103 protein-coding genes, 1 tRNA gene, 1 pseudogene and 1 riboswitch (2 of these 106 cut by a window edge) are annotated in these 115,343 nt (G+C 65.8%); of the genes and pseudogenes, 85 read left to right on the top strand and 20 right to left on the bottom strand.

What is annotated here, in order from left to right; genetic code table 11:
• From WS64_RS00330 to ugpQ, 9 genes are all read left to right on the top strand, one after another.
• Positions 1–1,093, top strand: the 3' portion of a protein-coding gene (locus WS64_RS00330) for a type IV pilus secretin PilQ (protein WP_060965484.1). It extends 533 nt beyond the left edge of the window; 1,093 of the gene's 1,626 nt are visible here — the last part of the coding sequence; the start codon falls outside the window, past its left edge; its stop codon occupies positions 1,091–1,093.
• A gap of 40 nt (positions 1,094–1,133) precedes the next feature.
• Entirely contained in the window at positions 1,134–1,688 is a 555-nt protein-coding gene (gene aroK / locus WS64_RS00335; RefSeq protein ID WP_059577324.1) for a shikimate kinase AroK, read from the top strand.
• Positions 1,685–2,764: a 3-dehydroquinate synthase gene (gene aroB / locus WS64_RS00340; protein ID WP_060965485.1), complete on the top strand. Its 1,080-nt coding sequence runs from the start codon at positions 1,685–1,687 to the stop codon at positions 2,762–2,764. Before aroK ends, aroB begins: the two co-directional genes overlap by 4 nt.
• Positions 2,765–2,804: 40 nt before the next feature.
• On the top strand, positions 2,805–4,013 hold the full coding sequence (locus WS64_RS00345; protein WP_059640206.1) for a deoxyguanosinetriphosphate triphosphohydrolase: 1,209 nt from the start codon (positions 2,805–2,807) through the stop codon (positions 4,011–4,013).
• Positions 4,014–4,101: 88 nt separating this feature from the next.
• Positions 4,102–5,436: a sn-glycerol-3-phosphate ABC transporter substrate-binding protein UgpB gene (ugpB, locus tag WS64_RS00350; RefSeq protein WP_060965486.1), complete on the top strand. Its 1,335-nt coding sequence runs from the start codon at positions 4,102–4,104 to the stop codon at positions 5,434–5,436.
• A 97-nt stretch (positions 5,437–5,533) separates the two neighbouring features.
• Complete coding sequence (gene ugpA / locus WS64_RS00355; RefSeq protein ID WP_060965487.1) at positions 5,534–6,418, top strand: sn-glycerol-3-phosphate ABC transporter permease UgpA; 885 nt, start codon at positions 5,534–5,536, stop codon at positions 6,416–6,418.
• The gene (ugpE, locus tag WS64_RS00360; RefSeq protein WP_059577311.1) at positions 6,415–7,260 is read left to right on the top strand and encodes a sn-glycerol-3-phosphate ABC transporter permease UgpE; all 846 of its coding nucleotides are present in this window, start codon (positions 6,415–6,417) and stop codon (positions 7,258–7,260) included. Before ugpA ends, ugpE begins: the two co-directional genes overlap by 4 nt.
• Positions 7,261–7,292: 32 nt before the next feature.
• On the top strand, positions 7,293–8,378 hold the full coding sequence (locus tag WS64_RS00365; RefSeq protein ID WP_060965488.1) for a sn-glycerol-3-phosphate import ATP-binding protein UgpC: 1,086 nt from the start codon (positions 7,293–7,295) through the stop codon (positions 8,376–8,378).
• A 27-nt stretch (positions 8,379–8,405) separates the two neighbouring features.
• Complete coding sequence (ugpQ, locus tag WS64_RS00370) at positions 8,406–9,176, top strand: glycerophosphodiester phosphodiesterase (protein ID WP_060966862.1); 771 nt, start codon at positions 8,406–8,408, stop codon at positions 9,174–9,176.
• A gap of 176 nt (positions 9,177–9,352) precedes the next feature.
• Here ugpQ and WS64_RS00375 read toward each other — a convergent pair whose 3' ends face one another.
• A complete protein-coding gene (locus WS64_RS00375) occupies positions 9,353–10,084 on the bottom strand; it encodes an OmpW/AlkL family protein (RefSeq protein WP_060965489.1) in 732 nt (243 codons plus the stop codon).
• Positions 10,085–10,277: 193 nt separating this feature from the next.
• Here WS64_RS00375 and WS64_RS00380 point away from each other — a divergent pair, with 193 nt between their 5' ends.
• The 5 genes from WS64_RS00380 (at position 10,278) to thpR (ending at position 19,897) form a co-directional block, all read left to right on the top strand.
• The gene (locus WS64_RS00380; protein ID WP_027783329.1) at positions 10,278–10,991 is read left to right on the top strand and encodes a transposase; all 714 of its coding nucleotides are present in this window, start codon (positions 10,278–10,280) and stop codon (positions 10,989–10,991) included.
• Between the two features lie 288 nt (positions 10,992–11,279).
• The gene (locus tag WS64_RS00385) at positions 11,280–15,983 is read left to right on the top strand and encodes a glutamate synthase-related protein (protein WP_059577297.1); all 4,704 of its coding nucleotides are present in this window, start codon (positions 11,280–11,282) and stop codon (positions 15,981–15,983) included.
• A gap of 85 nt (positions 15,984–16,068) precedes the next feature.
• Positions 16,069–17,535: a glutamate synthase subunit beta gene (locus tag WS64_RS00390; RefSeq protein ID WP_059640198.1), complete on the top strand. Its 1,467-nt coding sequence runs from the start codon at positions 16,069–16,071 to the stop codon at positions 17,533–17,535.
• 308 nt (positions 17,536–17,843) lie between these two features.
• The gene (locus tag WS64_RS00395; protein WP_060965490.1) at positions 17,844–19,334 is read left to right on the top strand and encodes an alanine/glycine:cation symporter family protein; all 1,491 of its coding nucleotides are present in this window, start codon (positions 17,844–17,846) and stop codon (positions 19,332–19,334) included.
• Positions 19,331–19,897 (top strand): RNA 2',3'-cyclic phosphodiesterase, encoded by a 567-nt coding sequence (thpR, locus tag WS64_RS00400; protein ID WP_059577289.1) that lies wholly within the window; start codon positions 19,331–19,333, stop codon positions 19,895–19,897. Before WS64_RS00395 ends, thpR begins: the two co-directional genes overlap by 4 nt.
• A gap of 100 nt (positions 19,898–19,997) precedes the next feature.
• Here thpR and WS64_RS00405 read toward each other — a convergent pair whose 3' ends face one another.
• From WS64_RS00405 to WS64_RS00420, 4 genes are all read right to left on the bottom strand, one after another.
• Complete coding sequence (locus tag WS64_RS00405) at positions 19,998–21,281, bottom strand: D-amino acid dehydrogenase (protein WP_060965491.1); 1,284 nt, start codon at positions 21,279–21,281, stop codon at positions 19,998–20,000.
• A 25-nt stretch (positions 21,282–21,306) separates the two neighbouring features.
• Complete coding sequence (locus tag WS64_RS00410; RefSeq protein ID WP_054928291.1) at positions 21,307–22,569, bottom strand: MFS transporter; 1,263 nt, start codon at positions 22,567–22,569, stop codon at positions 21,307–21,309.
• 128 nt (positions 22,570–22,697) lie between these two features.
• On the bottom strand, positions 22,698–23,474 hold the full coding sequence (locus WS64_RS00415; RefSeq protein WP_060965492.1) for an SDR family NAD(P)-dependent oxidoreductase: 777 nt from the start codon (positions 23,472–23,474) through the stop codon (positions 22,698–22,700).
• Positions 23,471–25,240, bottom strand: coding sequence for an ABC transporter ATP-binding protein/permease (locus tag WS64_RS00420; RefSeq protein WP_059577278.1), 1,770 nt, complete (start codon positions 25,238–25,240; stop codon positions 23,471–23,473). Before WS64_RS00420 ends, WS64_RS00415 begins: the two co-directional genes overlap by 4 nt.
• Positions 25,241–25,511: 271 nt before the next feature.
• A riboswitch (TPP riboswitch) is annotated at positions 25,512–25,635 on the top strand.
• 225 nt (positions 25,636–25,860) lie between these two features.
• Between WS64_RS00420 and WS64_RS00425 the strand changes: the two genes are divergently transcribed.
• From WS64_RS00425 to tatC, 29 genes are all read left to right on the top strand, one after another.
• Entirely contained in the window at positions 25,861–26,997 is a 1,137-nt protein-coding gene (locus tag WS64_RS00425; RefSeq protein ID WP_060965493.1) for an FAD-dependent oxidoreductase, read from the top strand.
• 32 nt (positions 26,998–27,029) lie between these two features.
• Positions 27,030–27,227 (top strand): sulfur carrier protein ThiS, encoded by a 198-nt coding sequence (gene thiS, locus WS64_RS00430; protein WP_027783340.1) that lies wholly within the window; start codon positions 27,030–27,032, stop codon positions 27,225–27,227.
• 38 nt (positions 27,228–27,265) lie between these two features.
• A complete protein-coding gene (locus tag WS64_RS00435) occupies positions 27,266–28,081 on the top strand; it encodes a thiazole synthase (RefSeq protein WP_059577272.1) in 816 nt (271 codons plus the stop codon).
• Positions 28,078–29,205 (top strand): thiamine phosphate synthase, encoded by a 1,128-nt coding sequence (thiE, locus tag WS64_RS32035; protein ID WP_081103755.1) that lies wholly within the window; start codon positions 28,078–28,080, stop codon positions 29,203–29,205. Before WS64_RS00435 ends, thiE begins: the two co-directional genes overlap by 4 nt.
• 84 nt (positions 29,206–29,289) lie before the next feature.
• Positions 29,290–30,111, top strand: a complete 822-nt coding sequence (locus tag WS64_RS00445) for an ABC transporter ATP-binding protein (RefSeq protein ID WP_006477138.1) — start codon at positions 29,290–29,292, stop codon at positions 30,109–30,111.
• Positions 30,108–30,875 carry a lipid asymmetry maintenance ABC transporter permease subunit MlaE gene (gene mlaE / locus WS64_RS00450; protein WP_050013133.1) on the top strand — a complete coding sequence of 256 codons (768 nt, stop codon included), beginning with the start codon at positions 30,108–30,110 and terminating at the stop codon, positions 30,873–30,875. The genes WS64_RS00445 and mlaE overlap by 4 nt, the downstream gene beginning before the upstream one ends.
• 24 nt (positions 30,876–30,899) lie before the next feature.
• The gene (gene mlaD, locus WS64_RS00455) at positions 30,900–31,460 is read left to right on the top strand and encodes an outer membrane lipid asymmetry maintenance protein MlaD (protein ID WP_059577270.1); all 561 of its coding nucleotides are present in this window, start codon (positions 30,900–30,902) and stop codon (positions 31,458–31,460) included.
• A gap of 32 nt (positions 31,461–31,492) precedes the next feature.
• Positions 31,493–32,455 carry an MlaA family lipoprotein gene (locus WS64_RS00460; protein ID WP_059640236.1) on the top strand — a complete coding sequence of 321 codons (963 nt, stop codon included), beginning with the start codon at positions 31,493–31,495 and terminating at the stop codon, positions 32,453–32,455.
• 111 nt (positions 32,456–32,566) lie between these two features.
• Complete coding sequence (locus WS64_RS00465) at positions 32,567–33,196, top strand: MlaC/ttg2D family ABC transporter substrate-binding protein (RefSeq protein ID WP_060966864.1); 630 nt, start codon at positions 32,567–32,569, stop codon at positions 33,194–33,196.
• A complete protein-coding gene (locus tag WS64_RS00470; protein ID WP_059577268.1) occupies positions 33,193–33,468 on the top strand; it encodes an STAS domain-containing protein in 276 nt (91 codons plus the stop codon). Before WS64_RS00465 ends, WS64_RS00470 begins: the two co-directional genes overlap by 4 nt.
• A gap of 192 nt (positions 33,469–33,660) precedes the next feature.
• The gene (locus WS64_RS00475; RefSeq protein ID WP_011694114.1) at positions 33,661–34,587 is read left to right on the top strand and encodes an ABC transporter ATP-binding protein; all 927 of its coding nucleotides are present in this window, start codon (positions 33,661–33,663) and stop codon (positions 34,585–34,587) included.
• Positions 34,584–35,405 (top strand): ABC transporter permease, encoded by an 822-nt coding sequence (locus WS64_RS00480; RefSeq protein WP_226094291.1) that lies wholly within the window; start codon positions 34,584–34,586, stop codon positions 35,403–35,405. Before WS64_RS00475 ends, WS64_RS00480 begins: the two co-directional genes overlap by 4 nt.
• A 55-nt stretch (positions 35,406–35,460) precedes the next feature.
• Entirely contained in the window at positions 35,461–35,700 is a 240-nt protein-coding gene (locus WS64_RS00485; RefSeq protein ID WP_006477131.1) for a BolA family protein, read from the top strand.
• Between the two features lie 14 nt (positions 35,701–35,714).
• Positions 35,715–37,064, top strand: coding sequence for a UDP-N-acetylglucosamine 1-carboxyvinyltransferase (gene murA, locus WS64_RS00490; protein WP_059640178.1), 1,350 nt, complete (start codon positions 35,715–35,717; stop codon positions 37,062–37,064).
• Positions 37,061–37,714 (top strand): ATP phosphoribosyltransferase, encoded by a 654-nt coding sequence (hisG, locus tag WS64_RS00495; RefSeq protein ID WP_034209773.1) that lies wholly within the window; start codon positions 37,061–37,063, stop codon positions 37,712–37,714. Before murA ends, hisG begins: the two co-directional genes overlap by 4 nt.
• Positions 37,715–37,738: 24 nt before the next feature.
• Positions 37,739–39,055: a histidinol dehydrogenase gene (gene hisD, locus WS64_RS00500; RefSeq protein WP_059577262.1), complete on the top strand. Its 1,317-nt coding sequence runs from the start codon at positions 37,739–37,741 to the stop codon at positions 39,053–39,055.
• Positions 39,056–39,196: 141 nt separating this feature from the next.
• Positions 39,197–40,270 carry a histidinol-phosphate transaminase gene (hisC, locus tag WS64_RS00505; RefSeq protein ID WP_060965494.1) on the top strand — a complete coding sequence of 358 codons (1,074 nt, stop codon included), beginning with the start codon at positions 39,197–39,199 and terminating at the stop codon, positions 40,268–40,270.
• Between the two features lie 65 nt (positions 40,271–40,335).
• A complete protein-coding gene (hisB, locus tag WS64_RS00510; RefSeq protein ID WP_006477126.1) occupies positions 40,336–40,923 on the top strand; it encodes an imidazoleglycerol-phosphate dehydratase HisB in 588 nt (195 codons plus the stop codon).
• 61 nt (positions 40,924–40,984) lie between these two features.
• Complete coding sequence (locus WS64_RS00515; RefSeq protein ID WP_059577253.1) at positions 40,985–41,605, top strand: MarC family protein; 621 nt, start codon at positions 40,985–40,987, stop codon at positions 41,603–41,605.
• Positions 41,602–42,243 carry an imidazole glycerol phosphate synthase subunit HisH gene (gene hisH, locus WS64_RS00520; RefSeq protein ID WP_059577249.1) on the top strand — a complete coding sequence of 214 codons (642 nt, stop codon included), beginning with the start codon at positions 41,602–41,604 and terminating at the stop codon, positions 42,241–42,243. The genes WS64_RS00515 and hisH overlap by 4 nt, the downstream gene beginning before the upstream one ends.
• 164 nt (positions 42,244–42,407) lie before the next feature.
• Complete coding sequence (hisA, locus tag WS64_RS00525; protein WP_059577248.1) at positions 42,408–43,163, top strand: 1-(5-phosphoribosyl)-5-[(5-phosphoribosylamino)methylideneamino]imidazole-4-carboxamide isomerase; 756 nt, start codon at positions 42,408–42,410, stop codon at positions 43,161–43,163.
• Positions 43,164–43,268: 105 nt separating this feature from the next.
• Positions 43,269–44,042: an imidazole glycerol phosphate synthase subunit HisF gene (gene hisF / locus WS64_RS00530; protein WP_039366643.1), complete on the top strand. Its 774-nt coding sequence runs from the start codon at positions 43,269–43,271 to the stop codon at positions 44,040–44,042.
• Positions 44,042–44,458 (top strand): phosphoribosyl-AMP cyclohydrolase, encoded by a 417-nt coding sequence (gene hisI / locus WS64_RS00535; RefSeq protein WP_059577245.1) that lies wholly within the window; start codon positions 44,042–44,044, stop codon positions 44,456–44,458. Before hisF ends, hisI begins: the two co-directional genes overlap by 1 nt.
• Entirely contained in the window at positions 44,455–44,820 is a 366-nt protein-coding gene (locus WS64_RS00540; protein WP_027783358.1) for a phosphoribosyl-ATP diphosphatase, read from the top strand. The genes hisI and WS64_RS00540 overlap by 4 nt, the downstream gene beginning before the upstream one ends.
• Positions 44,821–44,890: 70 nt before the next feature.
• The gene (locus WS64_RS00545; protein ID WP_059236499.1) at positions 44,891–45,283 is read left to right on the top strand and encodes a DUF4870 family protein; all 393 of its coding nucleotides are present in this window, start codon (positions 44,891–44,893) and stop codon (positions 45,281–45,283) included.
• A 31-nt stretch (positions 45,284–45,314) separates the two neighbouring features.
• Positions 45,315–45,680, top strand: a complete 366-nt coding sequence (locus WS64_RS00550; protein WP_027783360.1) for a histidine triad nucleotide-binding protein — start codon at positions 45,315–45,317, stop codon at positions 45,678–45,680.
• 94 nt (positions 45,681–45,774) lie between these two features.
• Entirely contained in the window at positions 45,775–46,005 is a 231-nt protein-coding gene (gene tatA / locus WS64_RS00555; RefSeq protein ID WP_006477115.1) for a Sec-independent protein translocase subunit TatA, read from the top strand.
• A gap of 26 nt (positions 46,006–46,031) precedes the next feature.
• Positions 46,032–46,571 (top strand): Sec-independent protein translocase protein TatB, encoded by a 540-nt coding sequence (gene tatB, locus WS64_RS00560; protein ID WP_059577243.1) that lies wholly within the window; start codon positions 46,032–46,034, stop codon positions 46,569–46,571.
• Between the two features lie 41 nt (positions 46,572–46,612).
• Positions 46,613–47,401 carry a twin-arginine translocase subunit TatC gene (tatC, locus tag WS64_RS00565; protein ID WP_059577240.1) on the top strand — a complete coding sequence of 263 codons (789 nt, stop codon included), beginning with the start codon at positions 46,613–46,615 and terminating at the stop codon, positions 47,399–47,401.
• Positions 47,402–47,596: 195 nt separating this feature from the next.
• Here the strand turns inward: tatC and WS64_RS00570 are convergent, their stop codons facing one another.
• Positions 47,597–48,802 carry a S1C family serine protease gene (locus tag WS64_RS00570; protein WP_059577237.1) on the bottom strand — a complete coding sequence of 402 codons (1,206 nt, stop codon included), beginning with the start codon at positions 48,800–48,802 and terminating at the stop codon, positions 47,597–47,599.
• Between the two features lie 21 nt (positions 48,803–48,823).
• Here WS64_RS00570 and WS64_RS00575 point away from each other — a divergent pair, with 21 nt between their 5' ends.
• The 8 genes from WS64_RS00575 to WS64_RS00610 all read left to right on the top strand — a co-directional run bounded on the left by WS64_RS00575 (position 48,824) and on the right by WS64_RS00610 (position 55,091).
• Entirely contained in the window at positions 48,824–49,570 is a 747-nt protein-coding gene (locus WS64_RS00575) for a Nif3-like dinuclear metal center hexameric protein (protein WP_059577234.1), read from the top strand.
• Between the two features lie 218 nt (positions 49,571–49,788).
• Complete coding sequence (petA, locus tag WS64_RS00580; RefSeq protein ID WP_006491868.1) at positions 49,789–50,409, top strand: ubiquinol-cytochrome c reductase iron-sulfur subunit; 621 nt, start codon at positions 49,789–49,791, stop codon at positions 50,407–50,409.
• Positions 50,409–51,791: a cytochrome b gene (locus tag WS64_RS00585; RefSeq protein WP_059577232.1), complete on the top strand. Its 1,383-nt coding sequence runs from the start codon at positions 50,409–50,411 to the stop codon at positions 51,789–51,791. Before petA ends, WS64_RS00585 begins: the two co-directional genes overlap by 1 nt.
• 21 nt (positions 51,792–51,812) lie before the next feature.
• Entirely contained in the window at positions 51,813–52,571 is a 759-nt protein-coding gene (locus tag WS64_RS00590; protein WP_060009428.1) for a cytochrome c1, read from the top strand.
• Between the two features lie 94 nt (positions 52,572–52,665).
• Positions 52,666–53,277 carry a glutathione S-transferase N-terminal domain-containing protein gene (locus WS64_RS00595; protein WP_006400565.1) on the top strand — a complete coding sequence of 204 codons (612 nt, stop codon included), beginning with the start codon at positions 52,666–52,668 and terminating at the stop codon, positions 53,275–53,277.
• A gap of 70 nt (positions 53,278–53,347) precedes the next feature.
• Entirely contained in the window at positions 53,348–53,875 is a 528-nt protein-coding gene (locus WS64_RS00600; protein ID WP_060965495.1) for a ClpXP protease specificity-enhancing factor, read from the top strand.
• A gap of 18 nt (positions 53,876–53,893) precedes the next feature.
• Positions 53,894–53,969 (top strand) — tRNA-Thr (locus tag WS64_RS00605).
• A gap of 201 nt (positions 53,970–54,170) precedes the next feature.
• The gene (locus tag WS64_RS00610; RefSeq protein WP_060009431.1) at positions 54,171–55,091 is read left to right on the top strand and encodes a hypothetical protein; all 921 of its coding nucleotides are present in this window, start codon (positions 54,171–54,173) and stop codon (positions 55,089–55,091) included.
• A 279-nt stretch (positions 55,092–55,370) separates the two neighbouring features.
• Here the strand turns inward: WS64_RS00610 and WS64_RS00615 are convergent, their stop codons facing one another.
• A complete protein-coding gene (locus tag WS64_RS00615; protein WP_060965496.1) occupies positions 55,371–56,171 on the bottom strand; it encodes a transporter substrate-binding domain-containing protein in 801 nt (266 codons plus the stop codon).
• A 367-nt stretch (positions 56,172–56,538) separates the two neighbouring features.
• Between WS64_RS00615 and tssI the strand changes: the two genes are divergently transcribed.
• The 8 genes and pseudogenes from tssI to WS64_RS00640 all read left to right on the top strand — a co-directional run bounded on the left by tssI (position 56,539) and on the right by WS64_RS00640 (position 68,041).
• The gene (tssI, locus tag WS64_RS00620; RefSeq protein ID WP_060965497.1) at positions 56,539–59,718 is read left to right on the top strand and encodes a type VI secretion system Vgr family protein; all 3,180 of its coding nucleotides are present in this window, start codon (positions 56,539–56,541) and stop codon (positions 59,716–59,718) included.
• A gap of 53 nt (positions 59,719–59,771) precedes the next feature.
• Positions 59,772–64,361 (top strand): RHS repeat-associated core domain-containing protein, encoded by a 4,590-nt coding sequence (locus tag WS64_RS00625; protein ID WP_244166558.1) that lies wholly within the window; start codon positions 59,772–59,774, stop codon positions 64,359–64,361.
• Positions 64,352–64,633, top strand: a complete 282-nt coding sequence (locus WS64_RS00630) for an immunity 53 family protein (protein WP_208606839.1) — start codon at positions 64,352–64,354, stop codon at positions 64,631–64,633. Before WS64_RS00625 ends, WS64_RS00630 begins: the two co-directional genes overlap by 10 nt.
• Before the next feature lie 86 nt (positions 64,634–64,719).
• Positions 64,720–65,680, top strand: a pseudogene (locus WS64_RS00635) (RHS repeat-associated core domain-containing protein); the annotation flags it as partial.
• Between the two features lie 75 nt (positions 65,681–65,755).
• Entirely contained in the window at positions 65,756–66,184 is a 429-nt protein-coding gene (locus tag WS64_RS32040; RefSeq protein ID WP_081103835.1) for an SMI1/KNR4 family protein, read from the top strand.
• Between the two features lie 309 nt (positions 66,185–66,493).
• Entirely contained in the window at positions 66,494–67,003 is a 510-nt protein-coding gene (locus WS64_RS32045; protein WP_208606841.1) for a DUF4265 domain-containing protein, read from the top strand.
• Between the two features lie 111 nt (positions 67,004–67,114).
• Complete coding sequence (locus WS64_RS32050) at positions 67,115–67,540, top strand: DUF2750 domain-containing protein (protein ID WP_081103757.1); 426 nt, start codon at positions 67,115–67,117, stop codon at positions 67,538–67,540.
• A 183-nt stretch (positions 67,541–67,723) separates the two neighbouring features.
• Positions 67,724–68,041, top strand: a complete 318-nt coding sequence (locus tag WS64_RS00640; RefSeq protein WP_060965499.1) for a DUF7716 domain-containing protein — start codon at positions 67,724–67,726, stop codon at positions 68,039–68,041.
• A gap of 78 nt (positions 68,042–68,119) precedes the next feature.
• Here WS64_RS00640 and icmH read toward each other — a convergent pair whose 3' ends face one another.
• The 3 genes from icmH to tssJ all read right to left on the bottom strand — a co-directional run bounded on the left by icmH (position 68,120) and on the right by tssJ (position 70,959).
• Entirely contained in the window at positions 68,120–68,902 is a 783-nt protein-coding gene (gene icmH, locus WS64_RS00645) for a type IVB secretion system protein IcmH/DotU (RefSeq protein ID WP_059577187.1), read from the bottom strand.
• A complete protein-coding gene (gene tssK, locus WS64_RS00650) occupies positions 68,899–70,245 on the bottom strand; it encodes a type VI secretion system baseplate subunit TssK (protein WP_059577185.1) in 1,347 nt (448 codons plus the stop codon). Before tssK ends, icmH begins: the two co-directional genes overlap by 4 nt.
• A 102-nt stretch (positions 70,246–70,347) precedes the next feature.
• Positions 70,348–70,959 (bottom strand): type VI secretion system lipoprotein TssJ, encoded by a 612-nt coding sequence (gene tssJ / locus WS64_RS00655; protein ID WP_060965500.1) that lies wholly within the window; start codon positions 70,957–70,959, stop codon positions 70,348–70,350.
• A 373-nt stretch (positions 70,960–71,332) separates the two neighbouring features.
• Here tssJ and WS64_RS00660 point away from each other — a divergent pair, with 373 nt between their 5' ends.
• From WS64_RS00660 to WS64_RS00730, 15 genes are all read left to right on the top strand, one after another.
• A complete protein-coding gene (locus WS64_RS00660; protein ID WP_060965501.1) occupies positions 71,333–71,968 on the top strand; it encodes a tetratricopeptide repeat protein in 636 nt (211 codons plus the stop codon).
• A gap of 46 nt (positions 71,969–72,014) precedes the next feature.
• Positions 72,015–72,530: a type VI secretion system contractile sheath small subunit gene (tssB, locus tag WS64_RS00665; protein WP_027783377.1), complete on the top strand. Its 516-nt coding sequence runs from the start codon at positions 72,015–72,017 to the stop codon at positions 72,528–72,530.
• A 15-nt stretch (positions 72,531–72,545) separates the two neighbouring features.
• Positions 72,546–74,036, top strand: a complete 1,491-nt coding sequence (gene tssC, locus WS64_RS00670; protein WP_006484397.1) for a type VI secretion system contractile sheath large subunit — start codon at positions 72,546–72,548, stop codon at positions 74,034–74,036.
• Between the two features lie 70 nt (positions 74,037–74,106).
• Complete coding sequence (locus tag WS64_RS00675) at positions 74,107–74,610, top strand: Hcp family type VI secretion system effector (protein WP_059449787.1); 504 nt, start codon at positions 74,107–74,109, stop codon at positions 74,608–74,610.
• Positions 74,611–74,671: 61 nt separating this feature from the next.
• Positions 74,672–75,157, top strand: coding sequence for a type VI secretion system baseplate subunit TssE (gene tssE / locus WS64_RS00680; RefSeq protein WP_034183677.1), 486 nt, complete (start codon positions 74,672–74,674; stop codon positions 75,155–75,157).
• 76 nt (positions 75,158–75,233) lie between these two features.
• Positions 75,234–77,069: a type VI secretion system baseplate subunit TssF gene (gene tssF / locus WS64_RS00685; RefSeq protein ID WP_059577179.1), complete on the top strand. Its 1,836-nt coding sequence runs from the start codon at positions 75,234–75,236 to the stop codon at positions 77,067–77,069.
• Positions 77,033–78,133 (top strand): type VI secretion system baseplate subunit TssG, encoded by a 1,101-nt coding sequence (gene tssG / locus WS64_RS00690; RefSeq protein ID WP_060965502.1) that lies wholly within the window; start codon positions 77,033–77,035, stop codon positions 78,131–78,133. The genes tssF and tssG overlap by 37 nt, the downstream gene beginning before the upstream one ends.
• Positions 78,134–78,177: 44 nt before the next feature.
• Positions 78,178–80,844, top strand: a complete 2,667-nt coding sequence (gene tssH / locus WS64_RS00695) for a type VI secretion system ATPase TssH (RefSeq protein ID WP_060965503.1) — start codon at positions 78,178–78,180, stop codon at positions 80,842–80,844.
• Between the two features lie 42 nt (positions 80,845–80,886).
• Positions 80,887–82,008, top strand: coding sequence for a type VI secretion system protein TssA (tssA, locus tag WS64_RS00700; RefSeq protein ID WP_060965504.1), 1,122 nt, complete (start codon positions 80,887–80,889; stop codon positions 82,006–82,008).
• Positions 82,009–82,075: 67 nt separating this feature from the next.
• On the top strand, positions 82,076–84,637 hold the full coding sequence (locus WS64_RS00705) for a type VI secretion system Vgr family protein (protein ID WP_060965505.1): 2,562 nt from the start codon (positions 82,076–82,078) through the stop codon (positions 84,635–84,637).
• A complete protein-coding gene (locus WS64_RS00710; protein ID WP_060965506.1) occupies positions 84,637–85,677 on the top strand; it encodes a DUF4123 domain-containing protein in 1,041 nt (346 codons plus the stop codon). Before WS64_RS00705 ends, WS64_RS00710 begins: the two co-directional genes overlap by 1 nt.
• 19 nt (positions 85,678–85,696) lie before the next feature.
• Positions 85,697–86,494, top strand: coding sequence for a hypothetical protein (locus WS64_RS00715; protein WP_167351602.1), 798 nt, complete (start codon positions 85,697–85,699; stop codon positions 86,492–86,494).
• 159 nt (positions 86,495–86,653) lie between these two features.
• Complete coding sequence (locus WS64_RS00720; protein WP_060965507.1) at positions 86,654–87,505, top strand: DUF3304 domain-containing protein; 852 nt, start codon at positions 86,654–86,656, stop codon at positions 87,503–87,505.
• 213 nt (positions 87,506–87,718) lie between these two features.
• Positions 87,719–88,555 carry a DUF3304 domain-containing protein gene (locus tag WS64_RS00725; RefSeq protein WP_059577157.1) on the top strand — a complete coding sequence of 279 codons (837 nt, stop codon included), beginning with the start codon at positions 87,719–87,721 and terminating at the stop codon, positions 88,553–88,555.
• Positions 88,548–90,830 carry a DUF2235 domain-containing protein gene (locus WS64_RS00730; protein ID WP_059577154.1) on the top strand — a complete coding sequence of 761 codons (2,283 nt, stop codon included), beginning with the start codon at positions 88,548–88,550 and terminating at the stop codon, positions 90,828–90,830. The genes WS64_RS00725 and WS64_RS00730 overlap by 8 nt, the downstream gene beginning before the upstream one ends.
• 98 nt (positions 90,831–90,928) lie before the next feature.
• Here the strand turns inward: WS64_RS00730 and WS64_RS00735 are convergent, their stop codons facing one another.
• The 4 genes from WS64_RS00735 to WS64_RS00750 all read right to left on the bottom strand — a co-directional run bounded on the left by WS64_RS00735 (position 90,929) and on the right by WS64_RS00750 (position 97,961).
• Complete coding sequence (locus tag WS64_RS00735) at positions 90,929–91,879, bottom strand: OmpA family protein (RefSeq protein ID WP_059577151.1); 951 nt, start codon at positions 91,877–91,879, stop codon at positions 90,929–90,931.
• 4 nt (positions 91,880–91,883) lie between these two features.
• Complete coding sequence (gene tagF, locus WS64_RS00740; RefSeq protein ID WP_059577148.1) at positions 91,884–92,873, bottom strand: type VI secretion system-associated protein TagF; 990 nt, start codon at positions 92,871–92,873, stop codon at positions 91,884–91,886.
• Complete coding sequence (gene tssM, locus WS64_RS00745) at positions 92,870–96,814, bottom strand: type VI secretion system membrane subunit TssM (RefSeq protein ID WP_060965508.1); 3,945 nt, start codon at positions 96,812–96,814, stop codon at positions 92,870–92,872. Before tssM ends, tagF begins: the two co-directional genes overlap by 4 nt.
• 301 nt (positions 96,815–97,115) lie before the next feature.
• Positions 97,116–97,961 (bottom strand): M15 family metallopeptidase, encoded by an 846-nt coding sequence (locus tag WS64_RS00750; protein WP_059640096.1) that lies wholly within the window; start codon positions 97,959–97,961, stop codon positions 97,116–97,118.
• 121 nt (positions 97,962–98,082) lie between these two features.
• Between WS64_RS00750 and WS64_RS00755 the strand changes: the two genes are divergently transcribed.
• The gene (locus WS64_RS00755) at positions 98,083–99,054 is read left to right on the top strand and encodes a hypothetical protein (RefSeq protein ID WP_060965509.1); all 972 of its coding nucleotides are present in this window, start codon (positions 98,083–98,085) and stop codon (positions 99,052–99,054) included.
• 213 nt (positions 99,055–99,267) lie between these two features.
• Positions 99,268–100,296 (top strand): transporter, encoded by a 1,029-nt coding sequence (locus WS64_RS00760; protein ID WP_060315573.1) that lies wholly within the window; start codon positions 99,268–99,270, stop codon positions 100,294–100,296.
• Positions 100,297–100,323: 27 nt separating this feature from the next.
• On the opposite strand, the gene WS64_RS32055 is transcribed toward WS64_RS00760, so the two are convergent.
• Positions 100,324–100,476 carry a DUF1427 family protein gene (locus tag WS64_RS32055; RefSeq protein WP_081059172.1) on the bottom strand — a complete coding sequence of 51 codons (153 nt, stop codon included), beginning with the start codon at positions 100,474–100,476 and terminating at the stop codon, positions 100,324–100,326.
• Positions 100,477–100,500: 24 nt separating this feature from the next.
• Entirely contained in the window at positions 100,501–101,478 is a 978-nt protein-coding gene (locus WS64_RS00765; RefSeq protein ID WP_060965510.1) for a quinone oxidoreductase family protein, read from the bottom strand.
• A gap of 160 nt (positions 101,479–101,638) precedes the next feature.
• On the opposite strand from WS64_RS00765, the gene WS64_RS00770 reads away from it, so the two are divergent.
• Positions 101,639–102,559 (top strand): LysR family transcriptional regulator, encoded by a 921-nt coding sequence (locus tag WS64_RS00770; RefSeq protein WP_059577134.1) that lies wholly within the window; start codon positions 101,639–101,641, stop codon positions 102,557–102,559.
• A gap of 123 nt (positions 102,560–102,682) precedes the next feature.
• Here the strand turns inward: WS64_RS00770 and WS64_RS00775 are convergent, their stop codons facing one another.
• Entirely contained in the window at positions 102,683–104,851 is a 2,169-nt protein-coding gene (locus tag WS64_RS00775; RefSeq protein WP_059577131.1) for a M1 family metallopeptidase, read from the bottom strand.
• Between the two features lie 642 nt (positions 104,852–105,493).
• Between WS64_RS00775 and WS64_RS00780 the strand changes: the two genes are divergently transcribed.
• The 4 genes from WS64_RS00780 to WS64_RS00795 all read left to right on the top strand — a co-directional run bounded on the left by WS64_RS00780 (position 105,494) and on the right by WS64_RS00795 (position 108,725).
• Entirely contained in the window at positions 105,494–105,988 is a 495-nt protein-coding gene (locus tag WS64_RS00780; RefSeq protein ID WP_060965511.1) for an LEA/WHy family protein, read from the top strand.
• 154 nt (positions 105,989–106,142) lie between these two features.
• Positions 106,143–106,475, top strand: a complete 333-nt coding sequence (locus WS64_RS00785; RefSeq protein WP_059640103.1) for a YegP family protein — start codon at positions 106,143–106,145, stop codon at positions 106,473–106,475.
• Positions 106,476–106,611: 136 nt separating this feature from the next.
• The gene (locus WS64_RS00790; RefSeq protein ID WP_059640105.1) at positions 106,612–107,745 is read left to right on the top strand and encodes a methyltransferase; all 1,134 of its coding nucleotides are present in this window, start codon (positions 106,612–106,614) and stop codon (positions 107,743–107,745) included.
• Between the two features lie 89 nt (positions 107,746–107,834).
• On the top strand, positions 107,835–108,725 hold the full coding sequence (locus tag WS64_RS00795; protein WP_060966866.1) for a class I SAM-dependent methyltransferase: 891 nt from the start codon (positions 107,835–107,837) through the stop codon (positions 108,723–108,725).
• Between the two features lie 72 nt (positions 108,726–108,797).
• On the opposite strand, the gene WS64_RS00800 is transcribed toward WS64_RS00795, so the two are convergent.
• Together WS64_RS00800 and WS64_RS00805 are read right to left on the bottom strand one after the other, a co-directional pair.
• Positions 108,798–109,370 carry a DUF1415 domain-containing protein gene (locus tag WS64_RS00800; protein WP_059577119.1) on the bottom strand — a complete coding sequence of 191 codons (573 nt, stop codon included), beginning with the start codon at positions 109,368–109,370 and terminating at the stop codon, positions 108,798–108,800.
• Between the two features lie 76 nt (positions 109,371–109,446).
• Positions 109,447–110,067, bottom strand: coding sequence for a TetR/AcrR family transcriptional regulator (locus tag WS64_RS00805; protein WP_059640109.1), 621 nt, complete (start codon positions 110,065–110,067; stop codon positions 109,447–109,449).
• A 217-nt stretch (positions 110,068–110,284) separates the two neighbouring features.
• Between WS64_RS00805 and WS64_RS00810 the strand changes: the two genes are divergently transcribed.
• The 3 genes from WS64_RS00810 to WS64_RS00820 all read left to right on the top strand — a co-directional run bounded on the left by WS64_RS00810 (position 110,285) and on the right by WS64_RS00820 (position 113,777).
• Positions 110,285–111,568, top strand: coding sequence for an MFS transporter (locus WS64_RS00810; protein WP_060966867.1), 1,284 nt, complete (start codon positions 110,285–110,287; stop codon positions 111,566–111,568).
• A 157-nt stretch (positions 111,569–111,725) separates the two neighbouring features.
• A complete protein-coding gene (locus tag WS64_RS00815; RefSeq protein WP_059577111.1) occupies positions 111,726–112,331 on the top strand; it encodes a nitroreductase family protein in 606 nt (201 codons plus the stop codon).
• A 195-nt stretch (positions 112,332–112,526) separates the two neighbouring features.
• Positions 112,527–113,777 (top strand): Hsp70 family protein, encoded by a 1,251-nt coding sequence (locus WS64_RS00820; RefSeq protein WP_060965512.1) that lies wholly within the window; start codon positions 112,527–112,529, stop codon positions 113,775–113,777.
• A 104-nt stretch (positions 113,778–113,881) separates the two neighbouring features.
• Here WS64_RS00820 and WS64_RS00825 read toward each other — a convergent pair whose 3' ends face one another.
• Positions 113,882–114,085, bottom strand: coding sequence for a cold-shock protein (locus WS64_RS00825; protein WP_006477070.1), 204 nt, complete (start codon positions 114,083–114,085; stop codon positions 113,882–113,884).
• 420 nt (positions 114,086–114,505) lie between these two features.
• Here WS64_RS00825 and WS64_RS00830 point away from each other — a divergent pair, with 420 nt between their 5' ends.
• Positions 114,506–115,343: the 5' portion of an APC family permease gene (locus WS64_RS00830; RefSeq protein WP_059640114.1), read on the top strand. It continues 761 nt past the right edge of the window; the window shows 838 of its 1,599 coding nt (coding positions 1–838); its start codon is at positions 114,506–114,508; its stop codon lies off the right edge, out of view.

The following is a 115,343-nucleotide window of genomic DNA, read 5'->3' on the forward strand; positions in this document are numbered from 1 at the left end:
CTGGGTCACACCGGCAGCCGAGCTGGCTGCGCGCGAACGCGAGCGCTTCGACATGCACGCGCGGGCCGCCGATCTGGAGCCGCTCGCGAGCCGTACGTTCGTGCTGCACTATCCGCGCGCGCAGGACGTGCAACGGCTGCTGGCCGGCGCGACCGGCCAACGCCTGCTGTCGAAGCGCGGCGCCGCGGCGGCCGATCCGCGCACGAACCTGCTGTTCGTGACCGATCTCGCGCCGCGCATCGCGCAGATCGCCGGCCTGATCGACGCGATCGACCGGCCGTCGCGGCAGGTCCGGATCGAGGCCCGCATCGTCGAAGGCGAGCACGGTTTCTCGCGCAGCCTCGGCGCGCGTGTCGCGCTGCGTGCGCAGGGGCGGCCGTCGCCGGCCGACGGCACGCCCTTCACGGCGGACACGCGCAACGCGCTCGATCTCGCCGCTCGGCCGCTCGGCGGCTTCGACGCGGCCACCGCCGGCTTCACGCTGTTCGCCGCGCCGCTCAGCCGCGTACTCGACATCGAGCTGAGCGCGCTGGAGGCGCAGGGTCGGGGCCAGATCGTTTCGCGTCCGCGGGTGGTGACGGCCGACCGCGTCAAGGCCATCGTCGAGCAGGGTTCCGAACTCCCGTACCAGGCGAAGGTCGGTAATGGCATGAGCGGCGTGCAGTTCCGCCGCGCGACGCTCAAGCTGGAGGTCGAGCCGCAGATCACGCCGGATGGGCGCGTGGTGCTCGATCTCGACGTGACGAAGGACAGCGTCGGGGAGCCGACCGCAGCGGGCCCCGCGATCCACACGAAGCACGTGCAGACGCGCGTCGAGGTCGAGAACGGCGGGACGGTCGCGATCGGCGGCATCTACGAGCAACTGAACCGGAACGATGTGACGCGGGTGCCGCTCTTGGGCAAAATACCGCTTCTGGGCGCGCTTTTCCGGCACCGCGCGCAGCGCGACCAGCGCCACGAACTGGTCGTCTTCATCACGCCGACCGTCGTCGACGCGCGTTGCGGCGCGCCCGGCGCGGGCGGCGCGGATGCCGAGAAAACGGGGCCGGAAGCCGCCGGCGCAGGCTCGACAAGGCAGCCGCTTTGCCAGTAAGCTGCGCCACACACCAGCAAGATTGAAGCAGAGGAAGCCGTTGCAAGCGCGGGACCCACATGCAAACGTATTTTTCGTCGGCCTTATGGGAGCGGGTAAGACCACCGTGGGCCGTGCGGTCGCGCGTCGTCTCGACAGGACGTTCTTCGACTCCGACCACGAAATCGAGGCCCGTACGGGCGCGCGCATTCCGGTGATCTTCGAGCTGGAGGGCGAGGCCGGGTTTCGCGATCGTGAAACGCAGGTGATCGCCGATCTCACGCAGCGCGAGAACATCGTGCTCGCCACGGGCGGCGGCGCGGTGCTGCGCCCGGAAAATCGCGACAGCCTGAAAAGCCACGGCATCGTCGTCTACCTGCGCGCCAATCCGCACGATCTGTGGCTGCGCACGCGCAAGGACAAGAACCGCCCGCTGTTGCAGACGGAAGATCCGAAGGGGCGTCTCGAAGCGCTGTATGAAGTGCGCGACCCGCTGTACCGCGAATGCGCGGATTTCGTCATCGAGACCGGCCGCCCGTCGGTCAACGGCCTCGTCAACATGGTGCTGATGCAACTCGAACTGGCCGGCGTCATCGCCAAGCCGCTACAAGCATGATTACTGTCAACGTCGATCTGGGCGACCGCGCCTATCCGATTCATATTGGCGCCGGCCTGATCGGCCGCGCCGAGCTGTTCGCGCCCCACATCAAGGGTTCGTCCGTCACGATCGTCACGAACACGACGGTCGATCCGCTCTACGGCGACGCGCTGCGCGCGGCGCTCGCACCGCTCGGCAAGCGCGTGTCGACGGTCGTGCTGCCGGACGGCGAGGCGTACAAGAACTGGGAAACGCTGAATCTGATCTTCGACGGCCTGCTGACGGATCACGCCGATCGCAAGACGACGCTCGTCGCGCTCGGCGGCGGCGTGGTCGGCGACATGACGGGCTTTGCGGCCGCGTGCTACATGCGCGGCGTGCCGTTCATCCAGGTGCCGACGACGCTGCTGTCGCAGGTCGATTCGTCGGTCGGCGGCAAGACGGGCATTAACCACCCGCTCGGCAAGAACATGATCGGCGCGTTCTACCAGCCGCAGGCCGTGATCGCGGACATCGGCGCGCTGACGACGCTGCCCGATCGCGAACTGGCGGCCGGCGTGGCCGAAGTCATCAAGACGGGCGCGATCGCCGATGCCGAGTTCTTCGACTGGATCGAGGCGAACGTCGATGCGCTGAACCGTCGCGAGCCCGCGGCGCTCGCGCATGCGGTGAAGCGTTCATGCGAGATCAAGGCGAGCGTCGTCGCGGCCGACGAGCGCGAAGGCGGCCTGCGCGCGATCCTGAACTTCGGCCACACGTTCGGCCATGCGATCGAGGCCGGGCTCGGCTACGGCGAATGGCTGCACGGCGAGGCGGTCGGCTGCGGGATGGTGATGGCGGGCGACCTGTCGGTGCGGCTCGGCCTCCTCGACGAAGCGTCGCGGCAGCGCCTCGATGCGGTGATCGCGGCCGCGCACCTGCCGACCCGCGGGCCCGCGCTCGGCGACGCGCGCTACATGGATCTGATGCGCGTCGACAAGAAGGCCGAGGCCGGCGCGATCAAGTTCATCCTGCTGAAGCGATTCGGCGATACGTTGATCACGCAGGCGCCGGACGAAGCGGTATTCGCTACACTGGCGCAGACGACCGGCTAACGGCGCCCGGATTCGCCGGCGCCGCCGACATGGAGGAGACGTGAGCGAGACATCCAGCAGCACACTGCCCGAAGCCAGCCGCGCATCCGCCGCGCCGGTGGCCGAGCCGCCGACGCTCGCGGCGCTGGAAGCCCATCTCGCTCCGTATGCCGCGCACGCGTCGCAGTCGCGCGGCCGCCGCCATCCTGAACCGCCGCCGGCGGCGCGCACCGAGTTCCAGCGCGATCGCGACCGCATCGTCCATTCGACTGCGTTTCGCCGGCTCGAATACAAGACCCAGGTCTTCGTCAATCACGAAGGCGACCTGTTCCGCACCCGCCTCACGCACAGCCTCGAAGTCGCGCAGATCGCGCGCTCGGTCGCACGCAACCTTCGACTGAACGAGGATCTCGTCGAAGCGATCTCGCTCGCGCACGATCTCGGCCATACGCCGTTCGGGCATGCCGGGCAGGACGCGCTGAATGCGTGCATGCGCGAGCACGGCGGCTTCGAGCACAACCTGCAGAGCCTCGCCGTGGTCGACGAGCTCGAGGAGCACTACGGCGCGTTCAACGGGCTGAACCTGTGCTTCGAGACGCGCGAAGGCATCCTGAAGCACTGCTCGCGCGAGAATGCGCGCAAGCTCGGCGCGCTCGGCGAGCGCTTCCTGCAGGGCCGCCAGCCGTCGCTCGAAGCGCAGCTCGCGAACATCGCCGACGAGATCGCCTACAACAACCACGACGTCGACGACGGCCTGCGCTCGGGCCTGATCACGATCGAGCAGCTCGCGGAAGTCGAGCTGTGGCAGCGCCACTACGAAGCGGCGCTCGCGGAATTCCCGCACCTCGAAGGCCGCCGTCTCGTGCACGAGACGGTGCGCCGCATCATCAACACGCTGATCGTCGACCTGATCGACGAGACCACGCGCAATCTCGCCCGCGTCGCGCCCGCGTCGCTCGACGACGTGCGCGCCGCGCCGCCGCTCGTGTCGCATAGCCCCGAGGTCGCCGCGCAGGCGGCAGCCCTCAAGCGCTTCCTGTTCAAGAACCTGTATCGCCACTACAAGGTGATGCGCATGGCGAGCAAGGCGCAACGCGTCGTCACGGGGCTGTTCGACGCGTTCATCGACGATCCGCGCCTGCTGCCGCCGCCGTACCAGTCCGACGACGCGGCGCAGCAGCCGCGTCTCGTCGCGCACTACATCGCCGGCATGACCGACCGCTTCGCGCTGAAGGAATATCAGCGGCTGTTCGTCATCAACGACAACTGACTGTCATAAACGATCACTAGACTTCGCCGGTTCAATGGCGACGGGAATGTTGCACACGCTGTTGGTAACGTTTTCATAGGAGAGGTCGATGAAGAAGAAGCCTGCGGGGACACTGGTTCGTTCGATCGCGCTCGGCGGCGCGCTGCTGTTCGGCGCGCAGCACGTCGCGCTCGCCGCGACGGAAATCCAGTTCTGGCATGCGATGGAGGCCGCGCTCGGCGAGCGGGTCAACGCGATCGCCGACCAGTTCAACGCGTCGCAAAGCGATTACAAGATCGTGCCGGTCTTCAAAGGCACTTACGACCAGGCGCTCGCGGCCGGCATCGCGGCCTATCGCAGCGGCAACGCGCCGGCGATCCTCCAGGTCTACGAAGTCGGTACGGCGACGATGATGCAGGCGAAGAAGGCGGTCGTGCCGGTCTACGACGTGTTCAAGCAGGCCGGCGTGACGCTCGACGAAAAGGCGTTCGTGCCGACCATCGCGAGCTACTACAGCGACGCGAAGACGGGCCACCTCGTCTCGATGCCGTTCAACAGCTCGACGCCGGTGCTGTACTACAACAAGGACGCGTTCAAGAAGGCCGGCCTCGATCCGAACCAGCCGCCGAAGACGTGGGCCGACGTGAAGGCCGATGCCGAGAAACTGCGCAAGTCGGGCATGGCGTGCGGCTTCACGACCGGGTGGCAGGGCTGGATCCAGCTCGAAAACTACAGCGCGTGGCACGGGCTGCCGTTCGCGAGCCGCAACAACGGCTTCGACGGCACCGATGCCGTGCTCGAGTTCAACAAGCCGCAGCAGGTCGCGCATCTTTCGTTCCTCCAGCAAATGGCGAAGGACGGCACGTTCACGTACGCGGGCCGCAAGGACGAAGCGTCGGCGAAGTTCTACAGCGGCGACTGCGGGATCCTGACGACGTCGTCGGGCGCGCTCGCGAACGTGCAGAAGTTCGCGAAGTTCAGCTACGGCACGGGGATGATGCCGTACGACGCGAACGTGAAGGGCACGCCGCAGAACGCGATCATCGGCGGCGCGAGCCTGTGGGTGCTGGCCGGCAAGGATCCGGCGACCTACAAGGGCGTGGCCAAATTCCTCGCGTACCTGGCTTCGCCGCGCGTCGCCGCGAAGTGGCACCAGGACACGGGCTACCTGCCGGTCACGACCGCCGCATACGACCTGACGCGCCAGCAGGGCTTCTACGCGAAGAACCCGAGCGCCGAAACCGCGATCAAGCAGATGCTGAACAAGCCGCCGCTGCCGTACACGAAGGGGCTGCGGCTGGGCAACATGCCGCAGATCCGCACGATCGTCGACGAGGAGTTCGAACAGGTCTGGGCGCAGAAGAAGACGCCGAAGGACGCGCTCGATTCGGCCGCGTCGCGCGGCGACGAACTGCTGCGCCGCTTCGAGAAGTCGGGCGGCTGAGCACGCATCGCGTCGTGCCGCCGGCGGCGCCGCGCATGAGCGCGTGCCGTCCGGCGGCGCGGTTTTCCCTTCCGTTTCGCCTGACCGGACACCCGCGATGCAATCCCGTTCCCGTTTCGGTACGAGCCCGGTGCCGTACCTGCTGATCGCGCCGCAGCTCGCGATCACCGCCGTATTTTTCCTGTGGCCCGCCGGCGTCGCGCTGTGGCAATCCACGCAGATGCAGGACGCGTTCGGCACGTCGAGCGAATTCGTCGGCCTCGCGAACTTCACGCACCTGTTCGCCGATCCGCTGTATCTCGATTCGTTCCGCACGACGCTCGTGTTCAGTTCGCTCGTCACGGTGAGCGGCCTCGTCGTGTCGCTGCTGCTGGCCGCCTGTGCCGACCGCGTGATCCGCGGCGCGCGCGCGTACCGCACGCTGCTGATCTGGCCGTACGCGGTCGCGCCGACGATCGCGGCCGTGCTGTGGGCGTTCCTGTTCAACCCGAGCATCGGCCTGATCACCTATGTGCTCGCGAAGGGCGGCATCGTCTGGAACCACGCGCTGAACGGAGAGCAGGCGATGTTCCTCGTCGTGCTGGCGTCGGTGTGGAAGCAGGTGAGCTACAACTTCCTGTTCTTCTACGCGGGGCTGCAGGCGATCCCGCGCTCGCTGATCGAGGCGGCGGCGATCGACGGCGCGGGGCCGGTGCGGCGCTTCTTCAACATCGTGCTGCCGCTGCTGTCGCCGACGAGCTTCTTCCTGCTGGTCGTGAACCTCGTCTACGCGTTCTTCGACACGTTCCCTGTGATCGACGCGGCCACCGGCGGCGGCCCGGCGCAGAGCACCAAGACGCTGATCTACAAGATCTTCGCGGAGGGCTTCCAGGGGCTCGACATCGGCAGCTCGGGCGCGCAGTCGGTCGTGCTGATGATCATCGTCGTCGCGCTCACGGTGATCCAGTTCCGCTTCGTCGAACGCAGGGTGCAATACGCATGATCGAAAATCGCAAGGGCTTCGACCTGTTCTGCCACGCGGTGCTGATCGCCGGCGTCGTGCTGATCGTGTTCCCTGTCTACGTCGCGTTCTGCGCGGCGACGATGAACGCGCAGGAAGTGTTCACGGTGCCGCTGTCGCTCGTGCCGAGCACGCACCTGTTCGAGAACGTCGCGTACATCTGGGGGCACGGCAGCGGCGGCACGACGGCGCCGTTCGGCCGCCTGCTCGTGAACAGCTTCGCGATGGCGCTCGGGATCGCGGTCGGCAAGATCGCGGTGTCGATCCTGTCCGCGTACGCGATCGTCTATTTCCGCTTTCCGTTTCGCAACACGGCGTTCTGGCTGATCTTCGTCACGCTGATGCTGCCGGTGGAAGTGCGGATCTTCCCGACCGTGCAGGTCGTGTCGACGCTGCACCTGACGAACACCTACGCGGGGCTCACGCTGCCGCTGATCGCGTCGGCGACCGCGACGTTCCTGTTCCGCCAGTTCTTCATGACGCTGCCCGACGAGCTGATGGATGCCGCGCGCATCGACGGCGCGGGGCCGCTGCGCTTTTTCTGGGACGTCGTGCTGCCGCTGTCGAAGACGAGTATCGCGGCGCTGTTCGTGATCACGTTCATCTACGGCTGGAACCAGTATCTGTGGCCGATCCTGATCACGACGGAAGCGTCGCTGTCGACGGCGGTGGTGGGCATCAAGACGATGATCGCAAGCGGCGACGCCGCGACCGAATGGCAATACGTGATGGCGGCGACGCTGCTGGCGATGGTTCCGCCGCTCGTCGTCGTGCTGGCGATGCAGCGCTGGTTCGTGCGCGGCCTCGTCGATTCCGAGAAATGAACGACCGACGGTAACCGGGAGAAGGACCAGGTATGGCTGCGCTGAGCTTGAAGGGCGTCAGGAAATCCTACGACGGCAAGCAGCACGTGCTGCACGGCATCGACGTGGAGATCGCCGACGGCGAATTCATCGTGCTGGTCGGCCCGTCGGGCTGCGGCAAGTCGACGTTGCTGCGGATGATCGCGGGGCTCGAGAGCGTGACGGACGGCCAGATCGCGATCGGCGACCGGGTCGTCAACGCGCTGGAGCCGAAGGACCGCGACATCGCGATGGTGTTCCAGAACTATGCGCTGTACCCGCACATGACGGTCGCGCAGAACATGGGCTACGGGCTGAAGATTCGCGGGATCGAGCGCGCGACGATCGATTCGCGGGTGGCCGCGGCCGCGAAGATCCTCGAGCTCGAGCCGCTGCTCGCGCGGCGGCCGCGCGAACTGTCGGGCGGCCAGCGGCAGCGCGTCGCGATGGGGCGCGCGATCGTGCGCGAGCCGTCGGTGTTCCTGTTCGACGAGCCGTTGTCGAACCTCGACGCGAAGCTGCGCGTGCAGATGCGGCTCGAGATCCAGCGGCTGCACGCGCGGCTCGCGACGACGAGCGTGTACGTGACGCACGACCAGATCGAGGCGATGACGCTCGCGCAGCGCGTGATCGTGATGAACCGCGGCTACGCGGAGCAGATCGGCGCGCCGGTCGACGTGTACGAGAAGCCGGCGACGGTGTTCGTCGCGGGGTTCATCGGCTCGCCCGCGATGAACCTGCTGCATGGCCGGCTGTCGGAAGACGGCGCGACCTTCACCGTCGCGGGCGGCGGTCCGGCTTTGCCGGTCGCCGGCGCGCCCGGCATCGGCAGCGAGATCGCCACCGGGCGCGACTGGGTGCTCGGCGTGCGTCCCGAGCACATGACGCCGCAGCCGGGCGCGGCGCACGCGACGCTGCCGGTCGATTCGTGCGAACTGCTCGGCGCGGACAATCTCGCACACGGCCGCTGGGGCGATCACGACGTCGCGGTGCGCCTGCCGCACGCGGACCGCCCCGCGCGCGGCACGGCGCTGGCGGCCGCGCTGCCCGCGCACCGGCTGCATTTCTTCGATCCCGAGACCGGCAGGCGCGCCGGCTGAAACCGTTCGATCGACGGGAGACCGATGATGACGATCCGTACCGACTGGCCCTATCCGCGCGTCGTCGCCCATCGCGGCGGCGGCACGCTCGCGCCGGAGAACACGCTGGCCGCGCTCGACGAGGGCGCGCGGCGCGGTCACCGGATGGTCGAGTTCGACGCGAAGCTGTCGGCCGACGACGTGACCTTCCTGCTGCACGACGACACGGTCGACCGGACGTCGAACGGCCATGGCGCGGCGGCAGGCATGCGTTATGCGGCGCTGGCCGCGCTCGACGCGGGCGCGTGGCGCGATGCGCGCTTCGCGGGCGAGCGGATGCCGACGCTCGAGGCGGCGGCGGCGCGCTGCATCGCGCACGGGCTGGCCGCGAACGTCGAGATCAAGCCGTGCCCGGGGCGCGAGCGCGAAACCGGGCAACGCGTGGCGGCCGACGCGGCCGCATTCTGGCGCGATGCCGCCGTGGCGCCGCTGCTGTCGTCGTTCTCGTTCGACGCGCTGCAACAGGCACGCGCGAGCGCGCCCACGCTGCCGCGCGGGATGCTCTACGAAGTCGTGCCGGACGACTGGCGCGCGCAGGTGATCGACGCGCTCGACTGCGTATCGTTGCACGCAGACCACACCCGGCTCGACGAACCGCTCGTGCGCGCCATCAAGCGCGCCGGATTGCGCATCCTGGTTTACACGGTGAACGACCTCGAACGGGCGCGCGAGCTTGCGCGCTGGGGCGTCGATGCCGTCTGCACGGACCGTATCGACCTGATCGCGTCCGATGCGCTGGACGACATCGACGTCGTCTGACGGCCGCGGCGGCGGCGGTGCCCGGTGAAACCCTTGCCCGAAACGTGCCGGACGCGAAAAAACGACGCCCCGGCGGGATGCCCGCCGGGGCGTTTTGCATCGTGGAGACGTTACGCCAGGAAAATTCCGCTACAAATTGCAGCAGGATTAACCATTCCCCAAATATTCGACTACGCTTAGAAGCGATAGCCGACGTTCAGGTACGTGACGATCGGGTTCAGCGAGATGTGGGCCTTCGACGTTTCCGTCAGCGTGCCGACCGGCGTGCGGCGGGCCGTCGTGAAGGTCGCGGTCACGCTGACCGGGATGTACGAGAGCGACAGGCCGGCGAACCAGTGTTTCGTGAAGTTGTACGTGAAGCCGGCGTTGAAGACGGGCGCCCACTGGTTGCTGGTCGTCGCGCTGGTCGGGCCGCCGAGCACGCCGTTCTCGAAGCTGCCGTTCGTGATCTTCGCGCCGGTGAACCAGACGTACGTCGCGCCGATGCCGACATACGGACGGAACGTCGCGTTGGCGTCGTTGAAGTGGTAGCGAAGCAGGACGGCGGGGCTCCACTGGTACGCACGGCCGAGTACGCCGAATCTTTCGAACTGACCCTTGCCGGTGATGTCGAACTTCGGCGGTATCCCCATGACGAGCTCGGTGGAGATATGGTCGGTGACGAAGTAGCCAGCCGCGAGCCCGAGCGTATCGGCGTCGTTGATGCCGGCGCCGGTGTTGGGAATCGACTGGTTGATGGGCGTGCCGCCTACGCCATAGACGAACAGCGGGTCGCTGCTGTCCTGCGGCGAAAGGTGCAGCCAGCCGGTGCTGACGTAGAAATCGCCTGCGGATTGTGCGTGTGCCGGACCGCCCGCTAACGTGAATGCGAGCGCTGCGGCCCCCGTAATGGCCAGTTTTCGTTTCATTGTGTCTCCTCCGATCAAAGGCGTGCTCATTATGACGACTGCGTTTAAAACCAAACAAGCTCGTAAGTTAGAGTTTTCACCCTAGGATTCGCACGACCGTACGCTTCCGCGCCCTGACAGGACAGGCATTCTACGCAGGTGCGCATTTTCGGACCTCCGGGTATTTCCTAACGCGTTCAAACGGACATTCAGCATGGCACGGTTAGCACGACTCTACGTTCCCGACCAGCCGCAGCACGTGATACTGCGCGGCCTGGATCAGCAACCCGCGTTCGTCGACGACCAGGACTACGAACTCTTCATCGATTGCCTGAAGGCCGCCGCACGCGATCATCACCTGTCGGTGCATGCCTACGTGCTGCTGCCGCGCCAGGTGCAACTGCTCGTGACGCCGAGCGACGAGGCCAGCCTGCCGAAGGCGATGCAGGCCGTCGGCCGTCGCTACGTCGCGCATTTCAACCGGCGCTATTCGCGGCGCGGCACCCTGTGGGAAGGCCGCTATCGCGCGACGGTGATCGAAGGCGAGCGCTATTTCCTGCTCGCGAGCCGCGTGGTCGAGATGAGCCCGGTGCGTTCGCAGCTCGTCGCGACGCCCGAGGCCTATCGCTGGTCGAGCTACCGGCATCACGTCGGGCTCACCGTCGACAGCCTGATCACCGACCATCCGCTCTACTGGGCGCTCGGCAACACGCCGTTCGACCGCCAGCGCGCGTACAAGGAGCTGTGCGAGCAGCCGCTCGACGAGCGGCAGGCCGACCAGTTGCAGCAGGCGACGCTGAAGGGCTGGGTGCTCGGCGGCGAGAATTACCGCGAGTGGGCGGCGCGCACCGCCAACCGGCGCGTCTCGCCGTTGCCGCGCGGACGCCCCAGAAAGGTGCGCGAGAACACGCCGCCGATCCAGCAGTAATGCCGGAAAGACGGGCCAGGAGCGGCGCGGCGGGCGCCGCTTCTTTTTGCACCAAAACGATACGGCCCCAATAAAACAGCACCGGATCGAGGCATTCGTTTAATTGGGGTTCGATCAAGCGGTTTTTGTTGCTATTCCCTTGATTCGTCGCGTATATTCCGAATTCCGGTGGCCCGGGCGAAGCTTGCCCAACCACTGTCGGCCGCGCCGTCTCCCTCGGGAAGCGGGATCGACGGCAACAAGAAAACGGTTCAACGGCCTCCAGGCCCCCTTTACGACGGTGTCCCCATGAACGACCACCAGCAGCCGCTCGCCGCGGTGCCCGCCGCACAAGGTCTGTACGACCCGCAAAACGAACACGACGCCTGCGGCGTCGGCTTCGTCGCTCACATCAAAGGCAAGAAGAGCCACGAGATCATCCAGCAGGGCCTGAAGATCCTCGAGAACCTCGATCACCGCGGCGCGGTCGGCGCCGATCCGCTGATGGGCGACGGCGCGGGCATCCTGATCCAGATTCCGGACGCGTTCTATCGCGAGGAAATGGCGAAGCAGGGCGTCGACCTGCCGCCGGCCGGCGAATACGGGGTCGGGATGATCTTCCTGCCGAAGGAAAACGCGTCGCGTCTCGCGTGCGAGCAGGAGCTCGAGCGCACGGTGAAGGCCGAAGGCCAGGTCGTGCTCGGCTGGCGCGACGTGCCGGTCGACCATGCGATGCCGATCTCGCCGACGGTCAAGGCGAGCGAGCCGCTGATCCGCCAGATCTTCATCGGCCGCGGCAAGGACATCATGGTGACGGACGCGCTCGAGCGGAAGCTGTACGTGATCCGCAAGACGGCGAGCCACCGCATTCAGGCGCTGAAGCTCAAGCACGGCAAGGAATACTTCGTGCCGTCGATGTCGGCGCGCACGGTCGTCTACAAGGGCCTGCTGCTGGCCGGCCAGGTCGGCGTGTACTACCGCGACCTGCAGGACGAGCGTGTCGTGTCCGCGCTCGCGCTCGTGCACCAGCGCTTCTCGACCAACACGTTCCCGGCGTGGGAACTCGCTCACCCGTACCGGATGATCGCGCACAACGGCGAGATCAACACCGTGAAGGGCAACGTGAACTGGCTGAACGCGCGTACCGGCGCGATCGCGTCGCACGTGCTCGCCGACGATCTGCCGAAGCTTTGGCCGCTGATCTACCCGGGCCAGTCGGACACCGCCTCGTTCGACAACTGTCTCGAGCTGCTGGTGATGGCCGGCTACCCGCTCGTGCACGCGGTGATGATGATGATCCCGGAAGCGTGGGAACAGCACACGCTGATGGACGAGAACCGCCGCGCGTTCTACGAATATCACGCCGCGATGATGGAGCCGTGGGACGGCCCGGCCGCGATCGCATTCACCGACGGCCGCCAGATCGGCGCGACGCTCGACCGTAACGGCCTGCGCCCGGCGCGCTACATCGTGACCGACGACGACCTCGTCATCATGGCGTCGGAAGCCGGCACGCTGCCGATCCCCGAATCGAAGATCGTCAAGAAGTGGCGCCTGCAGCCGGGCAAGATGTTCCTGATCGACATGGAACACGGCCGCATCATCGACGACAAGGAACTGAAGGACAACCTCGCGAACGCGAAGCCGTACAAGAGCTGGATCGACGCCGTGCGCATCAAGCTCGACGAGATCGAGCCGAAGGCCGAGGAAGTCGCGGCCGGCCGCACGCAGGGCGCCGCGCTGCTCGACCGCCAGCAGGCGTTCGGCTACACGCAGGAAGACCTGAAGTTCCTGATGGCGCCGATGGCGCAGCAGGGTGAGGAAGCCGTCGGTTCGATGGGCAACGACTCGCCGCTCGCGGTGATGTCGAACAAGAACAAGACGCTCTATCACTACTTCAAGCAACTGTTCGCGCAGGTGACGAACCCGCCGATCGACCCGATCCGCGAGAACATGGTGATGTCGCTCGTGTCGTTCATCGGCCCGAAGCCGAACCTGCTCGACACGAACAACATCAACCCGCCGATGCGGCTCGAAGTGTCGCAGCCGGTGCTCGACTTCAAGGACATCGCGAAGATCCGCGCGATCGACCAGTACACGGGCGGCAAGTTCAGCGCATACGAGCTGAACATCTGCTACCCGGTCGCGTGGGGCAAGGAAGGCATCGAGGCGCGCCTCGCGTCGCTGTGCGCGGAAGCCGTCGACGCGGTGAAGTCGGGCTACAACATCCTGATCGTGTCGGACCGCAAGACGGATGCCGAGCACGTCGCGATTCCGGCGCTGCTCGCCACGTCGGCGATCCACACGCACCTCGTCCAGCAAGGGCTGCGTACGAGCACGGGCCTCGTCGTCGAGACGGGCTCCGCGCGTGAAACGCACCACTTCGCACTGCTCGCGGGCTACGGCGCGGAAGCCGTGCACCCGTACCTCGCGATGGAAACGCTCGCGAAGATGGCCGAAGGGCTGCCGGGCGACCTGTCGCCGGAGAAGGCCGTCTACAACTTCACGAAGGCGGTCGGCAAGGGCCTGCAGAAGGTGATGTCGAAGATGGGCATCTCGACGTACATGTCGTACACGGGCGCGCAGATCTTCGAAGCACTCGGCCTGTCGAGCGACCTCGTCGAGAAGTACTTCAAGGGCACGGCGTCGAAGGTCGGTGGCATCGGCCTGTTCGAAGTCGCGGAAGAGGCGATCCGCCTGCACCGCGACGCATTCGGCGACAACCCGGTGCTGCGCGACATGCTCGACGCGGGCGGCGAGTACGCGTACCGCGTGCGCGGCGAAGACCACATGTGGACGCCGGATTCGATCGCGAAGCTGCAGCACGCGACGCGCAGCAACTCGTACCAGACGTACAAGGAATACGCGCACCTGATCAACGACCAGACCAAGCGTCACATGACGTTCCGCGGCCTGTTCGAGTTCAAGGTCGAGCCGACCAGGGCGATCCCGATCGAAAACGTCGAGCCGGCGAAGGAGATCGTCAAGCGCTTCGCGACGGGCGCGATGTCGCTCGGTTCGATCAGCACCGAAGCGCACGCGACGCTCGCGGTCGCGATGAACCGGATCGGCGGCAAGTCGAACACCGGCGAAGGCGGCGAGGACGAAAAGCGCTATCGCAACGAACTGCGCGGCATCCCGATCAAGGCGGGCGAGACGCTGAAGTCGGTGATCGGCGACGAGATCGTCAGCGACATTGCGCTGAAGGACGGCGATTCGCTGCGCTCGAAGATCAAGCAGGTCGCGTCGGGCCGCTTCGGCGTCACCGCCGAGTACCTCGCATCGGCCGACCAGATCCAGATCAAGATGGCGCAGGGCGCGAAGCCGGGCGAAGGCGGCCAGCTGCCGGGCCACAAGGTGTCCGAATACATCGGCAAGCTGCGTTACTCGGTGCCGGGCGTCGGCCTGATCTCGCCGCCGCCGCACCACGACATCTACTCGATCGAGGATCTGGCGCAACTGATCCACGACCTGAAGAACGTGAACCCGAGCGCGAGCATCTCCGTGAAGCTCGTGTCGGAAGTGGGCGTGGGCACGGTCGCGGCCGGCGTCGCGAAGGCGAAGGCCGATCACGTCGTGATCGCCGGCCATGACGGCGGCACGGGCGCGTCGCCGCTGTCGTCGGTCAAGCATGCGGGCACGCCGTGGGAACTGGGCCTCGCCGAAACGCAGCAGACGCTGGTGCTGAACCGCCTGCGCGGCCGCATCCGCGTGCAGGCCGACGGCCAGATGAAGACGGGCCGCGACGTCGTGATCGGCGCGCTGCTCGGCGCGGACGAATTCGGCTTCGCGACGGCGCCGCTCGTCGTCGAGGGCTGCATCATGATGCGCAAGTGCCACCTGAACACGTGCCCGGTCGGCGTCGCGACGCAGGACCCGGTGCTGCGTGCGAAGTTCAAGGGCCAGCCCGAGCACGTCGTGAACTACTTCTTCTTCGTCGCCGAGGAAGTGCGCGAGATCATGGCGCAGCTCGGCATCGCGAAGTTCGACGACCTGATCGGCCGCGCCGACCTGCTCGATACGCGCAAGGGCATCGAGCACTGGAAGGCGAAGGGCCTCGACTTCTCGCGCGTGTTCTACCAGCCGGAAGAATGCGAGGACGTCGCGCGCCGCCACGTCGACGTGCAGGATCACGGCCTCGAACGCGCGCTCGACCACGTGCTGATCGAGAAGGCGAAGGCCGCGATCGAGAACGGCGAGCACGTGTCGTTCATCCAGCCGGTGCGCAACGTGAACCGGACGGTCGGCGCGATGCTGTCGGGCGTGATCGCGAAGCAGCACGGCCACGACGGTCTGGCCGACGACGCGGTGCACATCCAGCTGAAGGGCACGGCCGGCCAGAGCTTCGGCGCATTCCTCGCGAAGGGCGTGACGCTCGACCTCGTCGGCGACGGCAACGACTACGTCGGCAAGGGCCTGTCGGGCGGCCGGATCATCATCCGTCCGACCAACGACTTCCGCGGCAAGTCCGAGGAAAACATCATCTGCGGCAACACGGTGATGTACGGCGCGATCGAAGGCGAAGCCTTCTTCCGCGGCGTGGCCGGCGAGCGCTTCTGCGTGCGCAACTCGGGCGCGACGGCGGTCGTCGAAGGCACGGGCGACCACGGCTGCGAATACATGACGGGCGGCACGGTCGTCGTGCTCGGCGAGACGGGGCGCAACTTCGCCGCCGGCATGTCGGGCGGCCTCGCATACATCTACGATCCGGAAGGCACGTTCGCGGCGAAGTGCAACAAGTCGATGGTCGCGCTCGAGCCGGTGCTGCAGCAGGCCGAGCAGGAGCGCACGGTCGACCGCGCGCTCTGGCACGCAGGCACGACCGACGAAGCGCTGCTCAAGGGGCTCGTCGAGCGTCATTTCCAGTTCACGGGTTCGCCGCGCGCGAAGTCGCTGCTGGAAAACTGGGACGCGGCGCGCCGCCAGTTCGTGAAGGTGTTCCCGCACGAATACAAGCGCGCGCTGGGCGAGATCGGTGCGAAGAAGGCGGCGAAGGAAGTGCTGGCCGCCTGAGCGACGAACGACATAGCGAATGCCGCGCGCGCCTGACGGCCGCGCGCGGCTCCCCCACCCGATACACCGAACAGAAGAGCACCTTATGGGCAAGGCAACCGGTTTTCTGGAGTTCGAACGCCGCCACGAGGCGTACGAAGCACCGCTCACGCGCGTGAAGCACTACAAGGAATTCGTCGCGGCACTGACCGACGCGGACGCGAAGGTCCAGGGCGCGCGCTGCATGGATTGCGGCATCCCGTTCTGCAACAACGGCTGCCCGGTCAACAACATCATCCCGGACTTCAACGATCTCGTTTACCGCCAGGACTGGCAGCAGGCGATCGAAGTCCTGCACTCGACCAACAACTTCCCGGAGTTCACGGGCCGCATCTGCCCGGCGCCGTGCGAAGCCGCGTGCACGCTCGGGATCAACGACGACCCGGTCGGCATCAAGTCGATCGAGCACGCGATCATCGACAAGGCGTGGGCGGAAGGCTGGGTGAAGCCGCAGCCGGCCGCGCACAAGACGGGCAAGAAGGTGGCGGTCGTCGGTTCGGGCCCCGCGGGCCTCGCCGCCGCGCAGCAGCTCGCGCGTGCCGGTCACGACGTGACGGTGTTCGAGAAGAACGATCGCATCGGCGGCCTGCTGCGTTACGGGATTCCCGACTTCAAGCTCGAGAAGTGGCTGATCGACCGCCGCATGCGCCAGATGGAGGCGGAAGGCGTGACGTTCCGCACCAGCGTGTTCATCGGCAAGGATCCGCTGCCCGAGTCGATCGGCAGCCTCGCGAAGGAAACCATTTCGCCGGACACGCTGAAGGAAGAATTCGACGCGGTCGTGATCGCCGGCGGTTCGGAAACGCCGCGCGACCTGCCGGTGCCGGGCCGCGAGCTCGCGGGCGTGCATTTCGCGATGGACTTCCTGCCGCAGCAGAACCGCGTGAACGCAGGCGACAAGCTCCCCGACCAGTTGCTGGCGAAGGGCAAGCACGTGATCGTGATCGGCGGCGGCGATACGGGTTCGGACTGCGTCGGCACGTCGAACCGTCACGGCGCGAAGCAGGTCACGCAGTTCGAGCTGCTGCCGCAGCCGCCGGAAGAGGAAAACAAGCCGCTCGTGTGGCCGTACTGGCCGATCAAGCTGCGCACGTCGTCGTCGCACGAGGAAGGCTGCGAGCGCGACTGGGCGGTCGCGACGAAGCGTCTCGAAGGCAAGAACGGCAAGGTCGAGAAGCTGATCGCGGTGCGCGTCGAGTGGAAGGACGGCAAGATGCAGGAAGTGCCGGGTTCCGAGTTCGAGATGAAGGCCGACCTCGTGCTGCTCGCGATGGGCTTCACGCAGCCGGCGGCGCCGGTGCTCGACGCGTTCGGCGTCGCGAAGGATGCGCGCGGCAATGCGCGCGCGGCGACCGAAGGCGATCGTTCGTACTACACGTCGGTCGACAAGGTGTTCGCGGCAGGCGACATGCGTCGCGGCCAGTCGCTCGTGGTGTGGGCGATCCGCGAAGGCCGCCAGTGCGCGCGCTCGGTCGATGCGTACCTGATGGGGCATTCGGAACTGCCGCGCTGAGTCGAAGCGCGAGCGGGTTTCGTGAAAGCCGGGCGTCCGAGAGGGGCGCCCGGTTTTTTTATGGTCTGCGCATGGCGGGGCCGATGTTCTCCAGCTTCCGAGGCCGGCCGCGCGCTTGTCCGCGATGCCGGCCCTCCTCGTCATTTGCCCATAGCGTCGCCTAATCTGATGACATCCGGCGTCGATTTTTCGTCATCTCAATTTCTTTCATTTTGTAATAATCCTTGAAAACTGTCATATCATGTCGCCCCTCCGGCCGCATTCGCGCGGTCGCCGCACATGACTGACCCTATTTACAAGGATTCTGGATGGAAGCATTCGTTCAAGGGCTGATCGACGCCGTCAACGGCGTGTTGTGGAACTACGTGCTGATCGCGCTGCTGCTCGGCGTGGGCGCGTGGTTCACGCTGCGGTTCCGGATGATCCAGCTGAAGGCGCTGCTCCTGAGCGTAAAGCTGGTCGGCAGCAAGGGCGAGCCGGGCAGCATCTCGTCGTTCCAGGCGTTCGCGACCGGGCTCGCGAGCCGCGTCGGCACCGGCAACATCGCCGGCGTCGCGGTTGCGCTGACGGTCGGCGGGCCGGGCGCGATCTTCTGGATGTGGATGACCGCGCTCGTCGGGATGTCGTCCGCGTTCGTCGAGGCGACGCTCGCGCAGATCTTCAAGGTGTCGCACCCGGACGGCAGCTATCGCGGCGGCCCCGCGTACTACATCCAGACGGGCCTGCGCTCGCGCGGCTTCGGCGTGCTGTTCTCGCTGTCGCTGATCCTCGCGTTCGGCTTCGTGTTCAACGCGGTGCAGGCCAACGCGATCGCCGACGCGTTCCATACGTCGTTCGGCTGGAGCCGCGAGACGGTCGGCCTCGGCCTCGTGCTGCTGTCCGCACCGATCATCTTCGGCGGCATCCGCCGCATCGCGACGGTCGCGCAGGTGATCGTGCCGCTGATGGCGATCGGCTACCTCGCGCTCGCGGTCTACGCGGTCGCGACGCACATCGCGCTGGTGCCCGGCGTGATCGCGCTGATCGTGAAGAGCGCGTTCGGCCTCGAGCAGGCGGCGGGCGGCCTGACGGGCTATGCGGTCAGCCAGGCGGTCGCGATGGGCGTGAAGCGCGGGCTGTTTTCGAACGAAGCCGGCATGGGCAGCGCGCCGAACGCGGCGGCGACCGCCAGCACGCGGCATCCGGTCGTGCAGGGGCTGATCCAGATGCTCGGCGTGTTCGTCGACACGATCGTGATCTGCAGCGCGACCGCGTTCGTGATCCTGCTGTCCGGCCAGTACGAGCTGGGCACCGGCATGGAAGGCGCGGCGCTCACGCAGCGCGCGATCGCGGGCCACGTCGGCGACTGGGGCGGCATCTACATGGCGTTCGCGATCTTCTTCTTCGCGTACTCGTCGGTGATCGGCAACTACGCGTATGCGGAAGGCAACGTCGAATTCATCACGAAGCGGCGCGGCGTGCTGCCGCTGTTCCGCATCGCCGTGCTCGGCATGGTGATGTTCGGCAGCGTCGGGCAACTGCCGCTCGTATGGGGGATGGCCGATACGAGCATGGGGCTGATGGCGATCATCAACCTGATCGCGATCCTCGCGCTTGGCAAGTACGCGCACGCCGCGTGGGCCGACTATCGTCGCCAGCGCGCGGCCGGCGTCGCCGATCCGGTGTTCACGCGCAACACGATCCCCGAACTCGCGGGCGTGCTGCCGGCCGACGTGTGGGGCGAGCACGGCCCGTTGCCGCAGCGTCCGGCGGCGGCCGATGTGGCCCGCGCGCCGCGCACGGTGGCGAACGAGTCATGAACGGCGACCGGCTGCGCGTGTTCGTCGCGCTGATGCCCGATGCGGCATCGCGCGACGCGCTGCACGCGTTGCCGGTCACCCGTGGCGCGCGGCGCCCGCTGCCTGCGCAATTGCATATGACGCTCGCGTTCGTCGGCGCGATCGAACGGGCGCGGTGCGACGCGCTGGCCGCTTGCTTGCCGGCGCTCGCGGCCGAACATGCGCTGCCGTCGATGCCGGTCGAACGGATCGCGTGGTGGCCGAGCCTGCCGCGCGCACGGCTGATCGTCGCGGAACTGGCCGCCGAACCGGCGTGCGCGGCGTTGAATGCCGCGCTGTCGGCGACGCTGCGCGAGCTTGGCGTGCCGGCCGACCGGCGGCCGTTCCGCCCGCACGTGACGCTCGCGCGGCTGCCGCACGATGCGCTCGGGCAGCCGGCGCACGGCGGTGCGGTGAAACGGCCGGTCGCGTTGCGGTTCGACGCGCTCACCCTGTTCGAAAGCCGGCTGTCGCACGAAGGTGTGTCGCATCGGCCGATCGTGTCGGTGCCGATTGCACGGGCGGACGGCGCGGCAGCGGGTTGAGCCGGACCGGCGATGCCTCGCGCGGGCCGGTCACGCTTGCTGTGATGTCGCAGCCAGGCGTGTCGCGGCATCGCGTCGCCAATGCTGCCCGAGGTCCGGGCTAGCGCCCGTAGCGCGCGAGCGTCAGCCCGGCCAGATCGATCTCCGGCGTCCGTCCGGTGACGAGATCCGCCACCACCTTTCCCGACCCCATCGACATCGCCCAGCCCGTCGAGCCGTGGCCGACGTTGAGCCAGAGGCGGTCGATCCCGCTCGCGCCGAGCAGCGGCGGGCCGTCGGGCGTCATCGGCCGGCGGCCGACCCAGAAACGCGCCGACGCGCGATCGGCCGCGTGCGGGAACCAGTCGTCGAGCACCTTCATCAGCGTGTCGAGCGCCTGCTGCCGCAATGCCGCCCGGCGGTTGCCGAGCTCCGCGGTGCCGGCGACGCGCAGCGTCGGGCCGAAGCGCGTGATCGCGGTCTTCAGCGATTCGTCCATCAGCGCGGCGCACGGCGCCTTTTCATCGTCGACGACCGCGAGCGTGGCCGAATAACCCTTCACCGGGTACAGCGGCACGTCGATGCCGTGCGGTCGCAGCAGGCCCGCGCTGTCGACGCCGAGCGCGACGACGATCGCGTCGGCGGCGAGCAGCGCATCGCGCCGGGCGGCGGCGTCTGCGTCGAGCGAGTCGACCCGCACGCCGCGCACCTTGCCGCCCGCGACATCGAGCGCGCGAATCGCGGTGCGAAACCGGAACGTCACGCCGTTCGCTTCGCACAGCGCCCGCAATTCGCGCGTGAAGCGCGCGCAGTCGCCCGCTTCGTCGTCGGGCAGATAGATGCCGCCGACGGGCGCCTGCCGCGCCCAGCGCAGGCCCGGTTCGATCGCGGTGCAGCCGGCGGCATCCAGTTCGCGAAACGCGATGCCGGCGTCGCGCAGCACCTTCAGCGCGGGCTGCGCCATCTCGACGTCGAACGCGCCGCGCAGCAGTTGCAGGTAGCCGCGGCTCGCGCCGTAGTCGAATGGATGACGTTCGCGAAACGCATGCAGGCACGCGCGGCTGTAATACGCGATGCGCTGCATCCGCTGCTTGTTCACGCGAAACCGCTCGAACTCGCATTCGCGCAGCCAGCGCGCGATCCAGCGCCACTGCGCGGCATCGAGCGTCGGCCGGAAGATCAGCGGCGACGCGGGCTTGAACAGATATTTGAGGATCTTGCCGGGCATCCCGGGCGCGGCCCACGGCGTCACGTAGCCGGGCGCGATCACGCCTGCGTTGCCGAGGCTCGTCGCTTGCGCGACGTCGGCCTCGCGTTCGATCACGGTGACGCCGCAGCCTGCTTCGCGCAGGTGCCAGGCGGTGGTGACGCCGATCACGCCGGCGCCGAGAACGATCACGTGCATGCGGTGTCCGGAACGAAACGGGGGCTCACGACGCGACGGCCGGATCGTCGGCGAGCGACTTGCCGCGCGTTTCGGGCAGCACGAGCGCCGCGACGATCACGAGCAGGTAACCGCCGCCCGCGACGAGGCCGATCGCCTTCACGAGCGACATCGACTGCGACAGCGCGCCGACGAGGATCGGGAAGAACGACCCCAGCCCGCGGCCGAGGTTGTAGCAGAAGCCCTGGCCCGAGCCGCGGATCGCGCCAGGATACAGTTCCGACAGATACGCGCCGACGCCCGCGAAGATGCCCTGCACGACGATGCCGAGCGGGAAGCCGAGCAGCAGCATCGCGGTATCGGTGATCGGCAGCATCGTGTACGCCATGCCGAGCGAGAACGAGCCGACCGCGAACAGGATGAACGACGCGCGGCGGCCGAGCCGGTCGGACAGGATCGCGCCGACCACGTAGCCGACGAACGAACCGACGATCAGCACGACCAGATAGCCGCTCGTGTTGAATACCGACAGGTGGCGCACGGTTTTGAGATAGGTGGGCAGCCACGTCGTGATCGCGTAGTAGCCGCCGAGCATGCCGGTGCACAGCGCGCTGCCGAACAGCGTCGCACGCAGGTGCGGCGGCGAGAAGATCTCGAGGAAATGGCCCGACACGCGGCCTTCGTCGCGTGCGCGGCGCGTGGCCGTGTAGATGTCGGGATCGCTGACGTTGCGGCGGATGTAGAGAATCCACAGCGCGGGCACGATGCCGATCCAGAAGCACGCGCGCCACGCGACCTGCTCGGGCAGCAGCGCGAAGAAAGCCCAGTAGAGGATCGCGGCCGCGCCCCAGCCGAACGACCAGCTGCTCTGCACGGTGCCGACGGCCTTCGCGCGATGCTCGGGCGAGCGGATCGTCTCGGCCATCATGATCGTCACGACCGACCATTCGCCGCCGAAACCGAAACCCTGCAGCGTGCGCGTCGCAAGGAGCTGCCAGAACGAATGCGTGAAGCCGGACAGGCACGTGAACAGCGCGAACGTCGCGATCGTCCACTGCAGCACGCGCACGCGGCCGTAGCGGTCGGCGAGGATGCCGGCGACCCAGCCGCCGATCGCCGACGAGATCAGCGAGCTCGTCGCGATCATCCCGGCCTCGCTCTTCGTCATGCCCCAGGTGGCGATCAGCGTCGGAATCAGGAACGAATAGATCATGAAGTCGAACGCATCGACCGCATAGCCGCCGAAGCCGGCATACAGCGTCCGGCGTTCGCGCGTCGATAGTTCGTTGAACCACTGGAATGCCTGCATGCTTGCCGCCCCCTGTCGCCTCGTCTGGTCCCGCGCTGCCGCGTCGCGGCTATTTTACGGGCGCGATCCTGCCCGCCAAAAAGGCGGCTTCGGGTTCGTGCGGAAAGGGCGGAGGGAAGGGCGACGCGTCAGAGCGTCAGGCCGCCGTCGACGTGGATGACCTGGCCGGTGATCTGCCGCGCCGCGTCCGACAGCAGGAACGCGATCAACGCGGCGACGTCGTCGGGCTCGGCGATCCGGCCGAGCGGCGTCGCCTGTTCGGCCTGCGCCCACGCGGCGGCGTTGCCGGCGCTCGGCCCGTGATCCTTGCGCGTGAAGCCCGGCGCGACCGCGTTGACGGTGATGCCGTGCGCGGCGAATTCGGCGGCCGCGGTGCGCACCAGCGATTCGAGCGCGGCCTTCGCGGCGGCGGTTGCCGCGAACGGCGCATCGGCGCGGTAGCGGTGCGCGACGAACGAACTGACCGCGACGATGCGCGGTGCGGCCGACGCTTCGAGCAGCGGCCGCGCGCGGCCCGCGAGCGCGGAGAATGCGCCGGGCATCGCCGCGAAGGCGGACGCGAGCGCGCCCGCGGAAAGATCGGAAAAGGATTGCCGTGCGGCGAAACCGGCGTTCGCGACGAGTTGATCGAGCCCGCCGAAGCGCGTGGCGGTTGCGTCGACGAGCGCGGCGGCAACACCCGGCTCGCCGAGATCGCCGGTCAGCGTCAGGCACTCCGCGCCGGCCGCCGTGCACGCATGGGCGACGTCGGCGAGCCGCGCGCGTGCCGCATCGTCCGCGCCGCGCGCATGCAGCGCCAGCGCGACGCCGGGCGCCGCGAGCCGCCGCGCGAGCGCCGCGCCGATCCCCGAACCTGCGCCGGTGATCAGCGCGATCCGTGCGATGGGCGCGGCGCGTGCGCTCACGCGGCGACCTTGTCGTCGTCGTTCACGCGCTCGACGTTGATCGTGCCGACGTGGAACGCGGCGAGCGACTCGCGGTGCGCGATGCTGACGATCGCTGCCTTCGGCAGCCGTTCGGCGAACAGGTGATAGAGGCGCGCCTCGTTGTCGGCGTCGAGCGCGCTGGTCGCTTCGTCGAGGAACAGGAAGTCGGGCTTGTGCAACAGCACGCGCGCGCCGGCCAGACGCTGCTGCTCGCCCGGCGACAGCACGCGGGTCCAGTGCGCGGTTTCGTCGAGGCGCTCGACGTAATCCTCGAGGCGGCACGCGCGCAACGCGTCGCGGCACGCTTCGTCGCTGAACGTGTCGGGCGTCGCCGGGTAGGTGAGCGCGGCTTTCAGCGTGCCGATCGGCAAATAGCTGGTTTGCGGCACGAACATCATCCGTGCGCCGACCGGCGCGTCGATCGCGCCGTCGCCGAACGGCCACAGGCCCGCGAGCGCGCGCATGAACGTGCTCTTGCCGGAACCGGACTTGCCGACCACGAGCCAGCGCGAGCCGGGCTCGATCGTGACGTCGCCGATGTTGGCGAGCGCGTTGCCGTTCGGCAGCGCGAGCTTGAGCGACGACGTGGACAGCTTCGCGGCGTCGATGTAGTGCAGGTTGATGCCGCCGTGCTCGGTCGCGGGCGACAGGCTTTCCTTCAGGTGCGACGTGCCCATCACGCGCTTGAATTCGCGCAGACGGTTGACGGTGGCGCGCCATTCGACGAGCGAGCCGTAACTATTGATGAACCACGAAAACGAGTCGCTGACACTACCGAAGGCCTGCGAAATCTGCATCAGTGTTCCGAACGAGAAGGCACCTGCGAAGTATGCGGGGGCCGCTGCGATCAACGGAAAGATATTCGCGACTTGGCTGTAGAAATTCAACACGAAGTTCAGCCGCATTGTGTACTTCATCAGTCGCCACCAGTTGTCACGGATTCGACCGAAAAGTTGTCGTGCATTATTGCCTTCGAAATCGGCGCCGTCATAGAACGCGATCTGTTCGGCGTTTTCTCGTACGCGAATCATACCGAAGCGAAAGTCGGCTTCGACACGCTGTTGCTGGTAGTTGATCGACACAAGCGGATGGCCGGCCCGATGCATTAGGTAAGAGCCAACTAGCGCATATATTGCAGCGACCCACACCATGTAGCCCGGAATGACGATAGACGTACCACCGATCGGAACGGTCAGCGGACCGGCCAGGGTCCACAGGATCACGGTGAATGACGCAAGCGATGCAACAGTCGACAACAGATCAAGCGACAGCGAGAGCGAAGTGGTTGCGAACGCTTGAAGGTCATCGGTGATGCGCTGGTCGGGGTTGTCGGTCAATCGGTCCCGCTCAATCCGATAGAACGCACGGTCATTCAACCATTCATCGAGGAATCGGTTAGTGAGCCATTGCCGCCAGCGGAACGAAAGCATCTGGGTCAGATAGCGGCGGAACACGAACAGAATAATGGCGCCAAACGCGATGGCACAGAATTCCAGCATCAGATGTGGAAAGTGCTGTGCATCCTTTGCCTGCAATGTGTTCGTGAATCGTCCGTACCATCCGTTGAAGCGCACGCTTAGCCATACGCTCGCGAAGTTCATTGTGATGATCGTAACCAGCAGCCCCCACGCGATTTTCCATTCGGACGACACCCAGTAGGGCTTGATGAGGCTCCATGCGGATACCGGGCGCTCGTCCTGCGGCGCGTCGGAGGCGGAGCGGACGGGATCGATCGATTGGGTCATGTGCTTCCTGATGATGAGCCGGCGCGCGGGCCGGGCGAAACCGGGGCGCGCGCCGCGATACGGCATGCCGGGGCGCGGCGCCGACTGACGGCGGGCGTCCGGATGGTCGCCCGTGCGTCTTAAACGGCACTTAAAAACCGGCGGTGACGCGGCAACCGGCCGCTCGCGCGGCCGGCCTGCGGGCATTGTGCCAGAGCGGCGCAACACGCCGGCGAATTTGCCGCAACGGGGACAGTTTGCGGCGCTTTCCGCTTTTATGGTCTAATGGCCGACGACGAAACAGGGGTGCTTCGTGACGCGGCCGGCGGATGTCCCGGGCAGCGCGGCGAGGCTGAGAAAGACCCTTCGCACCCGATCCGGGTAATACCGGCGAGGGAAGTTTCTGATCCCGCCGGGCCGCGCTGGCCGCCATCCCACATGGTCGGCGCCCGAGTCCCGCCCGGCCGGCCTTTGCTGCCGGTTTCGTCCTTTTGGGTACGCGCATTGCGCGTTACGGAAGGAATGATGACCGCACAATCTTCAGTCTTTTGCCCGGTTCCCGGCCCGATGTCGCGTGCGTTCGCATGCGGCGGCGCGCACGCGTCGACGTTCGTCGCGCGTGAGCGCGCGGAGGGCGGGCGATGAACGTCCGGGACGCACGGCCCGATTTCGCGGTGCTGGGCGGCGGCCTCGTCGGCCGCCTGATCGCATGGCGGCTCGCCGGCGACGGCCATCGCGTCGCGCTCTACGAGCGCGGCGGGCCGGACGGCGAGCAGTCGGCCGCGTGGGTCGCGGCCGCGATGCTCGCGCCGCTCGCGGAAGCCGCGAGCGCGGAGCTGCTGATCACCGAGCTCGGCGCCGCGTCGCTCGCGCGCTGGCCGCGGTGGCTAGCGGAACTGCCCGAACCCGTCTTCTTCCAGCATCACGGCACGCTCGTCGTCTGGCATCAGGCCGACCGCGCGGAGGCGCCGCTGTTCGAGCGGCGCGTGCGTGCGAACGCGCCGGCCGAGCTGTTCGACGGCGGCTTCGTGACGCTGGCCGGTGCGCAGGTCGACGCGGCCGAACCCGCGCTCGCGGGCCGCTTCGCACGCGGGCTGCTGCTGCCGCGCGAAGGCCAGCTCGACAACCGTCAGGCGCTGCGCGCGCTGGCGGCGGGCCTCGCGCAGCGCGGCGTCGAAACGCACTGGCACGCGTCGGTCGACGACACGAACCCGCCCGCCGCGCATTTCACGATCGATTGCCGCGGGCTCGGCGCGAAACCCGCGCTGCCGGCGCTGCGCGGCATCCGCGGCGAGGTCGCGCGCGTGCATGCGCCCGGCATCGGGCTCACGCGGCCCGTGCGGCTGTTGCATCCACGCTATCCGCTATACGTCGCGCCGAAGCAGGACGATCTCTATGTGATCGGCGCGACCGAGGTGGAGGGCGAGGACATGTCGCCCGTCAGCGTGCGTTCCGCGCTCGAACTGCTGAGCGCGGCGTTCTCCGTGCATCCGGCGTTCGGCGAGGCACGCATCCTCGAACTCAACGCGCAATGCCGGCCGACGCTGCCCGATCATCGCCCGGCCGTGATCTGGGACGGCGCGTCGACGCTCGCCGTCAACGGCCTGTACCGGCATGGCTTCATGATCGCGCCGGAAGTCGCGCAGGCGGCCGTCGCGTTCGCGCAGGCCGGGCTCGGCGGCGCGCTCGGCGATCCCGACGCGTTCGCCGCGTGGCGCGCCGCCGCCCGCTGGCCGACCCTGCTTCATCACCGTGACGACGCGCGCCAGCCGGCCTGACGCGCGCCGCCGACCGAATCCGACCGAGCCTCATGGATATCCAGATCAATCAACAGACCCTGACGCTGCCCGACGGCGCGACGGTGGCCGACGCACTGGCCGCGTACGGCGCGCGTCCGCCGTACGCGGTCGCGCTGAACGGCAACTTCGTCGCGCGCACGCAGCATGCGGCGCGCGCGCTCGCGGCGGGCGACAAGCTCGACGTCGTGCACCCCGTCGCGGGCGGCTGAGCGCCGCCGGTTCGTCCCCGCTCTTCCAGGAAAACGACATGACGTCCCCCACCTCCGCCGACGCGCTCACGCTGTACGGCGTAACCTTCGCAAGCCGCGTGCTGCTCGGCACCTCGCGCTATCCGTCGCTGCAGTCGCTGTCCGATTCGATCGCCGCGTCGCGCCCCGGGATGGTGACGGTCGCGCTGCGCCGGCAGATGACGGGCGGCACGGCCGAAGCCGGCTTCTTCGACCTGCTCAAGCGCCACGCGGTGCCGCTGCTGCCGAACACGGCCGGCTGCCAGACCGTCGCCGAAGCGGTGACCACCGCGCACATGGCGCGCGAGGTATTCGACACCGACTGGATCAAGCTCGAACTGATCGGCGACGACTACACGCTGCAGCCCGACCCGGTCGGGCTGATCGAAGCCGCGGCGCAATTGGTCAAGGACGGCTTCAAGGTGCTGCCGTACTGCACCGAGGATCTCGTGATCGGCCGGCGCCTGCTCGACGTCGGCTGCGAGGCGCTGATGCCGTGGGGCGCGCCGATCGGCACCGGCAAGGGCGTCGTGAATCCGTACGGTCTGCGCGTGCTGCGCGAACGGCTGCCGGACGTGCCGCTGATCGTCGACGCGGGGCTCGGCGTGCCGTCGCACGCGTGTCAGGTGATGGAGTGGGGCTTCGACGGCGTGCTGCTGAATACGGCCGTGTCGCAGGCCACGCACCCGGAAATCATGGCGCGCGCGTTCGCGCAGGGCGTCGAGGCGGGCCGCGCCGCGTATCTCGCCGGCCCGATGGATGCGCGCGAGACCGCGCACGCGAGCACGCCGGTCGTCGGGATGCCGTTCTGGCACCAGGACGGGGGCGGCGCATGAGCGCGCGCTTTGCCAATGCGTTCTGGCCGCCGGCCGACGAACTGGCCGAAGCGGCCGAGCGGATTCGCGCACGGCTCGGCGACTGGCCGGAGGGTGGCGCGGCGCTGCGGCGGCTCTGCGTGGCGGCGCCCGGCGTGCCGGCCGACGGCGACGTGCTGATCGTGTCGGCGGGCGACCGTGCCGCGCAGGCCCGTGCATCGGCCGTGTCGCGGCCTGCGTCGCCGGACGCGGTGGCGATCGAATTCGACGAGGGCGGCGCCGTGCTGCATGCGGCCGGCGTGCGCTACGCGCTCGACGCCGCGCATCCGCTCGCGGACGACTGGATCGCGGCGCTCGCCGCGTTCCTCGATTGCGGCTTCGCGCCGGTCGACGCGCTGGTGCTCGCGCTGGCGTGGCGTGACGGCGACGAGACGCGCGCCGCCGACGCATGGCCGGTCGATGCCGCGCGATTCCCGCGTGTCGCCGGGCTGCCGCCTGCGCCGGAACCGGCGTTCGCGCCGTGCCCCGCGCGGCTCGGCCTCTATCCGGTCGTGCCGAGCGCCGCATGGGTCGAGCGCGTGCTCGACGGCGGCGCGCGAACCGTGCAATTGCGCGTGAAGGATGCGGCGCCGGACGCGCTGCGCCGGGAAATCGCGCGCGCGGTCGCGGCGGGGCGCCGCTATCCCGATGCGCGCGTGTTCATCAACGATCACTGGCAGATCGCGGTAGAAGAAGGCGCGTACGGCGTCCATCTCGGCCAGGAGGACCTCGAAACGGCCGACCTGGCCGCGATCGCGCGCGCGGGCCTGCGGCTCGGACTGTCGAGCCACGGTTATTACGAGATGTTGCGCGCGCTGCACACGCGGCCGAGCTATCTCGCGCTCGGCCCCGTGTACGCGACCGCGACGAAGGCCGTCGCCGCGCCGCCGCAGGGCCTCGCGCGGATTGCCCGCTACGCGCGCTTCGCCCGCGCCCGGGCACCGCTCGTCGCGATCGGCGGGGTGGGGCTCGACACGCTGCCGGCCGTGCTGGGCACAGGCGTCGGCAGTGTCGCGGTGGTCAGCGCGGTCACGGGCGCGGCCGATTATCGGACGGCGCTTATTGCACTGCAGCAGTGCTTTGCCGGACAATTTGACAATCATTGACCGCAGGGCCCGGAACGGCGTCACGACATCATTCCAATGCAGGCCCTATAATTCGGCGTTCTGCGTAAAAGGACTGTCAGCTCCGTGAGCCCCACTCCTACCGAGACCCTGCTGGAACTTCGCGACGTCGACTTCGGCTACGGCGACCGCCTCGTCCTGTCCAACCTGAACCTGCGCTTCGGGCGCGGGCAGGTCGTCGCGGTCATGGGCGGCTCGGGTTGCGGCAAGACCACCGTGCTGCGCCTGATCGGCGGCCTCGTGCGTGCGCGCCGCGGCCAGGTGCTGTTCGACGGCGCCGACGTCGGCGCGCAAACGCGCGACGGCCTGTACGCGCTGCGCCGCAAGATGGGCATGCTGTTCCAGTTCGGCGCGCTGTTTACCGACATGTCGGTGTTCGAGAACGTCGCGTTCGCGCTGCGCGAGCACACCGATTTGCCCGAAGACCTGATCCGCGACCTCGTGCTGATGAAGCTCAACGCGGTCGGGCTGCGCGGCGCGCGCGACCTGATGCCGTCCGAGGTGTCGGGCGGGATGGCGCGCCGCATCGCGCTGGCGCGCGCGATCGCGCTCGATCCGCAGCTGATCATGTACGACGAGCCGTTCGCGGGCCTCGATCCGATCTCGCTCGGCATCACCGCGAACCTGATCCGCACGCTGAACCAGGCGCTCGGCGCGACGTCGATCCTCGTCACGCACGACGTGCCGGAATCGTTCGCGATCGCCGACTACGTGTATTTTCTGGCAAATGGCGGCGTGCTCGCGCAGGGCACGCCCGACGAGCTGCGCGCGTCGACCGATCCGAGCGTGCGGCAGTTCATCGACGGCGCGCCGGACGGCCCGTTCAAATTTCATTACACGAGCCCGCCGCTGGCAGCGGATTTCGGGCTCGGCGGAGGGCGCGCATGATCAGCGCGATCGGACGTTACGTCATCGGCGGCCTCGAGCGGGCGGGCTACGGCACGCGCCTGTTCGTGCGCCTCGTGCTGGAATTCTTCCCGCTGCTGCGCCGGCCGCGGCTCGTCACGAAGCAGATCCACTTCCTCGGCAACTATTCGTTCGTGATCATCGCCGTGTCGGGGCTGTTCGTCGGCTTCGTGCTCGGCCTGCAGGGGTATTACACGCTGAACCGCTACGGTTCCGAGCAGGCGCTCGGCCTGCTGGTCGCGCTGTCGCTCGTGCGCGAGCTCGGGCCGGTCGTCACCGCGCTGCTGTTCGCGGGCCGCGCGGGCACGTCGCTCACGGCCGAGATCGGCCTGATGAAGGCCGGCGAGCAACTTACCGCGCTCGAGATGATGGCGGTCGACCCGATCAAGAACGTGATCGCGCCGCGCATGTGGGCCGGCATCATCGCGATGCCGCTGCTGGCCGCGATCTTCAACGCGGTCGGCGTGCTCGGCGGCTATTTCGTCGGCGTCGTGCTGATCGGCGTCGATCCGGGCGCGTTCTGGTCGCAGATGCAGGGCGGGGTCCAGGTGTGGGCCGACGTCGGCAACGGCGTGATCAAGAGCATCGTGTTCGGGTTCGCCGTGACCTTCATTGCACTGTTTCAAGGGTATGAAGCGAAGCCCACGCCCGAAGGCGTGTCGCGCGCGACCACCAAGACGGTCGTGTTCGCGTCGCTCGCCGTACTCGGCCTCGATTTCCTGCTGACCGCGCTGATGTTCAGCTAAGCCTCAGCCAAGCCAAATTTTGGGATGACGATGAAAAAGACTGCTCTCGACTTCTGGGTCGGCCTGTTCGTGGTGGTGGGCTTCCTCGCGGTGCTGTTCCTGGCGCTGAAGGTCGGCAACATGAGCTCGCTGTCGTTTCAGCCGACCTACTCGGTGAGAATGAAATTCGACAACATCGGCGGCCTGAAGCCGCGCGCGGCCGTGAAGAGCGCGGGCGTCGTGGTCGGCCGCGTGAAGTCGATCGGGTTCGATACCAACACCTACCAGGCGGTCGTCACGATCGACGTCGACGGTCAGTATCAATTCCCGAAGGATTCGTCGGCGAAGATCCTGACGTCCGGCCTGCTCGGCGAGCAATATATCGGCCTCGATCCGGGCGGCGACACCGAAATGCTGAAGGCCGGCGATACGATCACGATGACGCAGTCGGCGATCGTGCTCGAGAACCTGATCGGCCAGTTCCTGTACAGCAAGGCCGCCGACGCGGGCGGCGCGAAGCCGGCAGCCGGGGCACCGGCTGCGCCCGCCGCGCCCGCGCCGGTGGCGGTGCCGGCGTCCGCGGTGTCCGGCGCTGCAGCCCAATAACCACACGAGAGAAAGACAAGAGGGTAATGACCATGCACACGATCCGCATCAGGCACGCCGCGCTGGCGGTTGCGGCAGTCGCCGCGTTGAGCGGCTGCGCGACCGTGCAGACGCCGACCAAGGGCGATCCGCTCGAAGGCTTCAACCGGACGATGTACAAGTTCAACGACACGGTCGACACGTACGCGCTGAAGCCGGTCGCGAAGGGTTACCAGTACGTGGTGCCGCAGCCGGTGCGTGACAGCGTGACGAACTTCTTCTCGAACATCGGCGACGTCTACATCGCGGCGAACAACATCGTGCAGTTGCGGATCGCCGACGGCGTCGGCGACATCATGCGCGTCGTGATCAACACGGTGTTCGGCGTCGGCGGGCTGTTCGACGTCGCGACGATCGCGAAGCTGCCGAAGCACACGGCCGACTTCGGGATCACGATGGGCCGCTACGGCATGCCGTCGGGCCCGTACCTCGTGCTGCCGCTGCTCGGCCCGAGCACGCTGCGCGACACGGCCGGCCTCGGCGTCGACTACGTCGGCAACCCGCTCACCTACGTGAAGCCGGACGGCCTGAGCTGGGGCCTGTTCGGCGTGAACCTCGTCAACACGCGCGCGAACCTGCTCGGCGCGGGCGACGTGCTGGATGCCGCGGCGCTCGACAAGTATTCGTTCGTGCGCAATGCCTATCTGCAGCGCCGCCAGATGCTGATCAGCAACGCGCGCGGCGAGGCCGCCGCGACGTCGAGCAACGACGCGCTGCCGAAGTACGACTTGCCGGAAGACGGCGCGGCGCCGGCGGCAGCCGGCGCGGCCGGTACGGCGGGCGCGGCGGCGGTGGGCGGGGCGGCGCCGGCGGGCGCATCGGGCGCGGCGGTCGCCGCGCCGGCCTCGGGCACGGCCGAAGCGCCGAACCCGGCCAGCGAGACGAACGTACCGGCGATGCAGGTGGCGCCGCCGTCGCCGGGCGGGCTCCGGTTCCCGAGCATCCGGCTGCACTGACGGGCTTACATTCGTTACAGCCGGAAACGATTCAGTCGGTAGCGTAGGCGAACTTGCGCGTAAGCTACCTGCTCCAACCTTCGCATCGACTCATTCATGCAGGCCACTATGATGAAAAAACTGTTCCTGATCCCCGTTTTCGCGGCGCTGTTCTCGTTCGGCGGCGCAGCTCACGCGGAAGTCGACCAGTCGAACCCGCAGGCGCTGATCAAGACGGCGACGCAGCAGGTCCTCGACGAAGTCAAGCAGCAGACGATCAAGCAGGGCGACACCAACCGCATCATCTCGATCGTCAACAAGGACATCCTGCCGTACACCGATTTCCGCCGCACCACGCAGCTCGCGATGGGCCGCAACTGGCGCACGGCGACGGCCGAGCAGCAGCAGCAGGTTCAGGAGCAGTTCAAGCTGCTGCTGATCCGCACGTATTCGGGCGCACTCGCGCAACTGAAGCCCGACCAGCAGATCCAGTACCCGCCGTTCCGCGCCGATCCGGCCGATACCGACGTGGTGGTCAAGACGGTCGCGATGAACAACGGCCAGCCGGTCCAGATCGATTACCGCCTGTACAAGACGGCGAACGGCTGGAAGGTGTACGACCTGAACGTGCTCGGCGCATGGCTGATCCAGACGTACCAGCAACAGTTCAACGAGAAGATCCAGCAAAGCGGCGTGGACGGCCTGATCAAGTTCCTGACGCAGCGCAACCAGGAGCTTGCCGCGGGCAAGCAGGCGTCGTGAGCGGCTTCGAAGCCGGCTCCTCGCTGACCGTCGCGAGCGCGAAGTCCGCGCTCGCGGACGGTCTTGCGCGCATCGGCGCGGGCGCGACCGCCGTCGATTGCGCGGCGCTCGCGCAGTTCGACTCGTCCGCGCTCGCCGTGCTGCTCGCATGGCAACGTGCCGCCAAAGCGCGCGGCGCGGCCCTCGACATCCTCAATCTCCCTCCGAAGCTCGCCAGCCTCGCGCGCGCCTACGGCGTCGACGCGCTCATCGAAGGCGCCGGGCGACATTGACCGTGTCCGACCGAAGCCTGCGGCGCCAGCCGGCGCGCGCACGCTTCAGGCCGCGCGCCGTCGGCGCCGGCTCCCCCAGCCGGTTTGCCCTATAATCAAGCGTTTTGCGGGGCAGCCAATCGGCGTCCGGCCCCCATTTTCTTTCGCAGCAAGCACAGAATAGGCGTCGCGGCCGTTGCGTCGCGCACAGTCATGTCAGCCATAGAAATCCGTCACGTCAAGAAGCGCTACAAGTCGCTTCAGGCGCTCAAGGGCGTCAGCCTGTCGGTCGAGGAAGGCGAGTTTTTCGGTCTGCTCGGCCCCAACGGCGCAGGCAAGACCACGCTCATCAGTATCCTCGCCGGGCTCGCCCGGGCCGACGAAGGCAGTATCTCGGTGCGCGGTCACGACGTCGTCCAGGACTTCCGCAACGCGCGCCGCGCCCTCGGCGTCGTTCCGCAGGAACTCGTTTTCGACCCGTTCTTCACCGTCCGCGAGACGCTGCGGATCCAGTCCGGCTATTTCGGGCTGCGCCGCAACGACGACTGGATCGACGAAGTGATGGCCAATCTCGATCTGACCGAGAAAGCCGACGCGAACATGCGTGCGCTGTCGGGCGGGATGAAGCGCCGCGTGCTCGTCGCGCAGGCGCTCGTGCACCGCCCGCCCGTGATCGTGCTCGACGAGCCGACCGCCGGCGTCGACGTCGAATTGCGCCAGACCCTGTGGAAATTCATCTCGCGCCTGAACCGCGAGGGTCACACGATCGTGCTGACCACCCATTACCTCGAGGAAGCCGAATCGCTGTGCGACCGCATCGCGATGCTGCGCCGGGGCGAAGTCGTCGCGCTCGACCGCACCGATGCGCTGCTGCGCCGCTTCGCGGGGCTGCAGCTGTACCTGCGGCTCGCGACGGGCGCGCTGCCGGCCGAGCTGCGCGGGCTGGAGACCGACCCGGCCGCGCGCGCGCCGGGCGAGCACCTGCTGCGCCTCGCGAGCTACGACGAGGTCGAGCGCATCCTCGCGCAATGCCGCGCGGCCGGCTGCACGTTCGACGAGATCGAGGTCCGCAAGGCCGACCTCGAGGACGTGTTCGTCCAGGTGATGAACGGGGCCGAGGTGATCGAGGGTCTGGCATGAATCAACACTCCCCACGCGAACTGCGTTCGCTGCCGCTCGAAGGGGCGGCCCGGCGCGTGCCGGGAAGCGGGTTTCGGACGCTGTTCTACAAGGAACTGCTGCGTTTCTGGAAGGTGTCGTTCCAGACGGTGCTCGCGCCGATCGTCACGGCGCTGCTGTACCTGACGATCTTCGGCCACGCGCTGTCGGGCCGCGTCGAGGTGTATCCCGGCGTCGAGTACGTGAGCTTTCTCGTGCCGGGCCTCGTGATGATGAGCGTGCTGCAGAACGCGTTCGCGAACAGCTCGTCGTCGTTGATCCAGTCGAAGATCACCGGCAACCTCGTGTTCATGCTGCTGCCGCCGCTGTCGTACCGCGACATCTTCGGCGCCTACGTGCTCGCGTCGGTCGTGCGCGGGCTCGCGGTCGGCACCGGCGTGTTCGTCGTGACGATCTGGTTTATCCCGATGCACTTCGCGGCGCCGCTGTTCATCATGGCGTTCGCGCTGCTCGGCTCGGCGATCCTCGGCACGCTCGGCCTGATCGCCGGGATCTGGGCCGAGAAGTTCGACCAGCTCGCCGCGTTCCAGAACTTCCTGATCATGCCGCTGACGTTCCTGTCCGGCGTGTTCTATTCGACGCATTCGCTGCCGCCCGTGTGGCGCGAGGTGTCGCGTCTCAACCCGTTTTTCTACATGATCGACGGCTTCCGTTTCGGGTTCTTCGGCGCGTCCGACATCAACCCGTTCGCGAGCCTCGCGATCGTCACCGGTTTCTTCGTGCTGCTCGCGCTGATCGCGATGCGGCTGCTCGCGACCGGCTACAAACTGCGTCATTGATATCGACAGGCCGCGGCCGCCCCAGGGCGGCGCGCGCCGACAGGAGCCTTACACCATGTTGCCGACTCCCGAACAGGTCAAGCAATACATCGCCGGCGGTCTCGCCTGCACGCATCTGGAAGTCGAAGGCGACGGCCAGCATTTCTTCGCGACGATCGTGTCGGCGGCCTTCGAAGGCAAGCGGCCGATCCAGCGGCACCAGCTCGTCTATGCGGCGCTCGGCGATCGCATGAAGCAGGAAATTCACGCGCTCAGCATGAAGACGCTGACGCCCGCCGAATGGCAGAACGCATAAACGGAAATCACTGAGTGCAAGTCACCGTCAACGAGCGCGACGCCGTCCAGAGCGTCGCCACGGCACACCCGGCCGCCAACGGGGAATCGCAGGGACAGGGGATGGACAAACTCGCGATCGAAGGCGGCAACCGCCTGTCCGGCGAGATCGTCGTGTCGGGCGCGAAGAACGCCGCGCTGCCGATCCTGTGCGCGGGGCTGCTCAGCGCCGAGCCGGTCGAGCTCGACAACGTGCCGAACCTGAAGGACGTGCGCACGACGCTGAAGGTGCTGAACCAGATGGGCGTGAAGAGCGAGACCGACGGCTGCCGCGTGCAGCTCGACGCGTCGCGCGTCGACAACCTCGTCGCGCCGTACGAGCTCGTGAAGACGATGCGCGCGTCGATCCTCGTGCTCGGGCCGCTGCTCGCGCGCTTCGGCGAGGCGAAGGTGTCGCTGCCGGGCGGCTGCGCGATCGGCGCGCGGCCGGTCGACCAGCACATCAAGGGCCTGCAGGCGATGGGCGCGGAAATCAGCATCGAGCACGGCTTCATCGAAGCGCGCGCGAAGCGCCTGAAGGGCGCGCGCATCGTGACCGACATGATCACGGTGACGGGGACGGAAAACCTGCTGATGGCCGCGACGCTCGCCGACGGCGAGACGGTGATCGAAAACGCCGCGCGCGAGCCGGAAGTGAGCGATCTCGCACACTTGCTGGTCGCGATGGGCGCGAAAATCGACGGCATCGGCACCGACCGCCTCGTGATCCAGGGCGTCGAGCGGCTGCACGGCGCCCGCCACGCGGTGATCCCCGACCGTATCGAGGCCGGCACGTTCCTGTGCGCGGTCGCGGCCGCCGGCGGCGACGTGATGCTGACGGGCGTGCGCCCGCACATCCTCGACGCGGTGATCGACAAGCTGCGCGAAGCCGGCGTGTCGATCGAGGAAGGCGACAGCTGGCTGCGCGTGAAGATGGACCGCCGCCCGCAGGCGGTGACGATCCGCACGTCGGAATACCCGGCGTTCCCGACCGACATGCAGGCGCAGTTCATGGCCCTCAATACGGTCGCGACGGGCACCGCGCAGGTCGTCGAAACCATTTTCGAGAACCGCTTCATGCACGTGCAGGAGCTGAACCGGCTTGGCGCGAACATCACGATCGACGGCAACACGGCGCTCGTGACGGGCGTCGACAAGCTGTCGGGCGCGAACGTGATGGCGACCGACCTGCGTGCATCGGCGAGCCTCGTGATCGCCGGGCTGCGCGCCGACGGCGAAACGCTCGTCGACCGCATCTATCACCTGGACCGCGGCTACGACCGCATGGAAGCCAAACTGACCGCCGTCGGCGCGAACGTGCGCCGCCTTTCCGGGAGCCAAGCATGAGCGCGCCGCTGACCCTCGCCCTGTCGAAGGGCCGGATTTTCGAGGAAACCCTGCCGCTGCTCGCCGCCGCCGGCGTGCAGGTGGCCGAGGACCCGGAAACGTCGCGCAAGCTGATCCTGCCGACGACCGATCCGAACCTGCGCGTGATCATCGTCCGCGCGAGCGACGTGCCGACCTACGTGGAATACGGCGCGGCCGATTTCGGCGTGGCCGGCAAGGACGTGCTGGTCGAGCACGGCGGCTCGGGCCTGTACCAGCCGATCGATCTGAACATTGCGCGCTGCCGGATGTCGGTGGCCGTGCCGGCCGGCTTCGACTACGCGAACGCGGTGCGCCAGGGCGCGCGCCTGCGGGTCGCGACCAAATACGTCGAAACGGCGCGCGAACACTTTGCCGCGAAGGGCGTGCACGTCGACCTGATCAAGCTGTACGGCTCGATGGAGCTCGCGCCGCTGGTCGGCCTGGCCGACGCGATCGTCGACCTCGTCAGCTCGGGCGGCACGCTCAAGGCGAACAATCTGGTCGAGGTCGAGGAGATCATGGCGATCTCGTCGCGCCTCGTCGTGAACCAGGCCGCGCTGAAGTTGAAGCGCGCGGCGCTCAAGCCGATCCTCGACGCGTTCGAACGCGCGTCGCAGAATGGCGGTTGAGCGCATCACCGTAACGGAACTCCCATGTCCATCACCATCCGCAAGCTCGATTCGACGAACGAAGGCTTCGGCGCCGCGCTGCGCGCCGTGCTCGCGTTCGAGGCGAGCGAAGACGAAGCGATCGAGCAATCGGTCGCGAAGATCCTCGCCGACGTGAAGTCGCGCGGCGACGCCGCGGTGCTCGAGTACACGAACCGCTTCGACCGGCTGAGCGCGACGAGCGTCGGCGCGCTCGAACTGCCGCAGGACGCGCTGCAGACGGCGCTCGACGGCCTCGCGCCGAAGGCGCGCGCGGCGCTGGAAGCCGCCGCCGCCCGCGTGCGCGCGTACCACGAGAAGCAGAAGATCGAGTGCGGCACGCATAGCTGGCAGTACACGGAAAGCGACGGCACGGTCCTCGGCCAGAAGGTCACGCCGCTCGACCGCGTCGGCCTGTACGTGCCGGGCGGCAAGGCCGCGTATCCGTCGTCGGTGCTGATGAACGCGATTCCGGCGCGCGTCGCCGGGGTCGGCGAAATCGTGATGGTCGTGCCGACGCCGGACGGCGTGAAGAACGACCTCGTGCTGGCCGCGGCGCTGCTCGGCGGCGTCGATCGCGTGTTCACGATCGGCGGCGCGCAGGCGGTCGGCGCGCTCGCGTACGGCACGCAGACGGTGCCGGCCGTCGACAAGATCTGCGGCCCCGGCAACGCGTACGTCGCGTCGGCGAAGCGCCGCGTGTTCGGCACGGTCGGCATCGACATGATCGCCGGGCCGTCGGAAATCCTCGTGCTGTGCGACGGGACGACCGATCCGAACTGGGTCGCGATGGACCTGTTCTCGCAGGCCGAGCACGACGAACTCGCGCAATCGATCCTGCTGTGCCCGGACGGCGCGTTCCTCGAGCGCGTCGAGAAGGCGATCGACGAGCTGCTGCCGACCATGCCGCGCCAGGACGTGATCCGTGCGTCGCTCGAAGGCCGCGGCGCGCTGATCAAGGTGCGCGACATGGCCGAGGCGTGCCGGATCGCGAACGACATCGCGCCGGAACACCTCGAAATCTCGGCGCTGGAGCCGCAGCAATGGGGCCAGCAGATCCGCCACGCGGGCGCGATCTTCCTCGGCCGCTACACGAGCGAGAGCCTCGGCGACTACTGCGCGGGCCCGAACCACGTGCTGCCGACGTCGCGCACCGCGCGCTTCTCGTCGCCGCTCGGCGTGTACGACTTCATCAAGCGTTCGAGCCTGATCGAGGTCAGCGCGGAAGGCGCGCAGACGCTCGGCGAGATCGCGTCCGAGCTCGCGTACGGCGAAGGGCTGCAGGCGCACGCGAGGAGCGCCGAGTTCCGGATGAAGGGCTGAGCGCGCAGGGTGCGCGGGGCCGGGCAGGCGCCGATGCGCCGCGCCGGCCGCCCCCGGATCGGGGCAGGGGACCAGTGCAGGGCGGCAGCCGCCGCCTTGCCGACCATTTGACGCCGGCGCGATGCACGCCGGCTTGAAACCATGACGACGCCACAAGACATCATCCGCCGCGACGTGCTCGCGATGACCAGCTATCCGGTGCCGGACGCGAGCGGGTTCGTGAAGCTCGACGCGATGGAGAACCCGTATCCGCTGCCCGAGCCGCTCGCCGCGGCGCTCGGCGAGCGGCTCGCGCAGGTCGCGCTGAACCGCTATCCGGCGCCGCGCCCGGCCGCGCTGCTCGACAAGCTGCGCCATGCGATGGGCGTGCCGGCCGGCTGCGACGTGCTGCTCGGCAACGGCTCCGACGAAATCATCAGCATGATGTCGGTCGCGTGCGCGAAGCCGGGCGCGAAGGTGCTCGCACCGGTGCCGGGCTTCGTGATGTACGAACTGTCGGCGAAGTTCGCGCAGCTCGAATTCGTCGGCGTGCCGCTGAAGGCCGACCTGACGCTCGACGCCGACGCGCTGCTCGCGGCGATCGCCGAGCACCGGCCGGCGATCGTCTATCTCGCGTATCCGAATAACCCGACCGGCACGCTGTACGACGATGCCGACGTCGAGCGGATCGTCGCGGCCGCGCGGCACAGCCTGATCGTGATCGACGAGGCGTACCAGCCGTTCGCCGAGCGCTCGTGGCTGCCGCGCGCCGCCGAGTTCGACAACGTCGTCGTGATGCGCACGGTGTCGAAGCTCGGCCTCGCGGGCATCCGCCTCGGCTATCTCGTCGGCTCGCCCGCGTGGCTGAACGAATTCGACAAGGTGCGACCGCCGTACAACATCAACGTGCTGACCCAGGCGACCGCCGATTTCCTGCTCGACCACCTCGACGTGCTCGACGCGCAGGCGGCCGAATTGCGAGCGGAACGCACGCGCCTCGCGCAGGCGGTGGCCGCGCTGCCGGGCGCGACGGTGTTCCCGAGCGCCGGCAATTTCCTGCTGGTGCGCGTGCCGGACGCGGCTGCCGTGTTCGATGCGCTGCTCACCGAGCGGGTGCTGGTCAAAAACGTGAGTAAAATGCATCCGTTACTGGCCGAATGCGTGCGGCTGACCGTCGGTTCTCCCGACGAAAACGCTCGCCTCCTGGCCGCCTTGAAACTCGCGCTGCCCGGTTGAGCCCAGGGCGCGGCGGCGCGCGACGATCAATCCCCATTTACATCAGACTCAATCAAGGAATTGCCATGCGTGTGGCGGAAGTCGTTCGCAATACCAGCGAAACGCAGATCCGTGTGAAGCTCGATCTCGACGGCACCGGCCAGCAGAAGCTGGCCACCGGTGTGCCGTTTCTCGACCATATGCTCGACCAGATCGCGCGACACGGTCTGGTCGATCTCGAGGTCGAAGCGCACGGCGACACGCATATCGACGATCACCACACGGTCGAGGATGTCGGCATCACGCTCGGTCAGGCCGTCGCGAAGGCGATCGGCGACCGCAAGGGCATCCGCCGCTACGGCCACTCGTACGTGCCGCTCGACGAGGCGCTGTCGCGCGTCGTGATCGACTTCTCCGGCCGGCCGGGCCTCGAATTCCACGTGCCGTTCACGCGCGCGCGGATCGGCACGTTCGACGTCGATCTGTCGATCGAATTCTTCCGCGGGTTCGTGAACCACGCGGGCGTCACGCTGCACATCGACAACCTGCGCGGGATCAACGCGCACCACCAGCTCGAGACGGTGTTCAAGGCCTTCGGCCGTGCGTTGCGCGCGGCGGTGGAGCTCGACGAGCGCGCGGCGGGGCAGATTCCGTCGACCAAAGGCAGCCTCTGAACCTCCGGACGGACGACGCCAAGGACAACCTCACGGCTTCGGCGCGGCGCGCCGGCTTGCGATGGATCTGCTCAAATCGTTCATTTCGCTGCTCGCGCTGATCAATCCGGTCGGCGCGGTGCCGTTCTTCCTGAGCCTGACGGCGCAGCAGACGGACGGCGAGCGGCGGCGCACGATCCGGATCGCATCGGTGTCGGTGTTCTGCGTGATGACGGTGACCGCGCTGCTCGGGCAGCAGATCATCAACTTCTTCGGCATTTCGGTCGGGTCGCTCGAGGTGGGCGGCGGGATCATCATGCTGCTGATGGCGATCAACATGCTGAACGCGCAGATCGGCAACACGCGATCCACGCCGGAGGAGCGCCACGAAGCCGAGCTGAAGGACAACATCGCGGTCGTGCCGCTGGCGATTCCGCTGCTCACGGGCCCCGGCTCGATCAGCACGGTGATCATCTATGCGGCGAACGCGCATCACTGGTATGAGCGGGCCGGGCTGGTCGCGATCGGCGCGGTCCTGGCTGTTCTGTGTTTCGTCGCGATGCGGCTCGCCGAGCCGATCGCGAACTGGATCGGCCGCACCGGCATCAACATCGCCACGCGGCTGATGGGTCTGATGCTGTCGGCGCTGGCGGTGGAATTCATCGTCGATGGACTGAGGGCGCTACTGCCTGCACTGAGATGAAAACTTCGATTGCGATTGTGGATTATGGGATGGGCAACCTGCGCTCGGTCGCGCAGGCGCTCAAGAAGGCCGAACCGGCCGCCGACGTGGCGATCGTCGACACGCCGGCCGCGATTCGCGCGGCCGACCGCGTCGTGCTGCCCGGCCAGGGCGCGATGCCCGACTGCATGCGTTGCCTCGGCGAATCGGGACTGCAGGAAGCGGTGATCGACGCATCGCGCACGAAGCCGCTGCTCGGCGTGTGCGTCGGCGAGCAGATGCTGTTCGACTGGAGCGCGGAAGGCGACACGAAGGGCCTGGGCCTGTTGCCCGGCAAGGTCGTGCGTTTCGAACTGGACGGCCGGCTGCAGGACGACGGCTCGCGCTTCAAGGTGCCGCAGATGGGCTGGAACCGCGTGCGCCAGGCGCAGCCGCACCCGCTGTGGGACGGCGTGCCCGACGACGCGTATTTCTACTTCGTGCACAGCTACTACGTGACGCCGGACAACCCGGCGCACACGGTAGGCGAAACGGCTTACGGCGCGCCGTTTACGTCCGCGGTCGCGCGGGACAACCTCTTCGCGACCCAATTTCACCCGGAGAAAAGCGCGGAGGTCGGGTTGCGTCTGTATCGCAACTTCGTGCACTGGAAACCGTAAAACGTGGTGCGCGAGCCACAGTCGACCTGGCCGAACGGCCTGTCGCACGTGGCACGCTCGCTTAAGCGCCGAAAGAGTTGTACTAAACTAGCGAGACGGCGCGGCACCGGTTTGGCCGGTACGCGCCGGATTCTTTTCATTTTCCACGACGACACCCGATTGCTATGTTGCTGATTCCGGCCATCGATCTCAAAGACGGTCAGTGTGTGCGCCTGAAACAGGGCGATATGGACCAGGCCACGATTTTCTCCGAGGACCCGGCGGCGATGGCCCGCAAGTGGGTCGACCTCGGCGCACGGCGGCTCCATCTCGTCGACCTGAACGGCGCATTCGCCGGCAAGCCGAAGAATCTCGACGCGATCGAAGCGATCCTCGACGAAGTCGGCGACGAAATCCCCGTACAGCTCGGCGGCGGCATCCGCAGCCTCGAGACGATCGAGAAGTATCTCGACGCCGGCCTGTCCTACGTGATCATCGGCACCGCGGCCGTGAAGAATCCGGGCTTCCTGCAGGACGCGTGCACCGCGTTCTCCGGCAACATCATCGTCGGGCTGGACGCGAAGGACGGCAAGGTCGCGACCGACGGCTGGAGCAAGCTGACGGGCCACGAGGTGATCGATCTCGCGAAGAAGTTCGAGGACTACGGCGTCGAATCGATCGTCTACACGGACATCGGCCGCGACGGGATGCTGCAGGGCATCAACATCGACGCGACCGTGAAGCTCGCGCAGGCGGTCGGCATCCCGGTGATCGCGAGCGGCGGCCTGTCGAACCTCACGGACATCGAAAGCCTGTGCGAAGTGGAAGAGCACGGCGTCGAAGGCGTGATCTGCGGCCGGGCGATCTACTCCGGCGATCTCGATTTCGCGGCCGCGCAAAAGCGCGCGGACGAACTGAACGGCGAACTCGACAACGCGTAACCGCGGTCGTCCCGTTCGCCGGGGCTGCCCGCGGGCAGCCCCGCCGGAAGCCTCGCGCGAGGCTTCCGTAACCGGCCGTCCCAGCGCGGCATTTGGCGCAACATCATGGCTCTAGCTAAACGCATCATCCCCTGCCTGGACGTGACCGCCGGGCGTGTCGTCAAGGGCGTCAACTTCGTCGAGCTGCGCGACGCCGGCGACCCCGTCGAAATCGCCCGCCGCTACGACGACCAGGGTGCCGACGAACTCACCTTCCTCGACATCACCGCGACCTCCGACCAGCGCGACCTGATCCTGCCGATCATCGAAGCCGTCGCGTCGCAGGTATTCATTCCGCTGACCGTCGGCGGCGGCGTACGCGCCGTCGAGGACGTGCGGCGCCTGCTGAACGCGGGCGCGGACAAGGTCAGCATGAACTCGTCGGCGGTCGCGAATCCGCAGCTCGTGCGCGACGCGGCCGACAAGTACGGCTCGCAGTGCATCGTCGTCGCGATCGACGCGAAGCGCGTATCGGCCGACGGCGAGACGCCGCGCTGGGAAGTGTTCACGCACGGCGGTCGCAAGAACACGGGCCTCGACGCGATCGAATGGGCGCGCAAGATGGCCGAGCTCGGCGCGGGCGAGATCCTGCTCACGAGCATGGACCGCGACGGCACGAAGTCGGGCTTCGACCTCGCGCTCACGCGCGGCGTGTCGGACGCGGTGCCGGTGCCGGTGATCGCATCGGGCGGCGTCGGCTGCCTGCAGGATCTCGCGGACGGCATCAAGGACGGCCGCGCCGACGCGGTGCTGGCCGCGAGCATCTTCCACTACGGCGAGCACACGGTCGGCGAGGCGAAGCGCTTCATGGCCGATCAGGGCATCCCGGTGAGGCTGTGATGAATACCGAAACGAAATCCCTGCCCGCGTGGCTCGACAAGGTCCGCTGGGACGACAACGGCCTCGTGCCGGTGATCGCGCAGGAAGCGTCGACGAACGACGTGCTGATGTTCGCGTGGATGAACCGCGAGGCGCTCGCGAAGACGGTCGAGACCCGGCGCGCGGTCTACTATTCGCGTTCGCGCAAGCGCCTGTGGTTCAAGGGCGAGGAGTCGGGCCACGTGCAGCACGTGCACGAGGTGCGGCTCGACTGCGACGAGGACGTCGTGCTGCTGAAGGTCGAGCAGGTGTCGGGCATCGCGTGCCACACCGGCCGGCATTCGTGCTTCTTCCAGAAATTCGAAGGTACGGTGGACAGCGGCGACTGGGTCGCGGTCGAGCCGGTGCTGAAAGACCCCGAACACATCTACAAATGACGCAATCGACCGAAGACACGCTGCTGCGCCTCGCGGCCGTGATCGATAGCCGCAAGGGCGGCGATCCCGATCAATCATATGTGTCGCGCCTGTTCCACAAGGGCGACGACGCGGTGCTGAAGAAAATCGGCGAAGAGGCGACCGAAGTCGTGCTCGCCGCGAAGGACGTGCGCCAGGGCGGCGCGCCGGGCGCGCTCGTCGGCGAGGTGGCCGACCTGTGGTTCCACTGCCTCGTGATGCTGTCGCATTTCGACCTGAGCCCGGCCGACGTGATCGCCGAACTCGAGCGCCGCGAAGGCTTGTCGGGCATCGAGGAAAAAGCGCTGCGCAAGCGTCGCGAGCGCGAGGAAAACGGCGGGTGACGGGCAGGCCCCGCCGCGGTGGCAACAGTGCGGTAAGCTGTAAGAATTGTCATCCAACGGGGGTAGCATCATGAACGATACGTCGAACCAGTTTCCGACGCCGGCGGTGCCGGGCGCAGCGGACGCCGAACGCCTGAACGGGCTGCGCACGCTCACGCACGTGCTCTACGGCCTCTATGCATTTCACTGGCTGACGGGCGGCGTGACGGGCATCATTGCGATCATCATCAACTATGTGAAGCGCGGCGATGTGGCCGGGACGCCGTACGCCGATCACTTCGAGTGGCAGATCCGCACGTTCTGGCGCGCGCTGATCGCCTACGTGATCGGGTTCGCGCTGGCCTTCGTGGTGATCGGATTCGCGGTGATGTTTGTCACATGGATCTGGACGCTGTACCGTATCATCAAGGGTTGGCTGTACCTGAACGACAACAAGACGCTCGACCCGCAGGCGTGGTTCTGACCGGCCGCGGGCGGGCGTTTGCAGGAGCAACATGAGTCACGATCCGAATTGCCTGTTCTGCAAGATCGCGGCAGGCGAGATCCCGAGCACGAAGGTGCACGAGGACGATGAATTCGTCGCGTTCCGCGACATCCGCCCGGCGGCCGACACGCACGTGCTCGTGATTCCGCGCCGGCACCTGCCGACGCTGTCGGCGGCAGGTGAGGCCGATGCGCCGATGCTCGGCCGGCTGATGCTGCTCGTCGCGCGTCTGGCCGACCAGCTCGGCGTCGCGTATACGGGCGGCGAAACGGGTTTTCGCACGGTGATCAACACGGGCCCGGGCGGCGGGCAGGAGGTCTACCACCTGCACGCGCATATCCTGGCCGGCCCGCGCCCGTGGCAGCGAATGGGTTGACGACGCGGGGCGTTTCCCCGCATCCGATAGTCGAAGCCGGCGCGTCGCCGGCGATTTGCGCCGCATGGCGGCGTGGTTGAGGAGAGGTTTCATCATGGGTGGATTGAGCATTTGGCACTGGCTGATCGTGCTGCTGATCGTCGCGCTGGTTTTCGGGACGAAGAAGCTGCGCAACATCGGCAACGACCTCGGCAGCGCCGTCAAGGGTTTCAAGGACGGCATGAAGGAAGGCGAAACGCCGGCGGATGCGCAGCAGCTGCCGCGTTCGGGCGCGGTCGACGTCAACGCGAAGGAAACGACGCGTTCCGATTCGAACAAGGCGTAACGCCGGCACGCTGACAGGCATTCTCGATGCTGGATCTCGGTCTTTCGAAGATGGCGCTGATCGGCGTCGTCGCGCTCGTGGTGCTCGGCCCCGAGCGCCTGCCGCGCGTCGCGCGTACGGCAGGCGCGCTGTTCGGCCGCGCGCAGCGGTACATCAACGACGTGAAGGCAGAGGTCTCGCGCGAAATCGAACTCGACGCGCTGCGGACGATGAAGACCGATTTCGAATCGGCCGCGCGCAACGTCGAGACGACGATTCACGACAACCTGCGCGAGCACGAGAAGGAACTGAACGACACGTGGCATTCCGCGGTCGGCGGTCTTGACGGGGCGTCCGGCGACGCCGGTTCCGTCGGTTCCGCGGGTTCCGACACGCCTGCGGCGCCGTCGTGGCGAGGCAGTTCGACCGCGCTTGCGCCGAAGCGTCGCAACTGGCGCATCAAGCAGGCGGCGACACCTGTCTGGTACAAGCGCGCGACCACCCGCCGCACGCACGTGCAGTCGGGCGCCGCGCGTGTCGCGCGCCACCAGCCGGCCAGCCTGCGCCGGCCGACGCGCTTCTTCTGAGTCGAGCGCATGCTCGCTCGTCAATCCTACCGAGGGCCGGTGTGAGCGACCCCCAGCAGAACCCGGGCGACGCCCCGGAAGAAACCTTCATTTCCCATCTCGTCGAGCTTCGCGATCGCATCATTCGCGCGGGGCTGGCCGTGATCGTCGTGTTCGTCGGGCTCGTCTACTGGGCGCCGGACATCTTCAAGCTGCTCGCGCGGCCGCTGATGGACAACTTGCCGAAAGACGGCAAGATGATCGTCACCGACGTCACCGGCTCGTTCTTCGTGCCGATGAAGGTCACGATGCTCGTCGCGCTCGTGATCGCGCTGCCGATCGTGCTGTACCAGATCTGGGCGTTCGTCGCGCCGGGGCTGTACCAGCACGAGAAGAAGCTCGTCGCGCCGCTCGTCGGCAGCAGCTACTTCCTGTTCCTGTGCGGGATGGCGTTCGCGTACTTCCTCGTGTTTCCGACGATCTTCCGCGTGATGGCGCACTACAACGCGCCGCTCGGGGCCGAGATGACGACCGACATCGACAACTACCTGAGCTTCGTGCTGGGGATGTTCATCGCGTTCGGGGTCACGTTCGAGGTGCCGATCGTCGTCGTGCTGCTCGTCCGGATGGGCGTGCTGTCCCTGAAGAAGCTGAAGGAGATGCGGCCGTACGTGATCGTCGGCGCATTCGTGGTCGCGGCGGTCGTCACGCCGCCGGACGTGTTCTCGCAACTGATGCTCGCGCTGCCGCTGATCGTGCTGTTCGAGATCGGGCTGCTGGCCGCGCGGTTCTTCGTACCGAAGAAGCCGGTGGAAGAGGGCGAGGCAGGCAACGGCGAAGCCGCGAGTTGACCGCGCCGCCGCGTGGCGCTGCGGCCAGGTCGGCGTGGGCCCGGTACCGCGGTTGGCCGCCGGCCGGTGCGTGGCATAGCCATCTTCCCGGCACCAGGCATCGTTTGAAGCAAGGTGAAAGGGCAGCCGGCCGGCTGCCCTTTTTCAATTCCGCATCGCGTCATGACCGGCAGGCGGCGTGCCGCCCGCCGACCGTCATTCGCTGTCGCTGTCCTGCTCGTCGAGTGCCTGTTTCGGCGGCGGCGGGCGCTTGCCGATCACGACGTTCACGTCGAACTGCTTGCCCTTGCGCACGACGTGCACCTTGGTGGGCGTGCCCGGCTTGATCTGCGCGACGACGTTCAGCAGCTTCGTCGTGTCGGTGATGTCCTCGCCGTTGACGCTCACCAGGATGTCGCCCGGCCGGATGCCGGCCTTGTCGGCCGGGCCGCCCTGCAGCACGCCCGCGACGATCGCGCCCGATTTCTGCTGGAGCCCGAACGACTCGGCGATTTCCGGCGTGACGTCCTGCGGCTCGACGCCGATCCAGCCGCGCGTGACCGAGCCCGTCGTGATGATGCTTTCGAGCACCGTGCGCGCGGTCGAGACCGGAATCGCGAAACCGATGCCGAGCGAGCCGCCGGAGCGTGAGTAGATCGCCGTGTTGATGCCGAGCAGGTTGCCGTTCACGTCGACCAGCGCGCCGCCGGAGTTGCCGGGGTTGATCGGCGCGTCGGTCTGGATGAAGTTCTCGAACGTGTTGATGCCGAGGTGGTTGCGGCCGAGCGCGCTGATGATGCCCATCGTGACCGTCTGGCCGACGCCGAACGGGTTGCCGATCGCGAGCACGACGTCGCCGACGCGCGACTGGTCGGAGCGCCCGAGCGTGATCGTCGGCAGGTTCGTCATGTTGATCTTCAGCACCGCGAGATCGGTTTCGGGATCGCTGCCGATCACCTTCGCGGTGGCCGTGCGGCCGTCGGCGAGCGCGACTTCGATCTGGTCGGCGCCGTCCACGACGTGCTGGTTCGTTAGAATGTAACCTTCAGGGCTCACGATGACGCCCGAGCCGAGGTTGGCGGCCGGCTCGTCCTGCTGCTTGCGGGCGTTGCGGTCGCCGAAGAAGTAGCGGAACAGCGGATCCTTCGCGCGCGGGTCGGGCGGCAGCGAGCCGTCCTTGCTGGAGAACACGTTGACGACGGCCGGCATCGCCTTCTGCGCGGCTTCGGCATACGACGTGGTTGCCGGTGCGCCGCCGATGCCCGGCGCGACTTCGCGCAGCGCGACGATCGGCGTGGCGAGCTGCTTGCCGAGCTGTCCTTGCCGTTGCAGCCATTGCGGCTTGAGCGTCACGACGATGAACATCAGCGCGAGCAGTACGGTCACCGCCTGCGCGAAGAACAGCCAGAAGCGTCTAAGCATCTGAATGGATTAGAGGTTTATATGGATCGGATCGAACTCGAATTGTACTTGAACAATACCCTTGAAACCGCGCGCTTCAAGGACTATTGCCCGAACGGCCTGCAGGTCGAGGGGCGCCGCAAGATCGAGAAGATCGCCACCGGCGTGACGGCGTCGGTCGCGCTCCTCGAAGCCGCGCTCGAATGGGGCGCGGATGCCGTGCTCGTCCATCATGGCTATTTCTGGCGCAACGAGGCGCCGCAGATCACCGGCCGCAAGTATCAGCGCCTGAAACTGCTGCTCGCGAACGACCTGAACCTGTTCGCGTTTCACCTGCCGCTCGACGCGCACCCCGAATTCGGCAACAACGCGCAGCTCGGCGAGAAGCTCGGGCTGATCGGCGAGCAACGTTTCGGCGAAGGCGATCTCGGCTGGATGGCGACGCTGCCGATGCCCGTCACGCTCGAGCACTTCGTCGCGAAGGTCGAGCACACGCTCGGCCGCACGCCGCTCGTGCTCGGCGATCCGGACACGCAGTTGCGCCGCATCGCGTGGTGCACCGGCGCCGCGCAGAGCTATTTCGATGCGGCGATCGACGCCGGTGCGGACGTGTTCCTGACCGGCGAGGTGTCCGAGTCGACCACGCACGCGGCGGCGGAAAGCGGTGTCGCGTTCGTTGCGGCGGGGCACCATGCGACCGAACGCTACGGAATCCAGGCGCTGGGGCGCCACTTGTCCGAGGAATTCGATCTCGAACACCTTTTTATCGATATTCATAATCCGGTCTGAGCGCCGGATTTGCGGCGGTGCATCGAAATTTCGCAATGTAGCATCCGCTTAAAAGCGAAATGATTTAATTGCTCCGATAGTGGGGGATAACCCTTAACTATCAAACACTTCGAAGGGATTTTCATCTCCGGGCCTTGTAAATGACGACTCCATTCGAGCAAACTAGCGGCGGAATGGAAAGTCGTGACGGAAAATCCAACTCAGAAGTGGGGCGTGTGATGCGAGACAAGGAAGAGAAACGCGTCGACAGCGGCCGCCGTACCTGGCTGATTGCGACATCCGTAGCAGGTGGCGTAGGAGGCGTCGCCACCGTCATACCTTTCGCGGCGTCGCTTGCGCCGTCCGCGAAAGCAAAAGCGGCCGGTGCGCCGGTCGAGGTCGACATCAGCGGCCTGAAGCCCGGCGAAATGGTCACCGTGCCGTGGCGCGGCAAACCCGTCTGGATCCTGAATCGCACCGATTCGATGCTGGCCGACGTCGTCAAGGCCGACAAGGAAGTGGCCGATCCGGCCACGAAATCCCCGTATTCGATGCCGTTGCCCGCGTATTGCGCGAACGAATATCGGTCGCGGGCCGATCGCAAGAACATTCTCGTCGTGATGGCCGTGTGTACGCACCTCGGCTGCACGCCTAGCCAACGCTTCACGCCGGGTCCGCAGCCGAACCTGCCGGACGACTGGCCGGGCGGTTTCCTGTGCCCGTGCCATGGTTCGACCTACGACCTCGCCGGCCGCGTGTTCAAGAACAAGCCGGCGCCTCAGAATCTCGATATCCCGCCCTACATGTTCACGTCGGCGACGACCCTCGTGATCGGCAAGGACGAGAAAGGAGAAGCGTGATGGCCGCCGACAACAACGAAGTCTCCACGACAGGTTTCACCGGCTGGATCGACCAGCGCTTCCCGTTCACGTCCACCTGGAAGAAGCACGTATCCGAGTACTACGCGCCGAAGAACTTCAACTTCTGGTACTTCTTCGGCTCCCTCGCGCTGCTCGTGCTCGTCAACCAGATCGTCACGGGCATCTTCCTGACGATGAACTACAAGCCCGACTCGATGCTCGCGTTCGCGTCGGTCGAGTACATCATGCGCGAGGTGCCGTGGGGCTGGCTGATCCGCTACATGCACTCGACCGGTGCATCGATGTTCTTCGTGGTCGTGTACCTGCACATGTTCCGCGGGCTGCTGTACGGCTCGTACCGCAAGCCGCGCGAGCTCGTCTGGATCTTCGGCTGCGCGATCTTCCTGTGCCTGATGGCCGAGGCGTTCTTCGGCTACCTGCTGCCGTGGGGCCAGATGTCGTTCTGGGGCGCGCAGGTGATCGTGAACCTGTTCTCGGCGATCCCGTTCGTCGGCCCGGACCTGTCGCTGTGGATTCGCGGCGACTACGTCGTGTCCGACGTCACGCTGAACCGCTTCTTCGCGTTCCACGTGATCGCGATTCCGCTCGTGCTGGTCGGCCTCGTGATCGCGCACCTCGTGGCGCTGCACGAAGTCGGGTCGAACAACCCGGACGGCATCGAGATCAAGGCGAAGAAGGACGAGAACGGCATCCCGCTCGACGGCATCCCGTTCCACCCGTACTACTCGGTGCACGATTTCCTCGGCGTGTGCGTGTTCCTGATGGTGTTCGCGCTGATCGTGTTCTTCTCGCCGGAGATGGGCGGCTACTTCCTCGAGGCGAACAACTTCGTCCCGGCGAACCCGCTGCAGACGCCCCCGGAGATCGCGCCGGTCTGGTACTTCACCGCGTTCTACGCGATGCTGCGCGCGACCACCGACCCGTTCAAGATCGTGCTGATGATCGTGATCGCGCTGCTCGGCGTGCTCGCGCTGATCCGCGCGCGCGGCAAGTGGAAGATCGGGCTGCCGGTGCTGGCCGCCGCGATCGTCGTGTTCATGTACCTGACGGAGTCGAAGTTCTGGGGCGTCGTCGTGATGGGCGCGGCGGTGATCACGCTGTTCTTCCTGCCGTGGCTCGACCGCAGCCCGGTGAAGTCGATCCGCTACCGGCCGCTGTTCCACAAGGTGTTCCTCGGGATCTTCGTCGCGGCGTTCCTGACCCTCGCGTTCCTCGGCACGCGGCCGCCATCGCCGGCGGCGACGCTGATCGCGCAGGCCTGTGCGCTGATCTATTTCGCGTTCTTCCTCGGCATGCCCGTCTGGACGCCGCTTGGCACGTTCAAGCAGCCGCCGGAACGGGTGCGCTTCAAGCCCCATTAACGTGAGCGAGGAGAGAACGACATGAAGAAACTGCTTTCGACACTCGCGCTGATCGGGGCGACCGCGTGTGCGCTGCTGGCGGCGCCGGCCGTGCGGGCGGAGGGTAATTTTCCGCTCGACCGGGCGCCCGATAACACGGAAAATCTCGTTTCGCTTCAGCACGGCGCGCAATTGTTTGTAAACTATTGCCTGAACTGCCACAGCGCGAACCTGATGCGCTACAACCGTCTGACGGATCTGGGCATATCCCAGAAGGAGATCGAAAAGAATCTCCTGTTCACGACCGACAAGGTCGGGAACACGATGTCTGTCGCGATGCGGCCCGACGACGCGAAGAACTGGCTCGGCACCACGCCGCCCGACCTGTCGGTCGAGGAGCGTGCGCGCGGCCGCGACTGGCTGTACACGTATCTGCGCAGCTTCTACCGCGACGATACGCGGCCGACCGGCTGGAACAACGCGGTGTTCGAGAACGTCGGCATGCCCCATGTGTTGTGGCAGTTGCAGGGGCAGCGCGTAGCCAAATTCGAAGACAAGACGGACGAGGAGACGGGCGAGAAGGCCCACGTGCTCGTCGGCTTCCAGCAGGTCACGCCGGGCACGCTCTCGTCGCCCGACTACGATGCTGCGGTGGCCGACCTGGTGGCCTATATGACATGGATGTCCGAGCCGGCCCAGCAGACCCGCAAGCGCCTTGGCGTGTGGGTGCTGATCTTTCTCGGTGTCCTGACTTTCCTGGCCTGGCGGCTGAATGCCGCGTACTGGAAAGATATCAAGTAAACACGCCTGACCGGCGTGGGGCCGGCGCAAGGCGGAACCCGTGAAAGGGGTTGCGCCGCGTGCCGGCCCTCGGCTTTTTTGAGGAAACGCAAATATGATGGTTCTGTATTCCGGCACAACTTGCCCGTTCTCCCAGCGTTGCCGGCTGGTGCTGTTCGAGAAGGGCATGGACTTCGAAATCCGCGACGTCGACCTGTTCAACAAGCCGGAAGACATTTCGGTGATGAACCCGTACGGTCAGGTGCCGATCCTCGTCGAGCGCGACCTGATCCTGTACGAATCGAACATCATCAACGAGTACATCGACGAACGCTTCCCGCATCCGCAACTGATGCCGGCCGACCCGGTGCAGCGCGCCCGCGCGCGCCTGTTCCTGCTCAACTTCGAGAAGGAACTGTTCGTCCACGTCAGCACGCTCGAGAACGAGAAGGGCAAGGCGGCGGAGAAGAACCACGAGAAGGCACGCCTCGCGATCCGCGATCGCCTGACGCAGCTCGCGCCGATCTTCGTGAAGAACAAGTACATGCTCGGCGAAGAGTTCTCGATGCTCGACGTCGCGATCGCGCCGCTGCTGTGGCGCCTGGATCACTACGGCATCGAGCTGTCGAAGAACGCCGCGCCGCTGATGAAGTACGCCGAACGGATCTTCAGCCGTCCGGCCTACATCGAAGCACTGACGCCGTCCGAAAAGGTCATGCGTCGCTAATGTTGCAATGAAGGCATGACGGAGCGGTGGCGCGGCGTGCCGCGCGTCCGCTCCGGGTTCGAGGATTGTGATGCAAGAGATTTCAACGAAGCCGTATCTGCTGCGCGCGTTGTACGAGTGGTGCACCGATAACGGTTACACGCCGCATATCGCGGTGAGGGTCGACAACTCGACGCGCGTGCCGCGTCAGTTCGTGCGTGACGGCGAGATCGTGCTCAACATCAGCTTCGAGGCGACGAGCCAGTTGCAGATGGGCAACGAGTGGATCGAGTTCACGGCCCGGTTCTCCGGGAAGGCGCACAAGATCGAGATTCCGGTGGCCAACGTGCTCGCGATCTATGCGCGCGAGAACGGGCAGGGCATGGCGTTCCAGGTCGATGCGGTCGCAGGCGAAGGCGAGGATTCGGGCGCGTTCGACGATGATGTCGTGTCGACCGATGATGCGCAGCGTGACGAGTCCGTATCGCCGTTGGCGCCCGTCGCCGACAGCGGCGCGAACGAGGAACCGTCCGAGGGCGCCGACGAACCGCCGAAAACCGACGGCGACGGCGATGGTTCGAAAGGCGGCAGCAGACCTCGCCTCAAGATCGTGAAATGAGGTAGAATCTCGCGCTACGCCGGCTTAGCTCATCTGGTAGAGCAGTTGATTTGTAATCATCAGGTGGCGGGTTCGAGTCCTGCAGCCGGCACCAATAAGATCAAGGGGTTACGTGACTCTCGCGTAACCCCTTGTGCTTTTGTGGCGTCAAAAAGTACAGTTTCGGTACAGCGGCGGGCGGATGCAGACGGATGGTTCGTCATGATCGCCGCAGGCAATCGAACTGGAAAAACAACCTGTGACGACGAGCACTTCCGAAAGCACGCCGTTTCCGCGCCCGAGCCTTGGCTCACGCATGTGGGCCTACCTTACTGAACACGTATTCGAGGGCGTTGCGCTAGTTTTCTCGGTGACCGCTGCACTCAGTTACGCAGTCGGTCGTTCTCATCTGGATGGCTGGGCCGAGATGGCTGGCGTGCCCGGCATGATGTTTCGGCCCGACCTATACGACACGATTCTCGCGGGCGTTCAGCTTCAAAGCGTCTGGCGCACAGCGGCGTTCGTCGTTGTGCTTTCCACCTTGTACCTTTGGGCAAACGTCGTGGTCCCGGAGTGGTGGGCTGGCCGGTTACCGAACGTGAAGCGCCGTCGCCGGTGGCAAGACGGATGCGACCAGTTGGCGCTGCGCCGGCGCTTCGCATATGCGGCGCGCGCTGCGAGCAAAGGGGTCCCGCCCGAGCAGCGCACGGCAGTTGTTGAGCGCATGAGGTGGAAAGTCATCGGCCGCCGTGGTTTGCGTCGTATGGCGCGAAAGACAAGCTCCAGTGGGGCGGCCAAGCGGGTGCGGCCTATCACGCTAACGCTGATACTCACGGTCTCTGTCACGCTCTTCGCAACGGGCATCTATCTCCTGTTGCAACTCGTGCTGCTTAGCCCGGCGAAGGCGGACGGTGCGCGAGCATTCGTCAAGACGTATGCGGCCGTTACCGGGCACATTCCCTACCAGTACATTCCTGCGAAGGTTGCTAGCACAACGTTGAAAACGTGGGCATGCGAAGGCCGCTCGATGCTGTCGCAATATCGATCGGTGGCGCTAGCCGATCCCGACGTTTCGGGGTCGACAAGGGAACCGTTCTATCTCTTGCAGGGCTTTGGTAGCACCTTCGTATTGCTCGGTGAGAAAGGGTCCGTGATCCGATCATTCGGCGATGCGCCATTTAGCTTGCCTGAGTCTCCTTCGCGCCCTTTGTCCGATTTGGCCAAAGCCTGCAAATAGGGGCGATATGGCGACAGTCGTCAAGACTCCATCTGAGACGTCGTTGGCCGTCGTCATTAGCAAATTTGGCTGACCTACCACCTCGAAGACTTTTCGAACGAAGCGCGATGCGGAGGACTGAGGTGGCGGCGCGCCCGGCGCTGACGCCGATCGGCCAGATGCTGCTTGCCCGTTTCGACGACGCGGCCTGACGGAAAAGGCAAAGGGGGAAAGCTGCAACCGCGCGTCACGCCTTCGCCGCAGCGAAAAACGTGACGCATTGAACGCACGGCGAACCACTTACTGCGCGACCGGCACCGTCACGTCGCTGCCGAACCAGTGCGTCGAGATCTTCTTCAGCGTGCCGTCCTTGCGCAGCGATTCGAGCGCGTCGTTGATCGCCTTCTCGAACTTCGGATTGCCCTTGCGGAACGGAATCGCCATCTCCTGCTTGCCGCCGTTCAGCACCGCACCCGAGCGCAGCGGCAGGTTCGACGTCTTGATCATGTACGGCAGCATCAACCGGTCGTCGAGCGTCGCTTCGATCCGCCCCGCGGCGAGGTCGCGCAGTTTCTCCGGCGCGCCCGGATACGTCTGTACCTCGATGCCCGGCACGCTGCGTGCCATCTGGTCGTAGTTGGTGCCGAGCGTCACGCCGAGCTTCTTGCCCTTGAAATCGTCGAGCGACTTGAAGTTGCGCGTGTCGTCCTTGCGCTGGATCAGCTGCGCGGCCGAGTACGTGTACGGCTGGCTGAAGTCGAGCGCTTCCTTGCGCTGCGGCGTGATCGTGACCTGGTTGACGATCACGTCGAACTTGCCGGCCTGCAGGCCCGCGATGATGCCGCTCCATTCGGTCGGAATGAATTGCGTCTTCACGCCGAGCTTGCCGGCGACGGCGTTCGCGACGTCGACGTCGAAACCCTCGAGTTGGCCGGACGTGCCGCGCGAGTTGAACGGCGGATACGTGCCTTCCAGGCCGACGCGCAGCACGCCGGCTTTCTTCACGGAATCGAGCAGGTCTTCCGCGTGCGCGGCGACGGCCGTGAAGCCGAGGGCCGACGCGAGCAGCAGGCCCGACAGCAGGAACTTCGAACGTTTCATCGCGGATCTCCAGTGGTCAGTAGGGTGTTGTGGTGAGCGACGGGCACCGGGCGCTGGGTGGCCTCGATGGGCCGCAATACGGGCACGTAGACACTACTCGCAACCGCGCCGCACCGGAAGTCGAATTGGCCCTGATTGCAACCGATTTCAGCGGATTGAAGGCGGCAATTCAGCGCGACGGCATGGGCTGTGCACGGCGACTGCCTGGTCGAACCGTTCGCCGCGGGCATTCTGGATCCACTTAAAAATACTCTTTTAAATCAGGTCATTTTTCCGATTCGGGCCGTAATTTGTCTGTAAAATCGCGCGAGCGAAATCGCTCAGCGCGCCATCCGAGGGCGCGTCAAAAGAAGAAAAGGCCGTAGCCATGAACATGCAGAACACGATCGCCGCATTGCGCGGCGGGTTGCTTCAGCAGGACCGGTTGCTGAAGCTCGAGACGCCATTGGGAAGCAACGTCCTGACCGTGCAGCGGGCAGTCGGCCGCTCACGCGTCGGGCGCGCGTACGAATTCACGCTGGACGTGTTGTCGACCGACAGCGATCTGGAACTCAAAAAACTGATCGCGCAGCCGGTCACGTTGTGGATCCAGCAAGGCGATCGCAGCTACCGGCCGGTGAATGGCTACGTGCACACCGCGCGTCGCCTGGGCGCCGACGGCGGGCTCACGACCTATCAGCTGACGTTCGCCGATTTCACCCATTTCCTGAAGTTCCGTCGCGACCAGCGGATCTGGAACGATACGACCGTCGATCAGATCATCAGCGACGTGCTGGACCAGCATCCGCAGGCGAAGGGCCATTTCCGCTTTGCGCTGTCGAAGCCGCTGCCGAGCCGTTCGTACACGCGTCAGCACGATACCGACTGGCATTTCGTGCACCGGCTGATGGAGAGCGAAGGCCTTTACACCACGTGGCAGCAGGCCGACGACGGCAAGTCGCATACGCTCGTGATCACCGACAACCTGCAGGCGTTCGCGCCGCTGTCGCCGCAGGCCGTGCGCTTCTATCACGGCGGCGCGGCGAGCGAAACTGACGCGCTCACGCAATGGTCCGGCACGCGCACGCTGCAGAGCGTGACCCGAACGACACGCACGTTCGACTACAAGAATCCGTCTCAACCGTCGAATCCGAAAGGCACGTCGCTGCCGACGATGGCCGGCCAGGGTGAATTGCCCGATCAGCTCGAAGTGTACGAGTACACCGGTGCGTACACGTATCTGGATCAGACGCGCGGCGATCATCTGACGAAGATCCGGATGGAGCAGTGGGAGTCGGAGGCGAAGCGCTTCCACGGCGCGGGCGGCGTGCGTGCAATGGATGCTGGCCGGCGCTTCACGCTGGCGGACCATCCCGAACACGATCGCGATCCGGCCGACCAGCGCGAATTCGCGGCGATCGGCGTCGAATGGTGGATCGAGAACAACCTGCCCGTTGCCAGCAGCAGCGCCGATTTCCCGTACAGCCTGCGCGAAGCATTGACGCAAGCGCAGGACGGCTACGGCGCCGCCCCCGCGTTTCGCGTGCCGCATGACGACGGCTCGGTCGGCTTCTATCTCGTCGAGGTCGAAGCACAGCGCGTGAGCGTGCCGTATCGCAGCCCGTTCGAACACGAGAAGCCGAAGATGCATCTCGAGACGGCGATCGTCGTCGGGCCGCAGGGCGAGGAAGTCTATACCGACGAGCTGAACCGGATCCGCGTGCAGTTCGTGTGGGACCGCCTGAACCCGGGTAACGAGAACGCGTCGTGCTGGGTGCGCGTCGTGCAGTCGGATACCGGCGGCGGCTACGGCGGCGTGCACGTGCCGCGCATCGGCGAAGAAGTGCTGATCGATTACGTCGGCGGCGACTGCGACCGGCCGCTGGCCGTCGGGCGCGTGTATAACGGCGCGAACCAGCCGCAGTGGCATAGCGACGGGATCCTGTCCGGGTATCGGTCGAAGGAGTATTCGGGCGGCGGCTACAACCAGCTCGTGATGGACGACGCGGCCGGGCAGAACCGCGTGCAACTGATGAGCAGCAGCGCGAACAGCCTGCTGCATCTCGGCTACATCATCGACCAGAACGGCAATGCGCGCGGGTCGTATCTAGGTAGCGGCTTCGACCTGCGCTCGGATGCGTACGGCGCGGTGCGGGCGAGCCAGGGCTTGTACGTGACGACCCATCCGAAGGCGGCGAACAGCCAGCCGCTCGACGTGAAGGAAGCGCAGCAGCAGCTCGTGACGGGCGAGAGCCTGATCGAAGCGATGTCGGGCGTGAGCGAGCAGCATCAGGCGGAAAGCCTGAAGGAGGCGCACGAAACGATGCGCGCGTTCACCGACGCGACGCAGGACAGCAAGTCGGGCAACGCGTCCGGTGGACGTACGGCGGGCGGCGGCACGGGCAGTGCGAATGCGTTCAAGGAGCCGGTGATGCTGTTCGGCAGCCCGTCGGGGATCGGGATGTCGACGCAGCAGTCGCTGCACGTCGTCGCGAACGATCACGTGAACGTGGCGAGCGGACAGAGCGTGCACGTGGCCGCGGGCAAGTCGCTGATCGGGAGCATCGGGCAGAAGCTGAGCCTGTTCGTGCAGAACGCGGGGATGAAGCTGTTCGCGGGCAAGGGCAAGGTGGAGATCCAGGCGCAGTCGGACAACGTCGAGGTGACCGCGCAGAAGGCGGTGAAGGTTGTGTCCGCCACCGACCGGATCGAGATCGCGGCCGATCAGGGGATTCTGCTGACGAGCGGCGGCGGGTATATCCGCATCAAGGACGGCAACATCGAGATTCATGCGCCGGGCGCGATCGATGTGAAGGGGGCGTCGCACACGTTCGCGGGGCCGGCGAGCATGGGGTATCCGTTGCCGAGCCCCCGGCCGGATCAGCCGGGGCAGCTCGAACTGTTTCACAAGTACGTGAACGGCGAGGCGGTGAAAGGCGGACTGTTCACTGTGAAGGACGTGAACGGCGCCGTGCTGAAGAAAGGCGCACTCGACGACAGCGGTCATACGGTTGTGAGCGGGTTGCCGCCGGGCGCGGTGCGCGTCGAGTTCGGAAAGGATCCGCGCGAGTCGGATCAGCCGGCGAACTATTTCAAGCAGGCGAAGTGGCCGGCGGAGCCCGTGCAACCGTCGCCGGAAGCCGCGCAGGCCGCGGCAAGCGGACAGCTCGCGAGCCAATTGCAGGGGATGGCGCCGGCCGCGACGACGGCGGCGATGGGGCTGGTGAGTGGCGGCGGCGCGGGTGCTGCCCTTGGCGGGCTCGCGAGTTCCGCATTGCCGGCCGCTGCGACCGCGTTGGGTGGTGCCGGCGTTGCGTCGGCGTTGCAGACCGCCTCCAGCTTGAGCGGTGCGGCGAAGCAGGTGGCCGGGATGGTTCAGGCAGCACGTCAGGGCGGGCTTGCGGCATTGGCCGCGCCGGCGGCGAATGCGGCGTCCGGCGCGTTGCAGAGCGCATTGCCGGGCGTCGCCGGCATCGCTGGCAAGGGCGCCACGACCGTGGCGTCGGCCACGGGCGCGACGGGCATGAAGCTGCCGACGAGCGGGTTTGGCGGGCCGTTGAAATCCTGAGAGAGCGCGGCTTGTCAGCCGTCTTGAAAAAAACGAATTGAACGAAGAACGACATGGCACAACAACTTCCACCGGGCGCTGAGAAGGAACAGGCTGTTACCTGGCTCAGCGATGTTTCCGCCAAGGATGTCGCCGCGGTCGGCAACCGCTTCGATGCGTGGTTGCGACGGATCAGCGGCAACCACATCACGTTCGAGGACGTGAAGACGTTTGCCGGTGCGGTGCCGATCATCGGCAACATCATGGCGATGGTCGACGCGCTCGGGGATATTGCCGAGATCATCGAGAAGCGCGGCGGCCAGGTGCTCGACTACATGAGCCTCGCGATCAACCTGCTCGGCATCATTCCGATTCCGCCGACACTCGCGCCGTTCCGGATGTCGGCGCGCCCGCTGCTCGCGCTCGTCCGTCACGAATTGCTGGCGACCCGCAACAATCTCGGCGCGGCGATCATCTCCGTGCTGGTCACGCATATCAACGCGACGTGTGCGACCGAGATCGAGGATTTTCTGAACAAGCTGAAGGCTGGCCTCGTCGAGCTGCTCGACGGATGTGCATCGACATGCCAGGAAATCATGCTCGCGCTCGCGACGGGCATGGACAAGGCGCTGCACGGTCAGCTCTTCGACGCCAACGCGAATCTGAAGCGACAGCAGCAGCTCGCGGAGAAGATGGCCGACGACCGGCCGTGGTACAGCCCGAGCCGCGTCGGTGACGGCATTCAATTCGCGTACGAAGGAACCAAGGCGCTCGGGAAGAAGGTCATCAACAAGACTGCGGGCACCGTGGCGACGCTCGCGCCGGATGCATGGCTCGAGCCGTTTCGAAGCACGGTGACGTTCCTTCGGACCGAAGCGCCGAAGATTGCGTCGTCGATTCGGTCGCTTGCAGGCAGTGAAGAAGGCAAGATGATGTGGCTAGTCTTGCAACTGATCGAGGCAGTCGGGCGCGTCAAGGCACGCGCAAAGCTTCATGAGCAGACTGCGGACGTCAAGGCAAGCGGGAAGAGCCAGGCGAAGAAGACGCGCGGGCAGGAGGGGCTCGAGAAAACCGACGGGCAAGCGCCGGCCGAAGGACCGGGGAAGAGCGCGTGCAAGGCATGCGGGCTCGGGGCATCACCGGCATCCATCGATTTCGCGTTCGGTGACGAAACGTTTTCGCACGTGGATTTCGACCTGCCGGGCGCCATGCCCGTCGTATGGGAGCGTACCTATCGTTCCCGGCTGTCAGCCTATGACAACGGTGAACTCGGTGCACGATGGATCACGCCGTATACGACGCGAATCGACGTCAAGAACGATCAGTGGATCTATCGCGATGCGGAAGGGCGCAGCATCGAGTACCCGGCGCTTGCGGCCGGTGCGGTGCACGACGATCTGTCCGAGAACCTGACGCTGTCGCGGCTCGACGATACCTGGGTGACGATCGCATACGGCCATGACGTGCTGCATGTGTACGAGCGCCGCGGCGACGCGTTCCGGCTTGCGATGCAGAAGGACCGCGCCGGCAACACGATCACGCTCGACTACGATGCGCTCGATCGCGTTGCGCGCCTGATCGATGCGAGCGGCAATGTGCTCGCGTTCGAACACGACAGGCACGGCCGTATCGTGCAGATCGAGCATGTGCTCAAGGACGGTGCGCGTCGCACGCTGGCGAGCTACGAATACGATGCGCACGGGGACCTCGTGCGCGCGGTCGATCGTCATGGCAATGCGCGGACGTATCAATATCACCGCCACCTCGTGACGCGTTACACGGACCGAACCGGCCGCGGGATGACGCTCGAATGGGATGGCGCGGACGCGCAAGACAACGCAGACGCGAAATGCATTCGCGAATACGCCGACGACGGCAGTCTGGATCTCCGGCTCGCATGGAATCCGAACATCCGTCTGACCTACGTGACCGACGCGCTCGGTCAGATGACCCGGTACTACTTCAACATCCACGGCTACGTGTATCGGATCGTGTATCCGGATGGTAACCAGGAGTGGTTCCGGCGCGATGCCCATCACAATCTGGTGCTGCATATCCGGCAGGACGGCAGCATCGAGCGTCGCGAATACGACACGCGCGGTAACCTGATTCGGCACGAGCGGGCGGACGGCAGCGTCGTCGAGATGGCGTATGACGACAAGGATCAGATGATCCGGCTCGTCGATCCGAATGGTCATGTATGGCAGCGCAAGTACGACGACGCGGGCAACGTCGTCGAGGAAATCGATCCGCTCGAACATTCCACGAAGTACGAATACAACGACAAGGGTTTGCCGACGCAGATCACCGATGCGAAGGGCGGCTCGAAGACGCTCGAGTACAACGATGCCGGGCAGATGACGAGGTATACGGACTGCTCCGGAAAGACGACGGAGTGGAGGTACGACGATATCGGGCGTGTGATCGAGACGAAAGATGCGGCCGGAGGCGTGGTTGCCTATCGTTACGGTCTGAACGGACAACCGACGGAAGTGCGTTCGCCTGCCGGTGTCGAGCAGGTCCAATACGACGCGGAAGGCCGTTTGCTGCGGCATACCGATCAACTCGATCGTTCGACGCGATATGGCTACGATGCGGCCGGGCGCATTGCCAGCCGCGCCGATGCGCTCGGGCAGACGGTTGCGTATCGCTATGACCGTCTCGGCCGCTTGTCCGCGCTGACCGATGCGAACTTTGCGACGTACCAGTTTCACTACGATCCTGCGGGACGGCTGATCGAGGAGGTGGGCTTCGACGGCAAGTCGACGCGCTATCAGTACGACAGCGTGAGCGGCAGTCTCGTTTCGATCGATGAAGCGGGTTGCGTGACTTCGGTCGAAGTCGATGCAAACGGCCGGCTGCTGAAGCGCGCCGCGGGGGAAAGCGAAGAGCGGTTTGCCTACGATCGGAGCGGCAGGTTGATCGACGCGGTGAATCGGTACAGCCGCGTGCAATTCTTCTTCGATCCGGTTGGCAATCTGGTGCGTGAACATCACGCCTACGATCTGTTCGGCGACCGGCGCAGCTACGTATGGCATCACGAATACGATGAACTCGGCAATCGGCGGCGTACCGTTCGGCCGGACGGGCATGTGGTCGACTGGTTGATGTATGGCTCGGGGCACGTGCATGGAATGCTGCTCGATGGCGAGGAGCGCGTGCAGTTCGAGCGTGACGATCTTCATCGTGAGACAGTGCGCGTGTTGTCGAGCAAGGTCGGACAGCGCACGCACTACGATCCGGCCGGACGTGTGTTGCAGCAGACGATCCAGCGATCGACGTCACCTGCGCCGCTTGCGGAGCGGCGGTACCGCTATGACGCGGCGGGGCAGTTGTCGCGAATCGAGGACAGCCGCAAGGGCGGGACCGACTATCGATACGATCCGGTCGGACGGTTGATCGAGGCGATCAGTCCGGTCGCGAAGGAACGGTTTGCGTTCGATCCGGCAAGCAACATCATCGATCCGGTGCGAACGGCGGAGACGCCTGCATCGCGTCCGAGCCCGGTGCGGCCGGAAAGCACGTTGCCGGTTGAGGTGCCGAAGGTGCTCGGCAACCTGTTGAAGGCGTATGCGGGGATGCACTTCGAGTACGACGCGCGCGGGAATCTGGTGCGCAAGCGTACGCCTGCGGGTGAGCAGGAATACGAGTGGGATGAGTTCAATCGCTTGCTGTCTGCGCGGGTTGCGGAGGCGTCGCGGCAGAGTCAGGCGCGGTATTTCTATGATGCGTTCGGGCGCCGTATTGCGAAGGAGGTGAACGGCGCGCGGACGGTGTTCGGGTGGGACGGTGACACGCTGGCGTACGAGAGTGACGGCGAGAGCGGCACGCACTATCTCTACGAGCCGGGGACGTTCGTGCCGCTGGCGCAGTATGTGGCTGAGCCCGTCGATGGGATCGCGACGCCGGAGTGGAAGAGTACCGACCGCTATGTGCCGGAGGAGGATCCGCTGCAGAAGGTGCCGGAGCGGCGGAGTGACGCGGCGGTGTTCTATTATCACTGCGATCAGATCGGTACGCCGCAGTTGCTGACGGATGACGACGGTGACGTTGTATGGGAGGCATCGTACAAGGCGTGGGGCGAAGCGCGGGAGGTGATTGCGCGGGCGTCGAAGGCGGCGGGGATCGCGCCTAAGAATCCGTTGCGGTTTCAGGGGCAGCAGGCCGATGACGAAACAGGGCTGCATTACAACCGGCATCGGTACTACGATTCCGGAAGTGGGCGCTTCGTTGGCAAAGATCCGATTGGGCTGGCTGGCGGCATCAATGTCTATCAATACGCGCCTAACCCGGTATGGTGGATTGATCCATTGGGGCTGTCGAAGCAATGTGCGAAGTGCCTGCCAAGTTGTAATGACTATACGTCGCGTGGGCCGAAAAATGAGGAGGAGATGGCTCGTGAGCTTTCCGGGCAGATCAACCAGAATTCAGTGACGTTCTCTACACCGACGACGCAGGGCCACATCGATTTGCAAGGGGCATCGCATTTCGACAAAGCTACTGGTGTTGATATTCCGACTCCGCATGTCCAGACTCGGAAAATAAATATCGGTCCAAATGGTCAAGTGACCACGTCGAAAAAGACAGAGGTTACGAAGGCAGCGACCAAGCAAGATATTCGAGTGGCTAGGGAGCTGGCAAGGCGAAAAGGGTTATGCAAATGAGTGATTTAATAGCTGGGTTGCAGCGCTGGTATACATCCCAATGTAATGACGTTTGGGAGCACTCTTATGGTGTGGAGATTGTCAATATCGACAACCCGGGCTGGAGAGTCAAGATAAATGGTGTCTCAGCCAAGAGGCCGACCAATATCAACATTGAGCGTGACGACGAGGATTGGATCAGGGTAAGCGCCACCGAAACGGAGTTCATCGGGTACGGCGGCCCTAGTAATTTGCAGGAAATTTTGGGGCTTGCTATGGATTGGCTTCAGTAACAACAAGGGCCGCGATTGCGGCCCTTGTTGTTATCAGTGGTTGGAATACCTGAGATTGTTGCAGGAGAGCCGGTCTCGCTTTAATTGATGAAGTCAGGTGTTTGACATAGATCGACATCGATGCAAACGAGCGTCTACTGAAGCGCGTCGCAGCGGTTTGCCTACGATCGGAGCGGCAGGTTGATCGACGCGGTGAATCGGTACAGCCGCGTGCAATTCTTCTTCGATCCGGTTGGCAATCTGGTGCGTGAACATCACGCCTACGATCTGTTCGGCGACCGGCGCAGCTACGTTTGGCATCACGAATACGACGAACTCGGCAATCGGCGGCGTACCGTTCGGCCGGACGGGCATGTGGTCGACTGGCTGATGTATGGCTCCGGGCATGTGCACGGAATGCTGCTCGACGGCGAGGAGCGCGTGCAGATCGAGCGTGACGATCTTCATCGCGAGACGGCGCGCGTGTTGTCGAGCAAGGTTGGGCAGCGCACGCACTATGATCCGGCCGGCCGCGTGTTGCAGCAGACGATCCAGCGGTCGACGTCACCTGCGCCGCTTGCGGAGCGGCGGTATCGCTATGACGCGGCGGGGCAGTTGTCGCGGATCGAGGACAGCCGCAAGGGCGGGACCGACTATCGATACGATCCGGTCGGACGGTTGATCGAGGCAATCAGTCCGGTCGCGAAGGAACGGTTTGCGTTCGATCCGACAAGCAACATCATCGATCCGGTGCGAACGGCGGAGACGCCTGCATCGCGTCCGAGCCCGGTGCGGCCGGAAAGCACGTTGCCGGTTGAGGTGCCGAAGGTGCTCGGCAACCTGTTGAAGGCGTATGCGGGGATGCACTTCGAGTACGACGCGCGCGGGAATCTGGTGCGCAAGCGTACGCCTGCGGGTGAGCAGGAATACGAGTGGGATGAGTTCAATCGCTTGCTGTCTGCGCGGGTTGCGGAGGCGTCGCGGCAGAGTCAGGCGCGGTATTTCTATGATGCGTTCGGTCGACGTATTGCGAAGGAGGTGAACGGCGAGCGGACGGTGTTCGGGTGGTGCCGAGCTCGGGCTCACCTGGAACGGGTAAGCTGAGTCTCCCGAAGGCGAGCTCTTTACCGTAAGTGAGAAATGATGGCTAAAGCGCGAGTGATAGGTACGACAATAGACGCGATCCATGCAGCTGAGACGGAATTGGCGCGAACCTTGCCTAAGTCTTTCTCGGATTGGCTGTTGGACAACAACGGCAGAGCATTGGGCGCCTTGGTTGTGTTTCCTGTATTTGATGCACGCGATCCCCGTAAGACGTGGGAGTCGATAGTTCGTCGCTTCAAAGGAGACTGGCAGGAATGGCAAGACAATTTCTCTGGTAGCTCTATCGACTTCTCTCAATTGCTACCGTTTGCCGAATTCGGTACGGGCGATTACTACTGCTTCGACTACGGAACGCTTGGCAACGCGGGGGAACCTGTTGTCGTTCTTTGGTCGCCTGAGACAGGACAGACGTCGGCGGTTGCTGACAGTTTTGCAGCCTTCTTGACCATGCCCGGTCGCCCTGGATAGCTTTAGTAACTCAAGCATAGGAGCCGCGGAAGCGGCTCCTATTGCGACGTGAGCCACCGCAGCACCGTTAGCAAGATTTACGGCGGAGATATCGAGTGTGTCAAGATGCACCCTCCCCTTGAAATAGCGCATAGATCACGCACGTGCCCGAATGGCGCAAATTGCATCATGTCGTGTACAACACGCGGCCTCGAATGGCCTCCGTCGATCGAAGCCCGCGTGGCGCCTGTACTTGAATTGAAAAAAGCATCTCCGATCGGGAGCGATTTAATCGTGTGATGTGCGCCGTGTGGTAATTGAGGACAAAATGTGAAAGAGCTTAGGAAGATTGCATTTCAGTTGAAGAAGGATGAAGACGGATACCCTCCAATGGAATATGAGTCTCTCTGGGGTATATTTTCGGATGATCTTTCTTGTGTGGTTGATAACGTACCGTATTACGTCTGCGGTGTGAGTAAAGGGGACACGGTAGCGATGAAGGATGTCGACGGAGAACTCTTTGCAACGTCCGTGGTTGCACGAGGAGGCCATTCAACACTGCGAGTTTTTGCCGAGAACCCCGACACTAAAGCATCGATCATTTCCGATCTGAACTCTCTCGGAGCGCAATGTTCCGTCACGCGTGGGCTTTCTCTCTTTGCGGTTGACATTCCTTCCGATGCTGATTTCGGAAAGATCGACGCGATGCTCGCCTCCAAATCTGATGGCGAGTATGTTGCATATGAGGACGCGTGCTTGCAACACGGGGGCGTCAGCGCCGACCGGGCACTCGAATGTGAGTCGCTCGCGTCGGTTCCTCTACGGCTGCACTCAGGATGAGTGGGCTTGATGCGCCAGAAGATGCTGCGCGAGGTAGTCGGTTGTGGAGTGGGTTACTGCGATTCGCCTGCAGCATCTACTATCGTTACGTCGGGGTTCACGTGACAAACGATGACGGCATATCTAAACAATATAGAGAACGTGCTGCGACTCGATGCACAGTCCCGATGCGACTATTTCGTCCGCAAGGTCGCTGACTTTGAAGTCGTCTGGGGTCTCTTTGACAAGGGGTGGGCGACTGCCCATACCGGTGCAGCGACAGTGGTGCCTTTCTGGCCAGAGGAGGAGTTCGCAAGGTTATGCGCCACTGATGAATGGCAGGGATTCCTCCCAAAGGAGATTGCTTTAGCCGATTTTCTAGATCGATGGCTGCCTGGGATGGCGAATGATCAGCGAATTTGTGGTGTCTTTGCGGCACCAAGTGATCAGGGAACACTGATGTTGCCGATGGATCTGGAAAAACTGATTCCAAGAGGTGAAAGGCCCCGCTCGGGCCCGACCGGCTCGGACAAGCGCAATGGAGATCGTCGCGACTGAGGCGACCGCCCTACGCTTAGCGATGCATATCGGAGAGCTCGACCGACAGCGACCACCGCCCCAGCCCCGCGCATCCGAAATTGGCATAATCACGTTGACGCGAGCGCGGCGACGCAGGCACATTCGCGCCTGCGTCGCCGCCCGTCTTGCATTGACTTCAGTCCTGTTACAACCGCAACACCCATGCCGACCACCCCCGCGACGACCGCGTCGCTGAAACACATCCTCGAACACCCTGGCGATTTCCACGGATGGCTCTGCCTCCCGCAGACGCCATGGACCCTCGACACAGAGGGCGCATTCATCGAAGACGCCACTGACACCGAAGCCGCTACGCCACCCACCACCGCACCACATCCCGATTGGCGCGTGACCTTGAACAGCGCGACGATCGAGGACATCGTGATCAATGCGCACGACCAGGTCGACGAGCCGACCGCCACCCAGCTGTTCGACGCGTTCGTGTTCTACGTCGACAAGGAAGGCTTCATCCTGCTCTGAAGCCACACGCCACAGTAAAAAAGGACCGCCAAGCGGTCCTTTCTCATACAGCGTCAACGTCCGAACGAAGCGGGGCCCTCAAGGCAACGAAATCGTCAAATTAGCCGACTCCGGCCCAACCTTGATGACTTGCGAATAAGGCGCCAACGCCTGCAGCGTCTTGTCCTTGAGATAAGTATTGAGCCCGAGATACCCGAGCAGCGCCACCAGCGCAAACACGGCCCCGATCGCCCAGACCGGCACCTCGCGCTTGAGTCGATGCGCGATCTGGTCGGGCAGCGGCCAATGCGGCGCGAACGGCGCGCGTTTGCCCTTCATGTGCGCGATCTCGTCGCCGAGCCGCGCGGTGAGATAAGCCAGCTTCTCCGGCCCTTCGAGCAGATACTTGCCCTGGAACCCGAGCAGCAGGCACATATGGAACACCTCGAGCGACTGCAGCCGCGCCGCGCCCTGCGCGCGACATTCCTCGAGATACTGGAAGAACTTCTCGCCCGCGAGCTGCTCGCCGAACAGCACGAGCTGTAGCGGCCGGCGTTCCCAGTCCGCGCGGATCTTGAACTGCGACGACAGCACCATTTCGTCGATCGCCGCGCAGAACGCGAACTTCGCGCCGTACACGTCCTCGGCGGCAATATTCAGCTTCTTCGCGCCGCGTTCGAAATCGGACAGGAATTCCTGGATCCGCGTGCTGAACTCGCTGGCGCTGTCCGGCTCCCGCCCGTTCTTGAGCAGGAACAGCATGAAGAACCCGTCGTACAGCAAATCGAGCAGCGAGCGGGCCTGGAACGCGGAATCCGTCGACGCCGGGCTGTGCAGGGGCGGCGGCACGTTGTCGCCGAACAGGGAAGGCGCGTAGCTCATGATGTGACCGCGATCAGTTCGAATTTCAGGTCATTGATGCCAGTCGGCGCGTAGATCATCGCGGACTGGGCCTGCAGCATGCGCTCGTACAGCGGGCTGCGCGAATCGAGCGCGAAGTAGCACGCGCCGGGGCGCACCGGAATCGCGGGCGGCACCTGCGGCGTGTACGACAGCCGTACGCCGGGCATCGCCGACAGCACGAGCTTGTCGACGTCGTCGGGCGCGCCGACCTTGAAGCGGGCCGGCACCGCATCGACGAGCTCGACGCTCGGCATGTCCGCGGACACCGCCAGATAGAACTCGGTCTTGTCGTCGATCTTGCCGGAATCGAGGCGGCCGAGGTGGAACGACGGGCGCACCTCGTCGAGCGTGATCGCGAAATAGCGCGTCGAGATCACGGTGTCGAGCAGTTCGCGCAGCATCAGGTCGAGACGCGCGAAGCTCGGGCCCGGATCGTCGTGGCGGTACACGGGCAGGTCGGCGAGCGTGTAGCCCTTCGAGAACGTCATCAGCTGGCCCGCGAGGCGCAGCAGTTCCTGGAACAGCCGCTCCGGATGCAGCGCCGCGTGCTGGTGCAGGTGCGCGAGCGTCGCGAACGCGGCATTCGCCGTGTGCAGCAGCCAGAACGATGCGATGTCGCCCGAGCGGAACTCGATGATGTTCTTCGACGGCTCGCGGTGGAAGCCGTACAGCGCGTTCACCTTCGCCTGCAGCGCGTCGACGAGCTGGCGCAGCCGCTGGTGCAGGATCGGCGACGCCTCGATCGCGAGGCACGGCGGCACGAAGCTGTCGTCGATCTCGAAGCCGGACGTCGCGGTGCGGCGCACGCGCACGAGCGGCACGGACAGCAACTGGTCGCGCGGCTCGCTGTGCGCGATCAGCTTGACTTGCGTCTTCAGGAACGTGATGTCGGCTTCGGCGGCGTCGGTGAAATTGTCGGCGACGCTCGTCTGCTCGCTGACGAACCGCGTCATGAAGCCGGCGGCCGGATCGTCGCTGTAGTTGGTGCCGTTCTCGCGCAGCGGATGCAGCGCGAGATAGAACACGAATTCGTTGATGCCGTCGGGCAACGTATCCAGCGCGATCGGCGGCGGCAGGTCGTCGGCCTGCGGCGCGGCATACAGCGCGCCGTCCGGAAACACGAGCGCGAGGTCGGCTACCCGCAGCACGTTGCTGCCGAGCGCGTCGCGGTCGATGCGCACGGAGCGCACGCCCCAGTTGTACGGCTGGATCGCCTGGATGGACTCGAACAGGCGCGCCTCGTGGTACGCGTCCTGCCGTTGAAAGTGTTGAGGCCGGAGGAACAGCCCTTCCCCCCACAGCACCTTGGCCGAATAACTCATGTCAAATCCGGTTAATGTGGCGTTGCGATGTAATCGATTTGTTCGTGCCCGAATTAAATCGCCAATTGTTAACTCTTGTTAATTGACATTCGTGCGTCATGTTTAACCGCAGGACACCGAAGACAGCATATTCAGCGGCTGCGAAGGCGCACCCTGTTGCGGTGCGATGACCGTGCCGCCGGTGACCGTCATCGCGCAGTTATGCAGGCCGATGATTATGCCGGATTTCTCCGACTTCGCCGGATCGAACGTCAGTTTCCATCGTTGCAGCGCGGGATCGCGGAACAGCGCGACGATACCGAATGCCTGCGCTTCGCGCGACACCTTCTCGGTCGCCGTATAGCGCTGGCCCGGAATCAGCGTGATTTCGCGCACGTTCAGCAGGTCGGCGCCGAGTGCGGCTTTTTCCTTGGTCGGATCGGTAAATGCGTCGAACGGCGCTTGCTGGAACGAGGTCGGCTCCTTCAGCGCATAGAGCCGGACGACGAGCGCGAGCGGCTTGTTGTCGGTCGCGGCGTTCAGGTTCGGCGCGGCGGCCAGCGTCAGCCCGATGTTGCGCGGCGGCTTCTGCGCATCGGGCACCTCGGGCTTGCCGATGCCGGCCGCGGACATCACGGCGCTCGCGGCCGAGCCGAGCAGCGGGGCGGCCGCGCATCCGGCCAGAAGGGCGCAGGCGACCAGCGGCAGCGCGTAGCGAATCATGGACGATCTCATCGTGTTTCCGGCGTGCCGCCTTTATCCCTGTCAAAACTGCCGGGTATTACCACGTTCGCTGCGGGTCCCCGACACTGCACCGTTCAACTATTAAGCACGCTCGCGTCAAGGCGAGCGCTCGGAAATTTTTTCCGCCGCCGGGGCGACGCGTCGTGCGACCAGTAAAACTTGCGCTTCCCGGCCCGACGAAAAACCGTCGCGAGCCCGCCGCGAGCGGTCATTCGAGGGGGTAGCGCCCAGTTTTAAAAGGAATTACTCTTCACACGACGATTGAATTATGAAAAATTGATCGGTACTATACCCGCGCGCTTCTTGCAAAGCAAAAGAACCAGATTCTCAACGATTTAAAACTCACGCGCCGGTGGATATAACGATGAAAGACCGTCTGTTCGCAAAACTGTCTGGGGTAGTGGTGGCTTGCGGCGTGATCGCCGGCTGTGCGAGCCAGCCCCCCGCGCCGCCGACTGCGGAAGTGTTCAACAAGTCGCTGGCCGATGCGGACGCCGTCGCGAAGGCGGGGGACCAGGACAAGGCGCTCGGCCTGTACCAGCAGCTCGCGAAGTCGGATCCGACGCGCGAGGAGCCGTGGTCGCGCATCGCCCAAATCCAGTTCGCGCAAAACCATTACGGCCAGGCGATCGTCGCCGCGCAGGAAGCGCTGCAGCGCGACGCGACCGATCGCCAGGCGAAGAGCGTGCTGGCCGTCGCCGGCCTGCGGATCGCCACGCAGTCGCTCGGCGAGCTGCGTCAGGATGCGTCGCTCGCGGGCGACGCGAAGTCCGACGCGCAGGCGCTCGCGAAGCAGCTGCGCGACACGCTCGGCGAGTCGGCGCTGTTCCCGCCGGAGCAGCGGGCGCAGTCGAAGAAGTACAGCGGCCGCCGTACGGTTCATCGTGCGAAGGCCGGGGCCGCACCGGCCGCGGACACGGCCGCGAGCGCCGCCCCGACTCCGACGCCCCCCGCGGCGCAAAAGGGCAGCGCGGATCCGTTCGGCGCACTGCGCAACTGAAACCGCAACTGACGCGATAACCACAACTAACCTGGGAGCCGTCGAGATGGCCAAGAAAGAAAGCATTCAGAAAAGCTTGCAGAAAATACGGCCGCCGCGCGTCCAGCTGACCTACGAGGTCGAGAAGGGCGATGCGATCGAGGTGAAGGAACTGCCGTTCGTCGTCGGGGTCGTCGGCGATCTGGCGGGCCAGTCCGAAATCGAGCAGCCGAAGCTGCGCGACCGCAAGTTCGTCAATATCGACCGCGACAATTTCGACGACGTGATGAAGGCGATCGAGCCGCGCGCCGCGTTCCAGGTGGAAAACCGCCTGAGCCCGGAAGGCGGCAAGTTCGCGGTCGACCTGAAGTTCCGCTCGCTGTCGGATTTCAGCCCGGACGAAGTCGTCGAACAGGTCGAGCCGCTGCGCCGCCTGCTCGAGGCGCGCTCGAAGCTCGCCGACCTGCGCAACAAGCTCGCCGGCAACGACAAGCTCGAGGATCTGCTGTCCGAGGTGCTGAAGAACACGCAGCAGCTGCAGGAGCTCGCGAAGGGCACGGGCAGCGACAAAGACGGCGAATGACGACGGAGTGTTGAGATGAACCAGCAAACGGCTGCGGCCCAAGCGAGCGGCGCGGAATACGCCGCCGGGACTTCGCTGCTCGACGACATCGTCGAGAAGAGCAAGGTCGCGAAATCCGATTCCGAGCATGCGCGTGCGAAGGACCTGATCGGCGAACTCGTGCACCAGGTGCTCGACGGCACGGTGATCGTGTCGGACAACCTGTCGGCCACGATCGACGCGCGCGTCGCGGAACTCGACCGCCTGATTTCCACGCAGCTTTCCGCCGTGATGCACGCGCCGGAATTCCAGCGCCTCGAAAGCACGTGGCGCGGGCTGGACTATCTGGTCAAGGAAAGCAACACGGGCCAGACGATCAAGATCAAGGCGCTGCACGCACCGAAGCGCGACCTCGTGCGCGACTTCAAGGGCGCGAGCGAGTTCGACCAGAGCGCGCTGTTCAAGAAGGTCTACGAAGAGGAATTCGGCACGTTCGGCGGCTCGCCGTTCGGTGCGCTGATCGGCGATTACGAGATCTCGCGCCAGCCGGAAGACATGTACTTCATCGAGCAGATGTCGCACGTCGCGGCGGCCGCGCATGCGCCGTTCATCGCGTCGGCGTCGCCGGAGCTGCTCGGCCTCGAGTCGTTCTCCGATCTCGGCAAGCCGCGCGACCTCGGCAAGGTGTTCGACACGGTCGAGTACGCGAAGTGGAAGTCGTTCCGCGACGCCGAGGATTCGCGCTACGTCGGCCTGACGCTGCCGCGCTTTCTCGGCCGGCTGCCGTTCAATCCGAAGGACGGCCAGACCGCGGAGAATTTCAACTTCGTCGAGGATGTCGACGGCACCGATCACGACAAGTACCTGTGGTGCAACGCGGCATGGGCCTTCGCGGCCCGCCTGACGGCCGCGTTCGACGACTTCGGCTGGTGCGCGGCGATCCGCGGCGTCGAAGGCGGCGGCCTCGTCGAGGATCTGCCGACCCACACGTTCAAGACCGACGACGGTGAAGTCGCGCTGAAGTGCCCGACCGAAATCGCGATCACCGATCGCCGCGAGAAGGAGCTGAGCGACCTCGGCTTCATCCCGCTCGTCCATTGCAAGAACTCAGATTACGCCGCGTTCTTCGCCGCGCAGTCGGTGCAAAAGCCGAAAAAGTACAGCACCGACAGCGCGAATGCGAACGCCGTCCTGTCCGCCCAGCTTCAGTACATCTTCTCGGTATCGCGCGTCGCGCATTACCTGAAGGCGATGATGCGGGACAAGATCGGCAGCTTCGCATCGGCGCAGAACGTGGAGACTTTCCTCAACCGGTGGATTTCGCAGTACGTCCTGCTCGACGACAACGCCTCGCAGGAACAGAAAGCGCAATTTCCGCTGCGCGAGGCATCCATACAAGTGTCGGAGATTCCGGGCAAGCCGGGCTCGTATCGTTCGGTCGCGTTCCTGCGCCCGCACTTTCAGCTCGACGAACTCTCGATTTCTCTGCGACTTGTCGCTGATCTGCCCAAACCGGCAAATTCATAAGCGAGTAAATCGCCCGGGCGGGCCGCCTGGGTAGGACGTTAAAACCACCTCTTTGGGGAGTCGAAGGGCCATGTTACATATGCACTTGCAGTTTGGTAGTCCCGCGGTGAAGGGCGAGTCCGCGGACAAGGACCACCAGGGCTGGATCGAACTGAAATCGTGGGATCACTCGATCGTTCAGCCGCGTTCGGCAACCGCATCGACCGCTGGCGGTCACACGATGACGCGTTGCGAGCACGGCGACATGATCTTCACGAAGGAAATCGATTCGTCGAGCCCGCTGCTGTACCAGCACGCTTCGGGCGGTACCACGTTCGACGAAGTGACGGTCCATTTCTCGCGCGCGGACGGTGAAGGCAAGCGCGTGCAGTATCTGGAAGTCAAGCTCAAGTACGTGATCATCTCGAGCATCGCCCCGAGCGTTCGCGAGGAAGGTCTGCCGATCGAGACGTTCTCGCTGAAGTACGCAGCCGTGCAGTGGAAGCAAACCCAGCAGAAGATCGGCGGCAACCAGGGCGGCAACACGCAGGGCGCCTGGAGCCTGACGAAGAACGACAAGACCTACGCGGTCTAAGGTCGGTTGCGGCAACGGGGCGCTCGCGTCCCGTTGCCGTTTTCGCTGTCAACACCGGCCGATGAAACGATTCGAACCCAGTTTTCTCGACAAGCTGTTCGACGACGAACCGCATCTGCCGGCCTCGGCCGCGATGCGGCAATTGTCGCTGGACGAGCTCAAGACCACGGTCGCCCGCGACGTCGAGGCGATCCTCAACACCCGTATCGCGCACACCGAGAACGAGCTGGCCGCGCTGCCGGAATGCCAGAAATCGGTGCTGACCTACGGGCTGAACGATTTCGCGGGGCTGAGCCTCGCGAGCCACTACGATCGCGCGTTCATCTGCAAGTCGATCCAGCAGGCGATCGCGCGCCACGAGCCGCGCCTGCAGCAGGTGCAGGTGACGTTCGAGCTGAACGAGCAGGCCACCAACGCGCTCTATTTCGCGATCCAGGCGTTGCTCGTGGTGCACCCGGCCGAGGAGCCGGTGAATTTCGACGCGATGCTGCAACCGTCGACGCTGCAGTATTCGGTCACGCGCGCACGCGCGGCACGCATGCAGTAAATCAAGCCGCCGAGCGGGCCGGACCGCCCGGTGGTGAATCAGGTCCGGCAGGAAATATTGAGGTTCGGGGTCGTCGATGGAAGAATTGCTGCCGTATTACGAACGCGAATTATCGTTTTTGCGGCGCTATTCGCGAGATTTCGCCGAACGCTATCCGAAGATCGCCGCACGCCTCGCGCTGTCCGGCGAGCATTGCGAGGATCCGCACGTCGAGCGGATGATCGAGTCGTTCGCGCTGCTCGGCGCGCGCATCAACAAGAAGCTCGACGACGACTACCCGGAATTCACCGAAGCGCTGCTGGAAGTGCTGTATCCGCACTACCTGCGGCCGTTTCCGTCGTGCTCGATCGCGCAGTTCACGCCGGCTTCGCCCGGCCAGCAGACCGAACCGGTCGTGATCGATCGCGGCACCGAGCTGAAGAGCCGCCCGATCCGCGGCGTGCAATGCCGGTTCCGCACCGCCTACGACGTGACGCTCGCGCCGATCCGCATCTCGGAGGCGCGCTACACGCCGGTCGCGCTCGCGCCGAGCGCGACGGTGCTGCCGTCGAATGCGACGGGCGTGATCTCGATCACGTTCGAATCGCTCGCCGCGCAGCTCGATCTCGGCGCGCTGAAGCTGCCCACGCTGCGCGCGCACCTGCACGGCGAGCAGTCGTTCGTCGCCGCGCTGACCGACTGCCTGTTCATCAACGTGCTCGGTGCGTATGTCGAGCCCGAGCGCAACGGCCGCTGGACCGCGCTGCGCAAGCTGCCGATCGCGCAGGCCGGCTTCGCCGAGGACGACGCGCTGATCGACTATCCGGCGAAGTCGCATCCCGCGTACCGCCTGCTCACCGAGTACTTCGCGTTCCCCGACAAGTTCGATTTCGTCGATTTCGACCTCGCGGCGATCGCGCGCGCGTCGGGCCGCTGCCAGCGCGCGACGCTGCATCTCGTGCTGCAGGACGTGCGCGGCGATTCGCACGTCGCGCGCCTGCTCGAGCTGCTGACGGCGAGCCATTTCCGGCTGTTCTGCACGCCGATCGTCAACCTGTTCCGCCAGCATGGCGAGCCGATCCGCATCACGCACCGCGCGGTGTCGTATCCGGTGATCGCCGAGGCGCGGCGCGCGTTCGCATACGAGGTGTATTCGATCGACTCGGTGAAGCTCGTCCGGCAACAGGCGCACGAGGAATCGGTGATCGAGTTCCGGCCGTTCTATTCGCTGCATCACGGCGAAGCGGCGCGCATCGGCCACTACTGGTTCGCGCGCCGCAACGACTGGGTCGCGCAGAAGAGCCCCGGCTACGAAACCGAGATCTCGATCGTCGACATCGACTTCGAGCCGACGTCGCCGCAGACCGACACGCTGAGCCTCGACCTTACCTGCACGAACCGCGACCTGCCTTCGATGCTCGCGTTCGGCCTCGAAGGCGGCGACCTGTTCCAGGAGGGCGGCGCGCAGACGAGCGGCATCTCGCTGCTGCGCCGGCCGACACAGAGCGTGCGCTTCGAGCGCGGCCGCGCCGCGCACTGGCGGCTCGTGTCGCATCTCGCGCTCAACCACGTGTCGCTCGTCGCGCACGGCCTCGCGCCGCTGAAGGAAATGCTGACGCTGTACGACCTGCGGCGCACGGCCGTGTCGATGCGCCAGATCGACGGCCTGGCCGGTGTCGAACAGCGCGGCGCGGTGCAGTGGCTGCCCGGCAAGCCGTTCGCGACCTTCGTGCGCGGCATCGAGATCCGGCTGACGATCGACGAGGAGCACTTCGTCGGCGCGAGCCTCGCGTCGTTCGTGCGCGTGCTCGACAGCTTCTTCGGGCTGTACGTCCACCTCAACAGTTTCGTTCAATTGGTCGTCGTGTCGAAGCGCACCGGCGAGGAGATCATCCGATGCAAGCCCCGAACCGGCGAATCGATCCTGGCGTAGTCGACGCGCTGCTCGACGAGCCGCACCGCTTCGAGTTCTTCCAGGCGGTGCGCGTGCTCGAAGGGCTGTTCGCGCGGCAGGCGTCGGATGCGCCCGGCGCGTGGCGGCAGGGCGACGTGGTCGCGCAGCGCATCGAATTCCGCAACACGCTGTCGCTCGGCTTCCCGCCGAGCGAGATCGAAGGCGCGCGCTCGTTCGACGGCGGCGGCGCGCCGCTGAACTCGAGCGAGCAGCGCGGCGCCGCGCTGGCCGCCGGCGAGCTCGGCCGCGTCGAGCTGACGCCCGCGTTCTTCGGCCTGCTCGGCGGGCAGGGCGCGCTGCCGCTGCACTACACCGAGCAGATCGTCGCGCGCGAGCATCTGCGGCGCGACCACGCGGCGCGCGCGTTCTTCGACGTGTTCTCGAACCGCGCGACCGCGCTGTTCTACGCGGCGTGGAAGAAATACCGGCTGCCGTTCCATTACGAACTCGACCGCGACGAGCGCTACCTGCCGCTGTTGCTCGCGATCGCGGGCGTGCCGAGCGACGAGGTGCGCGACAGCCTCGCGGCCGGCCCGGGCGGCGTGCTCGACGAGGCCGTGGCCGGCTACGCGCTCGCCGCGCGGCACCGGCCGATGTCGGCCGCTTACCTGCAGCGCACGCTGTCCGACTACTTCCGCGTGCCGGTGAAGATCGACCAGTTCGTCGGCAAGTGGTACGACGTGCCGCCCGATCAGCTGAGCGTGCTCGGCGAAGTCAACGCGGTGCTCGGCGCGACGGCGCTCGTCGGCGAGCGCGTGTGGCAGCGCGACATGCGCGCGCGGATCGTCGTCGGCCCGCTGTCCAAGCGCGACTACGAGGCGTTCCTGCCTGGCGGCGCGCACGCCGTCGCGCTCGAGCGGATGCTGACGCTGCTCGCCGGCGTCACGCTCGAGTACGAGGTGAAACTCGTGCTGAAACGCACGGAAGTCGGCGCGAGCGTGCTCGGCGCGGGCTCGCGGCTCGGCTGGGACGCGTTCCTGTGCACGCGCGACGCGGCCGAGGACCGGTCCGATGCCCGCTACGAACTGCACGTGATTCACTGATCCCGAACGACAACAAACACGCAAACGAACCTGAGACCGACGCCATGAGCACGCCTCTGAAGACCCTGATCACGAAACTGAACCCGCTGTGCCGGCACGCGACCGAGCGCGCGGCGAGCGCGTGCCTGGCGCGCGGCCACTACGAGGTCGATCTGGAGCACCTGTTCCTCGCGCTGCTCGACGAGGCGACGGGCGACCTGCCGCTCGCGCTGCGCGCGAGCCGCGTCGATCCGCACGCACTGCACGCCGATCTCGAACGCGAACTCACGCGCCTGAAGACGGGCAACACGCGCACGCCGGTGTTCTCCGTCCATCTGATCGCGCTGTTCGAGCAGGCGTGGCTGATCGCGTCGCTCGATTCGCAGCTCGGCCGCATCCGTTCGGGGCACCTGTTGCTCGCGCTGCTGACCGCGCCGGATCTCGCGCAGTTCGCGCAACGGATGTCGTCGCGGTTCGCGGAAATGAACGTGACGGACCTGAAGCACAAGTTCGACGAAATCATGGCCGGCTCGAGCGAAGCCGAGCCGCGCCAGGCGGACGACGACAGCGACGTCGCACCGGCCGCCGACGGCATGGCGCCCGCGGCCGGCCCGTCGAAGACGCCCGCGCTCGACACGTACACGACCAACCTTACGCAGCGCGCGCGCGACGGCAAGATCGATCCGGTGATCGGCCGCGAAGCGGAGATCCGCCAGGCGATCGACATCCTGATGCGCCGCCGCCAGAACAACCCGATCATGACCGGCGAGGCCGGCGTCGGCAAAACGGCGGTCGTCGAAGGGCTCGCGCTGCGCATCGCGGCCGACGACGTGCCGCCGCCGTTGCGCGGCGTCGCGCTGCACGTGCTCGACATGGGGCTGCTGCAGGCCGGCGCGAGCGTGAAGGGCGAGTTCGAGAACCGGCTGAAGAGCGTGATCGACGAGGTGAAGAAGAGCGCGCACCCGATCATCCTGTTCATCGACGAGGCGCACACGATCATCGGCGCGGGCGGCCAGGCCGGCCAGAACGATGCGGCGAACCTGCTGAAACCGGCGCTCGCGCGCGGCGAGCTGCGCACGATCGCCGCGACGACGTGGAGCGAATACAAGAAGTACTTCGAGAAGGATGCGGCGCTCGCGCGGCGCTTCCAGGTGGTGAAGGTCGAGGAGCCGAGCGAGCCGCTCGCGGCCGCGATGCTGCGCGGGATGTCGGGCCTGATGGAGAAGCATTTCAACGTGCGGATCCTCGACGATGCGATCACCGAGGCCGTGCGCCTGTCGCACCGCTACATCAGCGGCCGCCAGTTGCCGGACAAGGCGATCAGCGTGCTCGACACCGCGTGCGCGAAGGTCGCGCTCGCGCATAGCGCGACGCCGGCCGCGATCGACGACACGAAGAAGCGCATCGAGCGCATCGATGCGGAAATCGCGTCGCTGGAGCGCGAGGCGGCGGGCGGCGCGGCGCACGACGAGCGGCTCGGCGAGCTGCGCGGTGCGCGCGACACGGCGCTCGAACAACTGGCGAAGGATGAAGAACGCTACGAAGCCGAGCGCGTGATCGTCGCCGAGATCACCGAGCTGCGCGACACGCTCGACAAGGCGCGCGGCCCGTCGGAAGATGGCGAACCGGTCGATGTGCACGCCACGCGCGAGAAGCTGGCCGAACGCGTTGCCGCGCTGCATGCGCTGCAGGGCGGCGAGCCGATGGTGCCGCTGCAGGTGGACGGCCACGTCGTCGCCGAGATCGTCGCCGCGTGGACGGGCATCCCGCTCGGCCGGATGGTGAAGGACGAGATCGACACCGTGATGAACCTGCATCCGCTGCTCGCCGCGCGCGTGATCGGGCAGGACCATGCATTGGAGGCGATCGCGCAGCGCGTGCGCACCGCGACCGCGAACCTCGAGGATCCGAACAAGCCGCGCGGCGTGTTCATGTTCGTCGGGCCGTCGGGCGTCGGCAAGACCGAGACGGCGCTGGCGCTGGCCGACATCCTGTACGGCGGCGAGCGCAAGATGGTCACGATCAACATGAGCGAGTACCAGGAAGCGCACAGCGTGTCGGGCCTGAAGGGCTCGCCGCCGGGCTACGTCGGTTACGGCGAGGGCGGCGTGCTGACCGAGGCCGTGCGCCGCAACCCGTATTCCGTCGTGCTGCTCGACGAGGTCGAGAAGGCGCACCCCGACGTGCTCGAGATGTTCTTCCAGGTGTTCGACAAGGGCACGATGGACGACGCGGAAGGGCGCGAGATCGACTTCCGCAACACGCTGATCATTCTGACGTCGAACGTCGGCTCGGCCGCGGTGATGCAGGCGTGCCTGAACAAGCCGGCCGAGGAGCTGCCCGATCCGGACGCGCTCGCCGAGGCGCTGCGTCCGCAACTGTACAAGACCTTCAAGCCGGCGTTCCTCGGCCGGATGAAGGTCGTGCCGTACTATCCGATCTCCGACGACGTGCTGGCCGAGATCATCGAGCTGAAGCTCGAACGCATCCGGCGCCGGATCGACGCGAACCACAAGGCCGCGTTCGAATGGGACGAATCGCTTGTCGACGCGGTGCTCGCGCGCTGCACCGAGGTCGATTCGGGCGCCCGCAACGTCGACCACATCCTGAACGGCACGCTGCTGCCGGAGATCGCGGGCCACGTGCTCGGCCGGATCGCCGACGGCGCGGCCATCGCGCGCATCGCGGTGCGCGCGGACGAGGCCGGCGAATTCGCGTACACCGTCGAATGAGCGCGGCCGCGCCCAGTCAAGCATTGATGAACTGACCGAACCATGCCGATCAATCTCCCCGAGCTGCTGACGCCGATCAGCGATGCGTCGCCCAGCGGCGACGACCTGCTGTTTTCGAACGAATTCGACGCGATCCAGGACGCGCGGCGCTACGACGACCCGACGCTCGACCAGGGCGAATGGGTGACCGAGATCAAGGAGGCCGACTGGGGCTTCGTCGTGGACCATGCGGGCGAGCTGCTGCGCACGCGCACGAAGGACCTGCGGCTTGCCGTATGGCTGACCGAGGCGCTCGCGCTCGAGGACGGCATCACGGGCCTCACCGAAGGCTATGCGCTGCTCGAGGGCCTGTGCCGCGACTTCTGGGACACCATCCACCCGCTGCCCGAGGACGACGACATCGAGCACCGGCTCGGCAACGTCGCGTGGCTGTCCGGCCGCACGGCCGAGCTGCTGCGCGCGGTGCCGCTGACGGACGGCGCGTCGAACGCGTTCAGCACGCTCGACTGGGAAGTCGCGCAGCACGTCGCGCAGGCGATCAGGCGCGACCCCGAACACGCGGACGACATCGCGCGCGGCAAACCGTCGATCGAGCAGATCGATGCGTCGCGGCGCGTGACGTCGATCGCGTTCTACACGGCGCTGCTGGCGAACCTGAAGGCGTTCGAATTCGCGCTCGATGCATTCGAGGAGCGGCTCGTCGAGCGCGCGGGCGATTCGGCGCCGAGCTTCCGGCAGGCGCGCGATGCGTTCGAGACCGTGTACCGGCTCGCCGAGCGCTTCGCGCGCGAACAGGGCTATACGGGCAGCGCGCCGCACACGCAGGCGGCGCCGCAGGCGCAGCCCGAACGCATCGAGCCGGTGTTCGGCCAGCCGATCCAGACCGAGGAGACTCACGTGCAGCAGCAGACCGCTTCGCGTCCTCCGGTGACGCAGACGATCGCCGGCATCCAGAACCGCGCGCAGGCCGTCGACCAGTTGCGCGCGGTGGCGCGCTATTTCCGCCAGACCGAGCCGCACAGCCCGGTCGCGTATCTCGCCGACAAGGCGGCCGAATGGGCCGACATGCCGCTGCACAAGTGGCTCGAGAGCGTCGTGAAGGACGACGGCTCGCTGTCGCATATTCGCGAGCTGCTGGGGGTGCGGCCCGACGAGCAGTCGTGAAGGACCGTTGTTTGACCTGAGAGCGCGGGCCCGACGGGCTCGTGATGAACGAGAAGAAGGGTGACGCATGAACGTGACCGAACTGGCACAGGCGATTCGTGGCGGCCTGATCCAGCAGGATCGGCTGCTGAAGACGGACATCCCGTCGCTGCCGAACAATGCGCTCGTGCCGCGTCGCGCCGTAGCCCGTTCGGCGCTCGGCCGTGATTTCAGCGTAACGCTCGATCTGGTGTCCACCGCGAGCGACGTCGAGCTCAAGACGCTGATCGCGCAGCCGATGACGCTGTGGATCCGGCAGGCGGACATGTCGTATCTGCCGATCAACGGCTATATCCACACGGCGCGGCGGCTCGGCGCCGACGGCAGCCTGTCGAGCTACCAGCTGAGCTTCGCGTCGTGGATGCACTTCCTCAAGTTCCGCAGCGACATGCGGTACTGGCAGGACCAGCCGGTCGACGCGATTCTCGCCGACGTGTTCGACACGCATCCGCAGGCCAGGGGGCGATACCAGTTCGCGTTGTCGAAACCGTTGCCGTCCCGCTCGTATTGCCGCCAGAGCGAAACCGACTGGAACTTCGTGCATCGGCTGATGGAGGACGAAGGGCTGTTTGGCTTCTGGCGGCACAGTGAAGACGGGAAGGCGCACACGTTCGTCATCACCGACGATCTGCATACGGTCGACGCGCTGTCGCCGAATACCGTCAGGTTCGATCGTTCGGGCAGCGGCACCGAGACTGCCGGTTTCACGCAATGGACCGCGTCGCGGACGTTGCAAAGCACGCTGCACACGACGCGCACGTTCGACTACAAATCGCCGTCGGCGGCGGGCAATCCGAACGGCACGTCGCTGCCGACGAAGGCTGATCAGGGCGACCTGCCGGGTCAGGCGGAAATCTACGAATACACCGGCGCGTACACGTATTCGGGCCAGGACCGCGGCGAACATCTGTCGAAGATTCGCCTCGAGGAATGGGAATCACGTGCGAAGCGTTTCTTCGGCGTGGGCGGCGTGCGTTCGATTGACGCCGGCCGGCGTTTCACCCTCGTCGACCATCCGGAGCACGATCGCGATGCGGCGAGCGACCGCGAGTTCGCGGCCATCGGCGTCACGCGTTACATCGAGAACAATCTGCCGGTCTCGGATCACGAAGCGAGCTTCCCTCATAGCTTGCAGGCCGAGCTGGCGCAGGTGAAGGCTGGTCGCGGGGAAGTGGCGGCGTTCGAGGTCTGCCATGCCGACGGCTCTGTCGGCTTCTATCTCGTCGAGGTCGAGGCGCAACGCGCGAGCGTGCCCTACCGCAGCCCGTTCGAGCACCGCAAGCCCGTGATGCAGCTCGAGACGGCGATCGTCGTGGGCCCGAAGGGCGAAGAGGTCTATACGGATGAACTGAACCGGATCAAGGTCATGTTCGTGTGGGACCGGCAGAGCGAAGGCCGAGAGACGGCATCGTGCTGGATGCGCGTCGTGCAGTCGGATACCGGTGGCGGTTACGGCGCCGTGCATATTCCGCGAGTCGGCGAGGAAGTGCTGATCGGCTATATCGGTGGCGACTGCGACCGGCCGATCGTCATGCATCGTGTCTACAACGGTGTTGCCAAGCCGCAATGGCATAGCGACGGCATCTTGTCGGGCTTCCGGTCGAAGGAATATGCGGGATCGGGGCACAACGAGATGGTGCTCGACGACGCGACCGGGCAGAACCGTGCGCGCCTGTTCAGCAGCAGCGGGAATTCGCTGCTTCATCTCGGCTATCTGATCGAGCAGAACGGGAATACGCGCGGTGCGTATCTTGGCTCCGGTTTCGATCTGCGCACGGATGCGTACGGGGCGATGCGTGCCGGGCAAGGCCTGTACGTGACGACGCATCCGAAGCGGGCGAACAGCCAGCCGCTGGACGTGAGCGAAGCGAAGCAGCAGCTTGCCAATGCGGAAGGATTGATCGAGTCGATGTCGCAGGTCGGCGAAATGCATCAGGCGGAGAGTCTCGGCGCGGGGCACGACGCGCTGAAGCAATTTACTGACGCGACACAGAGTAGCGTGGCGGGCGCGACGACCGGCGGCGGCAGGACCGCAGGCGGCGGGACGGGCAACGCGAATGCGTTCAAGGAGCCGGTGATGCTGTTCGCGAGCCCGGCGGGGATCGGGGTGGCGTCGCAGCAGTCGGTGCATGTGGCCAGCGACCGGCAGACCAATATCGTCAGTGGGCAGAGCACGTTCATCACCAGCGGGAAATCGCTGATCGCCGGCATCCGGGATCGCATCAGCCTGTTCGCGCAGAATGCCGGGATGAAGCTGCTCGCCGGGAAGGGCAAGGTCGAAGTCCAGGCGCACATGGACAACGTCGAACTCACGGCGCAGAAGACCGTGAAGGTGATGGCGGCGACAGAGGCTGTCGACGTGGCTGCGAAGCGGGAGATATTGCTGACGTCGGGTGGCGCTTACATCCGGATCAAGGGCGGCAGAATCGAGCTTCACGCGCCAGGGAAAGTCGATTTCAAGGGGGCGCAGCACCAGTTCAGCGGACCGACGAGCATGCAGTATCCGTTGCCCGCGATGCCGGGCGGCACGTGCAAGCAATGCGTGCTGAACGCGCACAGCGGTCGTGAGTCGATGGTCGAGGCGGATTGATGGACGAAGTCAACGATACGGGCGACCGGAACGACTCGGTCGGCGCGAGCGAAGCGGCTGACGCAGAACCGAATCCACGCGAGCTGGAGTGGCCGGCGTTTCTCGAGACGCTGAAGGCTTCGGTCGCGCGTACGGACGACGCTGGGAATGCGATGCGGCTTTACGTACTCGTCGATACGCGCGGTTATCAGGAGTTGGATGTGCAGCTCGCGGCAGTGCCCCGCCTGCGCTATGCGTCGCTTTGGACGGATACCGGGCTCGATGGTTATACGGATATCGCGCCGTACCTGATCGCGTTCGATCGCAACGCGATCAACGACGAGAACGCCGAGCAGTATCGGCTGCTGCGCCAGCTGTGGTTGGAGGCGGTCGACCTGCATGCGGTGACGTGGCTGTGGTCGACGTGGTCGTTCGATGCGCTCGATCAGCATTTGCGCCAATACGTCCAGTACAGGCTGCCCAACGGCCGTGCGTACTACCTCTTCTTTTTCGACAACCATGTACTGGGGCGACTTCGACAGGTGTGGCGCGATACGCAGGCGCAGCGGTTCGTCGCGCCGTTCGGCGAGATCCGGTATCGCGACAGGCGGCTGGGCGAAGTCGTGTGGCGCAATGACATGCACGCGAATGAAGGTGCGGTACCGGTGGGTGATGCGCCGGGTCTCAACGAGCAGCAGCATGCGCAACTGATCGAGCTCGGGTATCCGGACAAGCTCGTGCTGAAGTTCCGCGAGACGATGGGGGCGATGGTCGATCACATGTCCGATGCGGAACTGCATGATCGAGTAGTCGAGCAACTCGATCGCGCTACCGCGCACGGGATTGCCGAAGAAGCGGAATTGCAGTGCTACGTGATGACGGGCGTGCTGGTTTCGCCGCGGTTCGATGAGCATCCGGTCGTGAAGTCGTGTCTCGAGGCCGCTTCGCGCGGAGAAACGAGCGTGGATGCGGCACTGGCCTCGATCGACGATGCGACGTGGGACGCGATTCGCGATGCGCACGAGCGGGGATTGCTGGAGGCGCGTAGTGACGTGGCGTAGGTTCGGGCTCGTGGCGGGTATGCTCGCAGTCGTTTGGTGCTTGAGCGCGTGCGGCAAGTCGGAGCCGGTGTATAGCGGAGTCTCGGTTATTGCCCACAACTATCTGCCGTACAACCTCGACGGATTCTCGATCACTGATGCGTATGGAAATAAGGCACTTGGGGGAAACAGCCTGCCGGGCGGCGGGGGTGGGGTGACCTGTTGCTACAAACTCGAAGGCACAGAATTCGTCGTCAAATGGAGTTATGTCGACGTCGACCAGTGGCACAAAGGTAACGAGGAAACCCTGCACGCCGAGGCAACGGTTGCGATGTTGCCGACTCGGGTTCCGGAAAAGATCGGCGATCGAATTATCGAGGTGCACTTTTACCCGGATCGTCACGTCGAGCTGCAATTTCCCGGTGCGCTGGTGGGCACGTCGCGCATTCCGATGATCGATGTGTCGCGCTGGATGTCCAGCCGCTACCAGAACGAATTGAACCGGAGGTACGACGAACGCGAAGATCAGCAGTTTCGACGCATCGTTCGTGTCGTAGCGATGGCATGGTTGAAATACCGACTCACGGATCTCGATGATCTCAAGCAGTACGCTTACTACGACTTGCTTGTGAACAGCCGGTTCGATTCGCATCCGGCGGTCCAGCACGTACTGCAGACTGCTGCCGGCAAGCCGGGGATGTTCGCGAAATCGATGCGGTCATTGCCGAAGGGGGTGTGGTCAGCGCTGGTAAGCGATAGCTTCGCGCCAGTGGCTGTTCCGGTCGTTCCGGACGGATTGTTGCCGCCGCCGCGTGTGCCAGAGGTGCTGCATGGCTGAGTCGGGTGCGCTCGCTCGGGATTAAGGGTAGGCACCTACCGCGCATCGCACGCCGGACTGCAGTTGAGTTGTGCGCGAAGGCGATCAGTCGCAGATGCACAACAGGCGCTTGCTCGCCATGGAACGGCGCACGAAGTGTCATTCACAAGGGAAACATCGATGCATAGAGCAACGAAGCTGGCGCGCATGACGGGCCGTGTTCTGGCGACTTGCCTATTGTTCGCAGCGGTGACAGCCTGTGGTAAATCCGAGCCGATCTACAGCGGGATTTCGGTCATGGGTCGGAACTATCTGCCGTACAACATGAACGGCTTCACCATCACCGATGCTTACGGCAACAAGGCAAGCGGCGGTGGAGACGACCCGCCCGGCGCGGGAGGGGGCAGCGTCGCGTGCTGCTACACGCTCAAGGGCACCGAATTCACGGTCAAATGGAAGTACTACGACGCAGATCGATGGACGATGGACGACTCGCACGCGCAGCAAGTCGAGACCAAGATCGTGATGCCGAAGTCGGCCGTTCCCGATAAAGTCGGCAGCCGTATTCTCGAAGTTCATTTCTATCCGGATCGTCACGTCGAGTTTCAGTTCCCCGGCGAGCTTCTGGATGAATCACGCATTCCGGTTGTGGACGTTTCGCGATGGATGGCGACGCACTATCAGGAGCAACTGGACAAGAAATTCGACGATACGGACGGGCAGTCGCATCGGCGCATCGCTTGCGTTGTTGCCGGTGCGTGGCTGAAATACCGTCTGACCGATCGGGATGATCTTGAGCAGTATACGTATTACGCGTTGCTCGTGAATAGCCGGTTCGATGCACATCCTGAGGTTCAGCGCATCCTGCAAACGGCAGCCGGTAAGCCGGGAATGTTCGCGAAATCAATGCAATCGCTGCCGAAGCCCGTGTTGTCCTTGCTGTCGAACGAGGCGTTCGAAGCAGCGACAGTGCCGGCGATATCCGATGGTTTGCTGCCGCCGCCGCGTGCAGAGGATGCGCTGCACGGGTAATCATATCGGGTACGTGTCGGATTCGATTTGCGGTGCACACGAGTGGGATTGAGGAAACGTGGACAGCTTCGGCAGCGGGATGCGCGATGAGGAAAATAGGCGCGGCGCACTCGGTGGGCATGTCGCCGAAGGCATTCGGATGATTGCGGTTGGCCGATGTTTGCACTGGTGTGCCGGCCGCGATTCAGAAGGGAAACATCAATGAGTAGAGCAATGAGATTGTCGGGTCTGGTAAGTCGTGTTGTGGCAGGGTGCCTGCTCGTGGTGACCGTGACCGCATGTGGGAAGTCGGAGCCGACCTACAGCGGGATTTCGGTCATGGCCCAGAACTACCTGCCCTATAACCTGGACAAATTCACGATCGTCGACGCATACGGCAATAAGGCGAGTGGCGGTGGCGACAGTATGCCGGGCGGCGGCGGTGGCGTGACCTGCTGCTATCAGCTCAAGGGGACCGAGTTTACGGTCAAGTGGGACTATTACGACGTTGATCAGTGGCATAAAGGCGACGAGCAGACGTTTCATGCCGAAGCAAAGGTTACGTTGCCACCATCAAAAGTGCCCGAGAAAGTCGGTACTCGAATTGTCGCGGTTCATTTTTATCCGGATCGTCACGTCGAGCTTCAGTTTCCCGCTGCACCAGCGGACGACTCACGCATTCCGATGATTGACGTGTCTCGCTGGATATCGAGTCATTACCAGACGCAACTGAACAGACGCTACGATGAGCGTGAGGACCAGCAATATCGTCGCATCGCGCGCATTGTCGCTGCGGCCTGGCTCAAATACCGGCTCAACGACCTCGACGATCTCGAACAATACGCGTATTTCGTTCTGCTCGTTAATAACAGGTTCGACGCTCATCCGGCCGTACAGCAGATCCTGAAAGCGGCCAGCGGCAAGCCCGGCGCGTTCGCGAAGTCGATGCAATCACTGCCGAACGGTGTTCTGTCCGAGCTGAAACGCAATAAATTCGAAGCAGTGGCGGTACCCGCCATTCCCACCGGTCTGTTGCCGCCGCCGCGCGTAGAGGAGAAACAGCATGGCTGAGAGAATCAAGCTCGACCCGGACGACGCGACGCCGGCGTCGGTGTATGTTGCGCTTGCTCGTCAGAATGCGGACGCGTATCCGAAGGCTGATTGCATGCCGTGCGGGGCGACGATCCGCATTGGATTTTTCTTCGATGCCTTTGGTCGCAATCGCGACATCGATGATGCCTCAAGTTCTCAGTATTCGAACATCGCGCGACTCTGGGAAGCGCATCGTGAAATGAAGGACGAGAGGCGGCCCGCGAATCAGTTCTGGTATCGCTACTACTACTCGGGGCTGGGTACGCCGTTGAACGACGACAGCAATTCCGACGCGCTCAAGAACATGGGGAAGGCTGCCATCGTGGCAGGTGCCAAAAAGGCCGCGAGTGCTGCAATATCCGTCGGCGAGTCGTTCGCGCGCGTCAATGCGCCGATCAAACAGGCGGATATGAAAAAGCGCGTCGACAATGTGACGAAGCAGATCCTTGCGGGGGATTTTTCACTTCGGCCGGTCGAGAAGGCATTCGAGGACTTACGACGGGATATCGAGCGCATTCCCGCTCAGGCCCGGCGCATCACGAACGTGCTGAATGCATCGCCTGAGCGGATTTGGGAGCGAACCAAGGCGACTGGCAGGTTGCTGTGGCGCAATACCAAGAACGACGTCAAGACCAACATCAGGGGTAATCCGATGAAGACGGCGTGGGCGGTTGCACGTGGTCTTTTCGTTGGGCTGGTGATGGAGAATGTGCCAATTGCTCGAGACAACGCCGTGATGGCCGAGGCCTTCGGAACGGGTGTCGATACTCGACTGATCGCGGCGAAAGACCAGTTCGAGGCGGCTTACCATGAAGTGAAAGGCAAGATGCAGAAGATTCGCGTCATCGAGGTGTCGGTGTTCGGCGCGGATCGAGGCTGTGTATTGGCCCGGGCTTTCGTCAACGATCTGGCGGAGAAGTATAAGCGAAGAAACGATACTGATCTTGCAATCGACGGCGTTCCGATCCAGATCAAGTTCGTCGGCTTGCTTGACGCTGTTTCTTCGATCATGTCGGAAGAGGCCGGTGAACTGATCGGCATGGTGCCGTATTTGGGCCTGATCAAAACCAGTTACAAGGATCGCAAGCTTTCCATCCCCCCAAGCGTGCAGCATTGCGTCCACTTCGCGGCCGCCCACGAAATGCGCTTTTACCAGCGCCTTGATAGTCTTGAAAAGACTCGGGGGGCCCAGTTCCTCTACCCTGGAACGAGTTGCGACGTCGTGGGGGGCGCGCCAACCGGTTCGCTTGGCGTGAATGCGGAACTGATGAGGGTGCCGCTGCAAGACATGTTGCTGCAAGCGTTGAAGGCAGGGGCGGCCATGGATACGATGGAGGACATGTACCTCCATAAGCGGAAGACCTTCGACAAGTTTTCGATTGCCAAACCCATTATCGGAAATGGCAAGCAATACCGCATCCGGCAACTCGTCAATGCGTACACGGCACTCGTTCCCTATAGAGCCGGCCTCGACCTCGTCGCACATTCGAAAATCTTCCTGCGCTGGATCGCAGTCCGCTACCAGGACCCCGCGTTCCAGCGAACGATGTCCGACCCGGTCGCCGACTGGAAGCGCAACATGGCCGACGCCGACCTGCAGCGCAAGACGACGAAGTCCCAGCTCGATTGGGAACTGCAGCGGCAGGGCATCAACATGAGCATGCTGGCCAGTCGCAGTCCGGCCGATCAGGCGACGTTACGGGGGATGAAGGCGGCCAGCGATGCGGCACAGAAGCGCTACGAGAAGTTGATCGCGGAAGCGCCGAAGGATTACACGACTGTGTGGGAGCGCCTTCACAAGGAGTCGGAAAAGATGCTACGCAGAGCGTCCTACCAGGAAGGCCTGAAGAAATCCGCGGAGCAACTCCGCAACATGCCCGATTCATGGGATTCGAACAACAAGGCAAGCGCGGAGGCCGTCGAAGCAGCCATGCTGCCTGAACCGCAGATGGAACTCGTATCGGCCTGGAAAGAAGGGATCGAGGGCAAGCATCCGTTGCCGCCGGACGTGATGGCGCTGTTCGACATGCTCGTTCACGACACGTTGCTGACGAGCTGGCAAGACCATGTGCTCGCTCCGTCGCTGTACTTCCGGACACGGGACAAAGACGAGTTCGGCTCGTCCGATCTTGCCAAGGAGGCGGCCCAGCGCAAGAAAGACGATCGCGTCGCCGCACGCATCGACCAAGCTGCCAAGCAGAGCCAGGAATGGGCGAAAAGCTATAAGGGGGGCGCGACGCCTCCCGTTCACTGACAATCGGCCGCCGCTCATGCAAAACGGGCGGTGACATGCCTGCCACCGCCCGTCGTGTGCCGCGCCGCTTCGCAACGGAGCGGCCGGCCGATCCGCTGTTACTGCCCCACCCGGAACTCGATCCGCCGATTCCTCGCCCTGCCATCCGCCGTATCGTTCGGCGCGATCGGCTGATCCGGCCCGACCCCCGTCGTCGTCATCTGCTGCGGCGGAATGCTCTTCGTGATCAGATACCCCTTCACCGCGTCCGCGCGCGCCTGGCTCAGCGCGATGTTCGACGTCCGGTTCCCCGAGTTGTCGGTGTGGCCGATGATGTCGACCGTGCGGTTCTGCATCTTCGCGAGCGCGGCCGCCATCTGGTCGAGGATCAGCTTGCCCTGCGGCGTCAGCGTCGCGCTGCCGGTCTCGAACTCGATCGTCCGGTTCGCGAGCGTCTGGTCGAGCACGCCCTGTTCGGACGCCGACACGCGCAGCCCGTTCTTGATCGTGTACGTCGGGTTCAGCGTGTTCGCCATGTCGCTCGCGAGTTGCTGGCGCTGCGCCTCGTTGTGCACCTCGCCCTTCATCTCGATCTGCGTGCCGTTGATCTTCAACTGGCCCTTGCTGATCTGCTTGAGCTGCGCGCCGAGCAGCTTCTGCACGTTCGCGCTCCAGTTCGGCGGCGTCGCGACGTCGCCCACCTCGATCTGGTCGACGACGTTCGTCGCGCCGTAGGTGTCGCGCAGCTTCTGCAGCACGGCCGCCTTGGTCGCCTCGTCGGGCACCTTGCCGCCCACCACCACCTGGCCGGGCGTCGCGTTCGCGGGCGGCGGCGCGATCGTGGCGGCGGTGCCGTGCACCACCGTGCCGGACGCGCCGCCGGCGTTCGGACTGGCCTGCGGCAGCGCGGTCGTCGCGACCGTGCCGTTGCCGACCGGCGTGACGGTCGCGCCGGTGTTCTGCGCGAAGGCCGCGCCGCTCGCGACGAGGCCGGCGGCGAACAGTGCGGCGAGGGCGGGCGAGACGGCGGCTGAAAGACGCGCGCGCCGGGCCTGAATCGTGCGATGCATGCCGTCAGCCTCCGATGAACGCTTCGCGGAACGCGTCGATGGCGACGCGCAGCGAGAGTTGCGGTTGGTCGAGGTAGCTGACGAGCTTGCTGATCTGGTGATCGTTTTGCGCATGGGCGTCGATCCACTCGGGATCGTCGATGTCGATGTTGTGGGCGGCGTAGGTCTGCGGGTCGACGACGCTCAGCAGCGTCTTCGCCGACGCGCCGTTGAAGCCGATGATCAGCCGTTCGCGTTCGGCGATCGTGCCGATGAAGATCGCGAGCTCGAAGTCGGCCTGCGCGACGAACGGCGCGATCAGCTCGAGCCAGAACGCGGCGACGAGGCTGCGGTAGAACGGATCGACCGGCAGCGGCAGCGTGAGGCCGCGTTCGATGTGCGACGAGCCGCTCTGCATCACCGGCCGCAGCAGCGAGCCGAGCGCGAGCATCGCGCCGCGCAACCGCACCGGGTGACCGCTTTCGAGCAGCATCTGCTGCAGGCCGTACAGCGACTGGTGTTCGACGAAATCGTTGAAGGTGCCGTCATGCGACGTGCCGGGCCCGCCGATGTCGATCGGCACCTGCGTGTCGCCGAGCGCCTGCAGCGCGCCGGGCGGCTCGTCCTTGCCGAGCAGCGGCGGGATCTGCGCGGCGACGCGCGACCACAGCCGCGCGAACGCGAGCGGGCTGCGCGCGAGGAACGCGAGCGGCCGGTCGACCTCCAGCGCGGTGGCGCCGAGGAACGGGAAGCGGCGCATCGACACGTCGTGGCTCGCGACCATGTGGCCCGCGATCGCGAGCTTGCTGCGCGAGCCGAGGAACGCGAAATGCATCGGCTTCGCGTCCTCGTAGACGATCTTCCAGCGCGGATCTTCCGCGAGCAGCTCCAGCGCCTGCGCGATCCAGCGATCGAGCGTCTGCAGCAACTGCGGATTGTGCGCGCTCTTCACGAAGTCGCCGCGCGACGGAATCTTGCCGAAGTAGGCGATTTGCGCCTGTACGGTTTGCGTCATTGCGCCCTCTGTGCATTCGTTGCGTTGGCGGCCGCGACGGCCGGCGCGGCGCCCGGCGTGCCGGCGCCGGCTTGCGTTGCGTTCTGCGCGGCGCCCGCGCTCGCGTCGGCGACCGACGACGGCAGCTGCAGGCCGCGCAGGCTCTGCTGCTGCGGCTGGTCGCCGCCGCCGGCCGACGGCTGCGACGTGCTGATGATGCGCATCGTCACCGACACGTTCACGCTGCCCTGCGCCCACGTCAGGTCGAACGTGCCGTCCGGACGGCGCTTGCGCTGCGCCGAGTTGATCAGCTTCTCGAGACCGTAGCGGCCCGGCTCGTTGACGAGCTGCACCGTGCGGCCGTCGAAGGTCGTCGCGGACAGCGTCGCGCCCGGCGAGCCCTGCGGGTTCGGCCACACGAAGTTGGTCCACTGCGGCGGCGTGTTGCGGTAGCGCAGTTGCTGGCCGTCGATCGCGATCGTGTATTCCGTCGTGCCCGTGCTCGGTTGCGGCAGGATCTGGAACACGGTCTGCGGCTCGGACGATGCGGCCGCGCTGCCGGCGGCGCCGCCCGCGAGCGGCGCGACCCAGCGTGCGAAGCCGTTCGTGAAGTCCGGCGTGAGCCCGATGCCCATGTCGCCCCACGTGCGGGCGGCGAGCGTGTCGCCGCGGCGCACCGCGAGCGGCCCGAGCGTCGTGCCGACGAACTTCGCGATCGAGCCGTCCGGGCCGAACACCTGCGCGATCTCGCCGGCGCCGGCCTCGACCTTCGCGTTCGCCGCGAACGGGTACTTGGTCGCGAGCGAGTTCTGGAACGGCTGGTAGACCTGCGCGTTCCACACCTTGTTGACTTCGGCGCTGGCCGGCTGGATCACCACCGCGAACGCCTGCATCAGCGGCCGCACCAGCAGCGGGCGCAGCGACTTGCGTTGCGAATCGGTCAGGCCCGTCAACATCTGCTCGTCGACGAGCTTCAGCGAATCGGCGAGTTCCGAACCGCTGCCGTCGAGCGTCTGCTGCATCAGCTGACGCGCGCCCGGCCCCGGGTCACCCTGGTTCTTGATCACGTTGAAGCGCGTGCGGACCTTCGACAGCGACTCCATGTAGCCCTTCAGCATCGACGTGCCGTCATGCGTCGCGACGATCCGCGCGAGCCCGACGAACTCCTGGCCGATCGGGCCCATCGGCACCTCGGCCGGATTGCCGTTGATGTCGATGTTGGCTGCCGCCATCTGGCCGGCCTGCGAGCGCGTGAACAGTTGCTTGACCCAGTTCACGACGCCCGTCTGCGCCTTCTTGATCGCGACGTTCGCGAGCGACGGGTTGTCCCACGACGTCTGGTCGTACGCGGTCTCGAGGATCTTGCGGATCGGCGAATCCTGCGGGTCGCCCAGGCGGTTCATGCCGTCGACGGCCTGGCCGAAGCTGGTGAAGCCCTGGACCGCGATGCCCTGCATGAACTTCTGCCAGTGCTGCGCGTACTCGGTCTTGTACATGCCGACGAGCGTCTTCTGGATCTGCTCGGGGCTGCCCTCGAGCGTCAGGTCGTCCTGCGTCGACGTGTTGAGCACCCAGTCCTTCGCCTGCAGTTCCTTGGTCGCCGCATCGCGGATCGCCGGCTGCACGTAGTCGAACCACGCTTCGCGCGTGAACGTGCCCGGAATCGCGTAGCTGCCTGCCACGAGACCCTGGTTGCCGTCGCCGACGATGCGCGCGATGGTCATCGGCGCGAAGCGGGTCGACGCGCGCGCCTTGATTTCCTCGTACACGCGCTGGCGGGCCGGCATGCCGCGCACGACGCGGCGCAGGTTCTCGCGGGTCTGGTCGACGAGCGCGAGGTTCGCGTCGATCATCGGCCAGTCGTTGTCGTTCACGCGCGACAGGTAGAACGAGATCATGCGCTCGGCGCTCCGGATCATCTCGTCGCGCGGCATGTTGCCGCGATTCGTCTCGAGCCAGCCGCGCCAGAAGCGGGCGAGCTGGTCGGTCAGGTGCGCCTGTTCGACGTGGCGCTTGTCGGACAGCATCAGGTACGTCTTGAGCGCGTTGTACGCGTCCTGCACGTTGGTCGGCGACGCGTCGCTGTAGAGGCCGCCCTGCGGCGCGGCTGCCTGTTGCGGGGCGGCGGCCGGCGCGGTGCCGGACGCGGCCAGCGCGGCGCCCGCCTGCGGCGCGGCGCCTGCCGCGTTCGTCGAGACCGGCATCGTACCGCCCTGCACGGCGCCCGATTCGGGCGGGCGCGTCATCGGCACGAGCTGCTCGGGGTGCGCGTTCACGTCCTTCATGAACGACGCGAGGTTCTGCGACACGGGGGCCAGCAGGATCTGGCGCACGCCGCCGTAGTACTCGGTCAGCAGGTGCTGCTCGAGACGGTCGCCCTGGTACAGGCCGAGCGACACCGACAGCGGCTTGTCGCGGCGGAACTGTTCGAGCTGCTCGATCCGATCCTCGAGGATGTCCATCGCCTGCAGGCGCGACTGCAGGTCGTTGCGGCCTTGCTGCAAGCGCGTGACGTTGTCGAGGTCGGCCTGCACGTTCGCGACGAGCTGCTGGTTGCCGATCGTCGACCAGGTCCAGCCGCCCAGCGCGAGCGCGAGCGCCGCGACGAAGCCGAAGAAGGTCGCGTAGCGCAGCCGCGTCTTGGTCGGGCTCGCGAACTGGCGCACCGTCTGGCGGTCGGCGAAGATCACCTTCGAGAACAGGTCGCGCAGGAAGAAGCCGTTCTTCGAGAACGCGCTGTGCGGTTTCGGCAGCGCGCTCGCGTCGAGGCCGAAGCGGTGCGCGATGCGCTGCGCGGCCGCGCTGTTGGTTTCGCCTTCCTGCAGCGCGCTGGTGAAGTAGAAGCCGCGGAAGATCGGCTTGTACTGGAACGGGTTGTTCTCGAACAGCGTCGCGAGGAACGCGCGCAGCGACGGCTTGATCGTCGAGAATTCGAGCGGGAAGCTCAACTGGCCCGGCGACAGCTGGTTGCCGCGCGACAGCGACAGTTGCGCGACGCTGATTTCCTTCAGCCCTTCGTAGAGTTCCTCGAAGTGCGTGTCGAACTGCGCGACGACGTCGCGCTTGTCGTCGGGCTCGTAGGGCAGGGTGGCGCCCCACACGCGGTCGTACTCGTGCTTGTCGCTGCTGCTGAAGAATTCGGTGAAGCCGGTGATCAGGTCGGCCTTCGTGAACATCACGTAGACCGGCGCGAACACTTCCAGCTTTTCCGTCAGCTCCTGAACGCGCTGGCGGAGATTCTTCGCGAGGTTGATCGCGAATTCGGGGCGGTTGCCGGTGAGCTCGGCGATGCTGGCCGTGACGATGATGCCGTTGATCGGCGCCTTCGGGCGGTAGCGCTTGAGCAGCCCGAGGAAGCCGAGCCACTCGCTGCGGTCTTCCTCGTGCACCGAATAGCGGCCGGCCGTGTCGAGCAGGATCCCTTCGGTCGTGAAGAACCAGTCGCAGTTGCGCGTGCCGCCGATGCCGTGGATCACGGCGCTGTTCTTGTCCGCAAACGGGAACTGCAGGCCGGAATTGAGCACGGCGCTGCTCTTGCCGGCGGCCGGGTTGCCGATCACGATGTACCACGGCAGCTCGTACAGCGCGGAGCCGCCCGAAACCTGGCCGATCTTCGACGTCTTGATCGTCTTCACCGCATCCGACAGGCGCGTGCGCAGCACGTCGAGGTCGGCCGTCTTCGCGTCGGGCGCGAGCGCGGCGGCGGCCGGCGCGGCGATCTTGCCGGTTTCCGCCTGCTCTTCCAGTACCTGGCCCAGCTGCCGGTTCGCGCGCTTCACGCGCCAGCGGCGCCACAGCGCGACGGCGAGCCACAGCGCGAGAACCGCCGCGAACGCGATCGCCGCCCACAGGAGCGGCAACTGCAGCATGTCGGCGACGATGAACAGAATGGCCGCTAGCGCGACGATCCCGACGATCGAGAGCGTACGCGGATGAGTCAGCACGTTGAGGATGCGTTGCATAGGACGTTCAGGTTCCGGTGCGATTCGGTGAGGCGACGCAGGCGCGTCGAGCGGCAAGGGTGGCGCCGCGATGTGTCGCCATGCTGTCAAACGGGATGAAGGAGGCTGGCATCAATACGCTCGCGGCATCGGAGAAGGCGCGCGCATTAACGAAAGGACGCTGTGAGATTTAAAACGGAAGCGGCGGCCGGAAAAAATCGCGCACCGGAATGCCCGATTGTTTGCGCCGCCCAAATCGTTTCCTGCCGGGTGATTAAAAAGCCCCATGCCGCCCTCATTATTTCTTGTCCGGCAGCCCTGACTAGCTGCCGCGTCCCAGTTTAAAACCGGGTTTATGGTATTCCACGTGCCCGAGATCCATCATTTTCCATCGGCCGCCCCAGGTCAGGCCGACTTGTTCGGCGACCTGGCCGTACAACTGGTAGCCGCGCATCGCCCACGGGTCTTTCTCGGAAATGACCAGCTTGCCGTCGCGCAGGAATGCGTTGTCCGCCGCCAGCCCGAACTGGTGATAACTCTGGAAGGCTGCCGCGTTGGTCACGTTGCTGCCCATCTGCGCCAGCCGGTTCTGCCGTTCCGGGCTCCGGTAACCTTCCAGCAGCGCCATTTCATAACCGTGCTGTTCGTGCATGATCTTGTAGACCAGCAGCAAACGCGTGCGGAAATCCGGGTCCAGCAGGTTCCAGTCGCGGCTCGCATCCTTCAGCGCCGGGCGGACCTGCTCGACTTCCTTCGTGGCGAAGACTTCCGGCGGCAGCGGCGGCGGCGGCACGAGCTGCTCGCCCTGCAGCAGCGCGGCGATTTTCTCGTCGGGCACGCGCGCCGTGTCGTCGTACTGGAACAATTGCCGGCCGCGTAACGCGATGGCGACCAATGGCGGCGTCGCAAGAATACCTGCCGATACCATAATCATCAAGCGCCGTCGAACCAGTAAATTTTGCACATCGCTTAATGCGCCGCGCGTCACGCTTGCCGATTTAACAATCTGACTGCGCGCGCGCGCGGCGCGATCGTTCGCCCGGCGCGTGAGACGGCCGTGAAACTGGGCAACGGATTCGAAAACGGCCGCCCGGATACCCGGTAAAAGCAACAGTGCCGCAACGGCGACGGCAAGGGCGAAATAGGCGACGAGTGCGACGGCAATCAAAGAAATCCCCGGAAATTGGAATTGATTGTGTTTTGCAATGCTTGCTCTTAGAATCAGGCTGCTTCGAGAGGCCGGGCTATATTATCGCGGTGAATTAAACCAGGATTCAATGAGACGCTGAATGAGTGCGCCGGAAAATTCAAATTCGAAAACTCCGCCCAGCCTGCTGTCCGATACCAAACCGGCAGGCGAGGGAGGACCTCGGCAGTCGCGCATTCTCGCGGATCTGGAAGGGCGTGTCACGCCGCCCGCCGAGCCGCCGCGCCGTTCGCTGAAGGGGCCGATCGCCGCCGTCGTGGCGCTGGTCGTGGCCGTCGGCGGCTGGGGCGCGTGGCGCATGCAGCAGTCGTCGGGCGAACAGCCCGCGGCGGTGGTGGCCGCCACGGCACCCGCGGCGGCGCCAGGCAAGGCCGCCCCGGCCAGCGGCGCCGCCGCGCAGGTCGCGCAGAACGGCGCGTCCGCCGCGCCGGCCGCGCAACCGGCCACGATCGTCAACGACGATTCGGCGTCCCAGGCCGTTGCATCCGCTTCCGCCGCGTCCGCCGCGGACAACAGCCGCCTGTCGCGCGCGCTCGCCAACGGCGCCGACGACGCATCGGGCGCGGCCACGGCCGGCGCAGCCGCAACCGCCGCGGTCGCCACGGCGGCGACGGCCAGGTCCGCGAAGGCCGACGCGTCGAAGAGCGCGAAGGTCGCGGCCCACGGCAAGACCGACACGAAGGCGGACACGAAGGCCGACGCCCGCAAGCATCGTAAGGAACAGCAGGCCGAACTCGCGCAGGCGAAGAAACGCCGCGACGCGACGGCGGCCCGTACCGCGAAGGCCGGCGCGAAGGACGATCCGGATGCCGATCTGCTCGCCGCGCTCGTCGCGCGTACGAAGCCGGCCGACAAGACGCTCGCCGCGCAGAAGGCGCAGGCCGTGTCGACCAAGACGGCGGCGGCGACCGGCGGCTCGCTGGCGTCGCGCGTGAAGGCGTGTTCGGAGCGCGGTTTCTTCGAGGATCAGCTGTGCCGCTGGCGCGTGTGCGACGGCCACTGGGGCAAGGACCCGGCGTGCCCGAGCGCCGCGCAGTCGGAGACGCGCCAGTAGCGCGCGCCGCGCCTGCCGCGACGTGTTGCGTGTCCGCGCCGCCCCGATGGGCGGCGCGTTTGTTTTCGGGGAACGGAAAGCTGCCGGCATGATGCCGCGTGACACTGTCACGCGCGTGTCATGGCCGTCGGGCATACGTCTCCTTTCTTTTCCCGGCGCGGGCCCGCGACCCGCGATGTGCGGCGCGCCGCGCGCCGCACGACCTTCGACACGATGGACCTGATCGTACAGACTTACGGCGCCGATACGTCCGGCATGGTGTGCGGATTCCGCTTCGTTCCGGGCGGCGCCGGCGCGACGCTCGATGCCGACGCGGCCGCCGCATGGCTGCGCACGTGCCGCGAACAGGGCGCGGCCGCACCGGGCGATTTCGTCTGGCTGCACTTCAATCTCGCGCACGGCGCGAGCGAGCGCTGGATGCGCACGCATCTCGGGTTGCCCGACAGCTTCTTCGAATTCCTGCACGAAGGCTCGCGCTCGACGCGCATCGAGCAGGAGGACGGCGCGCTGCGCGCGATCGTCAACGACGTGATGTTCAACCTCGAACTGACGCCGTCGGAGATCGCGACGCTGTTCGTCCACGTCGAGCGGCGCATCATGGTGACCGCGCGGCTCAAGCCGCTGCGCTCGGTCGACACGCTGCGCGCGTGCGTGCGCGACGGCGAGGCGTTCCGGTCGCCCGCGGAGCTGCTCGTGCATCTGCTGCGCGACCAGGCCGACCTGCTGATCCAGATCATGCGGCGCACGAGCGTCGACGTCGACCGCATCGAGGATCGCTTCCTGTCGCAGCGGCTCACGTCGAGCCGCATCGAGCTCGGCGCGATGCGCCGTACGCTGACGCGCCTGCAGCGCATGCTCGCGCCGGAGCCCGGCTCGATCTTCCGGCTGCTCGCGAAGCCGCCCGCGTGGCTGCATACGGAAGACGTGCAGGAACTGCGCGAGTCGACCGAGGAATTCTCGCTGGTGCTTGCCGATCTGGCGGGGCTCAACGAGCGCATCAAGCTGCTGCAGGAAGAAATCGGCTCGCGCCTCGACGAGCAGAACAACCGGACGCTGTTCACGCTGACGCTCGTCACCGTGATCGCGCTGCCGATCAACATCGTCGCCGGCTTCTTCGGGATGAACGTCGGCGGCGTGCCGTTCGCGGAGAACAAGCACGGCTTCTGGCTGATGGTGCTGCTCGTCGCGGGCTTCACCGCGCTGGCCGCGTGGTGGGCGTTCCGGCGCCGCGACGATCGCTAGCGAGGCACCGGGCGTCGCATCGACGCGTCACCGCAGCAGCGCGATCGCGCGTTCGCCGATCACCATCCCGAGCAGGCCGACGAGCGCAACGAGCGGCGGGGCCGGCGAGCGCACGTGCAGCAGCGCGTACAACACGCCGACACCGACGCCCACCGCGAGCGAAATCACGTAGTCCATCATGGCGGTCTCCCGTGTGCTCCGGTATCAGGGTTTGAGGATCACGCGTTCGCGCGCACCGGCCAGCACCGCGCGATACGCATCGTGCGCACGCTCGAGCGGGTACACGTCGCCGTCGCCGATCGGAAACGGGCGCAGCGTGCCGTTGCCGAAGCCGGGCGCGAGCGTGTCGAGGATCCGCGCGACCGCGGCCGCGCCGAGCTGCAGCGAATCGATGCCCACGAACGTGTGCTGGGCGCGATAGAACGCGAAGATGTCGAACGGCACGCTGCGCTCGATCGTCGAGATGAAGATCTGCCGCGCGCCGATCGCCATCGATGCGTTCGCGGCTTCGAAATACGGGCTGCCGACCGTGTTGTAGACGAGGTCCGCGCCGTGGCCACCGGTCATCTCGCGCACCGCGTCGGCCACCGTCCGGCTCGATGCGTCGATCATGCGGACCTCGCCCGATGCGTGGCCACGATAGCCGCCCGGGCCGCGCTCGACGCCGATCACGGTCGCGCCGCGCGCGGTGGCGAGCTGGATCGCGGCCTGGCCGACCTTGCCGTTCGCGCCGAACACGAGCACGACGTCGTCGGCCGTCGGCATGCCGGCGCGGCGCAAGCCTTCGTACGCGGTGACGAACGGCACGCCCACGCCGGCCGCCTCGTCGAGCGTCAGCACGGCCGGCTTGCGGCGCACGTGCGCGGCATCCAGCACGAGCCATTGCGCATGCGAGCCGTCGCGGCCGACGCCGAGATCGCCGCCCGATCCCCACACCGGCGCACCGATCCAGTCGTCCGGGCCGCCGCGTACGATGCCGGCCCAGTCGCGCCCCGGCGTGCGCGGCCACACCGCATGCGGCATGCGGCCGAGCGCGGCCTTCACGTCGCTCGGGTTCACGCCGGCCGCGCGCACCTCGATCAGCATCTGGCCGTCGGCCGGCACGGGCGGCGGAATGTCCCGGACCCGCGCGTCGAGCGACTCGATGTCGGCGGCGGGGGTGTCGAAGCGGATGCTGCGCATGAGATTCTCCATGAACGAGGGCCGCCGCGGCCCGGCGGGCCGGCGCGTGCGGCGGATGAAAGCGATGAAGGCAGTCTAGTGGGCCCGATTTGACGCGGAAACGTGCAAAGGCGGATGATTGCTTTGCGTTTTTCGCACAGCCAGACCCCCAGGCCCCTGAATGGACGACTTCCTTTCCCCGCACCTCGCGCTGTTCGTCGACGTGGTCGATCAGCAGAGCTTCTCGGCAGCCGCGCGCCGGCTCGGCGTCGCCGCGTCGTCGGTCACGCGGCGCATCGACCGGCTCGAGACGCAGCTCGGTATCCGCCTCCTGCATCGCACCACGCACGCGCTCCGGCCGACCGAGGCCGGGCAGTTGCTGTACGGTCGCGCGACACGGATGCTGGCCGAGCTGCGCGGACTGCAGGAAGACCTGCATAGCCAGCACGACGAACCGGGCGGGCTGCTGCGCATCGACTGTCCGGCGCCGTTCGGCCGGCGGCATCTGATGGGCGCGCTGGCCGCGTTCATGCAGCATCATCCGGCGTTGCAGGTCGATCTCGTGCTGACCGACAGCATGGTGGATCTGCAGGGTGCGCGACTCGGTTCCGACGTCGATCTCGCGGTGCGCATCGGGCCGCTGGAGGACACGCGTTTCGTCGCGACCGTGCTGGCGCCGCAACGGCGCGTGCTGTGCGCGAGCGCGGCCTACCTCGCACGGCGCGGCGAGCCCGAATCGCCCGACGCGCTGGCCGGCCACGACTGTCTCGCGTGGCATGGCGCGCCGCCGCCGGGCGCATGGCGTTTCGGCGAGCGCCGTCACGCGCCCGCGCAGCCGCGGTTTCGCAGCAATCATTCGGAAGCGTTGCGCGAGGCGGCCATCGACGGGCTCGGTCTCGCGCACCTGCCGACGTGGCTAGTGGCGGACGCGCTGCGCGACGGACGGTTGCGCGCGGTGCTGCCGCAGTACGCGGCGGCGCCCGAGCCGGCGACGATCCACGTATTGCGCCAGCAGGCGCGCGGCAGTGCGCGCACGTCGCGGCTCGTGGCGTTCCTCGCCTCGTGGTTCGCGCAACCGGCGTGGGATGCCGCGTGGGCGTGACCGCGAACGGGCGCCGCGCGGCATGAAAAAAAGGGCCTCGCATGCGAGGCCCGTCAACAGGTCGGAGAAACCGGTACGCCGGCCGGCGCCGCGGGTCGCGCGGCACCGGCCGGGTGCGCACCGTTACTGCGTCACTACCTTGCGCGGCTTGAAGATGCCCTGGTAATGCAGCGCCGGGCGTTCCTTCGTCACCGCTTCGATGCCGCCGAAGCTCGGCGTCTGGCGCAGCTTCATCGCGGCCGGCGAAGCGACCGAGCCGATCGACGTCGAGCGCGAGGCCGGTGCGAGGTTGTTCGCGACGAGCAGCGCCGCTTCGCTCTTCAGGTTCGCCAGCAGCACCGGATCGGTCGAGCCGTTGACCTGCGTGAGCACGCCGCTCCAGGCCGCGTCGCTGTAGTTCACGACGTAGTAGTCGAGACCGCTCGGGTCGGCCACCACGCCCGTGCAGCCGTCGATCCGCGTCTGCGCCTGCGTATCCTTCAGCGCGAGCGTCGTGCGTTTCGCGAGACCCTGGCCGTACGCGAGCGTGATCGGCACCGTCCACTGCAGGCCCGGATACGCGTTCTTGTTCGGGAACGGCTGCTGTTTCAGCGTGACGACGGTCTGGTTCTTCGTCAGGTCGCACTGCGTGTCGAGCGAGATCAGCGGCACGCCGGTCTGACGCACGTAGCTGTCGCCGATCGGGCCGACCGCCTGGCCGCTTTCCTTCGACAGCGCATCCCACAGACGCTTCGGCGTCCCGTTGCCGAACGAGTAGTCGACCAGGTACTGCTGCAGGCCCTTGCGCAGCGTCTGCTCGCCGAGATAGTTCTCGAGCGTCTTCAGCACGTGGCCGCCCTTGTCGTACGTGAACGCGCTGGCGCTCAGCACGAAGTCGTTCGACGCCCAGTCGTTGAAGTTCGGCGCGACCGGGAACGCGTTCGGGCCGATGTCACGATTGATCACGCGGTACTTGTTCTTCACCTGGTCGAGCCAGCTGAACTCGTCGGGGAAGAACTGGATCGTCGTCTTGTTCTCGAAGAACGTCGCGAACGACTCGTTGAGCCACACGTTGTCCCACCAGTCGGTCGTCACGAGATCGCCGAACCACTGGTGCGCCACTTCGTGCGTCAGCACTTCATTGCCGTAGCGCGACATCGGCTGGCCCGGCTGCGGCAGGATGTCGTCGGCGAACTCGAGGATCGAGCCCCAGTTCTCCATCCCGCCGAAGTTCAGGTCCTTCTGCTCCTTGAACGCGTCGTTCGCGGCGACCGTGTCGAACTTCGTCAGCGGCAGCGGGATACCCGTGTAGCGGTAGTAGTAGTCGAGCGCCTGCTTGGTGCGGTCCATCGCCGGCTTCGCCCACTCGCTCATGCCCGGCGGCGTGAACACGCGCAGGTGCAGGCTGCCCTTGGCGCCCGGCAGCGGGCTCGTGAAGTCGTCCTCGTAGGTGTCGAACATGCCGCCGCCGAAGAACAGCAGGTACGACGGCATCGGCGGGGTCTTCTCGAACTGCACGAGCTTGTAGCCGCCGCCGACGTTGGTCGACGGCTTCTCGGCCGCGTTCGACACGACGCGCCAGCTTTGCGGCACTTCGGCCGTCACTTCATAGGTCGGGCGGAACGCCGGCTCGTCCCAGCCGGGGAACCACTGGCGCGACAGGTTGGTTTCGCCCTGCGTCAGGATCGCGCCGCTCGTCTTGCCGTCGGTGCCCTTCAGGTCGACGCGGAACACGCCTTCCGCGGCCGAGCAGCCCGGATACGGATCGTCGCCGCAACTGCCACCGGTCTGGTTGACCGGATCGTCATACGACTTGAAGTTGATGATGCCCGACCACTCCATGTGCAGCGAATAGTTGCCCGGTGCGATCGTGCCGGCGACGGGGCGCAACTGGTAGAAGTCGCCCTTGTCCTGCGGCGTCGCGATCAGCTGGATGTTGCCCGGCTGCAGTGTGATGCGGCCGTTCGTGAACTTGATCCGGTGGCCGGCGACCACGATGTTGTTGACCGGCTTGAGCACCTTGATCTCGACGTCGGCGCGGCCGTCGAACGCGTTCAGCGCGTCGTTCGGGCGGAACCACAGCCGGTAGTTCACGGGCACCACGGTGTCCGGCAATTCGACAGGCGAGACGCTCTTGTCGACGTTGGATGCGCTCGGCGGCGCGGTGACGGCGGGCGACGAGCCCGTGTGCGGCGCGCCGGCGGAGCTCAGCGCGGAAGCGGAGCCCGCACCGCCGTCGTCGCCGCCGCAACCGGCGAGCGCGAGTGCGGCGACGAGCGGCAGATAACGCATCTTGCGAATATGAATCGACATGACTGAAACCTCGATCGTTGAAAGAATCGTTCAGTGCTGCGAAAACGCCGGCAAAAGCAATCCCCTCGCCGTTTAATCAACGGCGAAAAAATGGCAATGACGGATTATTCGAAAAGACGGCGGCCGACTACGTGAAGGTAATCATGGTTTACTGCCCCCTCTGAATTTCCGGATGTCGGTTAACTGGCCGGTTCAAAATGGCCGTGCGCGTGTTGTACTGAATTGATTTCGCGCGCACGACACGGGGCCGCACGCCCGGCGCGGGCGCGCAATCCCTTTGAACCGACGACCTACGGGGCTGGCCGGGCCAGGCCGCAGGACGGAAGGACAGCGTGTCGCCGTCCCGGAAATACGCCGTCATGCGGCTTCAAGGTGTGTCGGCTTGCTCCAAGGATGCGTAAATATACTTGATGGTTTTGGGTAAAGGAAACGAAAAATTTAGAAAGAACGTCTATTGAATTTCCGGCGCTTCATTGAACGCTGGAAGTCATTAATGCGCTTTCCGTTTATCTGCCGATTTCGTAGTTTTAATCTATTAACGATCTCGCGGCGCTCCCGAAACTACGAAATCCGGTGAAGGATGGCGCGGTCGGTACAATGCATTGACGACCCGTTCACCGATCACCGCGAGGAGGCCCTTCCATGTCACGCGCCCTGTTCCGTATCGCGCCGCTGCGCGCCGTGCTGCTGCTGTTCGCGGCCGTGTTCCTGCTGGGCGGTTGCGCGGGGTTCGCGCGCGAGCCCGTGCGCGTGTCGGTCGCCGGGCTCGACCCGCTCGTCGGGCAGGGCCTCGAGATGCGCTTCAGCCTGAAGTTGCGCGTGCAGAATCCGAACGATGCGCCGATCGACTACGACGGCATCTCGGTCGCGCTCGACCTGAACGGTGCGCCGTTCGCGAGCGGCGTCAGCGATCGGGCGGGCACCGTGCCGCGGTTCGGCGAGGCCGTGCTCGACGTGCCCGTATCGGTATCGGCCTTCGCCGCCGCGCGGCAGGCGTGGAACCTGCCGGGCGCGGCCGCGAACGGCGAGTTGCCGTATGCGCTGCGCGGCCGGCTCGCCGGCAGCGGGCTGGGCGCCGTGCACTTCAACGACGCGGGCACGCTCCGTCTGCCCGCCATGCCGGGGTGGGGCGGCTAGGTCGCCGGGATGCATTCAACGTCGGCTAAATGTGTCGAAAAATTCACTATTTGACAGTCTTTAATGCTTATCCGCGCGAGATCTCGATTTTTGTCGACGCGACCCCTTACACTTGTCGATGTCCGAGGGTCGGACATTCTTTTAGGGGAAATTCATGGCGGCAAAATTCGAGCTCAAGAAGGCCACGAACGGCCAGTACTACTTCCACCTGAAGTCGGCGAACGGCGAGATCATCCTCGCGAGCGAGCGGTACGAGGAGAAAGGCGGCGCGAAAAACGGGATCGCGTCCGTGCGGGAAAATGCGCCGCTAGACGAGCGCTACGAGCGCAAGCTCGCCCACAACGGCGAGCCGATGTTCAATCTGAAAGCAGCGAACCACCAGATCATCGGTACGAGCGAAACGTACAGCAGCGTGCAGGCACGCGAGAACGGCATCGCGGCCGTCAAGCGCGATGCGCCCGGTGCGGAAACCCACGATCTCGCCTGATCGACGCTTGCGCCGCGACGAATGCCTTCGGGCGGCCGTCGCGGCGCCTGTTTTGCCGGGTCGGGCAAAGCGCGGTATGGTGTGGTCCGCGCGGTGAATTCTCGCCGCCGTTGAAGCCAACCGTAACCGAGTTCGCGTGACCGATTCCCCCGTTTTCCACTGGACCGACGCCGACGGCGTCGATCATGCCGTGCGCTGGCGCTCCGAGGCCGGCGTGCAACCGCCGAAGCGCGCGGTGCCCGCCGACGACCGCCTCACCGCCGACGCGGCCTACCGCCTCGCATGCGAGGGCACCGCGCTCGTCTGGCAGGGCGACTTCCAGAATGCGCGCCAGCTCGTGCAGGCGATGGCGCGCCGCGTCGAACGCAAGCCGAAGAAGGCGAAAGCCGCGGCCGGCGTCGAAGCCTTCAATCTGCATCGCCTCGCGCAATCGCAGCGTGCCCGCACGCTCGGCATGTTGCTGATTCCGCTCGACGCCGATTACACGATCCCGCTGCGCCGCGCGCCCGACGTGCGTGCCGCTTGCGAGGAAGCGTACGGCCCCGGCGGCGCGCCGTCGGTCGTGTCGCTGCGCGAACTGCTCGGCCTCGTCGGCGCGCACGAGTGGCGCAAGAAGGGCGTGCCGATCCCGGCGCTCGGCGGCGCGCCGATCCATCCGCACTACGGCGTGTTCTCGCCGGTGCGCGGCGAATACGTCGAGCTCGTCGCGCGCGCGCCGCTGCCGGCGACGTCGCTCGCGTTCGATATCGGCACGGGCACCGGCGTGCTGGCGGCGGTGCTTGCGTCACGCGGCGTCGAGCGCGTCGTCGCGACCGACCAGGATCCGCGCGCACTCGCCTGCGCGCGCGAGAACGTCGCGCGGCTCGGTCATGCGGGCCACGTCGAGATCGTCGAGGCCGATCTGTTTCCGGCCGGCCGGGCGCCGCTCGTGGTCTGCAATCCGCCGTGGGTGCCGGCCCGGCCGAGCGCGCCGATCGAATACGCGGTCTACGATCCTGACAGCCGCATGCTGCGCGGTTTTCTCGCGGGGCTGGCCGCGCATCTGGAGCCGGGCGGCGAGGGCTGGCTGATCCTGTCCGATTTCGCCGAGCATCTCGGCCTGCGGCCGCGCGAAACCTTGCTGCAATGGATCGACGAGGCCGGCCTCGTCGTGCTCGGCCGCGACGACATCCGCCCCGCGCACCCGAAGTCGACGGACGCCGACGATCCGCTGCACGCGGCGCGCCGCGCCGAGGTCACGTCGCTCTGGCGCCTCGGCGCGCGGGCCTGACCGCGTATTTTCGGTAAACTGTCGCCATTCCTCACGAATTTTCGCCGCCGGGCCGTGGTCGACCGACCGTGGCCCGGCGCCGCTTCACGATGTCGAACAAGACCCACGAAATCCGTCCGGAGCAGTCCGTCGAGCTGCTGAAGGAACTGCACATCCTCACCCGCGACGGGAAGCTGAACCAGGACAGCCGCCGCAAGCTGAAGCAGGTCTATCACCTGTTCCAGTTCATCGAGCCGCTGCTCGCCGGCGTGCAGGCCGACAAGGGCCACGTGACGCTCGTCGATCACGGCGCCGGCAAGTCGTATCTCGGCTTCATCCTGTACGACCTGTTCTTCAAGCAGCAGCCCGAGCACGGCACGCCGGCGTTCGCGTCGCACGTGTACGGCATCGAGACGCGCGAGGAACTCGTCACGCGCTCGACCGAGCTCGCCGCGCGGCTCGGGTTCGGCGGCATGTCGTTCCTGAACCTGTCGGTCGCCGATTCCATCACGTCGCCGCAACTGCCCGATACGGTCGACGTCGTCACCGCGCTGCACGCGTGCGACACCGCGACCGACGACGCGATCCGCTTCGCGCTCGCGAAGCGCGCGCAGCACATCGTGCTGGTGCCGTGCTGCCAGGCGGAAGTCGCGGGCGTGCTGCGCAAGAACAAGGGCAAGTCGCTCGCGAATGCGCTGACCGAGGTGTGGCGCCATCCGCTCCATACGCGCGAATTCGGCAGCCAGATCACCAACGTGCTGCGCTGCCTGCAGCTCGAAGCGCACGGCTACCAGGTCAGCGTGACCGAGCTGGTCGGCTGGGAGCATTCGATGAAGAACGAGCTGATCATCGCGCAGTACAAGAACCTGCCGCGCCGCAGGCCCGGCGAGCGGCTGAACGAGATCCTCGGGATGTTCGGGCTCGCCGAACTGAACGAGCGCTTCTTCGTCGCGCAGGCGGCGGCGGCGGGCGACGCCGCGGTCGAGCCGGCCGAAGGCTGACGGGCGAACGCGCGGCCGGGCGGGCATGGCGCCCGCGCCGCGCGCGTTGCACGCCGCACGTTGCACGCCGCGTCACACGTCGTCGCCCGGGCGGCGCATCCATTCGCGCCAGCCTTCGTGGCCGAGGCGGCGCAGCGTTTCCTGATTCTTTTCGTAGATCGCGGACGCGTCCGGGAACGCATCGACCGCGCGCGCGATGCTGTCCTCGCGCAGCAGGTGCAGTATCGGGTAGGGCGCGCGGTTCGTGTAGTTCTCGATGTCGTCGGGTTCGGTGCCGTCGAACCGGTATTGCGGATGGAAGCTCGCGATCTGCAGCACGCCGTCGAGTCGCAACTGCTGCACGAGCCGCTCGGCGAAGAACAACGCATCGTTGTAGTCGACGAAATCGGCGAACGCGTGCGGGTAGATCACGAGCGTCGTGTCGACCTGCCGCGGATCCGCCGCTTCCAGCGCGCGCAGCTCGGTTTCGAGTTCGGCGAGCGCGTCTTCCAGCGTCGTCGCTTCGCTGATCGCGTAGCGCACCTGTTCCTTCACATAGACGCTTTTCGCGAATGGGCACAGGTTGAGCCCGATCACCGCGCGTGCGAGCCAGTGCCGCGTGGCGGCGAGGATGTCGTCGTGCGAGTCGGGGCGGGTGTCGGTCATCGTGATACCGGTCGGGCGCAAGGGCGAAGAGGGCCGCATTGTAGCGGGCGCGCCGGCGACGAATGCATGCGATCCGTCACGCGCAGGCCGCTTCGATCAACTGCGTGACGAGCGCGGGCGCGGTGCCGATCGGCGTTTCGCCGTGCCGGTAGGTCTGGCTCGCCGCGTAGATGCCTTCGACCACCAGCGCGAGCGCATCGGCCAGCGCCTTGGGTTGCCGCGCGCCGGCGCCTTCGCACAGCGCGACGAGCCGTTTCATCAGCTGTTCCTTGTTCTGCGCGACGCGTTCGCGCGCCGGGTGCGATGCATCCGGGAATTCGGCGGCCACGTTGACGAACGGGCAGCCGCGATAGTCCTTTTGCGTCGCCCGCTCGGCGAGATCGACGAAATACTGGATCAACTGCGCCTTCGGTTGCCCCGGATGCTTCGCGGCGCTCGTATCGAGCCGCTCGAAGAAGCACGCGTCCATCCGTTCCAGATACGCGAGGATCAGCTCGTCCTTCGACGCGAACTGGCGGTACAGGCTCATCTTGTTGACTCCGGCGCGCTCCACCACCGCCTCGACGCCGACCGTCCGCACGCCTTCCTTGTAAAACAATTCCTCGGCGGCACGCAGCAGGTGTTCCTGCGCGGTGGCGCCGTCGATCGGCCGGCGCGTGCGCCGCGCCGGCGGTTTGGCGACCTCGATGCCCGACATGATGACCCTCGACGACATAATGGATTGCTTGACATGTTACCGACTGGTAACTACGATCGCAACACAGTTGTGACCGGTCGGTAACAATCGCATCCGGATCAACAGACGAATGCCGAGCGTCGGCCCGGGTCAGCCGATGTTGAAATGCGTGGCGGAGGTGGCCTGGTCGGGCGGCGCGGGTGCGATGGCGCCGGCGCCCGCCAACTGGAGAGCGAAGATGAATTGGGCAGTGACACGAATCGGCGGGCGCTTCCATTACGGATGGCTCGCGGCGGCGGTGGTATTCCTGATCCTGCTGGCGGCGGCCGGAACACGCGCGACGCCGAGCGTGCTGATGGTGCCGCTCGAACGCGAGCTCGGCTGGAGCCGCGCGGCGATTTCGCTGGCGATCTCGGTGAACATCGCGCTATATGGCCTGACGGGCCCGTTCGCGGCCGCCGCGATGCAGCGCTTCGGGCTGCGCCCGACGATCCTCACCGCGCTCGTGACGATGGGCGCGGGCGTCGCGCTGTCGTCGATGATGACGCAGAGCTGGCAGATGGTCGTGATCTGGGGGCTGATGGTCGGCTGCTCGACGGGCGTCGTCGCGCTGACGCTGTCCGCGACCTTCGTCACGCGCTGGTTCCATGCGCGGCGTGGCCTCGTGATGGGGATCCTGACCGCGAGCACGGCCACCGGCCAGCTCGTGTTCCTGCCGATGCTCGCGGCGATTGCGCAGCGCCATGGCTGGCGGCCGGTCGTGCTGATCGTCGCGGTGGCGGCCGCGATCGTGATTCCGCTCGTCGCGTTCCTGCTCCCCGAGCGGCCGGCCGACGTGCAACTGCGCCCGTACGGCGAGCCCGCCGATGCGCCGCCCGCGGCCGACACGACGAAGGAGAACCCGCTCGCGGTCGCGTTCCGCACGCTGCTGACGGCGAGCCGCTCGCGCGACTTCTGGCTGCTGTTCTTCAGTTTCTTCATCTGCGGCGCGAGCACCAACGGCTACGTCGGCACGCACCTGATCGCGATGTGCAGCGACTACGGGATGACCGAAGTACAGGGCGCGTCGCTGCTCGCGGCGATGGGCATATTCGACCTGTTCGGCACGACGCTGTCGGGCTGGCTGTCCGACCGTTACGACAACCGCGTGCTGCTGTTCTGGTACTACGGGCTGCGCGGGCTGTCGCTGATCTATCTGCCGCACGCGTTCGGGATCGATTTCTTCGGGCTGCCGCTGTTCGCGATGTTCTACGGGCTCGACTGGATCGCGACCGTGCCGCCTACCGTGCGACTCGCGACCGACGTGTTCGGCAAGGCGGCGGCACCGGTCGTGTTCGGCTGGATCGTCGCCGGCCACCAGCTCGGCGCGGCATTCGCGGCGCTCGGCGCCGGGCTGCTGCGCGCGAGCCTCGGCACCTACACGATCGCGTCGATGATCTCGGGCGGGCTGTGCATCGTCGGCGCGCTGATCGTGTTGCGGATCAACCGCGGCCCGTCGCGCGCGGCCGCGCAGGCAGCCTGATCGCGGTGGATCGACCGGCCGCCTGCACCGCGGCTGGCCATTGCACGCAAGGAGATTTGCATAGCGCGGCAGGATCGGGCGCGCAACCGTTCAAGCAGGTATGCTTGCTGTTCGCCGGGGCGTTCGCGCCCCTTCATCGATGTCAGCGAGGAACCGCATGTCCGTCAAACCTGCTCCCACCACTGTTTCGATTCACGATCTGATCGCGGGCCGCTGGAGCCCGCGCGCGTATTCGGATGAACCCGTCAGCGCCGGCGATCTCCACGCGGTGCTCGAAGCGGCACGCTGGGCCCCGTCCGCGTACAACGCGCAACCGTGGCGTTTCATCGTATTCGATCGCACCCAGGACGAAGACGCGTTCAAGCGCGCATTCGCGACGCTGGTGCCGTTCAACCAGGGCTGGAATGCACCGGCGCCGGTGCTGATCGCCGTGACCGCGCACACGCTCACGCCGAAGGGCGAGCCGGCGCCGACCGCGCTGTACGACGCCGGCGCCGCCGCGATGTCGCTGGTGCTGCAGGCGCACGCGCTCGGCCTCGCCGCGCATCAGATGAGCGGTTTCGACGCGAAGGCATTCCGCGACGCGTTCGCGATTCCGGCGGACGTCGCGATCGTGTCGATCATCTCGCTCGGCCACTACGGCAACGTCGACAAGCTCGATCCCGTGCTGCGCGATCGCGAGAAGGCGCCGCGCACGCGCCATGCGATCGGCGAAGTCGTCTACGCGGGTGCTTGGAAGAAGAGCTTCGACGCGGCAGCCTGACCGCGCGGGCGGGCCGGCTGCGTCGTCGCGCATCCTGCCCCGCGCAGGTTCCCCCGGCGCGCCACGCCGCGCGCCGGCGCCGTCGGCGCCCGTTGCGCGGCGCCGGCGGCCGGCCCCGGTTGTGATCCCGCGGGCTTCATGTTAAAAAGCCGGTCCTTTCCGTTTTCGCGCCGGCCCCTGCTGCGGCAATTTCCCATGACTTACTGCGCGATCGATTTCGGCACGTCCAATTCCGCCGTGGCGCTGCCCGACGGCGATGGCATGCGCCTCGCGCCCGTCGAGGGCGACCACCTGACGCTGCCCACCGCGATCTTCTTCAACAACGACGAAGAGACGGTCGAATACGGCCGGGCGGCGCTGGCCTCCTATATCGACGGTTTCGACGGCCGGCTGATGCGCTCGATGAAGAGCATCCTCGGCTCGCCGCTCGCGGAAACGACGACCGATCCCGGCGACGGCAGCGCGATCGCGTACACCGAAATCATCGCGCGCTTCCTGATGCACCTGAAGCGCAAGGCCGAAGCGTGTGCGGGCGCGCCGATCGGCCGCGCGGTGCTCGGCCGGCCGGTGTTCTTCGTCGACGACGATCCGCGCGCCGACCGCCTCGCCCAGGATCAGCTGGAGGCGGCCGCGCGATCGGTCGGCTTCGCGCACGTTCACTTCCAGTACGAACCGATCGCCGCCGCGTTCGACTACGAGTCGCGCCAGTCGGCGGAGCGCCTCGTGCTCGTGGCCGACATCGGCGGCGGCACGTCGGACTTCTCGCTCGTGCGTGTCGGCCCGGAGCGGATGGCGCGGCTGGAGCGCAAGGACGACGTGCTGGCGCACCACGGCGTGCACGTCGCGGGCACCGACTACGACCGGCGCGTCGAGCTCGCGGCGATCCTGCCTGCATTCGGCTACCGTTCGCTCGACCCGGAAGGGCGCGAGTTGCCGAACAGGATCTACTTCGATCTCGCGACCTGGCACCTGATCAACACCGTCTACACGCCGAAGCGAATCGGCGAGCTGAAGCTGATGAAGCACCTGTATCAGGACGTGCGGCAGTACGACCGGCTCACGAGCGTGGTCGAGCAGCGGCTCGGGCACGCGCTGATGGCGCGGGCGGAAGAAGCGAAGATCGGCGTCGCGGCCGGCGGGGAGACGATGATCGACCTGAACGACGTGGAAGAGGATCTGCAGATCGCGTTCGACGCCGATCGCCTCGTCGAGGCGAGCCGCGACGACACCGCGCGCATCGTCGACGCCGCGCGCGAGACGGTGCGGCTCGCGGGCGTGGCGCCGCGCGATGTCGGTGCGCTGTATTTCACCGGCGGTTCGACGGGGCTCGCGTTCCTGTCGGGCGCGCTCGCCGGCGCGTTCCCGGATGCGCAGCCGGTGTTCGGCGATCGCCTCGCGAGTGTCGCGACGGGCCTCGGCATTCACGCGCAGCGATTGTTCGGCTGAAGGGCGGGCGGCCAAAAGGTCGCCACGCCGGCCGGACGATCGGCGCCCAAAAACAAAAAGCCCCGCCGAAGCGGGGCTTTTTTACACGAATGATCGCGCCAAGCTTAGACCGGACGGATGTTCGCAGCTTGCAGACCCTTCGGGCCCGTCTTCACTTCGAATTCAACCTTCTGGTTTTCTTGCAGCGTCTTGAAGCCTTCGACGCGGATTTCCGAGAAGTGCGCGAACAGATCGTCGCCGCCGCCTTCCGGGGTGATGAAGCCGAAGCCCTTTGCGTCATTGAACCACTTGACGGTACCGGTTGCCATGTTACTTGTTCCTAAAAAGATAAAACGGGGCCGAAGCCCATGGGGTGCGGAAAATCAAGGAAGGGGTAATAGGACCAACCGGAGTACCGTTGATGGGCGAACTACGAAAGAACCAATTCACTCGCCACTTGAAATCCTGCGAAGTCCTTTATACGGCTAATCCGTCTGACGGTCAACCGTATTCCCATGCTATCAGGGTTAATGCGGAGATCAGGTTTACAAAGCTTGCAAGCGATGCGAATTTTTTGTAGGGGGCGATCGATTTTGGCGCCACGTTTAAGGTGCAACCGTTAAACTACGCGCCGCGTGGACGGGTTGCCCCGATCGGGCAACCGTCCCCCCCAAGAATGCGTGCGCGGTGCAGTCCGAGCCGATCCCGGACAGCAGGCCGACCATGCTTTTTGAGACACAGGAGAGGATGTGAAGAGTTCTATTCAACGGAACATCGGCCCGTTTGCATTGATGCTGACGGGGCTGGGTTCGATTATCGGCTCGGGCTGGCTGTTCGGTGCCTGGAAAGCCGCGAAGATCGCCGGTCCGGCGGCGATCTGCGCCTGGATCATCGGCGCTGTCGTCATTCTCGCGATTGCGCTGACGTATGCGGAATTGGGCGCGATGTTCCCCGAGTCGGGCGGCATGGTGCGTTACGCGCGCTACTCGCACGGTTCGCTGGTGGGTTTCATCAGTGCATGGGCCAACTGGATCGCGATCGTATCCGTGATCCCGATCGAGGCCGAAGCGTCGATCCAGTACATGAGCACGTGGCCGTATCCATGGGCGCACGCGCTGTTCGTGAACGGCGAGTTGACGACCCCCGGCCTGCTGCTGTCGGCGGTGCTGGTCGTCATCTACTTCATGCTCAACTATTGGGGCGTCAAGGCGTTCGCGCGGGCGAACACCGCGATCACGATCTTCAAGTTCCTGATCCCCGGCCTCACCATCCTCGGCCTGATGCTGACGAGCTTCCATTCGGAGAACCTCGGCGCCGCCTCCAACGCGAGCTTCGCGCCGTACGGCTGGTCGGCCGTGCTGACCGCGGTCGCGACGAGCGGCATCGTGTTCGCGTTCAACGGCTTCCAGAGCCCGGTGAACCTGGCCGGTGAAGCGCGCAATCCGTCGCGCAGCGTGCCGTTCGCGGTGATCACGTCGATCCTGCTCGCGCTCGTGATCTACGTGCTGCTGCAGATGGCCTACATCGGCTCGGTGAACCCGGCCGACGTCGCGAAGGGCTGGGCGCACTTCGACTTCTCGTCGCCGT

It is taken from the genome of Burkholderia anthina (assembly GCF_001547525.1).
Taxonomy (GTDB): Bacteria; Pseudomonadota; Gammaproteobacteria; order Burkholderiales; family Burkholderiaceae; genus Burkholderia; species Burkholderia semiarida.

Bases quoted from the DNA above. Each gene is read 5' to 3' on its own strand.
- mlaE (WP_050013133.1), top strand. From the start codon at position 30,108: ATGATCAGCGCGATCGGACGTTACGTCATCGGCGGCCTCGAGCGGGCG.
- WS64_RS00575 (WP_059577234.1), top strand. From the start codon at position 48,824: ATGGATCGGATCGAACTCGAATTGTACTTGAACAATACCCTTGAAACC.
- WS64_RS00715 (WP_167351602.1), top strand. From the start codon at position 85,697: ATGCTCGCAGTCGTTTGGTGCTTGAGCGCGTGCGGCAAGTCGGAGCCG.
- WS64_RS00545 (WP_059236499.1), top strand. From the start codon at position 44,891: ATGAACGATACGTCGAACCAGTTTCCGACGCCGGCGGTGCCGGGCGCA.
- ugpE (WP_059577311.1), top strand. From the start codon at position 6,415: ATGATCGAAAATCGCAAGGGCTTCGACCTGTTCTGCCACGCGGTGCTG.
- ugpA (WP_060965487.1), top strand. From the start codon at position 5,534: ATGCAATCCCGTTCCCGTTTCGGTACGAGCCCGGTGCCGTACCTGCTG.
- hisC (WP_060965494.1), top strand. From the start codon at position 39,197: ATGACGACGCCACAAGACATCATCCGCCGCGACGTGCTCGCGATGACC.
- WS64_RS00405 (WP_060965491.1), bottom strand. From the start codon at position 21,281: ATGCACGTGATCGTTCTCGGCGCCGGCGTGATCGGCGTCACCACCGCC.
- tssF (WP_059577179.1), top strand. From the start codon at position 75,234: ATGGAAGAATTGCTGCCGTATTACGAACGCGAATTATCGTTTTTGCGG.
- WS64_RS00515 (WP_059577253.1), top strand. From the start codon at position 40,985: ATGGATCTGCTCAAATCGTTCATTTCGCTGCTCGCGCTGATCAATCCG.
- aroB (WP_060965485.1), top strand. From the start codon at position 1,685: ATGATTACTGTCAACGTCGATCTGGGCGACCGCGCCTATCCGATTCAT.
- petA (WP_006491868.1), top strand. From the start codon at position 49,789: ATGCGAGACAAGGAAGAGAAACGCGTCGACAGCGGCCGCCGTACCTGG.
- WS64_RS00675 (WP_059449787.1), top strand. From the start codon at position 74,107: ATGTTACATATGCACTTGCAGTTTGGTAGTCCCGCGGTGAAGGGCGAG.
- hisG (WP_034209773.1), top strand. From the start codon at position 37,061: ATGAGCGCGCCGCTGACCCTCGCCCTGTCGAAGGGCCGGATTTTCGAG.
- hisB (WP_006477126.1), top strand. From the start codon at position 40,336: ATGCGTGTGGCGGAAGTCGTTCGCAATACCAGCGAAACGCAGATCCGT.
- tssC (WP_006484397.1), top strand. From the start codon at position 72,546: ATGAACCAGCAAACGGCTGCGGCCCAAGCGAGCGGCGCGGAATACGCC.
- ugpB (WP_060965486.1), top strand. From the start codon at position 4,102: ATGAAGAAGAAGCCTGCGGGGACACTGGTTCGTTCGATCGCGCTCGGC.
- thpR (WP_059577289.1), top strand. From the start codon at position 19,331: ATGAACGGCGACCGGCTGCGCGTGTTCGTCGCGCTGATGCCCGATGCG.
- thiE (WP_081103755.1), top strand. From the start codon at position 28,078: ATGAGCGCGCGCTTTGCCAATGCGTTCTGGCCGCCGGCCGACGAACTG.
- tssB (WP_027783377.1), top strand. From the start codon at position 72,015: ATGGCCAAGAAAGAAAGCATTCAGAAAAGCTTGCAGAAAATACGGCCG.
- WS64_RS00390 (WP_059640198.1), top strand. From the start codon at position 16,069: ATGGGCAAGGCAACCGGTTTTCTGGAGTTCGAACGCCGCCACGAGGCG.
- WS64_RS00540 (WP_027783358.1), top strand. From the start codon at position 44,455: ATGACGCAATCGACCGAAGACACGCTGCTGCGCCTCGCGGCCGTGATC.
- WS64_RS00480 (WP_226094291.1), top strand. From the start codon at position 34,584: ATGAATCAACACTCCCCACGCGAACTGCGTTCGCTGCCGCTCGAAGGG.
- WS64_RS32055 (WP_081059172.1), bottom strand. From the start codon at position 100,476: ATGATGGACTACGTGATTTCGCTCGCGGTGGGCGTCGGTGTCGGCGTG.
- WS64_RS00420 (WP_059577278.1), bottom strand. From the start codon at position 25,240: ATGACCCAATCGATCGATCCCGTCCGCTCCGCCTCCGACGCGCCGCAG.
- WS64_RS00780 (WP_060965511.1), top strand. From the start codon at position 105,494: ATGTCACGCGCCCTGTTCCGTATCGCGCCGCTGCGCGCCGTGCTGCTG.
- WS64_RS00590 (WP_060009428.1), top strand. From the start codon at position 51,813: ATGAAGAAACTGCTTTCGACACTCGCGCTGATCGGGGCGACCGCGTGT.
- WS64_RS00610 (WP_060009431.1), top strand. From the start codon at position 54,171: ATGTGGGCCTACCTTACTGAACACGTATTCGAGGGCGTTGCGCTAGTT.
- WS64_RS00625 (WP_244166558.1), top strand. From the start codon at position 59,772: ATGGCACAACAACTTCCACCGGGCGCTGAGAAGGAACAGGCTGTTACC.
- WS64_RS00485 (WP_006477131.1), top strand. From the start codon at position 35,461: ATGTTGCCGACTCCCGAACAGGTCAAGCAATACATCGCCGGCGGTCTC.
- ugpQ (WP_060966862.1), top strand. From the start codon at position 8,406: ATGACGATCCGTACCGACTGGCCCTATCCGCGCGTCGTCGCCCATCGC.
- hisF (WP_039366643.1), top strand. From the start codon at position 43,269: ATGGCTCTAGCTAAACGCATCATCCCCTGCCTGGACGTGACCGCCGGG.
- WS64_RS00775 (WP_059577131.1), bottom strand. From the start codon at position 104,851: ATGTCGATTCATATTCGCAAGATGCGTTATCTGCCGCTCGTCGCCGCA.
- mlaD (WP_059577270.1), top strand. From the start codon at position 30,900: ATGACGATGAAAAAGACTGCTCTCGACTTCTGGGTCGGCCTGTTCGTG.
- WS64_RS00825 (WP_006477070.1), bottom strand. From the start codon at position 114,085: ATGGCAACCGGTACCGTCAAGTGGTTCAATGACGCAAAGGGCTTCGGC.
- WS64_RS00465 (WP_060966864.1), top strand. From the start codon at position 32,567: ATGAAAAAACTGTTCCTGATCCCCGTTTTCGCGGCGCTGTTCTCGTTC.
- WS64_RS00760 (WP_060315573.1), top strand. From the start codon at position 99,268: ATGGACCTGATCGTACAGACTTACGGCGCCGATACGTCCGGCATGGTG.
- WS64_RS00770 (WP_059577134.1), top strand. From the start codon at position 101,639: ATGGACGACTTCCTTTCCCCGCACCTCGCGCTGTTCGTCGACGTGGTC.
- WS64_RS00435 (WP_059577272.1), top strand. From the start codon at position 27,266: ATGACGTCCCCCACCTCCGCCGACGCGCTCACGCTGTACGGCGTAACC.
- hisA (WP_059577248.1), top strand. From the start codon at position 42,408: ATGTTGCTGATTCCGGCCATCGATCTCAAAGACGGTCAGTGTGTGCGC.
- hisH (WP_059577249.1), top strand. From the start codon at position 41,602: ATGAAAACTTCGATTGCGATTGTGGATTATGGGATGGGCAACCTGCGC.
- WS64_RS00785 (WP_059640103.1), top strand. From the start codon at position 106,143: ATGGCGGCAAAATTCGAGCTCAAGAAGGCCACGAACGGCCAGTACTAC.
- WS64_RS00410 (WP_054928291.1), bottom strand. From the start codon at position 22,569: ATGCAGGCATTCCAGTGGTTCAACGAACTATCGACGCGCGAACGCCGG.
- WS64_RS00460 (WP_059640236.1), top strand. From the start codon at position 31,493: ATGCACACGATCCGCATCAGGCACGCCGCGCTGGCGGTTGCGGCAGTC.
- tssI (WP_060965497.1), top strand. From the start codon at position 56,539: ATGAACATGCAGAACACGATCGCCGCATTGCGCGGCGGGTTGCTTCAG.
- WS64_RS00705 (WP_060965505.1), top strand. From the start codon at position 82,076: ATGAACGTGACCGAACTGGCACAGGCGATTCGTGGCGGCCTGATCCAG.
- tatB (WP_059577243.1), top strand. From the start codon at position 46,032: ATGCTGGATCTCGGTCTTTCGAAGATGGCGCTGATCGGCGTCGTCGCG.
- WS64_RS00810 (WP_060966867.1), top strand. From the start codon at position 110,285: ATGAATTGGGCAGTGACACGAATCGGCGGGCGCTTCCATTACGGATGG.
- icmH (WP_059577187.1), bottom strand. From the start codon at position 68,902: ATGAGCTACGCGCCTTCCCTGTTCGGCGACAACGTGCCGCCGCCCCTG.
- WS64_RS00735 (WP_059577151.1), bottom strand. From the start codon at position 91,879: ATGCATCGCACGATTCAGGCCCGGCGCGCGCGTCTTTCAGCCGCCGTC.
- WS64_RS00795 (WP_060966866.1), top strand. From the start codon at position 107,835: ATGTCGAACAAGACCCACGAAATCCGTCCGGAGCAGTCCGTCGAGCTG.
- WS64_RS00660 (WP_060965501.1), top strand. From the start codon at position 71,333: ATGAAAGACCGTCTGTTCGCAAAACTGTCTGGGGTAGTGGTGGCTTGC.
- WS64_RS00805 (WP_059640109.1), bottom strand. From the start codon at position 110,067: ATGTCGGGCATCGAGGTCGCCAAACCGCCGGCGCGGCGCACGCGCCGG.
- WS64_RS00720 (WP_060965507.1), top strand. From the start codon at position 86,654: ATGCATAGAGCAACGAAGCTGGCGCGCATGACGGGCCGTGTTCTGGCG.
- tssH (WP_060965503.1), top strand. From the start codon at position 78,178: ATGAGCACGCCTCTGAAGACCCTGATCACGAAACTGAACCCGCTGTGC.
- WS64_RS00615 (WP_060965496.1), bottom strand. From the start codon at position 56,171: ATGAAACGTTCGAAGTTCCTGCTGTCGGGCCTGCTGCTCGCGTCGGCC.
- thiS (WP_027783340.1), top strand. From the start codon at position 27,030: ATGGATATCCAGATCAATCAACAGACCCTGACGCTGCCCGACGGCGCG.
- WS64_RS00570 (WP_059577237.1), bottom strand. From the start codon at position 48,802: ATGCTTAGACGCTTCTGGCTGTTCTTCGCGCAGGCGGTGACCGTACTG.
- WS64_RS32050 (WP_081103757.1), top strand. From the start codon at position 67,115: ATGACGGCATATCTAAACAATATAGAGAACGTGCTGCGACTCGATGCA.
- tssJ (WP_060965500.1), bottom strand. From the start codon at position 70,959: ATGAGATCGTCCATGATTCGCTACGCGCTGCCGCTGGTCGCCTGCGCC.
- WS64_RS32040 (WP_081103835.1), top strand. From the start codon at position 65,756: ATGGCTAAAGCGCGAGTGATAGGTACGACAATAGACGCGATCCATGCA.
- WS64_RS00630 (WP_208606839.1), top strand. From the start codon at position 64,352: ATGCAAATGAGTGATTTAATAGCTGGGTTGCAGCGCTGGTATACATCC.
- WS64_RS00425 (WP_060965493.1), top strand. From the start codon at position 25,861: ATGAACGTCCGGGACGCACGGCCCGATTTCGCGGTGCTGGGCGGCGGC.
- tagF (WP_059577148.1), bottom strand. From the start codon at position 92,873: ATGACGCAAACCGTACAGGCGCAAATCGCCTACTTCGGCAAGATTCCG.
- WS64_RS00395 (WP_060965490.1), top strand. From the start codon at position 17,844: ATGGAAGCATTCGTTCAAGGGCTGATCGACGCCGTCAACGGCGTGTTG.
- tssK (WP_059577185.1), bottom strand. From the start codon at position 70,245: ATGAGTTATTCGGCCAAGGTGCTGTGGGGGGAAGGGCTGTTCCTCCGG.
- WS64_RS00375 (WP_060965489.1), bottom strand. From the start codon at position 10,084: ATGAAACGAAAACTGGCCATTACGGGGGCCGCAGCGCTCGCATTCACG.
- WS64_RS00385 (WP_059577297.1), top strand. From the start codon at position 11,280: ATGAACGACCACCAGCAGCCGCTCGCCGCGGTGCCCGCCGCACAAGGT.
- WS64_RS00365 (WP_060965488.1), top strand. From the start codon at position 7,293: ATGGCTGCGCTGAGCTTGAAGGGCGTCAGGAAATCCTACGACGGCAAG.
- WS64_RS00585 (WP_059577232.1), top strand. From the start codon at position 50,409: ATGGCCGCCGACAACAACGAAGTCTCCACGACAGGTTTCACCGGCTGG.
- WS64_RS00815 (WP_059577111.1), top strand. From the start codon at position 111,726: ATGTCCGTCAAACCTGCTCCCACCACTGTTTCGATTCACGATCTGATC.
- tssE (WP_034183677.1), top strand. From the start codon at position 74,672: ATGAAACGATTCGAACCCAGTTTTCTCGACAAGCTGTTCGACGACGAA.
- tssM (WP_060965508.1), bottom strand. From the start codon at position 96,814: ATGCAACGCATCCTCAACGTGCTGACTCATCCGCGTACGCTCTCGATC.
- WS64_RS00380 (WP_027783329.1), top strand. From the start codon at position 10,278: ATGGCACGGTTAGCACGACTCTACGTTCCCGACCAGCCGCAGCACGTG.
- WS64_RS00800 (WP_059577119.1), bottom strand. From the start codon at position 109,370: ATGACCGACACCCGCCCCGACTCGCACGACGACATCCTCGCCGCCACG.
- WS64_RS00765 (WP_060965510.1), bottom strand. From the start codon at position 101,478: ATGCGCAGCATCCGCTTCGACACCCCCGCCGCCGACATCGAGTCGCTC.
- WS64_RS00710 (WP_060965506.1), top strand. From the start codon at position 84,637: ATGGACGAAGTCAACGATACGGGCGACCGGAACGACTCGGTCGGCGCG.
- WS64_RS00595 (WP_006400565.1), top strand. From the start codon at position 52,666: ATGATGGTTCTGTATTCCGGCACAACTTGCCCGTTCTCCCAGCGTTGC.
- WS64_RS00640 (WP_060965499.1), top strand. From the start codon at position 67,724: ATGCCGACCACCCCCGCGACGACCGCGTCGCTGAAACACATCCTCGAA.
- WS64_RS00725 (WP_059577157.1), top strand. From the start codon at position 87,719: ATGAGATTGTCGGGTCTGGTAAGTCGTGTTGTGGCAGGGTGCCTGCTC.
- WS64_RS00755 (WP_060965509.1), top strand. From the start codon at position 98,083: ATGAGTGCGCCGGAAAATTCAAATTCGAAAACTCCGCCCAGCCTGCTG.
- WS64_RS00820 (WP_060965512.1), top strand. From the start codon at position 112,527: ATGACTTACTGCGCGATCGATTTCGGCACGTCCAATTCCGCCGTGGCG.
- tssG (WP_060965502.1), top strand. From the start codon at position 77,033: ATGCAAGCCCCGAACCGGCGAATCGATCCTGGCGTAGTCGACGCGCTG.
- hisI (WP_059577245.1), top strand. From the start codon at position 44,042: ATGAATACCGAAACGAAATCCCTGCCCGCGTGGCTCGACAAGGTCCGC.
- WS64_RS00600 (WP_060965495.1), top strand. From the start codon at position 53,348: ATGCAAGAGATTTCAACGAAGCCGTATCTGCTGCGCGCGTTGTACGAG.
- tatA (WP_006477115.1), top strand. From the start codon at position 45,775: ATGGGTGGATTGAGCATTTGGCACTGGCTGATCGTGCTGCTGATCGTC.
- WS64_RS00550 (WP_027783360.1), top strand. From the start codon at position 45,315: ATGAGTCACGATCCGAATTGCCTGTTCTGCAAGATCGCGGCAGGCGAG.
- WS64_RS00730 (WP_059577154.1), top strand. From the start codon at position 88,548: ATGGCTGAGAGAATCAAGCTCGACCCGGACGACGCGACGCCGGCGTCG.
- WS64_RS00475 (WP_011694114.1), top strand. From the start codon at position 33,661: ATGTCAGCCATAGAAATCCGTCACGTCAAGAAGCGCTACAAGTCGCTT.
- tssA (WP_060965504.1), top strand. From the start codon at position 80,887: ATGCCGATCAATCTCCCCGAGCTGCTGACGCCGATCAGCGATGCGTCG.
- hisD (WP_059577262.1), top strand. From the start codon at position 37,739: ATGTCCATCACCATCCGCAAGCTCGATTCGACGAACGAAGGCTTCGGC.